The sequence below is a fragment of the Mesorhizobium sp. WSM3224 genome (genome assembly GCF_000427725.1).
GTDB lineage: Bacteria > Pseudomonadota > Alphaproteobacteria > Rhizobiales > Rhizobiaceae > Mesorhizobium.
In genome coordinates, this window is record NZ_ATYO01000027.1 from 1 (window position 1) to 90,175 (window position 90,175).

The window sequence follows — 90,175 nt, forward strand, 5'->3', positions numbered from 1 at the left end:
ACCAATCCCGAGAAGCTCGCAAGCCTCATCGTCATCGTGATGCTCGCCATCACATGGGCCTACCGATGCGCCACCCAGACCATGGGCATGAAGGCCATACCCCGCAAAAGCCACGGCCGCCGCGAAAAATCCTGGTTCCGCATCGGTCTCGACGCACTCAGAGACTGGATCGTCAACTGCCCCAAAGCAGCCGCCCACGCGTGGCTCGAAAAACCACCCCGAAGATCGATGATAAGCTCAAAAAACGCCTGAGTCGTGTACCGTGGAATCCGTTTCGACGCGACGCGCTTTAAACGGCCACGCTGACGGCACCGTCTGCGGCGACTGTTACGGCGGTTCCACGGTAGGTATCGAACTGGCCGCGCTCGAGCCGCACCGCGATCGGCGTTTCCCAGCCCATTTCCCGGGCGACGATCAGCCCGAGCAGCAGGATGGCGTCCGGCTCGTGCAGCACCAGCGCCGCCGGCGCCCGTCCGTTGTGGACGAGCTCCATCAGCACCGCCGAAGCGGATGACGAGCCGATCGTGCCCGGCAGGAACAGCACCCGGCCGGCAATGACCTCGCCATGCTGCGGGTGGCGGACGTCGGCGATGCGTCCGGTCTTGGGATCGACGCCGCCCCAGAAGCTGATCGGCGCCGTCAGCACCAGCGCTTCGCCTTCGCCTGCCTTGCCCGGCACCAGGATCTCTGGCGGAGTGCTCATGCGGCGATATCCGTGAAGACCGGCTTGCCGAGGACCGCGCTTTCGACGCAGTCGGCGAGCGACGCGTAGAGCACCGCATAGCCGGTATTGCCCGGCGCGTAATGCGCGAACTTGCCGGAATTGGTCATCAGCACGCCGTTGCTGAGCTCCGGCATGATCGGCGTCACCACCACGCAGGTATCGGCGACGATGACGACACCGCTGGCTTCGAGCCGCTTTCGCCGGCCGTCCTGCTCCAGCAAGGCAAGCGCGTGGCGGCCGGTGCAGGCGTATACCGGTACCGTGAGCCGCCGACCGGCGATCAGCCGCTCCAGGCTGTCGAACTCGGCGTGCGACAAATGCGGGCTGCCAATCGCCACCGCATCGATGGCTTTGCCCGCGGCGGTGGTCGACAGGCCGGCGCGCGCCTTCGCGACCATCTGGGGCGTCACGCGGATCACCGCCTCCGGTTCCGGTCCGGCCAGGATGGTTTCGACGTCGGGAGCCTCGGGCGTCACGCCGGCGATGTGGAACAGGCCGACCGCGCCGGACGACGCAGCCGCCGCGCCGAAGGCCTTCAGCGCGTCCTCGCCCGGATGATTGGCCACACCGGTGACGACACCGACCGCGTCACCCACCTCGCGGCCATAGAGGCTGCCAAGAACAGGCCAGGCGATCTCCGAGGCAAGGAAAGATGGCGACAGGCCCGAGACATCGAAAATGAGCCGCGCCCGGCGATTATCGGGCCGGTGCAGACCGTAATCCGGCGAGCGGCCGGTGATGGCGCAGGCAATGTCCAGAAAATCGCCGTAGCGATTGGTGCGCGCGCCCAGCACCGAATTGCAGAAGACGACCGCGTTGGACTCGCCCCAGGCCACGTCGCTGCCAGGCGCGGGCCTGTGTCCGGCCTGATAGGGTGCGCAGGTCCAGCTCTGCTCGCAGCCGAGCTTGCGATAGGCCTCCATCATCCGCCGCGCCATGCCGCGTTGCGGCTCTTCCAGGCGAATGCGCGAGCATCCCATCAGGTCGAGCGCTCCGACATTGAGCGTCGAGCGCACCGCGACCTTTGCGCCGCCTTCGACCAGCCTCTCGGCAAACAACGTGCCGGAATCGCCATGGTAAAGCGCCCCGTCGATATGAGTGGACGCGATCGGGATGAGCCGCGGCGCGCCGAGCAGGCGGGCGCTTTCGGCGACGATGCGCATCGCCATGCCCGCGCCATCCTGGCCGGCGGCGATCGCCTGTTCTTCCGGGCTGAGTGCGAGGCTCAAGACAGCACCTTGCGCATGGTGATGGAGGTTGGTCTGTCATAGCCCTGATGCGCCGTGCGCCCGGTCTCGCGAAAGCCGAGCCGGGCGAAGGCTGCATGGTTTGCGGCCAGTTCGATACGGGTCTGAAGCTCGATCGCATCCTTGCCGCGTTCACGGGCAAGACCCTCGACCGCCCGCATCAGCCGGGTTCCGATGCCTTGGCCCTGGAGCCGTGGCTCGACCGCGAGCTTGCCGACATAGAAATCCCGCGTCCGTTCCAGCGCGAAGACGCAACCGACGATGCGGCCGTTCTCGACGGCCAGAAATACGGTCTCCCGCTTTGCCTTCTCGCCAAGGCTGCCGGCTGTCAGAAGATGCGCCGATGACGGCGGGTCGATGATGCCGTCCATATAGGCGAAGGCGCGCCGGATCAGCGCGAGCAAGTCGTCCCATCGGTCGAAATCCGCGGGAAGGCCGACTATGGAGATGCCGACGGTCTGGTCCATGCGCTCAGACGGCCTTGTAGCGGATGGTGTCGAAGCGGGCCGTGAGCCCGTCATAGAGCAGCAGCCGCCCGATCAGCGGCTCGCCTATGCCGGTGATCAGCTTGATCGCTTCCATCGCTTCCAGCGTGCCGATGACGCCCGTCAGCGCGCCGACGATGCCGGCAACGGCGCAGGACGGCACCAGCCCTTCGGGCGGCGCTTCCGGGAACAGATCGCGATAGCTCGGATTGCGCTTGCCGTCGGCGCCGGTCTCGAACGGCTTCAGCACCGTCACCGAGCCGTCGAAGCGCCCGACGGCGGCTGTGACGAGGGGTTTCCTTTCACCGGCGCAGGCATCGGCGACAGCGTAGCGCGTCTCGAAATTGTCGGAGCCGTCGACAACGATGTCGTAGCGGGCGACGAGGGCAGGGGCGTTCTGCGCCGTCAGCCTCAGGCGGTGCGATTCCACCGTGACATTGGGGTTGATGCGCATGATCGCTTCCCGTGCGCTGTCGGTCTTGGCCATGCCGATCGTGTCGCCGCCATGGATCACCTGCCGCTGCAGGTTGGACAACGAGACCGTGTCGTCGTCGACGATGCCGAGCGTTCCGACGCCGGCGGCGGCCAGATATTCGAGCACCGGTGCGCCGAGCCCGCCGGCGCCGATCACCAGCACCCGCGCCCGTTTCAGCTTCTGCTGGCCCGGCCCGCCTATCTCGGGCAGCACGATGTGGCGGGCGTAGCGTTCGAGCTCTTCGTCGGTCAGGGCAGCACTGGTCATGGCCGGACCATATCGCGGGCAGAAAACCTTGTCATGTACGGGCAAAGCGAAGCTTTGTCCCGCCGGGCAAGCACGGGCAAGGCGAAGCCTTGTCCCGCCGGGCAAGCACGGGCAAGGCGAAGCCTTGTCCCGCAGGATGAGCGCTGACATCAGCCGGTCGCGCCGACGCTGCCGTGATCGACCGTCAGGAACTGCGCGCGGCCCTCAAGGCTCGAAAACAAGGCGGCATCCGTGCCTGTCATGAAGGTCTGGCAATTCAGCTCCTCGAGTATGGAGAACAATGCCGCGCGCCGGCCTGCATCGAGATGCGCGGCGATCTCGTCCAGCAGGAGGATTGGCGTCAGGCCCGACATCTCGCCGGTCAGCCTGGCATGCGACAGCACGATGCCGACCAGCAGTGCCTTCTGCTCGCCGGTCGAGCAAAGCTCGGCCGACATCGACTTCGGCCGATGCCGCACCACGAGATCGGAACGATGCGGACCGTCCAGCGTGCGGCCGGCGGCGCGGTCGCGCTCGCGGCCATTGGCAAGTGCTGCGCGGTACCGCTCCTCGACGTCGACCGCGGGTGCGCTGCCCAGAGCGCTCTCCAGGTCGCCGGCAAGGCTGATATCGGCCTGCGGAAACGGCCCGCTGCCCGGCAGCCTGTCGATCATGGCGGCAAGCAGCCGCACCAACTCGACCCGCGCCGCGGCGATCGCCACGCCGGTCTCGGCCATCTGCGTCTCGATCGCGTCGAACCAGGCGCCGTTGCGCGAGCCTTCGGTAAGCAAACGGTTACGGCCGCGCATGGCTTTCTCGTAGTCGAGAGCGCGCTGGCCGTGACCGGGGTCGATCGCCAGGACCAGCCGGTCGAGGAAGCGGCGGCGGTCCATCGCCGGCCCGGGAAACAGCCCGTCCATCGCCGGCGTCAGCCAGATGACCCGCAGCCATTCCAGCATGTCTGCGGCCGATCGGGCAGGCGCAGCGTTGATCCGCACGCGTCTGCCGCCTTCTCCAGCGGCGTCTCCGCCGGAAATGCCGGTGCCGATCTCGACTTGGCCTTCGGGTCCCTCGATGCGCGCGTGCAACGCAAAGCCGCCGTCGCCACGTTCGCGCGCCACATCCGTATAGGGCGCGCGGCGCAGCCCACGCCCCGGCGTCAGGAACGAGATTGCTTCCAGGAGATTGGTCTTGCCGGCGCCATTGTCGCCCGACAACACCACCGCACCGGGCGCAAGCTCAAGCGACAGCGCCGCATAATTGCGGAAATTCGTAAGGGTTAGCTTACTTATATAACTTTGCTGCCGAAGCTGTTTCGCGTCCGCGATCACGGTTGCACATCAGGTCCGCTAGAGCAATTCCAGGAAAAGTGCACGGCGGTTTTCCGTCCGGAATTGCGACAGGCAAAAGCGCAATTCCAAGAAAAGTGTGGCACTGTTTTCCGTCCGGAATTGCGACAGGCAAAAGCGCAATTCCAGGAAAAGTGTGGCACGGTTTTCCGTCCGGAATCGCGTCGACAAAAAAGGCCTAAACTCGCATCGGCATCAGCACGTAGAGCGCTGTTTCGTCGGCCATGTCGTGGATCAGCGTCGGCGAACCGGCGTCGGCCAGCATGAATTTGGCTTCCGTACCCGTGAGCTGGGCCGCGACGTCGAGCAGGTATTTGGCGTTGAAGCCGATCTCGATCGGGTCCGACGAATAGTCAGCCGCCAGTTCCTCGGTGGCGCTGCCCGAATCCGGGTTGTTGACTGCGAGCGTGACCTGGCCGTCATTGATCGAAAGCTTCACGGCCCGGCCGCGTTCGGAGGAAATGGTCGAAACCCGGTCGACGGCCGCGGCAAAGCTCTGGCGGTCGATGATCAGCTGCTTGTCGTTGCCGGTCGGAATGACGCGCTGGTAGTCGGGGAAGGTGCCGTCGATCAGCTTCGAGGTCAAAACGACGCTGCCGATGGTGAAGCGGATCTTGGTGTCCGACAATTCCGTGGTCACCGCGACGTCGGGATCGTCGACCAGCTTCTGCAGCTCGCTCACCGTCTTGCGCGGAATGATGATGCCCGGCATGCCTTCCGAACCGGCCGGCGCGTCGATCTCGGCGCGCGCCAGGCGGTGTCCGTCGGTCGCCACCGAGCGCAGCTTCAACTTGCCGCCCACCTCATGCGTGTGCAGGAAGATGCCGTTGAGATAATAGCGGGTCTCTTCGGTGGAGATGGCGAATTGGGTCTTGTCGATCAGTCCCTTGAGCGCCGCCGATTCCAGACGGAAGATATGCGAGAACGAGCCGGCCGAAAGCTCCGGGAAGTCGGATTGCGGCAGGCACTGCAGGCGGAAGCTCGAGCGCCCGGAGGTGACGGTCATCGCGTTGCCGTCTTCGTCCGTCTTCAGCATCACCTCGGCGCCGTCGGAAAGCTTGCGCACGATATCGTAGAGCAGATGCGCCGGTACCGTCGTGGCGCCGCCGCGTTCGACCTTGGCGGGCGTCGCCTCCGTTACTTCGAGGTCGAGGTCGGTCGCCTTCATCTCGAGGCTGGCGCCCTCGGCGCTGAGCAGCACGTTGGACAGGATCGGTATGGTGTTGCGCCGCTCGACCACGCGGTGGACGTGGTTGAGGGACTTCAAGAGGTTTGACCGTTCCAGGATAACACGCATGACGAAAACAGGCTCGCTTCAATGAATGAACGGGTCACCGGCAGGCGGCATCCCGGGAAAGCCCTGAAAGGCTTTCAGAATCTGTGTAAGCTGACAGTAAAAAGCCTGCGAACGCAAGCCCGCGGCACCGGTTCCGGCCGGTTGCGCGGGCTTTCTGGGGATAAAGCCGGCGAAGCGCGTCGTGCAATGCATGTCGCCCAAAAGTGCGCAGCGGTTTTGGGAAAAACGACATGCACGAAACAGAAGCACGTCGCCCAAAAGTGCGCAGCGGTTTTGGGAAAAACGACATGCATGAAACAGAAGCGTGTCGCCCAAAAGTGCGCAACGGTTTTGGGAAAACGACATGCATGAAAACAAGTACTTAAAGCGCGTCGCCAATCCGTTTCGACGCGACGCGCTTTACGATTTTTGAGCTGCCTCAGGCCTGGTCGTTGATCAGCCTTCTGAGCAGTTCGAGCTCCTGCGCCAGCGTGTTGTCGGCGCCTGAAAGGTCTTCGATCTTGCGCACGGCATGGAGCACGGTCGTGTGGTCGCGGCCGCCGAAACGCCGCCCGATCTCCGGCAGTGAGCGCGGCGTCATCACCTTCGACAGATACATCGCGACCTGCCGCGGCTTGACGATGGTGCGCGTGCGCCGGTTGGACAGGAGCTCCGTCTTCGACACGTTGTAGTGGCGCGCCACGATGCGCTGGATGTCCTCGATGCGCACCCGCTTCGGCTCGCCCGAGCGGTAGATGTGGCCGAGGATCTCGTCGATGCGGTCGATCGTGATCTGCGGCTCGAAGGACTGGCGGAACAGAAGCTGGTTGAAGGCGCCTTCAAGCTCGCGCCCGCTGCCGGTAACCGTGCGCGCGACATGGTCCAGAATTTCGTCCGAGATATCGAGCGAGGTGTCGTCGGTCTTGGCGGTGGCGCGCCGCAGCTTCAGCATGCCGAGCCGCATGGTGAAATCCGGCGCCGACATTTCGAGCGCCACGCCGCCATTGAGGCGCGAACGCACGCGCGGCTCCAGCGATTCCAGTTCCGACGGCGGCCGGTCGGCCGCGACCACCACCTGCTTGGCGCTGTCGAGCAGCATGTTGATCAGGTGGCAGAACTCGTGCTGGATCGATTTGCCCTGCAGGAACTGCATATCGTCGATGATCAGGAGATCGATGTCGCGCAGCTGCTCCTTCAGCGTCAGCGCGTTGTTGTCGCGGATCGCGGTGGCGAAGCGCCACATGAAATACTCCGCCGTCAGATAGACGACGCGCGACTTCGGATTGTGCCGCAGCGATTCCGCGGCGATCGCCTGCAGGAGGTGCGTCTTGCCGAGCCCGACGGTGGCATGCAGGAAAAGCGGATTGAAGCGCACCGCGCTCGACTGCGATTCCGCCACCGCCTTGGCTGCGGCGAAGGCCACCCTGTTCGACGGTCCCTCGATGAAGGAGGTGAACGTGTAGCGTGGGTCAAGCGGCGAGCCCAACACATTGTGGCGGAACTCCGTTTCCACGGACGCGCCCTGGCGGGGCGCCGGCGCTCGTTGTTCCACCCGTCCGGCGCCCGCAGTGCCGTTGGCGAGCGCGGTATGCGTCTGCTTGGTCATCTTGCGCGCTGGCGCGATTTCCGGCTCGACATGGTTGCGCCCCTGGCGCGTCGCGGTGCGCACGACGATCTCGATCTTGAGGATGTTGGGGTCCTCATGCCGCCACAGCTCGGCGATAAGCTCGAGGTAATGGCCGTTGATCCATGACCGCAGGAAGGCCGTGGGCACGGAGATGCGGACAATGCCGCGGGAGGCCTCTGCGACCTTCATGCGACCGAACCAGCTCGAATAGACCTCGACTCCGAGACGCGCCTTCAGCTGGGTCTTGACCCGCTCGAATTTCTGTTCCGCGTCGTTGGATGCCGCCACGTGCTCCCCCCCGACAAAAGTTGCTGGAAACGGGAGCTCGCCCGCTATCTCCCTCTCGATGCCGCTTTGCATGATCATGGTCCCTTGTCTTTCTCGTACCCTTTTCCCGCCGGGGATGCGCCTCCTGCATCCTTGGTCCAGCGACCCTCATTTCGCTGCGCCGCCACTGCCGCCGCCGGCAATGATCGTCGCAACTCGCGCAAGGGACAGGCTGCCGGCTCCGCACGCCGGCCTCCGACAACGACAAGGCAATACATCACCCTCCGGCGAAAACGCCGGCGAGACATCGACCGCCATGTACAATTACGCCAGTCCCCTACCCGCACCGAAGAGGCAAAACCAAGCCGCACGCGGAATTGCTCCACGTCATGAATTCTGCCATTTTGTGCTGGCCAATTCAGGCTGGGTCAGGGGCAAAAGCCCGTCCCTTCGATGGATGGACATTACCGAAATCGTTGTGGATAGGGCAAGGCCACATCTAACGGTTTTTTAACGAATCTGGTTACCGGACGGAGCTTGAAATCCGGTGCCGCGGCGGCACGTTTTGACAAAGCCATTGTGATTCAAACCCTTTTCCGGCGAATATGAAAAAGGCCGCCCGAAACGAAATATTCTGAAATAATTCTCTTGACAGCGACTTCTCCCCCGCCGCTCGACCGTGAGTTGAACAAGCTGTGGATGACCCGCTGTAAGTCACTGAAAAAGCAACAGATTCTTTGACAGGCGAAATTTGGCAGCCTGCCACGGAGCAGTCGCGTCACTATCAGCGGCACTGTATATGCCGGCAAAGCATTCACGCCATTGCAAGTCCATTCCGGCGGCCATTCGCGGGTGATTTTTTTAAGTACTTGCCGGCAAACGAAAAAACCCGGCCTGTTCGGCCGGGTTCAACGTCGATGGGTCGAGGATTAAATCGGTCAGGCCGACAGCGTCTTGACCCGCTGGGCCAGCCGCGAAACCTTGCGGGAAGCCGTGTTCTTGTGGACGACGCCCTTGGTGGCGGCGCGCATCAATTCCGGCTCCGCCACTTTGAAGGCTTCCACCGCCGCGGCCTTGTCGCCGGCGGCCAGCGCCTCTTCGACCTGGCGCACATAGGTGCGGACACGCGAGCGGCGGTTCTTGTTGACCGCAGCGCGGCGGGCGATCTTGCGCGTTGCCTTTTTGGCCGAAGACGTATTGGCCATGATGCCTCTCTTCTGATCTGGTGGGCGCCAGCGGGGTGCCGCAGGGCGCAAAAAACAAACGGGCAGCCATAGGGCCGCCTCGGTTGGTGCGGCTTATAGTTCAGCTTTTCCGGCGCGTCAACGCCACTTTGCGGTCTTTTTGGAGAAGCTCCAATGCATGTCGCCCAAAAGTGCGCAGCGGTTTTGGGACAACGACATGCATAAAGAAAAAAGCTGAAGTGCGTTGCTGGTATCCACGTCCGCGCGACGCACTTCAGCGATTGCTGAAATTGGGCTTCCGTTTCTCGACGAAGGCGGTCATGCCTTCTTTCTGGTCGTCGAGGGCAAACAGCGAATGGAACAGGCGGCGCTCGAAGCGAAGCCCCTCTGTCAGAGTCGTCTCGTAGGCGCGGTTGACGGCCTCCTTGGTCATCATCACCGACGGCAGTGAGAACTCGGCGATCTTCGCCGCCGCCTTCAGCGTTTCCTCGAGCAACTCGGCCACCGGGACCACCCGTGATACCAGTCCGCAGCGCTCGGCCTCGGCCGCATCCATCATGCGTCCGGTCAGGCACATGTCCATCGCCTTCGACTTGCCGACGAAGCGGGTCAGCCGCTGCGATCCGCCCATGCCCGGCATGACGCCGAGCGTGATTTCGGGCTGGCCGAACTTGGCGTTGTCGCCGGCGATGATGAAGTCACACATCATGGCCAGCTCGCAGCCGCCGCCGAGCGCGTAGCCCGCGACCGCCGCGATGATGGGCTTGCGTGTGCGCGTGAATTCCTCCCAGCCGACGAAGAAGTCCTGCGTGTAGGCGTCGGCAAAGGACAACGCCTGCATTTCCTTGATGTCGGCGCCGGCGGCAAACGCCTTTTCCGAGCCGGTAAGCACCATCGCGCCGATCCCGGCATCGGCGTTGAACGCGCTCGCCGCCGCCACGACCTCCGCAAGGACTTGCGAATTCAGCGCATTGAGCGCCTTGGGCCGGTTCAGCGTGATCAGCCCGACCTTGCCACGCGTCTCGACGAGAATGGTTTCATAAGCCATGGTTTCGCTTCCTTCCGCGGCAGTGGGATGATCGGTAGCTGTTCCTAGCTTACCGCTGACAGGTCCGGCAATAGAAGGTCGAGCGGCCGCTTTGCACGATGCGCTCGATGTGGCCGCGGCAGCCAGGCTTCGGGCATGGCTCCCCTTCGCGATCGTAGACCGCGAAGGAATGCTGGAAGTAGCCAAGCGATCCATCGGCCTGGACATAGTCGCGAAGCGAGGAGCCTCCGGCAGCGATGGCATCGGCGATGACCGAGCGGATCGCCTCGGCAAGGCGCCCACTTTGCTCTTTCGCCTTCTTGGCCGGCCCGGCGATGGAGCCGGCTTCGCGCAGCGGCGAGAGGCCGGCGCGCCACAAGGCCTCCGCCACATATATATTGCCAAGCCCGGCGATCAGCCGCTGATCGAGCAGCGCCGCCTTGAGCGGCGATCTGCGGCCATCGAGCAGCGACGCGAGCAGCGCCCCGTCGAGCGCGTTGCCGGTCGGTTCCACGCCCAGTCCGGCCAGCATCGGATGCGTGTCCGGCGCGCCTTCGGCAAACAGCATGAAGCCGAAGCGGCGCGGGTCGTTGAAGATGATGCGCGAGCGCTCGTCCTTCGGCGAGGCAACGTCGAACACGACATGGTCGTGCGCGGCGCTTTTCGAGCGCTCGTGATGGAAGGTGCCGGGGATGTCGTTGCTTCCGGCGGCTTCGACCCGGAACGATCCCGACATGCCGAGATGGCAGATCAGCACGGGACCGTTTTCGATATGCATCGTCAGATATTTGGCGCGCCGGCCAAGCGCCGTCACGGTCTTGCCGGCAAGCCGCTCCGAAAAGCGTTCGGGAAAAGGAAAGCGAAGGTCGGGCCTGCGCGCCTCGACCTTGACGAGCCGCGCCCCTTCCAGCACCGGCTGCAGTCCGCGCCGGACGGTCTCGACTTCAGGCAGTTCAGGCATGGCCGCCTATCGTTGCGAGGAATGATGTTCCGTGGCGGCCGGCGGCCAGGCCAAGGTGTTCCGCTACGGTTTCGCCGATATCGGCGAAGGTCGGCCTGAGCCCGATGTCGCCGCCCTTCAGCCCCGGCCCGATGCCGATCACCGGAACGCGCTCGCGCGTATGGTCGGTGCCGCGCCACGTCGGGTCGTTGCCGTGGTCGGCGGTCAGGATGAGAAGGTCGCCAGGCCTTATGCGCGACAACGCCTCGGGCAGCCGGCGGTCGAAGGCTTCAAGCGCGGCCGCATAGCCGGCGACGTCGCGCCGGTGACCGAAGTCGGTGTCGAAATCGACGAAATTGGCAAAGACCAGATCGCCTTCGCCGGCGTCGTCCATGGCGCCGAGCGCCTTGTCGAACATCGCCATGTTGCCGCCGGCCTTGCGCACCTCGAAGATGCCGCGATGGGCGAAGATGTCGCCGATCTTGCCGACGGCGACGACCTTGCTGCCGCGGCCGGCAAGCCGGTCGAGCAGGGTCTCCTCCGGCGGCGGCACCGCATAGTCGCGGCGGTTGTGGGTGCGCTGGAACGTGGCGGGTGTCTCGCCCACGAAAGGTCGCGCGATCACCCGTCCGATCTTCAAGGGGTCGACCAGCCGGCGCACCGTCAGGCAGAGCGCATAAAGCCTTTCGAGGCCGAAATGCGTCTCATGCGCGGCGATCTGCAGCACGGAATCGACCGATGTGTAGCAGATCGGCTTGGCCGTACGGATATGCTCTTCGCCGAGCCGCTCGATGATCTCGGTTCCGGACGCATGGCAGTTGCCGAGGATTCCCGGCAGCTTGCCTTCGCGGATGATCGCTTCGGTCAGCTCGGCCGGGAAGGCCGGCACGGTGTCGGGAAAATAACCCCAGTCGAAGCGCACGGGCAGGCCGGCGATCTCCCAATGGCCCGACGGCGTGTCCTTGCCGCTCGACACTTCCTGGGCTGCGCCATGGAAGGCTGAGGCAATCAGCGGCGCGTCGATGCCAGGTCTCAGCCCCGTCGAGGTTTGCGCCGCCCGGCCAAGCCCGAGCGACATCATGTTGGGCACGGCGAGTTGCCCTTTACGCAGACCTTCCCGGTCGGCGCGGCCTTCGGCGCAGGCTTTGAGGATATGTCCGAACGTGTCGGCGCCGGCATCGCCATAGCGTCCTGCGTCGGCCGCGCCGCCGATGCCGAAAGAATCGAGAACGAACAGGAAAGCGCGCGCCATGGGTATCATTGTTGTCAGCCCTGGCTGCCAGACATAAGGTTCCCCGGCAGCGTTGGCAAATCGGAAACCAAACCGCAACGGCTTCGCGCCATAGTTGCGGCAAGGCGCGGATCCGGCGGGAGCAAAGCAAGTATGGCGAGGCGCGGCAAAACCGCGGCATGGCGGGCCGTGAAGGTGTGCACGGCCGCTCTCGCGGCGTTCGGCGCCGCCTCATGGCCGGCACGCGCCGACTGGCGTGACGACATCGGCACGTTCCGCATCGGCGTCGTTGCCGAGCCGGGCGGCGGCAACACCGTCCCGGGGCTCGCTCGCCTGACGGAGGCCTATGCCAATGCGCTCGGCATGAAGGTCGAGTTCGTGGTTGCGCGCGACTACGCAGCGCTGATCGAAGCGCAGGCGAGCGGACGTGTGCAATACGCGGTCTACTCCGCCCTCGCTTATGCCACGGCTTCGGAGCGCTGCGGCTGTGTCGAACCGCTCGTGGCGCCGGTCGATGCCGACGGCGCCGTCGGCATCCGCTCGATCCTGGTGACACGCGACGGCAAGCTTCCGGATATTGCTTCCTTGGCTTCGCATCGGATCGCGATAGCGCCGGCCGGAAATGTCGGCGGCGCGCTGCTGCCGCTGGCGGCTCTTTCCGCCGAAGGCGTCAAGATCGCGCAGGATGCGCCCTTCCTGGCGCGCGCAGCTTCGGCCACCGCGGCCGAGACGATGCTGAGCGGCGGTGAGGCGGACGGCCTGTTCGGCTGGGAGCCGGCCGATGCAGATGGCCAGTCCGCCCATTTCGACGGCACGGTCGCGCGGCTGGAGGCTGCAGGCATCCCCGGAGCATCGCTTCGGGTGTTATGGACCTCGGGCCTGTTGCGCTACGGCCCGCACGCAGTCCGCAGCGATCTCGATCCGGAGGCAAAGCGACGGCTGACGGTTTTCCTGACCAATCTCAAGTCCCAGACGCCTGATGTATACGATCTGCTGGAAGCGACCCATTCCGGGGGTTTTGCGCCGGCCGCGCAGAACGACTACGCGATGGCTCTGGCGATCGTGCGGCGGGAAACGGCCGGAAAAGAATAGCCTGTCAGCAATCCTTGCAAAGGATCGTCGCAATCCGGCGCGGGCGCAGGTAATAGGTCTCGCTCATGTTTATGTGGCTGAAGGTCGACAGCAATCCGGCCGATTTCTGCTGCGCGTTCCCGTCCCAAGCGATGACCGGTGTATAGCCGAGGTCGCTTTCCACCCGGATCAGGAAGGTGTTGCGGATTCTCAGGGTCGCCGGGACGGTCGTGGTGTCTCCGGACTTGGCATCGACGCTATAGGACTTGCCCACGAGCTTGCGCGACCACAGCACCTTCACTGTCGGCGCGGCTTCATCCGACATCTGTATGCCTGTGATGATGATCGTCGGTAACGAACGGTTGTAGGGCAGAAGCGTTGTACTGCCGATCTTCATCATCGCATCGAGGTCGGCCTTCGCCACCTGCTGCTGCTGTGTGACGAGATCCGCCACCATGCTGCCGATGCGGCTGACTTTCTTGCTGGTCTCGATGGCCTGCGAGGCCTCCATCGTGATGAAATACATGATCAGCAGCACCGGCACGATGAACGCGAACTCGATCGCCGCGACCCCGCTGCGATCGCGGCCAAACCGCCTCGCTCGCGCCACCATGGCCGAAATTCCCCAATGTGCCCCCGCACGGTACATCCTATCCTCCAAGTCGCCGCAGTCTCAGCGTCCAGCAGCGTCAGTTGTCGTCGAATGGTTCGTTCTGCCAGGTCACGGACGCGAAATGCAGCGTGGTGCCATCAGTGAAATTCTGCATCTTGGCCAGGAGATCCGTCATCACCGGCCATTTGTAGAACACCCGCAGCATGTTGATCGATTCGGCCAGCCCGGGCGAAATTGTGGGGGTCTCGTCGCCTCCGTCTTGCGTCAGCACGATGTGGTCGCCGTCTATTCTGAAGCCTGCGGCGGCGGCGTCCGCGAAGCTCGAATATTCGCGCAGATCGACCAGCAGTCCAGGACAGTTCTTGGCCACCATGATCTCCAGCCTGCTGCAGATCAGCTGCTTGACGGAGGCCTCGGTGACGTTCGTCTTCTGCAACTGTCCGGTTCGCAACTGGCGGGCGACATCGTCGGTGACGTTGGCCATCACCTCCTGGCCGGCGAACGAGATGCAGCTCTCAAGGATAGCGAAGACGAGAAGCGCGAACGGGATGGCCAGCATCGCAAATTCCATCGCCGTGCTGCCGCGTCTGTCGCTGAAGAAGCCGGGGCGGGATTTGGCGCGCGCCTTGCTGTCCATGCCATCGCCGGATGTGGCGTCCTTGCTCATTTTGTGTTCCTGCCGATCCCCATAGCGGTACCGACGGCAGGGTTAGCGAAAACCCGTTGAAGTCCGGTTTGGATGATCGTTAAATTCGGCGGGCGAGCCTTAAGCTGTCTTTAACGGCTGCAGGACCGCCCTCGTTGGGGCTCAGTGCGCGGCGCTCATTTCGGATTCGGAAGTCTTCTCGGCCTCGGTCTTGAACGCACTCTCGCAATAGGGCGTGCAGGACATGGTCTGAATGTCGGAGCGCCTGTAGATGCGTACCGAGGAGGCGGCCTGTCGCACGACGGTCACCTGTTCATCGATGATCGGGCTGCCGTCCGTGTCGAGCACGACCAGATTGGTGACACCAAAACCTTTGCCGGTGAGAACGATGGTCGAGGCGTCCTGCACGGAGGCGTCGGCGATCGCCGGATTGCCGATGACGACCGTGTCGGCCGCGCGTGACAATTTGACGATCTTCGCCTGGTTCATGGTTACTTCTATCCCCGCGCCGGCGCTGGCCGGCATGACCAAGGCAGTTGCCAGCAGCGCGGCGACTGGAAACAGCGATCTGGACAAGGTCATTGAAGCGCTCCCGGCGGGCAGATTCTTCAACGGAACATGAACGAGATTGGTGAACCAACGGTTAAACCGAGCCTGCCACGATGGATGATCGGCTTGCGCATGCCTCAGGCATCAATGGTACCCGCTGTTTTAGCAATATTGCACGAGCCGCCGGTTTCCGCTGTTTTCGTGGCGTACCATGTTGGCTGGCAGTGTTTAGGCCACGGTTAACCACGCAACGCGTTCGCCGCCGGAAAGGAATCGGTAAGGCTGTTTATTAAGCCGATTGAAAGGGCTTCTCCCTAGATTTGCAGCATCCGATCAACCGAAAGAGAAGTTGACGGAAGTGCTGTAACACGTGGAGTAGGAGCTCTCGAATGTCTAACCTCATTGCACGCTTCGTGAAGGACGAATCCGGCGCGACCGCCATCGAATACGGTCTGATCGCCGCTCTCATCGCGCTCGCCATCATGATCGGCGCTGGCGCGCTCGGCACCTCGCTGAACGCCAAGTTCCAGAACATTGCCGACACGCTTAACGGCGCCGGCAACTAAAAGCAGGCCAGCCGGGCGATTGATAAGGTCGCGCGTTCGATTGTTAAGGGCCGCCTTGGCGGCCCTTAACTTATTCAGCCAGACGATTTGAGTGGCCGGTCTCATCAATCGTTAATTTGCCGAGCCTAGCCTGGCAGTCGATTCCCCGCGGGTCCACATCCATGCTTGAAGCCGTGATCTTCGTCGTCTTTCCTTTCTGCATGCTGTTTGCTGCGATCTCGGACACGTTGTCGATGACGATCGCCAACCGCGTTCCCGTGCTGCTGGTGGCGACCTTCGCGCTTGTGGCGCCGCTCACCGGTATGGACTGGGCGACCTATGGCTGGCACTTCGCTGCCGGCGCCCTCGTGCTTGCGGTGACGTTCGGTCTCTTTGCACTCGGCGGCATGGGCGGCGGCGACGCCAAGCTTCTTGCCGCGACGGCTCTGTGGATGGGCCTCAACATCAACCTGATCGGCTATCTGCTGACGTCGGCTTTCATCGGCGGCTTGCTGACCATCGCAATCCTGGCTTACCGGAAATCGCCGCTGGCCATGTATACCGGCCACAGCCGATTTCTTCGCTATTTCGCCGACGAGAGCGTGGGCATCCCATACGCTGTCGCGCTTGGCGCGGGAGGGCTGATCACTTTCCCGGATTCGCCGCTGATGGTCTGGGCGCTGGGAAGGCTTGCGACTTGATGGATGTCGCCCAGAAGTGTGCAGCGGTTCTGGGACAACGACATGCATAAAAAAAACACTTAAAAGCGTGTCGCCTGAATCCGCTTCAGCGCGACGCGCTTTAGTCAGGCGGCACCGATGTCGACGATAAAAGGCGGCCTGGCCGCCTTTTTGTTAACGGCGGGGCCGTTCCATCCAATTTGAGTAAACCTTAAATTAATCACGATCGTAAGCATTACATTAACCTTGTTTTGACGATTGGAGCTGCAAAGTCCGGCCTGGCGAGGTGGTTTGCCATGAGGCGAAGGGTTTCGGACGAATGCCAGCATCCCGATTGATTATTCTGGGCGTGGCTGCGGTCGCGGCGGGTGGCGCGGGCTATGTCGCGAAGAACATGGTCGCGCCGGCGCCTCAGGTCATTGTCAATGCGCCAAAGCAGCCGGCGATCGCATTGCAGGATGTGCTGGTGCTTTCCGGCGACGTGCCGATGGGCAGCCAGCTGGCCAACAACATCAGTTGGGAACAATGGCCGGCCGACGGCGTCAATGCCAATTTCATCACGCGCGCCGCTGAACCTGACGCAGTCGAAAAGCTCAAGGGCTCGGTAGCACGCGTCGGTATGTATACCGGCGAGCCGCTGCGGCGCTCCAAGCTTGTCGGCGAGGGGCAGAGCTTCATGTCGTCGATCCTGCCTTCCGGGATGCGCGCTGTCGCCACCGCGATATCGGCCGATACGTCCGCCGGCGGCTTCATCCTGCCCAACGACTTCGTCGACGTCATCATGACCCGCCGCGCCGACACCGGCAACGGCGGCAGCGGCTTCAACACCGAGACGATCCTCAAGAACATCCGCGTCCTGGCCATCGACCAGACCATCCAGGAAGACGAGGAAGGCAAGAAGACCAGGGTCGGCCAGACCGCAACGCTGGAGCTGACGCCGCAGCAGGCCGAGATCATCACCGTGGCGCAGCAGATGGCGGATCGCCTGACGCTGGCGTTGCGTCCGATCACCGACATCCATGAAAAGGTTTCGGACGAAGCCGACTATCTGGTCACCGGCAATGGCCGACGCGGAACGGTGCGTCTGATCAAGTCGGGCGAGGTTTCCGAGGTGGGAGCAAGGAAATGAGGCTAAACGGTAAACTGCTGCCCTTCCTGGCGACTGCTGCGGTCGGCCTGTTCCTGCTCGGCACCAACGCGTTGGGCTTGGCCGAAGCCAGGGCCGCGAGCGCCGGCGTATCGGCTTCCGTCGCCACGCAGCGCGTCAAGCTCGGCCTTAACAAATCCGTGGTCATCGACCTGCCGAGCGACGCCTATGATATCCTTGTCGCCAATCCGGCGGTTGCCGATGCCGTGACCCGCACCGCGCGGCGCATCTACCTGTTCGGCAAGACGGTCGGCGAAACCAACATCTTCGTCTTCGGCCCCAATGGCGAGCAGATCGTCAGCCTGGATCTGGCCGTCGAGCGCGACGTCGCCGGGCTGGAGGACTATCTGAAGCGTTTCATCCCGTCTTCGCAGATCAAGGTCGAGCTTCTCAACGACAACGTCGTCCTGACGGGCATGGTCGACACGCCTCTCGATTCCAAGCGCGCCGTCGACCTGGCAACCATCTTCGTGTCCGGCGGCGAAGCGACGACGGGTCAATATTCGCAGACCGCCGCCGGCGGTTCGGTCAATGGCGGCGTCGACATCAACAATCCCGACCAGGAGCGCCGGACCTCCAAGATCGTCAACCTTCTGCAGATCATCGGCGACGACCAGGTGACGCTCAAGGTGACCGTCGCCGAAGTCAGCCGCTCGGTGATGAAGCAGCTCGGCGTCAACATGCTCGCCAGCGGCGTCAGCAACGGTATTTCCTGGAGCGCACTCAGCGACCCTTACACGGGTCTTGGCAAACCGCTGTCGAACGCGGGCCTCGCTACCAGTTCGTCAGGGTTGCAGTCCTACATCAACGCGATGGAGCAGTCGGGGGTCATGAAGACCTTGGCCGAGCCGACTTTGACCGCCGTGTCCGGGGAAAAGGCGACCTTCAAAGTCGGCGGCGAATACAATATTGTGACTGGTGTTTCCGCCAACGTGTCCACCGACAATCAGACCGGTCTGAAGACCTATTCGATCAACAAGATCGAGTACGGCATCGGCCTGGAATTCCAGCCGGTGGTTCTGTCGCCGGGTCGCATAAGCCTGAAAGTCAGAACCTCGGTTTCCGAACCGACAACCGAAGGATCCGCGTCGGCATCCACGGACAATAGGAGTATCGGCATGAACGCTTTGTCGCTTCGCAAGCGCCTGGCGGATACGACGGTGGAACTGCCATCCGGTGGTTCGATGATGATCGCAGGCCTCGTGCGCGACGATGTCAGGCAGGCTGTCACTGGATTACCCGGCCTGACTAAGATCCCCGTGCTCGGCACGCTGTTCCGCAGCCGCGATTTCGTCCGCAACGAAAGCGAGCTCGTCATCATCATCACGCCCTATCTGTCACGGCCCGTGGCGCGCAACGACCTGGCCAAGCCGGACGACAACTTCAATCCTGCGAGCGACGGCGCCGGCATGTTCCTCGGTAAGGTCAATCGCGTCTACGGCACCATGCAGACCGACAAGCCGGCCGGCCGTTACCACGGCGTCGTCGGCTTCATCTACAAATGAGTGGGAATGCGGATATGTCCAAGTCAGCATCGAAGGTCATGACGGTCCGGGCAGCATCCGGTATCGCAAGGCTCAGTCGGCAGGTGGTCCCGACACTGGCGGTCGCCCTTGCGGCGTCGCTCGCCGGATGCGCCAATCGCGACAGCATCACGGTAGGATCGGTCCCGGATGACTACCGCACGACCCATCCGATCGTTATCGCCGAAAAGAACCAGAAGATGGATCTGCCGGTCGGCGCCGGCGATCGCGGTATGACAGGTGCCCAGCGCGATACGCTGCTCGGCTTTCTCGACGGCTACGACAAAAGCGCCGCGCCGACGCTGACCATCGCCATGCCGGCCGGGTCGGCCAACGAGGCTGCCGCCCGATCGGCCGGCCGCGATTTCGCCAGGCTCGCCATGGCGGCCGGCGTCAAGCGCAACCGGATCGTCTTGACGTCCTATCAGTCGGCTGTGCCGGAAGCGTCCGCCCCGGTGCGCGTCGCCTTCGTCGCGGTGCGGGCCCAGACCGACAAATGCGGGCGTTGGCCCGACGACCTGACGGAGACGTCGGAGAACAAGCACTATGCCGACTTCGGCTGCTCCTATCAGAACAACCTCGCGGCCCAGGTGGCCAATCCCAACGATCTGATCGGGCCGCGCAAGCAGTCCGACATCGACGCCGAAAACCGTGGCGCGGTGATCGACACCTACCGGGCAAGAGGCATCTCGGAAGAGTTCCTCGGCAACTCGGAAGTCACTTACTAAGCCGCGCCGGACGACGAAGAGAGCAGTCACGGAAAGAGCATGACGATGAGCAATCTTGCCTACGACACGCCCGCGGAAACCGGCGACCTTTCGCAGCAGGACATTGCCGCCATGCAGGCGCTGCGTCCGGTGCCGCGCATTTCGATCCAGGCCTTCTGCGAGACCGAAGGCGTCGCCAACCCCGTCGAGCGCGCCGGCGAGGATCGCCGGATGGCCAAGGCCCATCTCAAGGTCCATATGGGCGGCGTGCCGACCGCGATCGAGTTCTACCAGTCCGCGCCGACACCGAACCTGATCCTGCTGGAATCGCGCAGCGAACCGAAGCAGCTGCTCGAACAACTCGCCCAGCTCTCGGAATATTGCGATCCGTCCTCCAAGGTCGTCGTCATCGGCCACTACAACGATGTCGGGCTCTACCGCGAGCTGATCCGGTCGGGCATTTCCGAATATGTCATCGCGCCGGTCTCGATGACCGACATCGTCAGCGTCGTCTCGTCGATCTTCGTCGATCCGGAATCGGAGCCGATCGGCCGCTCGATCGCCTTCATCGGCGCCAAGGGCGGCGTCGGCTCCTCGACCATCGCTCACAATGTCGCCTGGGCAATGTCGTCATTGTTCAAATCCGAAGTCGTCATCGCCGATCTCGATCTCGCCTTCGGCACCGCCAACATCAATTTCGACCAGGACCCGGCGCAAGGCATCGCCGAGGCGGTGTTTTCGCCCGAACGGGTCGACGAGGTTTATCTCGACCGCCTGCTCGCGCAATGCGCCGAACATCTGTCGCTGCTCGCGGCTCCATCCACGCTGGAGCGCGTCTATGATTTCGACGCCGAGGCCTTCTCGCAGATCATCGAGACGGCGCAGCGCAGCGCGCCCCTCTTGGTTCTCGATATGCCTCACGTCTGGACCGGGTGGACGAAGAGCACGCTGATCAAGGCCGACGAGATCGTCATCACGGCCACGCCCGAGCTCGCAAATCTTCGCAACACCAAGAACATGGTGGACATGCTGAAACGGCTGCGTCCAAACGATCCGCCGCCGAAGCTGATCATCAACCAGGCCGGTGTGCCGAAAAGGCCGGAGATCGCGGCTTCCGATTTCGCCGAGCCGCTCGGCATCACGCCGATGGCGGTGATCAACTTCGAACCGTTGTTGTTCGGCAATGCCGCCAACAACGGCCGCATGCTCTCCGAGATGGACGCCAAGAGCCCCATCGTCACCACCATCAACGAGATAGCGCATGTGCTGACCGGACGCAGCGAAATCAAGGCAAGGAAGAAGGCGGGCCTGGGCTCGATCCTCGGCAAGCTCTCGCGCAACAAGAAGTGACGCTGGTTAAGCGGCATCGGGTAGTCGATCATGTTTGGTAAAAGAGGCAAAGACGACGGCAACCGGGCAACGCCCGAATTCCGTCCGCCGGCATCCGCTCCCGCCGCTCCCGGTTCGACGGGGACGATGACGGCCGAGCGGCCGGCCACGCCGGCCTCCAGCGCGCCAGTCGCGCCGCCGGCCCGTCGCCCAGTCGAGCCGCCGCCGATGGCGCCGGAGCCGCCAAGAAAGGTCCAGCGCGAGCGCAGCGAGGCCTACTACGACACCAAGAGCCAGGTTTTTTCCGCGCTCATCGATACGATCGACCTGTCGCAGCTCGCCAAGCTCGATCCCGAGAGCGCGCGCGAGGAAATCCGCGACATCGTCAACGACATCATCGCGATCAAGAACTTCGCCATGTCGATCTCCGAGCAGGAAGAGCTGCTCGAAGACATCTGCAACGACGTTCTGGGCTATGGACCGCTAGAGCCGTTGCTTGCCCGCGACGACATAGCCGACATCATGGTCAATGGCTCCAAGAACGTCTACATCGAAGTCAACGGCAAGGTCGAGCAGACCGGCGTCCGCTTCCGCGACAACCAGCAACTGCTCAACATCTGCCAGCGCATCGTCAGCCAGGTTGGCCGCCGCGTCGATGAATCGAGCCCGATCTGCGACGCGCGCCTTCCCGACGGCTCGCGCGTCAACGTCATCGCCCCGCCGCTCTCGATCGACGGCGCCGCGCTCACCATCCGCAAATTCAAGAAGGATAAGCTGACGCTGGACCAATTGGTCAAGTTCGGCGCCATCTCGCCGCAAGGCGCGGAGGTCCTCAAGATTATAGGGCGTGTCCGCTGCAACATCGTCATCTCGGGCGGTACCGGCTCCGGCAAGACGACGCTGCTCAACTGTCTGACCAACTATATCGACCGCGAGGAGCGCGTCATCACCTGCGAGGATTCGGCGGAACTGCAGCTGCAGCAGCCGCATGTGGTCCGTCTCGAAACCCGGCCGCCCAATCTCGAGGGCGAGGGCGAGGTGACAATGCGCGATCTGGTCAAGAACTGCCTGCGCATGCGGCCGGAGCGGATCATCGTCGGCGAGGTGCGCGGACCGGAAGTGTTCGACCTGCTGCAGGCGATGAACACCGGTCACGACGGCTCGATGGGAACGATCCACTCGAACAGCCCGCGCGAATGCCTCAACCGTATGGAATCGATGATCGCCATGGGCGGCTATTCACTGCCGCAGCGCACGGTGCGCGAGATCATCGTCGGCTCGGTGGACGTGATCATCCAGGCGGCCCGCCTGCGCGACGGCTCGCGTCGTATCACCCACATCACCGAGGTGGTCGGCATGGAAGGCGACGTCGTCATCACCCAGGATCTTGTGCTCTACAACATCAAGGGCGAAGACGCCGGCGGACGGCTGGTCGGCGAGCATGTCTCGACCGGCATCGGCCGCCCGCATTTCTGGGACCGCGCCCGTTATTATGGCGAGGAGCAGCGCCTCGCCAACGCGCTTGAGGCGATGGAGAAACGCGCTGACTGATGCATTTGGAGGTCTGAAGCAATTCCAGGAAAAGTGTGAAGCGGTCGGGTTCGGCGACTTCGCCGTAACTTTCCGTCCGGAATTGCGTCAAAACAGAGAGGTAGAGCGGTTCGCCGTTTCTTTAAAGCGGCCAACCGCCCTGGGGATTCCGGTCGATGTTCGGAATTGACACCACCGTACTAGCGTTCGTCGTGCTCGCCGGCTTCAGCGCCGGCGCGGTGGCCTATGCGTTCCTGTTCTCGCGCATCGACAACGAGAAGCAGAGCGGCAAGCGGCTCCAGACCATCAAGACGGCCGAAACCGACCGGTCCGTGGTGGCGGCCACGCGTGACCGCGCCGCGGAAGCGGTCAAGCGGCGCAAAAGCCTCCAGGATTCGCTCAAGCAGCTCGACGAGAAGCAGAAAACCAACGATCGCAACCTCAAGAAGCCACCGTTGAAGGTCCAGATCCGCCAGGCCGGCATGCAGGTTTCGATCGAGCGTTTCTACATCTACTCCGCTGTCTGTGGCATCGTGCTCACGGCCCTTCTCTTTTTCCTCCGCGCGCCTCTGTGGGCTCTGCCCGGCGCCCTGCTGGTGGGCGGCCTCGGCCTGCCGCGCTGGTTCGTTTCGTTTCGCCGCACACGTCGCGTCAAAGCCTTCCTGGAAGAGTTTCCGAACGCGCTCGACATCATCGTGCGCGCGGTCAAGTCCGGCCTGCCGCTCAACGACGCGATCCGCCTGATCGCCAACGAATCGCCCGAACCGGTCCGTTCAGAGTTCCGCCGCATCGTCGATTCCCAGCAGGTGGGCATGTCGGTTCCCGACGCCGCCCTGCGCATGTCCGAGACCATGCCGTGCAGCGAGGCCGGCTTCTTCGGCATCGTCATCCAGATCCAGTCGCAGGCAGGCGGCAACCTGTCCGAGGCGCTGGGCAACCTTTCGCGCGTCCTGCGCGACCGCAAGAAGATGAAGGCCAAGGTCCAGGCGCTGTCGATGGAAGCCAAGGCATCCGCCGTCATCATCGGCGCCTTGCCTTTCGTCGTCGCCTTCCTCGTCTATCTGTCGAGCCCGAACTACATCATGCCGCTGTTCACTACCAATGTCGGCAACCTGATCCTCGGCTGCGCGGGTGTGTGGATGTCGATCGGCATCCTGGTGATGCGCAAGATGATGAATTTCGAAGTATAGAGGCGCGGATCCAGTGACAGAGCAGGTCGTCAAAACACTCACTGACCCTTCTTTCCTGATCGCGATGCTGGTCGGCATTGCCGTGTTTGCGACCGTCTTCACGCTCATGCCGGCGTTCGGCGGCACGTCGCTCAAGTCGCGCATGAAGAGCGTGGCGCTCGAACGCGACAAATTGCGCGCCGAGCAGCGTGCGCGGCTGGCCAACGAGGCCGACCGCCGTCGCAAGGGCCTGCGCGAGGAACAGTCCATCGGCATGCGCAACATCGTCGATCGCCTCAATCTCAGGCGTGCGCTTGTCGATGAAAGCACGATCCAGAAACTCAAGGTCGCGGGTTTCCGCGGCCAGAACCCGATGACGCGTTTCCTCTTCTTCCGCCTTGTCCTGCCATTCGTCGGTTTTGCGTTGGCGGCCATCTATCTGTTCGTGCTCGGCGGCCTGCCGCAGCAACCGGCTTTCATCAAGCTGTTCGTCTGTGTCGTTGTCGCCTATGGCGGCTTCTACGCGCCGATCCTCTACGTCAACAACCGCGCGGCCAAGCGCAAGCAGTCGATTCAGCTGGCGTGGCCGGACGCGCTCGATCTGATGCTGATCTGCGTCGAATCCGGCATGTCGGTGGAGGCGGCCTTGCGCAGGGTTGCCGACGAAATCGGCTCGCAGTCGGTGCCGCTTGCCGAAGAATTCGTGCTCACCAATGCCGAGCTGTCCTATCTGCAGGATCGCAAGGTCGCCTATGAGAACCTGGCAAGCCGCACCGGCCTGGAATCGGTGAAGTCGGTGTCACAGGCCCTGGTCCAGGCCGAACGCTACGGCACGCCGGTGGCGCACGCGCTGCGCGTGCTCGCCTCGGAAAGCCGCGACATGCGCATGAATGCGGCCGAGAAGAAGGCCGCGGCGCTGCCGCCGAAGCTCACCGTGCCGATGATCCTGTTCTTCCTGCCGGTGCTGTTTGCCATCATCCTGGGCCCGGCCGGCATCCAGGTCAGCCAGCGCGGCATCTTCGGCGACCAGCACAGCTCCTCGAGCCAGTAGGCGAGCCCGTTCGCATCAATCAAAAGCCGCGCGTGGTCCGCGCGGCTTTTTGATTGATGCAGTGGTCGGCGCCTGGCAGCGCCACCCGTCGGTCAGTTCGTGGCGACTTTCGCCTTGTTCTTGTCCTGATCCTTCAGCTGGCTCCAGGCGTTCTGCTGGGCAAGCATCTGGCGTAGATAGGCGACGTTGGCCTGTGCCTGCTCGGCCGAAAGCTCCTGCGAGGCGATCTTCTCAGCCTCGTCGAAGCGGCCCTGCAGGCCCACTACAAGCGCGAGGTTCTGCCGCACGCGGCTGTCGGCGCCGGGCTGTTGCGCGGCTGAGCGCATATAGGTCTCGGCCGTGCGCAGGTCGCCTTCGAGCACATAGGACATGCCGAGATTGGACAGCACCGAAGGCTCGTTAGGCTTGAGTTCCAGCGCCTTCCTGTAGTTCTGCCTAGCTTCGTCTTTCTGCCCCATCTGGTCGAGAATGGCGGCTTCCGCCGACACCAGCTTCCAGTCCGGATATTCGGGCGTCTGCGCGCGGCGCACGGCGTCGAGCGCGGGTTCGAACTGGCCGTTGGCGGCGAGCGCCTTGCCATAGGCGGCAAGTACCTCACGATCCTTGGGGTAGGCGATCGCCAGCTTGCGCATCACGGCCAGCGATTGGTCGGCATCGCCATCCATCTGCAGGGCCGCCGCGAAATTTATCGCTATGCGCTTGTCGCTCGGATTGCGGGCGTAGGATTCACCGAGCCTGGATGTGGCGGCGTGCAATTCGCTGGTCGACATCGTTTCCAGCGGCCTGCTGTTGGAACGCGATATGGAGCCGGTGGTCAATTGGCTGGTGCTACCGCAACCGGCCACGCTGGCTGCCAGTGCCGCCATGAAGGCCGTGCTGATCAGACGCTTGGCTGTAAGGTTCAACGCTTTGATCGGCATCGGCGCCCGGTCTCCATTCCTGTGCGGCCATTGGCTGGCCGTCTTCCCTCCCGCAGAAATATTCTGTTAACCCTAACGGACCGTTAAGAAGCCGACTCGTCGTGTTCGGCCGGAGATCATCGCATGCCTGTCGAACTCGTCGAACAAAAGCCGGAAGCCGCCTTGCCTGTCTATCTGGTAGGCAAGGACACCCTTGAAGCCGCGGCGCTGCCGCCGCCCGCCATCGCCTGGGCAAGGGCCAACGCTTTTTCCGGCGAGGCGGGGCGCACGCTGGTCCTGCCGGGCGAGGGCGGTGGCCTTTCCGGCGCATTGTTCGGTACCGGCGACGGCGAAAGCACACTTGCCCTCGGCGCGCTTGCAAGGGCGCTGCCGGAAGGCGACTGGCATTTTGCTTCCGACTTGCGGCAGCCCGATCTGGCTGCGCTTGCGCTGGTCCTCGGCGGCTATGTCTTCACCCGCTATGGCAAGAAGCCTGGCAAGGCATTGCGTTTTGCGCTTCCGGAAGGCGCAGACGGCGCGCATGTCAGCCGCATCGCCGACAGCGTGTTCCTGACCCGTGACCTCGTCAACACGCCGACCAGCGACCTTGGCCCGGTCGAGCTGGAGGAAGCTGCCCGGAAACTGGCCGCCGCCCATGGCGGCGATATCTCCGTGATCCATGGCGACGATCTTTTGGCGCGGAATTTCCCAATGATCCACGCCGTCGGCCGCGCCTCCACCGGTGCGCCGCGGCTGATCGACATGACCTGGGGAGCGAGCGAAGCGCCGAAGGTGACGCTGGTCGGCAAGGGCGTCTGCTTCGACACCGGCGGCCTCGACATCAAGCCGTCATCGGGCATGCTTTTGATGAAGAAGGACATGGGCGGCGCGGCCAATGTGCTGGGCCTCGCTGCCATGATCATGGCGGCGAAACTGAATGTCCGGTTGCGCGTGCTGATCCCCGCGGTCGAGAATTCGATCGCCGGCAATGCCTTCCGGCCCGGCGACGTGCTGCGCAGCCGCAAGGGCATCACTGTCGAGATCGGCAACACGGATGCCGAGGGGCGGCTGGTCCTGGCCGATGCGCTGGCGCTAGCCGATGAAGAGCAGCCCGCTTTGCTGATCGACATGGCGACCCTGACCGGCGCTGCTCGCGTTGCGCTGGGGCCTGATCTGCCGCCTTTCTACACCGACGACGAGACGCTTGCCGCCGATCTGGCCGCCGCATCTGTTGCGGTCGAGGATCCGCTGTGGCGCATGCCGCTGTGGCGTCCCTACGATGCGAAGCTCTCTTCGAAGATTGCCGACATCAACAACGTCACCGCCGACGGTTTTGCCGGATCGATTACCGCAGCACTTTTCCTCAAGCGCTTCGTCGAGAAGACGCCCAGATGGGCGCATTTCGACATCTTCGCCTGGAACCCGGCCGATCGCCCCTACGGCCTGACCGGCGGCGAGGCGCAAGGCATTCGCGCGCTGGAGCGGATAATTGCTGAGCGATTTGCCTGAGATCAGGAGAGCAGGTCGGCGGAAAAGCCGTCACTGAAACGGAACCGAAACAATTTGCCGGCATGCTTGGCCGATGTCGATCTCGATGCGTCCGAGTCAGGCCTTGCGACTATGGCAGCAGGTGATGCTGGCTCAGGTGCGCGACGGCGCGCCCGATCTCACCATGCGCCAGACGACGATCCTGTTCACCATCTATCTCGATCCGCCGCCGCATACGGTGCGCGGGCTGGCCGCCAAGCTAAACGTCACCAAGCCGGTGATCACCCGCGCCCTCGATACGATGGGCGCGCTGAAGCTGGTCTCGCGCCATCGCGACGAGCTCGACAAGCGCAACGTGCTGATCCGGCGCACGGTGGAAGGCGCGCTCTTTGTCGAGCGCTTCGGCGATGGTATCGTCGCCAGGGCGCATGACCTGCCCATCTGACCTCATCGCCACCTTCGTTGCTGCCATCTGACCTTCGTTGCTGAATGACTGGATTATCGATTTGACCGCCAGGGATGCCCGCCTTCATGCCTTCCGCTCCGACCTTGCCGATGCAAGGCTGAAAGGCGAGGTCGCCGCCGACCGCTTCGTCACCGGCCGTCCGGCGCGGATCATGGCGTCGGTCGCCGACCTGCGCAAGGCGCCGCGCCCCGATGCGGGCGTGAACACGCAGGCGCTGTTTGGCGACGACGTGCTCGTCTTCGAGGATGCCGAAGGCTGGGCCTGGGTGCAGGCGGAGCGCGACGGCTATGTCGGCTACGTGGCCGACAATCTCCTTGGTCGGCGCGAACATGCGCCCACGCACATCGTTTGCGTGCCGCGCACCTTCCTCTACCCGGGACCGGATCTGCGCTTTCCGATAGGTGGGCAGCTGTCGATGGGCTCGACCGTCGCGGTGATCGGCTCGGCTGACACGCGCGGCACGCACTATGCGTTGCTGCCCTCCGGCGAGGCGATCATCGCCGGCCATTTGCGGCCGATCGGCGAACTGGCCGAGGATTACGCCACCGTCGCGGAGAGCTTCCTGGGTACACCGTATCTCTGGGGCGGTGTCTCCGGCTTCGGCATCGACTGCTCCGGCCTCGTGCAATTGTCGATGCGCATGACCGACAGGCAAGTGCTGCGCGACTCCGACATGCAGGCGGCATCGATCGGCACGCCAATCGAGCCGGGTCCCGATTATTCCGGCCTTCGGCGCGGCGACCTCGTCTTCTGGAAAGGCCACGTCGCGATCATGACCGACGCCCGCGACATGATCCACGCCAATGGCCACACCATGCTGGTGTCGCGCGAGGGGCTGAAAGAGGCGGTCGAGCGCATCGGCTATCTCTATGGCGGCCCGACGGGGTTCAGGAGGCCATGATGATCTTTCCTTCTCACCGTTTCACGGGGAGAAGGTGCCCGAAGGGCGGATGAGGGGCAGCGCGACCCTGCGGTAGTTTGCGCCGATAGCCGACCTAATGAATAGCTGGCGCTGTCCCTCACCTGCCTGCCGGCATCCTCTCCCCGTATAGTGACGGGGAGAGGGGCGCTCTCTTCGATCCCCTTTTGTTCCGATTTTTCTTGGCGATTGTTCGCCGTCGCGCTACCTCTTGCGTGTGACCGAGCAGCCGCGCCTTGCCGAACAGAATGCCGCCGTCCTGTTGCCTGAGCCGTTCGTCAAGTGGTTCGGCGAAAAGGGCTGGTCGCCGCGCGTCCATCAACTCGAGCTGCTGGCGAAGGCTCAACGTGGGCAATCGGTGCTGCTGATCGCGCCGACCGGCGCCGGCAAGACGCTGGCCGGCTTCCTGCCGTCGCTGACCGAACTCGCCAACCGGCCGCGCCGCAAGCCCGGCCAGGCCCATCGCGGCATCCACACGCTCTACATCTCGCCGCTCAAGGCATTGGCCGTCGACATCGAGCGCAATCTCGGCAAGCCGGTCGAGGAGATCGGACTGCCCGTCACCATCGAGACGCGCACTGGCGACACGCCGTCGCACAAGCGCCAGCGGCAGAAATTGGTGCCGCCCGACGTCCTGCTCACCACGCCCGAGCAGCTTGCGCTGCTGATCGCCGGCAACGACGCGAAGCGCTTCTTCGAGGACCTGCGCTACGTCGTTCTCGACGAGCTGCATTCGCTCGTCACTTCGAAGCGTGGACACTTGCTGGCGCTCGGCCTGGCGCGATTGCGTTCCTTTGTCCCCGGGTTGCAGACCATAGGCCTGTCGGCAACCGTGGCCGAGCCAGACGAATTACGGCGCTGGCTGGTCGCGCAAAATCCACCCGGCGAGATGGCCGGGCTGATCACGGTCGCCGGCGGCGCCAAGCCCGATATCTCGATCCTCGACTCGCGTGAGCGCGTGCCGTGGTCGGGACATTCGGCCCGCTACGCCATTCCCGAAATCTACGAGGCGATCAAAGAGCACCGCACGACGCTTCTCTTCGTCAACACCCGCAGCCAGGCCGAGCTTTTGTTCCAGGAGCTTTGGCGGGCGAACGAAGACTCCCTTCCCATAGCACTCCACCATGGCTCGCTCGACGTCGGCCAGCGCCGCCGCGTCGAGAAGGCGATGGCCGACAACGCGCTGCGCGCCATCGTCGCCACCTCGACGCTCGATCTCGGCATCGACTGGGGCGATGTCGATCTGGTGGTGCATGTCGGCGCGCCGAAGGGTGCCAGCCGCCTGGCGCAGCGCATCGGCCGCGCCAACCACCGCATGGACGAGCCGTCGAAGGCGATCCTGATCCCGGCCAACCGCTTCGAAGTGCTGGAATGCCGCGCCGCGCTCGACGCCAACTATCTCGGCGCGCAGGACACGCCGCCTTTGATCAAGGGCGCGCTCGACGTGCTGTCGCAGCACGTGCTGGGCGTCGCCTGCGGCGGACCGTTCGATGCCGATCGCCTGTTCGAGGAAGTGCGCAGTGCTGCCCCTTATGCGGCGCTGGAGCGCGAGACCTTCGATCGCGTCATCGATTTCGTCGCCACCGGCGGCTACGCGCTGAAGAACTACGAGCGCTATGCTCGCATCCGCCGCAACACGGACGGGCTCTGGCGCGTCTCGCACCCCAGGGTCGCTCAGCAATACCGGCTGAATGTCGGCACCATCGTCGAAATGCCGGAACTCAATATCCGCTATGTCCGGCAGGGCCGTGGCATGGCCGGCCGAGGCGGGCCGGTGCTCGGCAAGATCGAGGAGTATTTCGCCGAGACGCTGCGTCCGGGCGACAATTTCCTGTTCGCCGGCAAGGTGCTGCGCTTCGAAGGTATCCGCGAGAACGAGTGCGTCGTCTCCAACGGCGCCGGCGCCAACATCATCGTGCCGTCCTATGCCGGCGGCAAATTCCCGCTATCGACCTATCTCGCCGAACAGGTGCGCGGCATGCTGGCCGACAGCGACCGCTGGAAGCTCTTGCCCGAACAGGTGGCCGACTGGCTTCGGATCCAGCAAGAAAAGTCGGTGCTGCCGAAGCGCGGCGACCTTCTGGTCGAGACCTTTCCGCGCGGCAACCGCCATTACATGGTCGCCTATCCCTTCGAAGGACGGCTGGCGCACCAGACGCTGGGCATGCTTTTGACTCGCCGGCTGGAGCGCGCGCATGCGAGGCCGCTCGGCTTCGTCGCCACAGATTACTCGCTGGCGGTGTGGGCGCTGGACGATATGGCGACGCTTTTCAAGGCCAAGAAGCCGTCTCTTGGTCAGCTCTTCGATGAAGATATGCTGGGCGACGATCTCGAGGCCTGGTTGAACGACAGCTGGATGCTGAAGCGCACTTTCCGCACCTGCGCCGTCATCGCCGGGCTGATCGAGAAGCGCTTTCCTGGGCAGGAAAAGAGCGGCCGCCAGGTGACGGTCTCGGCGGACCTGATCTACGACGTGCTGCGCAGCCATGAACCGGACCATATCCTGCTGCAGGCAACGCGCACCGACGCCTCGGCCGGATTGCTCGATGTCAGCAGACTTGGCGAGATGCTCTCGCGTGTGCGCGGTCGAATCGTGCATAAGCATCTCGACCAGATCTCGCCGCTGGCGGTGCCGGTGATGCTGGAGATCGGCAAGGAATCGGTCAATGGCGGCGCCAACGACACGCTGTTGATGGAAGCCGCCGACCTGGTCGAGGAAGCCATGGGCGGCCGGGCATGACGAGTTGAGAGAGGTCAGGAGGGGATGAATTTTTCGCTGTCGCGCGCAACGCTGATCGCCGAGGCCGATCTTGTCGGCATCGCCGGCGAGCGCGCGGTCTGCGACCGGCGCGGCGTTCTCTATTTCCCCGATCTGCGGCTGCTCTGCGTCTCCGATCTGCATCTCGAAAAGGGCTCGTCCTTCGCCAGGCGCGGCGCGCTGATCCCGCCCTATGACACCGGCGCAACCTTACTTCAGCTTCAGGCGGTGATCGCCGACTATCAGCCGCGGATCGTCGTCAGCCTCGGCGATTCCTTTCATGACGGCGGCGGTGCCGAGCGCATGCATCTGAGCTTCAGGGAGCGGCTGGAGGCGATGATGGCCGGCCGAGACTGGTTCTGGGTCGCCGGCAACCATGACCCGGAAGCGCCCGCCGACCTGCCGGGCGAGACGGTGCGGGAACTCGCCATCGGCGCGCTGGCCTTCCGGCACGAGCCGTCGAAGACGCGGGTCGAGGGCGAGATATCGGGCCATCTCCACCCCTGCGCGCGCATCGTCCAGCGCGGCCGCTCGGTCAGGCGGCGATGCTTCGCCGGCGATGGCGGCCGCATGATAATGCCGGCCTTCGGCGCCTATACCGGCTCGCTTAACGTGCTCGACCGCGCCTATGCCGGCCTGTTCCGCCTGGAAACGCTCGTAGCCTATATGCTCGGCGCCGAGCGGATCTTCGCCATTTCAGGGTCGATGCTGCGGCCCGGCTGAGACGCTACTCCAGTCCATAGTAGAGCCTGATCGTATGCTTCGCCTCGGCGAAGAACAGCCAGCGCTCCACCAGCATGCCGGCAAGCTGCGCGATGGCTGCAAGCACGGATGCGATTGCGCCGAGCGGCGATGGCAGGACGAACACGGTGGCCAGCAGGACAGCGGGTGCTGCGAATGCCAGCGCCTGTGTGATCTGCCTAAGCTTGGCACTGTGCTTGCGCGCGATGCGGAATCCCATTTCCTTGAGCAGGTAATTTTCTTCCGTGTGCGGCCATTCGATCGAGCGCACGGTGCCGCCGACGAGACCTGTCGCCGTGTTGGCGGTGGTCGGGATTTCCAGCCGGTCATTGTAGCGCCAGGTCGCAAGCTTCCAGCCCCACCCGGCGAGCGTGGCGAGCAGGGCCCAGGTCAGCATCGCAGTCGAACCCAGCTTGAACTCCTGAAGCACAGCGTTGCCAAGAACGCTTCCCGTCATCGCTGAAAAGATAAGATAAGCCGGCAAAGTGTAGCGGCTGTGCCATTGCGCGATCGGCTTCAGCGATGCGTAGATCATGCCGGTCGTGCAGATTGTCACGACCGCGCCTGCCGCCGTCAGCAGGCCGGCAACCGCGACCCAACCGCCGCTGCGGCCGAGAAACACCCAGCCGATGCTGAACAGCCCGGCGGGAATGAAGGTCGCGACCGAGGCCACGCCTTCGCGCGACAGCCAGGAGCTGCGCCATTGCGAGAAGGCGCGCCAGGCGCGCTCGGGGCGGCCGAGATGACCGGTGGACGAAAGCAGGCCGGCGACGATTAGGCCGAGAGCAAGCGCCATGCCGACGAGACCAAGCCAGAAATCGGCCGGGATCACACCAAACCCGCCAAGCAGGCCGAGTAGCGCCAAAAGACCGTAGCCGGCCCCGGTGGCGGTGGTGAAGAAGACGACGGAGAAAGCTGGATGCATGATCGGCTAGTTCGAAAGCATGCGGTCGATCCAGCCGAGGAAACCGCCCTCGGCCCGGATCGGCTCCAGCGCCGGCGCGTCCACCTTCGCCGCGCGATTGCTGTGGGCACGCGGCGGCAAATATCTGTTGGTCGGCTTGTAGCCGAGCTCCGGCATCAGGGCGACGCCGCCACGTTCCTCGACAAGCTGCGAGATCGCCGAAGCTGGATCGCCGAGATCACCGAAATGCCGGGCGCTTGTCGGGCAGGCGGCGACGCAGGCCGGCACGCGATCTTCCTCGGCCAGATTGTCGTTGTAGATGCGGTCGATGCAGAGCGTGCATTTCTTCATCACGCCGACATCCGTATCGAACTCCCGCGCGCCATAGGGGCAGGCCCAGCTGCACAGCTTGCAGCCGATGCACTTGTCCTCGTCGACCAGCACGATGCCGTCCGAGGCGCGCTTGTAGGAGGCGCCGGTCGGGCAGACGGTGACGCAGGCAGGCTGCTCGCAATGCAGGCACGAGCGCGGGAAGTTCACCGTGCGGCCGCCGAGTTCCGTCGTGTGCTCGTAAGCGTGCACGCGGTTGAACCAGACGCCATCGACATGCCCGCCATAGGGGTCGATGTCGGTCAACGGCGCCATATGGCCGCCGGTGTTCCATTCCTTGCAGGCTGTAACGCAGGCCTGGCAGCCGACGCAGGTGTCGAGGTCGATGACGAGGCCGAGTTTCTTATCAGTCCGGGCGGGAAGGCAGGTCATTCGGCGGCTTCCCTCTTCATGCGGAACGCGGCGCCGAAGCTGAGCTTGTCGGGCGCGGCCTCGACATTTGGCGGCTGTTGGAAACGTTCGAATTGCGGCTCGGTGAAGCCGGCTTCCTCGGCCGCGCATTTGACGATCCGCGCGCGCACGTCGAACCATGCCGCCTGTCCGGTCACGGGATCGGAATTCGAATAGCGCTTGCCGTTGGCGTCCGCCGCTGTCTGGTCGCCGATGATGTGGTTCAGCAGGAAGCCGCGATTGCTCTCCGCCGCATCATCCTTCAGCCCCCAGCTGCCCCGCCGCTTGCCGATCGCATTCCAGGTCCAGACCGTGTCGGGGTTCACCCCGTCGATCAGCTTGATCTGGCCCTTGACCCGGCCGTTGATGCTTTCGATCCACACCCAATCGTCGTCGGCAAGGGCAAGCTTGGCTGCGGTCTGGTGGTGCACGAACAGCCGGTTCTGGCTGGTGATCTGCCTCAGCCACGCATTCTGCGAGCCCCAGGAATGATACATATGCATCGGCCGCTGCGTCAGCGCATGCAGCGGGTATTTGTCGAGGTCGACGGTGTCATCCTCGAAGGGCGCATACCAGAAGGGCAGCGGGTCCATATAGGCCTCGATGCGGCTGCGCTCGGCATCGGGCGGCTGGACATCTCCATGGCCCCGCGCGGCAAGCCTGAACCGCTGCATCGGCTCCGAGTAGAGTTGGAAAACGATGGGCTCCGCCTTGGGGATGAAGCCCATCTCGACGGCGAAGTCGAGATAGGCGCGGTTGCCCATCTTGTAATAGCGCTGGTCGTCGGAAAAATCGTGGTGCCAGAAGCCGCCATTGTCGATGTAGCGCTGCAACTGGTCCGGATTGACCTCGCCCCTGCCGATCGAGCCCCCGCCCTTGCCGCGCCAGCCGGCAAGTGGGCCGATGCCGGGCATGCGCTCGTGATTGACGATGTAATCGGCATAGTCGCGATATTTCGGCGAGCCATCCTTCTCGACGAAGCCGGGCAATCCGAGCCGCGCGCCGAGCTCGATCAGCACCGACTGGAAGGGCCGCACATCGCGGTCCGGCTGCACCACGGGATGGCGAATGGCGTCGCCCGGCCCGTCCGCATGGCTGATCGGCCGGTCGAGCAGACTGATGCAGTCATGCCGCTCGAGATAGGTGGTGTCGGGCAGCACCAGATCGGCGAAAGCCACCGTCTCGGAATAATAGGCGTCGGAATAGATGATGAAGGGGATCTTGTAGGCACCCGCCTCATCCTTGTCGGTCAGCATGGCCATCGTCTCGACGGTATTCATCGAAGAGTTCCATGCCATGTTCGACATGTACATCATCAGCGTGTCGATCGGATAAGGATCGCCGGCCCAGGCGTTGCGGATGACGCTGTGCATCAGCCCGTGCGCGGCGAGGGGCGCTTCCCAGGAATAGGCCTTGTCGATGCGCGTGGGCCGGCCGGCCTCGTCGACGAGAAGATCATCCGGGCCGCAGACGAAGCCGAGCGGCATGCCGTCCAGCGGCGTCATCGGGCGGACATCCTTGCCGGCGGGCTTCGGTCCAGGCGGCGCCGATCGCGGGTAGGGCGGCTTGAAACGGAAACCGCCGGGCACATCGACGGTACCGAGCAGCACTTGCAACAGGTGGATGGCACGGCAGGTGTGAAAGCCGTTGGAATGGGCGGAGATGCCGCGCATGGCATGCATCGAGACAGGCCGGCCCTTGATCGTCTCGTGCCGCCGGCCTGCCCAGTCGGTCCAGGCGACCGGCAGTTCGACCGTCTGCTCGAAGGCGACATGCGCCAGTTCCGCCGCGATGCGCCGGATCGTTCCGGCGTCGACGCCACAGCGCTCCGCCACGGCATCCGGCGAATAGGTCTCGCCGAGATAGCGCTCGGCGATGATCTGGAAGACAGGCACGCAGCGCTGTCCGCCGACGTCATAGCTGCCGGTCAGCGCCGGCTTTGCTTCGGGGTCGGCCGCGCTGACCGGCCGTTTCGCCACCCTGTCCCAGGCAAGCGGATTGCCATCGGCGTCGCGAACGAACAGCCCGTCATCGGCGGTCCCAGGCTCCTGCACGACCAGCACCGGCGCGTTGGTGTAGCGCAGCAGATAGTCGAGATCGACGCGGCCGGCCTTCAGCAATTCATGGACGAGCGCCAGCACGAACAGTCCGTCCGTGCCCGGCCTGATGCCGATCCAGTCGTCGGCGATCGCATTGTAGCCCGTGCGGCAGGGATTGATCGAAACCACCTTGGCGCCGCGCGCCTTCAGCTTGCCGAGACCGATCTTGATCGGGTTGGAATCATGGTCCTCGGCGACGCCGAACAGCATGAAGTACTTCGTGTTGTCCCAGTCGGGCTCGCCGAACTCCCAAAACGAGCCGCCGATCGTGTAGAGCCCGCCCGCCGCCATGTTGACCGAGCAGAAGCCGCCATGGGCAGCGAAGTTCGGCGTGCCGAACTGGCCTGCCCACCAGCCGGTCAGCGATTGCGACTGGTCGCGTCCGGTGAAGAAGGCGAGTTTCCTCGGGTCGGCGCTGCGGATCGCAGAAAGCCGATCGGTGGCGATGGTCAGCGCCTCGTCCCACTCGATCTCGCGGAACTCGCCCGCGCCGCGCGGTCCCGTCCTCAGCAGCGGTTTCTTGAGCCGCGCCGGGCTGTAATGCTGCATGATGCCGGCGCTGCCCTTGCCGCAGATCACGCCGCGGTTCACCGGATGGTCCTTGTTGCCGTCGATGTAGCGGACCTTGCCGTCCTTGATATGGACGTCGATGCCGCAGCGGCAGGCGCACATATAGCAGGTGGTCTTGGCGATGCGGTCGGAGACCGATGGCGAGGTCTCGACGCCGTCGCCTTCATTCGGTGCGTGTGTGTCGGCCAGCGGCCGCTGCGAAGGTGCGCAATTGGCGGCGCGCGGCGCAGTTTTGCTCATGATCCGCGAACGCTCTTGCCGCTCGCCATCCTGGCCTTCGTCTTAGGTCCCGGGCCGCGCATATAGTGGAGCTCGGGATGGTAGCGCTCGCCGGCGAGCTGCCGCTTCAGCCGGCGGCTCCAATGCGCAAAAAGGGATTTGAAGCGCCCCACCATTTCCAACTCTTGGCGTATCGCGGCCAATTTTTTCCAACTTCAGGCAAAAACTTAGAACAAAGCAATTGATCCGTCTAACAAGCGGCTCTTGTAATTCCGATCGATTTTGCTTCTTAGTTGGTGCATGACCCTCGATCAGTTGCGCATATTCGTCGCCGTCGCCGAGCACGGCCACATGACCAAGGCCGCCGAGCGGCTCGGCATCTCGCAGTCGGCGGCCTCCGCCGCCATCCGCGCGCTCGAAAGCCAGCACGGCGTGCGCCTGTTCAACCGGGTCGGCCGCAACATCGAATTGGCCCAGACCGGCCATCGCTTCCTGCCGGAGGCGAAGGCGGTTCTGGATCGTGCCGCGGCGGCGCGCGGCGTGCTGGAGGATGTCTCGCAGACCGTCGCCGGCAGCCTTTCGATCGCGGCCAGCCAGACGATCGCCAGCTACTGGCTGCCGCGTCGCCTGGCGTCCTTCCATGAAGCCTATCCTGCCGTGAAGCTGAGCGTGACGATCGGCAACACGCGGCAGGTCGAGACCAATGTGCTGGACGGCCGCGCCGATTTCGGCCTGGTCGAGGGCCGCACCGAGTCCGACATCCTGCGCCGCGCCACGGTCGACGAGGACCGGCCGATGCTGGTGGTGGCGCGCTCGCATCCCGAGATTCCGATGACACGCGCGGGCAACCTCGACATCAGGGCATTGCGCTGGATCATCAGGGAAGGCGGCTCGGGCACGCGCGAGATGCTGGAGGATTTCGCGCACAGCCAGGGGGTTCCGCCGACGGAGCTGCAGATTTTCCTCGTCCTGCCCAGCAACGAGGCCGTGCGTCAGGCGGTCGAAGCCGGCGCGGGAGCCACGATCATCTCGGAACTCGTGGTCGCGCGCTCCCTGGCGGAGGGCAGCCTCAGGGCCGTGCCGGTCGAATTGCCGAAGCGCGACTTCGCCATGATCACGCACCGCGATCGCCAGGCGAGCCTCGCCCAGATGGCGCTGAAGGCGCATCTCACGGGAAAGGCGGAAGCGACGGCAAGCGCGGAATAATCACGCGTATTTGCGCTGCGCGTCGAGCGCCAGGCCGAGGCCGACCGAGCCGAACATGTCGCCTTCGATGACCGAGGCCTGCGGCACCAGCGAAAGGATTTGCCGCTTCGCCAGCGGGATGGCGGTCGAACCGCCGGTGAGGAACACGGCGGTGATGGCCGAAGCGGCAACGCCGGCGTCGGCGATCGTCTGTCTGACTGTGGCGGCCACGCGTTCGATGTCGCCGCTGATCGTGTCCTCGAGGCCAGCGCGCGTGATCTCGGCCACGAAGCGCGCGCCGGGCAGCGACACCTTTACCTCTGCCGATGGCTGGTCGGTGAGCGCGATCTTGGCCCTTTCGACCAGTCCGGCCATGGCATGGCCGTAGCGATGCCCGACGACATCGATGAAGCGGTCGACAAGGTCGGCCCGCTCGGCCTCGTAGCGGATCTGTCTTAGGTCGTTCATCGCCTTTGCGGTGTAGACGAGGTTGATGCGCTGCCATGTCGCGAGATCGATGAAATAGGCCGCGGGCAGGTTGCGCTTGTGGTCCTTGGTCCGTGTCAGGTAACCGAGCTCGGGCATGACATGGGCGATGCTGAGGAGCCGGTCGAAATCGGTGCCGCCGATATGGACGCCCCGGTTGGCGAGGATGTCAGCTTTGCGGTCGGTCGAGCGGACGCGCTCCGGCGAGACCCGTACGATCGAGAAGTCGGAGGTGCCGCCGCCCATGTCGACGATCAGGGCCAGCTCCTCGCGGGCGACCTTCTGCTCGTAGTCGAGCGCCGCCGCGATCGGCTCGAACTGGAAGGCGATGTGCTTGAAGCCTTGCGCGCGGGCGGCCTTTTCCAATTCGCCTTGCGCTTTCGCATCGGCAGCCATGTCGTCGTCGACGAACTGCACGGGCCGGCCAAGCACGACGCTTTCGACCGGACCGCCTGCATCTTCCTCCAGCCGCTTCTTGAGATGATCGATGAACAGGCCGATGATGTCGATGAAGCCGATCTGGCGCGCCTTGATGCGCGTCTTCTCATTGGCAAGCGTGCTGCCGAGCACGCTCTTCAGCGAGCGCATCAGCCGGCCTTCGATGCTGTCGGTGTAGTCGCTGATCGCGCGACGGCCGAAATAGGTGTAGCCGTCCTCGAAATTGAAGAACACGGCGCTCGGCAAGGTGGGCTGTTCGCCCTCCAATGCCACCAGTCGCGCCCGGCCGTCGCGGATCACGCCCACCGTGGAATTGGACGTGCCGAAATCGATGCCGCCGAATGCCGATTGCATCGCAGCCTCCTGTCGTTGCCTTGTGGCAGGATTGCCAACGACGCCTAGAGCACGATGCCGAAAAGTGTGAAGCGGTCTTCGGACGACATCATGCTCTATCTCTTTGATTTAGAGCCGGATTCAGATTTCAGGTCGACTCGACCTGAAATCATCCGGCTCTAGCGCGCCGTCGTCCGGATGGCCGGACCGCTCTGCCGAATTGATTGTGCGTGTTTACCCTTGGGCTGGGAGGCGGCGGTTTATCGCATGATCGCCCGAAGGGAAACCCCTTCCGGGAAAATGGGCTTCCATTTTTCCCGTGGCTTCAATCCTTGCGGAAGATGAGCCGGCCCAGCCAGCCGGTCAGCATGGCGAGCGATACGGCGAACACGCCATAGAGGAAGGAATAGTCATGCGCGACGCGAAAGACCGACTGCTCGAAGCCGGACTTGCGGATTTCGAGCTGTGCCGAGCTCTCCTTGATGAACAGGCCGCTCTTGAACAGGAACGCGCGCGCCTTGTGCGTGCCGACCGGAACATTGGGCGCCAGGCGCACCGTGGCGCGAAACAGGTTCTGCGACAGGAATTGCACGCCGCCGACATTCTCGCTGTAGAGCCCCGTCGCCGCCTTGCGGTCGCGAAGCGCGGCGGTGAATTCCTCGATGGTGGCAGGGCTCTCGGTCTCGTCGGCGGGCTTCATGTAGAGGTTCTGCGCGCCAAGCGAGAGCTGCTTGTATTTGCTGGGCTCGGCGACGTCTTGCAGCGGCCTCGTCGTGGCGACGGAATAGGAGACCGGCACGTTCTCGAACGTCTCCGATTCCAGGTTGACCCATACGCCGAGCACCCGGTCCTTGCGCCGGACCACTACCGGCCGCGGTGGGCCTTCGAGCACCACGACCACGTCATAGCGCCCTTGGCGCGCGACCAGCGGATCGGGATTTTCCAGCGATCCGAAGATCGTCAGGTCGGCGCCGGAGAAACCTGCCGTGATGGAGACGGCGTCGGTCGACAGGCCGATCTGGATGCTTTCGGTGGGCGGCGTCTGCGCCGTTGCCGGAGCAAGGGCAAAGAGCATCGACAACGGGACGGCGGCTGCAAATGCTCTCAAATCCGCCATCAGTTGAGGCCCGCGGCGGACAACGAATAGAGATTGGGCGGCGTCACGAAGAGATCGACGGCAAGGCGTATGGCCACGGCCAGCACCAGCATCGCCAGCAGCGCCCGCAGCTGTTCGCCGCGCAGCCTTTGGCCGGCCTTGGCGCCATATTGCGCGCCGGCGACGCCGCCGGCCATCAACAGGAAGGCCAGGATCACGTCGACCGTCTGATTGGTCGTGGCGTGCACCAGGGTCGTGTAGGCCGAGGTGAAGATGATCTGGAACAGCGAGGTGCCGATAACGACGTTGGTCGGCACCTTAAGCAGGTAGATCAGCGCCGGCACCATGATGAAGCCGCCGCCGACGCCCATGATCGACGACAGGAAGCCGATCCCGGCGCCGAGCCCAAGCACCGGGATGACGCTGACGAACAGCTTCGAGGCGCGGAAGCGCATCTTGAACGGCAGCCGGTGGATCCAGTTGTGCTGGCCGGATTTCTTGAGCACGGGCGCCGCGCCGCTGCGGCTGGCGCGCAGCGCATTGACGCTTTCGACCAGCATCAGCCCGCCGACCGTGCCGAGCAGCACGACGTAAAGCAGCGAGATGAACAGGTCGAGCTGGCCGAGTCGGCGCAAGAGCGCAAAGACGAAGATGCCGGCCGTCGAGCCGACGATGCCGCCGGCCAGGAGCACGCCGCCCAGCTTGAAGTCGAGCGTGCCGCGCTTGAAGTGCGAGAGCGCGCCGGAGAAAGAGGAGGCGATGACCTGGTTGGCGCCGGTGGCGACGGCGATCGCCGGCGGGATGTTGTAGAAGATCAACAGCGGCGTGATCAGGAAGCCGCCGCCGACCCCGAACATGCCCGACAGGAAGCCCACCGCCGCGCCCATTGCCAGCAGCACGAAGACGTTGACGGAAATTTCCGCGATCGGGAGATAGATGCCCACCCGGCTGTCTCGATCAGTTTGCGTGTCGGCCCATTGTGCCGTCCCCGGACAGTAAAGCACCGAAAAGCCAATTTTTTCTTGCACCGGCGCGGCGGCGGGGCCGANCCCCCGCCGCCGCGCCGAAACAAAAACCATCTCAATCAGTTAACAGGCAAATATGTGGCAAGGCGTCGCGTATGCGACGCGCCTGCCGTTATTTGTGCGCCAGCAGCGCCTTGACGAGCGGCGCGTCGATCTCGCCGGTCGCCTTCATCTTGTTGTCGGTCTGGAAGGCCATGATGGCGTCCTTGGTCTTGCCGCCCATCACGCCATCGGCGCCGCCGGCATCATAGCCGTTCTTGTTGAGGATCAGCTGGATGTTTTTCACCGCCTTCTTCATGTCGATGCCGGCGGTGGTCTGTGGCGCGCTGTCCTGCCAGGACTCCGGAACGTCGGCCGAGTTGGTGGCCGCGTTGAGCGGCTTGGCCTTCCACAATTCCGTTGCGGCGCGCGCCCGCTCGAGCTGCTCGGGCCGCAGCGCATTGGCGATCTCGTCGCGCTTGGCGGCGGCGTCCTTGTCGCCGGTCTTGGCAACCAGCGCGAACCACTTGTAGGATTCCTCCAGGTTCTGCTTCATGCCGACGCCCTTGGCGGCGAGGATGCCGAGGTTGAACTGGCTGTCCTTGACGCCGAGATCCGCGGCTTCCTGGAACCAGTGCGTCGCCGATTCATTGTCGGTCACGCCGTCCGCCGCCATGGCGAACAGCACAGCCAGATTGTGCATCGCGCTGGCGTTGCCCTGTTCAGCGGCGAGCTGGTAGTAGGTCTTGGCCTTCTTGATGTCGCGCGCGACGCCGATGCCCTTTTCGTAGAAATTGCCGATGCGGTATTCGGCCGGCGCGAAGCCGAGCTCGGCCGACTGCTCATACCATTTGGCGGCTGCCTTCATGTCCTCCTTCACGCCGCGCGATTCCGCGTAGCGCGAGCCGATCTCGAATAGCGCCTTGGCGTCACCGCCGGTGGCCGCGTCGCGCAGCGCCACCGGGCCGATTTCGGAAGGAATATCGAATTTGGCCGCGGCCGTCTGGCTGCTCGCCGGCGGCACGGCGCCTGTCGTGTCGGCGGTGGTCGCTGCCGGCGCGTTGTCTGCGCTTTCAGCCGCCGGATTGGTCGTCGCCTGTTCCTTGACCATCGGCTGCGCGTCGCCATCCGCGTCCGTCGCAGTGGTGGCAGGTTCGGCTGGCGTCGCGGAAGCCATCGGCGCCGGCTCGGCAGGCGCCGCAAGCGCTACCGGCGCGGGCGACGGTTCGGCCGGCATGGCGGCGGCGTTTTCGGGACTGGAGGGGACAGAGGCGGCCGGTGCCGTGTCTTGGGCGGGCTCCGCCTGCCTGACGGGGCGGACCGGCGCGCCTTCGGCCTGTGCGGTCCCCATGTCGGTCTTCCGCGCGCCGGTCGTCGGCGCGGCGGTGGCGTTGAGCGAGGCCGCATCGACCGTCTGCGTGGAGACGATCGGAGCGGGCTGGTGGGCGGCCGTTTCGACGGGATCGGACAGGAAGGCCTTGCCCAACTGCAGGCCGGCCAGTGCCATCATGATCGCGGCCGCCGCCATCAGGATCGGCTTGCGCCGCGCCTTGAGCAGGTCGCCGATCCTCAGCGCCTTCACCGGGCCGGTCATGGTCGATTGCCGCTTCAGCGTGTCGGCTTCCGCGGCAGCCGCCTGGGCTGCGCGGCGGGCAGCCGCGATGAAGTCGGACTTCGCGGCATCGCCCTCGTTGCGCCTGACCGGCTGGCTGCCGCGCTCGTCACGCACGCGCTTCATGATGGCGTTGAGGTCCGGCGCGCCGGACCCGGGTTCCAATGGCCGGTTGGCGGCCCTGGGGTCGAGCGGCTCGTCTATGTCGACGCTCGGCACGTCGCCGACCGGCGCCGAGCCGGCAAGCGGCTGCGTGTCCGCATCCTTCTTGCCCTTGAAGGCGCGAGCCAGGCCGCTGAACATGGATTTCTTGCGGCCGGCCGTCTCGCTCTTCTCGCCAATCGCATCCGGTCCGAGCGCAGCCATGGCCGCTGCAGCCGCAGCCTCGGCGGGCGAGCGCGGCGCGTCCGGCTCGTCGCGCATGATCGCCGCGGCGCGGCCCTCAAGGCTGGCCATGTCTCCCGTGAGCGGCAGTGGCTGGTCGATGTCCATCGAAGGCGCGTCCTGCACCGCGATCTTGCCGCCGCGGCCGCCGCGCTTGCCGGCCGGTTGCGGATCGACCAGTTCGCTGACCGCTTCGCTGGTCTCGGTTGCTTCAATCGAGCCGAGCCGGTCGACGATCTTCAGCAGCGTGTCGTGGATCGCCTCGAATGTCCGAGAGTTGCGCTCGTCGGAGCGGCGGGTGAGCGCTTCGAGCGTCTTCAGGTCCTGGGCGAGGCCGGCAACGGCGGTCGCGTTGGTCTGGGCAGTGCTGGACGTCGACTCGGCGAGCGATCTGACGGCGCCCTCGGCCGCCTCTCGTGCCACGCTCAGGATGGAATCGCGCGTGCCGGCCAGCGACTTCTCGATCTCGTTGAGACGCGGGCTTATGTCCTCGAATTCCGGCAGCGGCGTGCCGGGCTTGGAGAGATGCGCCGAGAGGCCGGCGACCTGCGCCTCCAGGCTGCGGATCAGGGCCGGATCGATGCCCGCGACCTGCTGCGCCGACGATTCCAACCGGCTGGAAATATCCTCGAGCCGGCTTTCCAGCCCGCGGATCGCCATGTCGTTGGCGGGATCCGACGCGCGTGTCTCGATGCGCTTGGCAAGCGCGGTGAAGCGGGCGTCGATCGCTTCCATGATGCCGGCGCTGTCGTCCTGGCGCATGCGCTGGTCGAGCCTGTCCGCGACCTCGTCCAGCCGCCGCTCGAGGTCACGGAACAGGATATTGCCCTGTTCCATCGCATCGCCCTGGCGACGCTCGATCAGCATGGACAGCGCGTCGAAGCGCTGCTCCAGGCCCTGGAAGATATGATCGGCGTCGGGCATGGCCGGCACCCTGTCCATCTTGTCGGTGATCAAGGCGATCTGCTTGCCGAGCCGCTCCATGGCCTGCTCGGGCAGGTCGGCCCTGCCGGCCAACTGGTCTACCCGGCTGGACAAAAGGTTGAGGTGGTCGAGAACCTCCGCCCCCGGCCGCGACTGCGCGACTTCTTCGATCTGCATCGCCAGGGAAGCGATGCGCTTCTCGATCCGGCCGAAGGTCTCGGGATCGAAGGCATTGGCCTGCGCGGCCACGGTCGAGGCGACGATGGCGCGGGAAATCTCGTCCAGCCGCTCGTCTATCATGGCGAGCGTTTCGCCGCCGCGCACGGTCTGCTGGCCGGCGAAACGGTCGACCGCGCCGGCAAGCGTGCGCACCTTTTCCTCCAGCGAGCGCAGCGAAAGCGATTCCGGCAGGTTGCTGACTGCGCTGCTGATCTGTTCGAGCCGGTCGGTCAGCACCGAAAGGCTCGGGCCTTCGGCGCGCTTGCGCTGGTCAGCGTCGACGCGGTCCTCGAAGGCGCTCCAGCGGCGGTCGAAATCGTCCCAGCGCCGATCGACCTTCTGTAGGCTTTCCTCGCGCGCCAGCGTGTCCAGCGCACCCTTCACCTGCTCCAGTTCCAGCCTCAGCAGGTTGACGCTGCGGTCGTCGCTCTTCTCGGCGAGCGTCTGGATGGCGCCCGAAAGCCGCTCGAATTCGAGACCGAGCTCGGCGCTGCTCTTGTCCGGCAGGCCGTTGGCGCCACGCTGGCTGTTGGCCTGCATGGCGCGGTCGATGTCCTGGCGAAACGCTTCGAATTCGCGCTGCAGGCCGACGGTCATCTGGTGGCGCAGTTCCTCGCGCAGCCCGCGCAGCTCGACGGCGATCTTGCCGACCATCGCGACGCCGTCTTCCTGGCCGCGCACGCGATCGATGTCACGCGCGATCGCCTGATAGCTCTGGCCGAAGGCAGGTGCGGCGGGCGCTGGGTTTTGCGGAGCGCGATTTTGCGGCCGTGGACTCTGCGGCGCCGGATCTTGCGGCGGCCGGTCCAGAGGCCTTTGCGCGGAATGGGTGTCTTCGTACCAGCGCGGCTGGCCGTAGGGCTGCGTGCTTGGATAACGCGGCTCGACAGGCGGCCGCCGCAGGTCGGGACGATCGGGCATGTCGGCGCGCGTGCGGTCCAGCCGCTGCTCCAGCGTTTCGAGCGAGCGGTTCAGGTCTTCGAGCGAGGCGTGCGGCCGGCGTTGCCTGCCGGCGTTGAGTGTATCGAGATAGGACCGCTTGCTGTTCATCGATGCGCCCGTGTTCAGAATGGCCGGCCGAAGACCGGTTTCCCAGAGTCCTGCCGGGAACGAAGCGAGCCGAGCGGTTTTGCTGCGGAGGAAGACGGGCTTCCGGGTTTTCACCCACGCTTCGAAAACCGTGAAAAATTCGCTACAGGATAAACACGGGTGACCGACATGCGCACATTTCGCCCAACGTGGTAAACAAGGCGTTAACCAAGCTTAAGAAGTCGCGTATAAATCATGAGCCGCTTGCCGGGTGCGGCATAAAGGTTCGTGTTGACAACGCCCTTGCGTCACCCTGCGGCTGTCGGTATAGGATTGACGTAAACGTAAAAGGTGCGAAGCCGTGCCTCTTGCGATTGACTTGTTGCAACCACGATTGGAAGCACGCCCCCGCTTCCATTCAGGCGACGCTTGGTCCGCGACCGCGACGCCACCAGGGGAAAGCCAGTGACCATGAAACTTGTTTCGCCCGGCGAAGCCGCGGCCAATACCAATGACATTCCGGCCGAAGCCGGCGAGGAATTCGTCCGCATCGGCGAGATGGCCAAGAAATACGGCGTGACCTTGCGCACGCTGCGCTTCTATGAAGACAAGGGCCTGCTCAATCCGCATCGCGACGGCTCGACCCGTCTCTATACGCGTCGTGACAAGGCTCGGCTGAAGCTGATCCTGCTCGGCCGCAAGGTCGGGTTCTCGCTGCGCGACGTCAAGCAGATGATGGATCTCTACGATCCGACCGGCACCAACACCAAACAGTTGCGGCTGGCGCTCGACAAATCGGAGAAGCAGCTCGCCCGCCTGCAGAAGCAGCGGGCGCTGATCGATGACGCCATCAACGAGTTGAGCAACTCGATGTCTGTCGTTCGCCAGATGCTCGTCGAGCGCACCACGGCGCCGCAGGCCAGCGCCGCAGGCTAAACGCTCGCGTTCAACTGCGACCCAGAATCAAGAGCCGCGTGGCTATAGCCGCGCGGCTTTTTTGTCGCCACAATGCCGGACCGCTCACAAAATTTTCCACTGCGACGAAGTTGACGTTTACGCAAACGTCAATATTTGCTATCGGAGCATCGACATTGGCCCGGCCTCCCATCCAGGACGTGGACAGGCAACTTGCTGGCCGGCCGGGACTATAAGCGTGGAGGAAGGCATGACGATCTACAGGGCGCCGATCCAGGACACGTTGTTCGTGCTCAACGATGTGCTCGGCTATCAGCGCTATTCCAACCTTCCGGGCTTTTCGGACGCGACGCCTGACGTGCTCGAGGCGATCCTCGCGGAGGGTGCCAGGCTTGCCGAAAACGTCATGCATCCGCTGAACCGCGTCGGCGACATGGAAGGCTGCGTGCGCCATGACGACGGCTCGGTGACGACGCCCAAGGGCTTCAAGGATGCTTACGCCCAGTATCGCGAAGGCGGCTGGATGGGGCTCGCAGCACCTGCCGAGTTCGGCGGCCAGGGCCTGCCCTACGCCGTTCATACCGCCGTCTCCGAATACATGATCTCCGCCAACATGGCGCTGATGATGTATCCCGGCCTGACGCAAGGCGCGATCGCGGCCATCGTCACCCACGGCACGGACGAGCAGAAGGCCACCTGGCTGCCCAGGCTGATCGAAGGCGTCTGGACCGGCACCATGAACCTAACCGAGCCGCATTGCGGCACCGACCTCGGCCTGCTGCGCACCAAGGCCGTTCCCAACGGCGACGGCACCTACAGGATTTCCGGCCAGAAGATCTTCATCTCAGCCGGCGAGCACGACATGTCGGACAACATCGTCCATCTGGTGCTTGCCCGCGCCGAGGGCGCGCCGGAAGGCGTCAAGGGCATCTCGCTGTTCATCGTGCCGAAGTTCAAGCTCGATGCCGCGGGCAATCCCAACCAGCGCAACACGCTCTCCTGCGGCTCGATCGAGGAGAAGATGGGCATTCACGGCAATTCGACCTGCGTCATGAATTATGACGAGGCGGAGGGCGCGCTGCTTGGCGAGTTGAACGGCGGCCTGAAGGCCATGTTCACGATGATGAACGAGGCCCGCCTCGGCGTCGGCCTGCAGGGTCTTTCGGTCTCCGAGATCGCCTATCAGAATGCTGTTTCCTACGCCAAGGACCGCCTGCAGGGCCGTTCGCTGTCGGGCACCAAGGCGCCGGACAAGAAGGCGGACCCGATCATCGTCCATCCCGATATCCGCCGCTCGCTGATGACCATGAAGGCCTTCAACGAGGCCGGCCGCGCTCTGGCGCTGTGGACGGCGATCAAGTCCGATGTCGCGCATCGCTCCGGTGACGACAAGGACCGCCAGGCGGCCGACGACTACACCGGCCTGATGACGCCGGTGGTCAAAGGCGTGCTCACCGACAAGGGTTTCGATCACGCGGTGATGGCGCAGCAGCTGTTCGGCGGCCACGGCTACATCGAAGAGTATGGCATGAGCCAGTTCGTGCGCGATGCCCGCATCGCCATGATCTATGAAGGCGCCAACGGCATCCAGGCGCTCGACCTCGTGGGACGCAAGCTGGCGCAGAATGGCGGCCGCGCCGTCCAGGCCTTCTTCAAGGAGGTTGGCGAGTTCTGCGAGGAGAGCCGTGCCGACGAGAAGATGACGACCTTCACCAAGGCGCTGAAGAAGGGCCTCAACGACCTGCAGGCTGCCACCATGTGGCTGGTGCAGAACGCGGTGGCCAAGCCCGACAATGCAGGCGCGGCCTCGACCGACTATATGCATCTCTTCGGCCTTGTGGCGCTGGGCTATATGTGGGCGCAGATGGCGAAATCCGCGCAGGCAAAGCTCGCCGAAGGCGCCAATGGCACCAGCGTGTTCTACGACACCAAGCTGGTGACGGCGCGCTTCTTCATGGAGCGCATCATGCCGGAAACGGCGACGCGTCTGGCCCGCATTTCGAGTGGCGCGGACACGCTAATGGCGCTGCCGGCCGAAGCGTTCTAGGTTTGGCGGGTCGGCCCCAGGCCGGCCCCCATAATTGTCGGAACGCGGAGGAAATCGTGGCGACAAATCCAGCCGAAGTTCTTGGCCTTCCGAAGCCCGCCTGGGCGGCGGACGAGGTCGGCATGCTCTACGACATGGCGTCCCGCTTCATGGCGGAAGAGATCGCGCCGCGCTACGATGAGTTCGAGAAGAACGAGATGTTCGACCGCGAGAGCTGGCTGAAGGCCGGCGCTGCCGGCCTGCTCTGCGCTTCCATGCCGGAAAAATACGGCGGCTCCGGCGGTACCTTCGCGCATGAGAGCGCCATCATCGAGGCGATCGGCCATGTCGGCGTCGACGGCTTCGGCATCGGTCTGCACAATTCGATCGTTGCGCCCTACATCCTCCATTACGGCTCCGAGGAGCAGAAAGAGAAATGGCTGCCCAAGCTCGCGACCGGCGAGCTGATCGGCGCCATCGCGATGACCGAGCCCGGCGCCGGTTCCGACTTGCAGGGCGTCAAGACCCGCGCCGAGAAGGACGGCAACCATTACAAGATCAGCGGTTCCAAGACCTTCATCACCAATGGCCAGCTCGCCAACCTGGTCATCGTCGTCACCAAGACCGATCCGGAACAGGGCGCCAAGGGCACCTCGCTGATCGTTGTCGAGACCGACGAGGTCGAGGGTTTCGAGCGCGGCCGCAACCTCGACAAGATCGGGCTCAAGGCCAACGACACGTCCGAGCTGTTCTTCAACGACGTGCGCGTGCCGACCTCGAACCTGCTTGGCCACGAGGAGGGCAAGGGCTTCGTCCAGTTGATGCAGCAATTGCCGCAGGAGCGGCTGCAGATCGGCACCGGCGCCATCGCCATGATCGAACGGGCGCTGGCAATCACCATCGACTACGTCAAGGAACGCAAGGCCTTCGGCAAGGCGGTCATCGATTTCCAGAACACCCAGTTCAAGCTTGCCGAACTGAAGACCGAGGCCACGATCGGCCGCGTCTTCTACAATGACTGCGTCGCCCGCCATATCGATGGCGGTCTCGACCCGGTGACCGCCTCGATGGCCAAATACTGGCTCAGCGACCTGCAGGGCAAAGTCGTCGACGAATGCCTTCAATTGCATGGCGGCTATGGCTACATGAATGAATATCCGATCGCCCGCATGTACCGCGACGCCCGCGTCCAGCGCATCTACGGCGGCACCAACGAGATCATGAAATTGCTGATCGGGCGCTCTCTCTGAGCGCGACGGCCGGCAAAGCCAAGGAGCACGAAAATGACTGAGGCTTATGTCTATGACGCCGTGCGCACGCCGCGCGGCAAGGGCAAGAAGGATGGCTCGCTGCACGAGGTGCCGGCGGTGCGGTTGGCCGCAAGAACGCTCGAAGCGTTGCGCGACCGCAACGGGCTCGACACCGGCAATGTCGACGACATCATCTTCGGCTGCGTCGATCCCGTCGGCGAGGCGGGCTCCGTCATTCCGCGCGCCGCCGCCTTCGAGGCCGGCTACGCGACCTCGGCGCCGGGCATGCAGATATCGCGCTTCTGCGCCTCCGGTCTCGACGCCATCAATTTCGGCGCCGCCAAGATCGCGCAAGGGGCGGATGAGATCGTGATTGCCGGTGGCGTTGAATCCATGTCGCGCGTCGGCATGGGCATGTCAGGCGGTTCGTGGTTCATGGACCCGTCCGTCGGCCTGCCCGGCTGGTTCGTGCCGCAGGGCATCTCGGCCGACCTGATCGCCACCAAATACGGGTTCAGCCGCGACGATGTCGATGCCTATGCGGTCGAGAGTCAGAAGCGCGCCGCAAAATCCTGGGCTGACGGCCGCTTCAAGAATTCGGTGATCCCGATCAAGGACCAGAACGGCCTGACCATCCTCGATCATGACGAGCACATGCGGCCTTCGACCGATATGCAGTCGCTGGCTTCGCTCAATCCGTCCTTCGTCATGCCCGGCGAAATGGGCGGCTTCGACGCGGTCGCCGTGCAGAAGCATCCGGAAGTCGAGGAGGTCAACCACGTCCATCACGCCGGCAATTCCTCCGGCATCGTCGACGGCGCGGCCGCCGTGCTGCTCGGCTCGAAAAAGGCCGGCAAGACAATGGGTATCAAGCCGCGCGCGCGCATCCGCGCTTTCGCCAATATCGGCTCCGAGCCGGTGCTGATGCTGACCGGTCCGGTCGACGTCACCGAAAAGCTCCTGAAGCGCGCCAAGATGAAGCTGTCGGACATCGACCTGTTCGAGCTCAACGAAGCGTTTGCTTCCGTCGTGCTGCGCTACATGCAGGCCTTCGACATCCCGCACGACAAGATCAACGTCAATGGCGGGGCGATCGCCATGGGCCATCCGCTCGGCGCCACCGGCGCCATGATCCTGGGCACGGTGCTGGACGAGCTGGAGCGACGCGACCTGAACACCGCGCTGGTTACGCTCTGCATCGGCGCCGGCATGGGCACTGCCACCATCATCGAACGCGTCTGACGGGGAGAGAACGAGATGAGCTACACCAATTTTACCCTCGACGTGGACGCCGACGGCATCGCGCTGGTCACCTGGGACATGCCGGACCGCTCGATGAACGTGTTCACCGAAGAGGCGATGCGCGAGTTGAACGCCATCGTCGATCATGTGGCCGGCGATGCGGCCATCAAGGGCGCGGTCATCACCTCCGGCAAGGACAGCTTCTCCGGCGGCGCCGACATCACCATGCTGCAGAAGATGCTGGCCACCTTCGCCGCCGACAAGGAGAAGGATCTCGACAAGGCGACCAGGGCGCTGTTCGAGAATGCCGGCTATATGACCGGCCTGTTCCGCAAGATCGAGACGTGCGGCAAGCCGTTTGTGTCGGCGATCAACGGCACCTGCATGGGCGGCGCGTTCGAGATGTCGCTCGCCTGCCATGGCCGCGTCGCCGCCGATTCCGACAAGGTCAAGATGGCGCTTCCCGAGGTGAAGATCGGCATCTTCCCCGGCGCCGGCGGCACCCAGCGCGTGCCGCGGCTGACCGACCAGCAGCAGGCGCTGCAGATGCTGACCAGCGGCCAGAACCTGACGCCACAGAAGGCGAAGCAGATGGGCCTGATCCACGAGATCGCCGAGCCCTCGAAGCTCGTCGAGACCGCCAAGGCGATGATCAGGAACGGCCTGAAGCCGGTGGCGCCTTGGGACGAGAAGGGCTTCAGGCTCCCGGGCGGGCCGATCTATTCGGCGGCCGGCGCCAATCTCTGGCCGCCGGCGATCGCCATCCTGCGCCGCGAGACCTACGGCAATTATCCGGCGGCGGCCGCGATCTTGAAATGCGTCTATGAAGGCCTGCTGGTGCCTTTCGACACGGCGCTCAGGATCGAGCAGCGCTATTTCACCGAGATCATGCAGTCGAAGGAAGCGGCGGCCATGATCCGCTCGCTGTTCCTGTCGCTGCAGGAGTTGAACAAAGGCGCGCGTCGCCCGGCCGGCGTGCCGGACACCAAATTCAAGAAGATCGGCATTCTCGGCGCCGGCTTCATGGGTGCCGGCATCGCCTATGTCACGGCCAGGGCCGGCATTCCGGTGGTGCTGCTCGACCGCGATCTGCCGTCGGCCGAGAAAGGCAAGGCGCATTCCGACAGCCTGATGGCCGATCAGGTCAAGAAAGGGCGTGCCAAACCCGAGGACAAGGACAAGCTCCTGTCGCTGATCACGCCAACGGCGGACTATGCCGACCTTGCCGGCTGCGATCTCGTCGTCGAGGCTGTCTTCGAGGATTCCGGCGTCAAGAAGGAAGCCACCGAGAAGGCGGAGGCGGTGCTGAAGTCGTCGGCGATCTTCGCTTCCAACACCTCGACGATTCCCATCTCCGCACTGGCGAAGAACTCGGCGCGGCCGAAGAACTTCATCGGCATCCACTTCTTCTCGCCGGTCGACAAGATGATGCTGGTCGAGATCATCCTCGGCAAGAAGACAGGCGACAAGGCCTTGGCCGTCGCCTTCGACTTCGTGCGCGCCATCAAGAAGACGCCGATCGTCGTCAACGACACGCGCGGCTTCTATGTCAACCGTTGCGTGCTGCGCTACATGTCGGAAGCCTACAAGATGCTGATCGAGGGCGTCCCGGCGGCGATGATCGAGAATGCCGCCAAGGCCGCCGGCATGCCGGTCGGCCCACTGGCGCTGACCGACGAGACGGCCGTCGACCTTGCCCAGAAGATCATGAAGCAGACCATCAGGGATCTCGGCGAGAAGGCTGTCGACCCCAAGCAGATGGCGCTGATCAACACCATGGTCGACACGCATGGCCGCTTCGGCCGCAAGAACGGCAAGGGTTTCTACGACTATCCGGCGAAACCCGCGAAAAAGAAGCTCTGGCCGGGCCTGAAGGACCTCTATCCGCAGTTGGAGCCCGAGAAGGTCGACTATGAGGAGCTGAAGGAGCGCCTGCTGGTCACAATCGCGCTGGAGGCGGCACGGGTGATGGAAGAAGGCATCGTCACCGATCCGCGCGAAGCCGATGTCGGCTCGATCCTGGCTTTCGGCTTCGCGCCTTTCACCGGCGGCGCGCTGTCCTACATCGACGGCATCGGCGCCAAGCGCTTCGTCAAGATCGCCAAGGGGCTGCAGAAGAAGTATGGCGCCGAGTTCAAGGCGCCGAAGCTTCTGCTCGACATGGCCGAGAAGGACGAGACCTTCTACCAGCGCTTCGACCCCTACCAGAAGGGTGAGGTCAAGCAGGCGGCCTGACGAACGAACCCGGGATGTATGTCTGGGGGCGAATGGCCCGCACCATGGCCACGGCGCCCAGCCGTGGCCCTTATCGGGTGGGCGATGAAAGCCGGCTGGCCTTTCGCTGCCTGCCGATCGACATCGACTTCAACCTGCATCTGAACAACGCCCGCTACATGATGCTGGCTGATCTTGGCCGCATAGACATCTTCCTGCGCGTCGGTCTCATCGCGCTGGCGCGCACGAATGGCTGGGCGCCGATGATCGGTGGGCTGCAGGTGGCCTACGCACGCGAGATCAAGCTGTGGCGCCGCTTCGAGGTGGTCTCGTCGATCGAGACCTGGGAAGGCACGTCCGTCATCGGCAGGCACCGTTTCGTCCTAGATGGCGGCGAGACGGCGGCGCTGATCCTGACCACCGGCGGCGTCTATGACCGCGGCGGCCGCCGCTTCCTCGGCATCGACGAGGTCGTTGTGGCGCTCGGCCACGCCGCCAGTCCCCGCCCGCCGACCGAGGCCGAGCGGGCGTTCATGCTGTCGCACCGGAATTTGCGCGAGCAGGCCAAAGAGGTCTGATCGGGTCAGGCCGGCCTGCCGAGCAGAAAGTCGGTCACCTCATCCGAAAAGACCATCAGCCCGTCTTCAAAGGCGACGGCCCGCCTGCCTTGGGGATCCGGCCGCCCGGACGGCATTCCGTACGCCAAAAGCGCCTCGGCGCAACCGACCCAGTCGCCATCGCTTTCGGGCTCGTTGACGGAAGCCCAGCCGAGCGTCCCACGCACATCGCCGCCGAAGCCATGCTGCTCTTTCCAATCCGCGCCATGTTCGAGCAGGAAACGCGTGAGGTCGGCGTCGCCGCGAAAGACGGCATGGTTCAGCGCCGAGGCGTCCCAGTCGCCGCCGCGCCGGGCAACCGGCCAGCCGAGCCTGACCATCACCTTCACCGCGTCTCGGCAGCCCTGTGCGGCAAGCACGGGTAGCAGCCGCAACTGCTGATCCGACAGCGACTCCGGCAGGTGGGGCCTGCGGGCCTTGATCTTGCTGGCCGTCGCCTCGTCGCCGGCCGCGCAGGCGGCGACGAACCGCTCCTCGTCGGGCAGCGGGTCGTGGTCTCCCGGTTGCCGCAGCAGCGCAGCGACGTCCGGCAGGCCGAAGCGCAGTGCGACCCGGTAGGCGCTTAGGCCTTCAGGCGTCCGCGCCGACGCATCGGCGCCGGCCGCAAGCAGGGCTTCGATATGCGCCGGCGAGCGGCGGCGGCGGATTGCCCACAGGAGCGGCCTGCCCCAATCAGAGGTCGGCTGGCTTCCGGCCGGCTCGTTCGGATCGGCATCCGGCGCGGCGAGCAGCAGTCTCAGCGCGTCCAGGCTGTCGAGATCCAGGACACGATAAAGCGCGTTCGAACCCGTGACACGGGCCCCAGCCGCGAGCAGCAGCCGCGTGCAGGCCGGGTTCTCGAGCGAGTGATAGAGCGACTCGCCATCGTTCGGATCGGCGCCGGCGTCGAGCAACAGCTTCGTCATAACCGGATCGTGGTTCTGGCCGGCCGCGCCGTAGAGCGCCGACAGCCTGTACGAGGGTTTCTCCAGCGAGGCCGGCGGCCAGCGGCTGCCCACCGCCTGATTGGGATCGGCGCCGGCCTCGAGCAGCAATCTGGCGGCGGTGTGAAGCGCGTCGCGAAAGCGCGGCAGCCGCGCCAGGCTGGAATGGGTCACCGCCACCAGCGGCGGCAGGTCGAGTGGGCCGCCCGGGCGGTTGACCCAGCCGGCGTCCCGCTTTGTCGCCTCCCGCAGGATCGCTCCGTCGCCAACCGCGCAGGCCGCATACCAGTCGCCTCGGACTATATCGGGATGTTGTTCGATCAAGCGTGCGGCGGCAGCCGGGCTCGCCCGATCGGTGCCGCCGCTTATGTCTCCGGCATAGACGAGCCCCGCCCAGTTACGGATCGAAGCGGCGCGATCGGCGCCGTAAGCGCGCTGCGCGGCGACGAAGCTGCTCAGGTCGCGCCAGGACGGGAAGCCATATTCGCGCGCCAGGCAGGACTGGGCGTCATGCAGGCGCAGGGCGAGCGCCGCGACTGCCGCATCGTCTTTGCCGGCCGCCGAGGGCAGGCTTTCGCGAAAGCGGGTGAGCGCGTCCGGCTCGCCGCGCCGATAGGCCGCAAGCAGGTCCTTGGCCTGTTTCTTCAACAGGTCGAGATTGGGACGGTTGGGGAGTTGGTTCATGAAAACCTCCGTGCGTTGTTCGCCGAAGGTCCGCAAATCGGCTGCACAAAGGTTTGGCTGTCAGCTCATCGAAGCAAGTGGGTTCAACCCTTCCCGCGGACCCGGATGCGGCCTGCACCGCGTTTCGACCATAAATTCATTCGGTCTACCCGGTCAATTGGCCATACATGACAAGGCTCACCCGTTTGCGCGAGCGGATCACTTCTATTTTTCGGTCCATCGCTACCGGTGGACAACGCTGTGGTCGCGCGCTAGACAGGTTGAGGCATTTTTTCCTGTTTTGAAGGAGAGTGCGCGTGCTTTCACACGACCGCGTCTGGGCCGCAATCGACGCTCTCGCCGAGCGCTATTCGCTGTCGGCTTCCGGCCTTGCCCGGCGCGCGGGCCTGGATTCGACGGCGTTCAACAAGTCGAAGCGTCTGTCGTCGGACGGCCGGCCGCGCTGGCCCTCGACGGAATCGCTGGCCAAGATCATCGAGGCCACCGGCGCTTCGCTCGAGGAATTCACCGGGCTGGTCGAAGGGCGCGTCGGCGCCGCTATCGCCCGACAGCGCAGCGCCGTCCCGTTGCTTGGCTTCGCCCAGGCCGGCGCGGGGGGGTTCTTCGACGATGCCGGTTATCCGGCAGGGCAGGGCTGGGATCTGGTCGAGCTTCCGGCGCGGGCGACCGAGACGTCATACGCGCTGCAGGTGCAAGGCGATTCCATGCTGCCGCTCTACCGCAATGGCGATGTGCTGATCGTCGAACCCGGCGCGCCGACGCGCAAGGGCGACCGCGTCGTCGTAAAGACCACCGCCGGCGAGGTCATGGCGAAGGTGCTCGACCGGCAAACGGTGAAATCGATCGTGCTGGTTTCGCTCAACCCCGCTCACCCGGACCGGGACATCCCGACGCGCGATATCGAATGGGTGGCGCGCATCGTCTGGGCGAGCCAGTAGGTCCGGGCTGGTGCGGCTTCTTCAAACAGCCCTGGCGGTTCTGGCGATTCCGGTCATGGCGGCGCTCGTGATGGCCGGCGGCCGCGTGGTCAAAGGCCATGAGAACGTGATCGCCGTGGACCAGATCGATTCGGCCGCGATCGCCGATCCGGGGGCCGACACGCCGCTGGAGGAGCCGGCGACCTCGGCCATTCCCGCGCCCGCCGTTCCGCAGCCACCGAAGCCGCCTGTCCACTCGAGGGCCATCGATCCCGAAATGGTGGCGCCCCCTGCTATTACAGACAATGAGCTTGAACGGGTGGAACCGCGTGCGCCACTCGGCGATCTGGCGCTGGCCGGGCCGCCCAAGCCGCCGAAAGTGAAGATGCCGGGCGACTGGAACGGCACCAAGCTCTTCCAGCCGGTCGCCACGGCCGCCGGGCTGATCGAGGCAAAGGGCTACGCTGTCGCCGTGTCCGGGGTGGATGTCGTCAAGGCGGATGAAACCTGCGGCGACGAGGGCAAGACCTGGGCTTGCGGCGCGCGCGCCAGGACAGCCTTCCGCGCCTTCCTGCGCGGACGGGCGGTCGCCTGCAAGGTGCCGCCCGAGGGCGACCGCGACACCATTTCCGCCGAGTGCCATATCGGCAACCAGGACATCGGCCAGTGGCTTGTCGAGAACGGCTGGGCGCGCGCCGCGCAAGGCGGCCCCTATGTCGAGGCCGAGAACAAGGCCCGTACCGCAAAGAAGGGCATTTTCGGCCAGGTGCCTGACCTCGACGGCTTGCCGGCGCTGCCGGCCGCATCGCAACCGGCGCCTGTGGCGCCGGATTCGATCCTGCCGGCGGAAGGCGGCGCCGTTACGCCGCCAACTGACCAGCCAGCGCCCGCCCAATAAGCGCGCGCGTCTCGGCAATGCCGTAGAGCGCCGCAAACGAGCCGAAGCGCGGCCCGCGCTCCTGGCCGATCAGCACCTGGTAGATCATCTGGAAGAAGGCGACCGACACGCCGGGCCCGCCTTCCGGGCTCTGCTTGGAATGGTCCTGGTAGCGTTCGATGCGGCGCGCGACATTGAGCGCGGCGTTCTGGATCGCCTCGCTGTCGGCGCCTTGCGGCAGCGCGCCGAGCGCCTCGGAGAGCTTGCCTAGCGCCTCGCGTTCCACCTCGTCGGCGGCGCGGTACACCTTGGTCGGCTTCACGAAGTCGTCGAAATAGCGGATGGCGTAGCCGGTGAGACGGTCGAGCTCCGGATGCGTCTTCGGCGTCACGCCCGGCGCATGCCGCGAGATGAAGCCCCACAGCACCGCCTTGTCATGCGCGTTGGAAGCGCTGACCAGGTTGAGCAGCAGCGCGAACGGCACCGGCAGGTCGATGGCCGGTGGGTTGCCGTCATGCATGTGCCAGACCGGATTGCCGAGCCGTTCCTTCCAGTCCTGGCGCCGATAGGCAGAGAGGAAGGAATAATATTCGTCCACCGCCTTCGGGATGACGTCGAAATAGAGCTTCTTCGCCTGCCGCGGCCGCTGGTACATATAGAGGCCGAGGCTTTCCGTCGGCGCGTAGGTCAGCCATTCGTCGATGGTCAGGCCATTGCCCTTCGACTTCGAGATCTTTTGGCCTTCCTCATCGAGGAACAGTTCGTAGACGAAATGCTCCGGCGCGCGTCCGCCGAGGATGTTGCAGATGCGGTCATAGATCACGGCGTTGGTCTGATGGTCCTTGCCGAACATCTCGAAATCGACGCCGAGCGCTGCCCAGCGCATGCCGAAGTCCGGCTTCCACTGCAGTTTCACATGGCCGCCGGTCACGGGCAGCGTCGTCTCGGTGCCGTCATCGTCGAAGGTGACGGTGCCGGCCTTGGCGTCGACATGCTTCATCGGCACGTAGAGCACGCGCCCGCTCTTCGGTGAGATCGGCAGGAACGGGCTGTAGGTCGCCTGGCGCTCCGGCCCAAGCGTCGGCAGCATCACGCCCATGATCTCATCGTAACGGTCGGCGGCGCGCAACAGCACCTCGTCGAAACGGCCGGCCTTGTAGTACTCCGTCGCGCTGGCGAACTCGTAGTCGAAGCCGAACGTGTCGAGGAAGCGGCACAGCATCGCATTGTTGTGGTCGGCGAAGTTCGTATAGTCGCCGCCGAACGGATTGGGCACCGACGTTAGCGGCATATGCAGATAGGGTTCAAGCGCCGCGCGATCCGGGACGCTTTCGGGGATCTTGCGCATGCCGTCCATGTCGTCGGAGAAACACAAAAGCTTGGTCTTGACCTTGTCTCCGGTCAGCACCCGGAAGGCATGGCGCACCATGGTCGTGCGTGCCACCTCGCCGAAGGTGCCGATATGCGGCAGGCCGGACGGTCCGTAGCCGGTTTCGAACAGGACGGTCTCGGGAAAGTCTTTGCCCTTGTATCGCGCGATGATCTTCTTTGCTTCCTCGAACGGCCAGGCCTTGCTCTCGGCCGCCGCGGCAAGCATCTCGGGATTGAGATCGATGATGTTTGATCCCGTCATGTCAAAATTCCAGTCATGGCCGTCTTCGCGGCGGATATGATTTTCAACCGGTCTCTAGGCGCGCGAGACCGGAGCGTCAACGATTTGCGGTGGTTTTCCTTGCGGCGTCATAATGGTGTTCCTACGTTGGAGCGCGATTATCCTGTGCATGTCACCCCAAAAAGTGCCTCGCGGTTTTGGGGAAACGACATGCACGCTTCCAGGAGTTTTGAATGCCTTTGCTGAGCCCGCACGAAGCACTGATCCACCTGATGGTCATCACGTCGGCGTCCGATCGCGACATGACCGATGTCGAGCTGACGCGGATCGGCGACGTCGTCCGCTCCTGGCCGGTGTTCGTCGACTTCAACCAGGATAGGCTGGTTCAAGTGGCGCAGGCCTGCCAGAAGGCGCTGCATGAGAAGGACGGGCTGGAAGGCGTGCTGGCGCACGTCGCCGAAGCGCTGCCGGAGCGGCTGCGCGACACCGCTTACGCCGCTGCTTTCGAGGTCGCCGCCGTCGATCTCGAAATGCGCATGGAGGAGGTCAGGGTGCTGCAACTGATCCGGCTCAAGCTCGATCTCGACACGCTGACGGTGGCCGCTATCGCGCGCGCGGCCAAGGCGCGCCTGCGCACGCTGACCTAAAGAAGCTGACAGGCCTAAAAGAAGCTGACGGGGAAATAGCGCAGATAGAACTCGGCGAAGGTGCCTTTGATCGAGATTTCCTGCAGCGCGTAGTCGAAGGCCGCGGCAAGTGCGGTGTCGCTCTTGCGGGTGGCGATCGCCATGCCCGCGCCCAGATATTCCGGCGCCAGATACGGACCGCCGGCAAAGCGGCAGCAGCCGGCGGCATCGGAGCCGCCCAGCCAGAAGGCGAAGCGCATGCCGTCGCCGAAGGCGGCGTCGATCTTGCCGGCCTTGAGATCGGCATAAAGGCCCTCGGGCCTGTCGAAGGTCACGACCTGCACGGTGTTGAAATAGTCGCGCAGCATTTTTTCATGCGCGGAGCCGGCGACGACGCCGACCCGCTTGCTGCGCAGCTTGTCGAGGATCGGCTCTGCGAAGGCCTTCGCCTTCGGCATGATGAAGCGCGCAGGGAATTGCATATAGGAGCGCGAGAAGGCGTATTTCTCGCGGCTCTCCGGCGTCGCGGCGATGCCGGCGATAATCGCCTCGCCCTCGCCCTTCTGGAGGGCATCCTCCAACTCGTTCCACGGCAGCGCCTGCACCTGGCATTTCTCGGCGACGCCCAATTCCGCGCAGATCGCGCGCGCCAGATCGATGTGGAAACCGGACAGGCGGCCCGAGCCGTCGAGGAAGTTGAAGGGTGGAAAATCGGTGGTGGTGAGGAATCTGAGCCGCGGCAGCGCGGAGAGGTCGGGTTTCGGCAGCCGCTCCTTGGCATCCCACAGCACCGGCACCTGCGGCTCCGCTGCCTGAGTCGCGCCGGCAAAAGGCAACGCGCCGGTCAGTACGGACATCAGGGCCAGAAATATCCACCGCAACATCACGATATAGCTCCGCCCAGACAGCTTCCTTGGCTTTTCGTATGAAAACGGGGCAGGCACAACGGTTTTTGATTTCAAGCGGCCAAATTAGGCGTATGGTTTAGCGCGTTTGCATGTGACCTCGCGCGCCGGAAGAGGGGGAAGCTACCGGCTTTGCAGAGGAGATTGCGATCCGGGGGTTGATGACGAAGAGCGGTTCGGGCATCTACCGTCGGTAACGAAAAAGCAGAAGCAACATGGGGTAGATGTTGCCATGGGCCTGTTCGACAGAACTCTGGAATACATAGACCAGTTGCAGGACGCTGGCACCGCGGCAGCGGTTTGCGAGAGGCTGCTGGGCGTCACTTCGAACTTCGGGCTGACGGCCCTGATGGCGGGAACCGTGCCGCAGCCGGGCACGCCACGCGGCCGGCAGAAGCAGCACGTTCTGCTTTGCGATTGGCCCGGTGATTGGCTCGAGCGTTACGTGGCGCGCAACTATGTCGACCACGATCCGGTTGTCAGCCACATGAAGCAACTTCAGGCACCGTTCCAATGGCGGGATGCTTCCAAGAACGCCGTGATCGACAAGAGCAGCGACGAAGTCATGGGCGACGCGCGCGAGTTCAAGCTGCGCGACGGCCTGGCGTTTCCGCTGGTCACGCTCGACGGCCAGATCGTCATGGTCTCGCTGGGCGGCGAGTCCGTCGAACTGTCGGATGCCGAATTCGGAATGGTCTCGCTGGCGTCGACCTACGCGATCGGCCGCGCCATGCAGCTGCACACCAAGGCCGACAACATCATCGATCACATAGAATTGACGGCGCGTGAGCGGGAATGCCTGCGATGGGCGGCCGTCGGCAAGTCCGAATGGGAGATCTCTCAGATCCTCGGCATCTCGGAACATACTTCCGAGAAACACCTTCTTAACGCCAAGAGCAAACTCGGCGCCGCCAACAGGGTGCAGGCAGTCGCGGAGGCGATTCGGCGCGGCTATATTAGCTAGGTCGGCGTGCGGCCTAGAATTCTTTGCCCACGCGATTGCATAAAATTTTCAGAAAATCCGACGTATCTTCCTCTTAAGCCTCAAGACGGCTAATGCTTTCTTAACGCCAAAAGCAACGGGGCGTTGCCAACTGCGTACAGGTAGTCGCGGAGGCGATTATGCGCGGCTATATTAGCTCGGTCGGCCGGTGCCGACCTAGAAATTCTTGCCTACGCGATCGCGTAATGTTTTCGGGAAAGCCCGGCCGTATCTTCCTCTTAAGCCCAGGAGACGGCTAATGCTTTTTTCCCTTACCACTCAGGAATTGATGGAACGCCCCGACCTTTGGGAAGCGGTTCATCGCCTGCGTCATAAGATCTTCGTCGAGGAGATGGGATGGACCGATCTCGATCGGCCGGACCAGCTCGAGATCGACCAGTTCGACCATGACGAGGCAGAACACCACCTCGTCATCCGCAATGGCGAGCTTGCCGGCTACCAGCGCATGCTGCCGACGACACGGCCGCACCTTCTGACGGACGTGTTGTCGGATCTCTGCGAGGGGCAGTCCCCCTCGGGGCCGAATGTCTGGGAGCTGACCCGCTACGCGGTGGCGCCGGGTTTTCGCGACGGCAAGCGGGGCGTCTCGACTGTCGGCACCGAACTGATCGCTGGCTTCGTCGAATGGGGCCTGAAGCGCAACGTCAACCAGGTCATCATCGAGTTCGAGCCGATGTGGGTGTTGCGGGCGCTGCAACTGCACTTCCTGGCACAGCCGCTTGGCTACCAGCGCACCTACGGCAACCAGCAGGTCGTGGCGACGCTGCTCACCTTCACCGAGCATACGCTCGATACCGTGCGGGCCCGCCGCAACCACTTCCTGCCGGTGCTGAACCGGGGCTATCCCGGTCTGCTCGGCCTGAAGCAGGCTTCGTGATGGAGGCGGTCATGAGTTTCCATCCCGAACCTGAACTGCGCGGCCATACGCTGGTCGTCACGGTGTCCTCGCATGACGGCCGGCCGGTGCTCGACAGGCACGCCTATGCGAGCCTTGCCAGGACCTTCCACGAAGCCGCCGTCAATGACGACGTCCGCGTCGTCATGCTGCGTGGCCTCGCCGGATGTTTCTGCCTTGGTGGCGACTTCTCGGAGTTCCTCGACGCCACCAAGCACCGGGAACTGATCGCCGCCGTCACCGACATGTTCCGAATGCTGGCGACCTTCCCCAAGCCGGTGCTCGCCTGTGTCGACGGCGACGCCGTCGGCGTCGGCTGCACCATCCTGTTCCACTGCGACATGGTGATCGCTTCGAAGGGCAGCACCTTCAGGGTGCCGTTTGTCGACTTCGGCCTGGTGCCGGACGCGGCGACCAGCATCCTGGCGCCCCAGAAGCTCGGCTATGCCGGCGCCTTCCGCTTCTTCTGCCTGGGCGACACGCTCGGGGTCGAGGACGCCAGGGCACTCGGACTGGTGGGCGAAATCGTGACGGAAGGCAGCGCGGAGGAGGCTACCTTGGCGAGAGCGAAACAGCTCGCCAAGAAGCCGGTCGCCGCGCTGCTGCAGACGCGGAGCCTGCTCAAGGGCGATACGGACGTGTTATGCGACCGCATCGACCACGAGATCACCCTGTTCCAGCAGGCGCTTCAGGATGACGCCACGCTGAAGCGGCTGCAGCGGATCGCTCGCCTGGCCGCCTGACCGGCCGGCATGACAATCTCAGCGCCGCGCGGGCCGAAACGCGCGGCGCTGCAATCCGCGCTCTAGTCCTTCAGGAACTCCGGCCCTTCGCCGATGATCTTCTTGTCGGCCTTGCCGACGGCATCTAGATCGCGGCCGTCATAGGGCAGCGACAGAAGGATACGCTGGATCACCGCAAGCCGGGCGCGACGCTTGTCGTTGGCGCGCACGACGATCCAGGGCGAGAACTCCTTGTGCGTGCGCTCGATCATGTGGTCGCGTGCCTTGGTGTAGTCGTCCCATTTGCCGACGCCGGCGATATCGATCGGCGAGAACTTCCAGTTCTTCAGCGGCGACCAACGGCGGTCATGGAACCGTTCGAGCTGCGTCTCGCGGCCGATGTTCAGCCAGAATTTGAAGAAGTGAATCCCCTCGTTGCAGATCATGCGCTCGAAATGCGGCGTCTCGTCGAGGAATTTCTCGTGCTGTTCCGGCGTGCAGAAACCCATGACCGGCTCGACACCGGCGCGGTTGTACCAGGAGCGGTCGAAGGTGACGAACTCGCCCGAGGTTGGGAAATGATCTACATAGCGCTGGTAATACCACTGCCCTGTCTCGGTCGGCGTCGGCTTGGTCAGCGCCACGTTGCGCGCCGTGCGCGGGTTCATGTACTGCCGCAGCACGAAGATCGTGCCGCCCTTGCCGGCCGCGTCACGCCCCTCGAACAGCGCCATCACCCGCTTGCCGCTCGCCTGCAGCCAGGCCTGCGCCTTGACCAGTTCGATCTGCAGCCGCTCGAGCTCCTTTTCGTAGTCCTCGCTTTTCATCTTCTTGTCGTACGGATAGCCGCCGGCGGTCAGCTTGTTGTCTTCGATCCAGTCCGGAAGCACCGGATTGTCGATGTCGAACTCACGCTCCTTGCCGCCGATCCTGATCTTGATCGGTGCCGTGGCCGGCAATGCTTCAGCCGTTTCCTTGGCTTTTTTCATCCAGACGAACCTTTCCAGTTTGCGGACTCATGCTATGGAGCCTGTGCAGCGTAGCGCGCCCATCCGGGCGCAAAGACGCCGTAGCATTTTGATTTTGCGCATGAACCTTCGCGAAAATCGATCCTGATTTTCAGGGCCTCATGCGCCAGGCCAGTCCAGCCGGTCGCTGACTGGTCGACGGGATGCGGGGTAGCGCGGGCCTATGGCAGAGACGGGCGCGGGGCAAGAAAGCAAGGGGCAGGCCCTGGCGGCGCGGCTTTGGCGCAATCGCTGGCTACTTGCCGCTGGCGTTGTCGCGGTCGTTGCCGTCTATTATTTCGCCGGCGCCTCCGCCTATGTGCCGCTGCTGGCCCTGGCCGCATTGGCGATCGCGGCAATGCTGCCTGCCGATGCCGAGCGCCGGTCAGCCGATACGGCTGCCGCGATCGAGGCCAGCGGGCTGCAAAGGCTTTCCGGCGAGTATCTGGCGGCCGCTGTCGCCGATCCGCTGATCATCTTCGACCATTCCGCCACTATGGTTCACGCCAACGCCGCCGCCTTCGCCGCCTTCGGCGGGCTGGCGCCGGGCATGTCTTTGGCGTTGAAGTTCCGCGCGCCGGAAATGCAGTCGCTGCTCGACAGCATCCTGTCGGGGCGGGTCGCCGCCGATGCGGTCGACTACACCGAGAAGCTGCCGGTGGAGCGGACATACCGGGTCAGCGCGTCCACGGTCGGCCATGCCACCGGCCTCTATGTGCTGGTGTTCAAGGATCAGAGCGAGACGCGCCGCATCGATCGCATGCGGGCCGACTTCATTGCCAATGCCAGCCACGAGCTGCGTACGCCGCTCGCCTCGATCGCCGGCTTTATCGAGACGCTGCGCGGGCCGGCGCGCAATGACCCGGCGGCCCGCGACCAGTTCCTGCAGATCATGCAGAACCAGACCGGCCGCATGGCCCGCCTGATCGACGACCTGCTGTCGCTGTCGCGACTGGAGATGAAACCCTATCTGAGTCCGGGCACGGAGGTCGATCTTCGCCAGACGATCGACAGCGTCATCGATTCGCTCGGGCCGCTGGCCAGAGAGAACGGCGTCGTCATCGAACGGGAGTTCGCCAATGGGCGGCTTGTCGTTCCCGGCGACCGCGACGAACTGTTCCAGGTCTTCGAGAACCTCCTGGAGAACGCCTGCAAATACGGTCAGTCGGGCGGGCACGTCACCGTATCGATTGCCGGCGCAGAGGACGCTCAGCAGCCGGGCTTCGACGTCACGATCAGGGACTACGGCCCGGGCATCGCCGAGGAACATATCCCGCGCATCACCGAACGCTTCTACCGCGTCGACGTCGAAAACAGCCGCACCCAGAAAGGCACCGGGCTTGGCCTTTCGATCGTCAAGCATATATTGACCCGTCATAACGCAAGATTGTCGATCAAGTCGGAAGTCGGTAAGGGCGCGGCGTTCACGGTTCATTTGCCGGCTCGCTGATCGTGTACCGGTTGCCAACCGGGATTTTCTTCTTTCTGTCACGCGGTTCGCGTATCAGCGACAGATCGAGGGAACGCACCAGCCGGCACAAACCGGGAAGGCATGTCCATGCAGTCCGTCCATATCGTCAGTGCCTATGATGAAGAGCTGAAATTCCTGACGAAGCGCATCGCGGTGATGGGTGGCCATGCCGAGCGCATGGTCGAGCAGGCGGTCGCGGCCCTGGTGAACGCCGACCATGGCCTCGCCCAGAAGGTCATCCAGGACGATCTCGTCCTCGACGAGGGACAGCGCGAGATCGACGACAAGGCCATCATCATCATCGCCAGGCGCCAGCCGATGGCGACGGATCTTCGCGAGATCGTCGGCGCCATCCGCATCTCGGCCGATATCGAGCGTGTCGGCGACCTCGGCAAGAACGTCGCCAAGCGCGTGGCCTCTGTCGGCGGCCGCCAGCCGAACAGCCTTTTCCGCGGTCTGGAGGCCCTTGCCGACCTGGCGCTGACGCAGCTCAAGGAAGTGCTTGACGTCTATGCCTCGCGCTCGGTCGAGAGGATCGGCTTCGTGCGCGACCGGGACGACCAGATCGACGCCATGTACACCTCGCTGTTCCGCGAGCTTTTGACCTACATGATGGAAGATCCGCGCAACATTACGCCTTGCACGCATCTTCTGTTCTGCGCCAAGAACATCGAGCGCATCGGCGACCATGCGACCAACATCGCCGAGACTATCTACTACATCGTCACCGGCGACCAGATGCCCGCTGACCGGCCGAAGGGCGACAAGACCGACAAGGTCGTTCTCCCGGGCATCGTATCGGCTAAGTGAATTCAGGCCACTCGAACGGTTTTCTGATTTAGGCTAAGCTCTTCCAGGCACGGCGATTTGTCAGTCGCAGTCTCGGGAGGTTTGCGATGGAACAAGTTCGAAACCTGACCCCGGCCCCACAGCCAGTGTCGGGCATCATAGCGTCCAGCGTCTATTCGGGAGGCAAGCGCGTCGCCGACATCGAGGTCGAACAGGCCGGCGAATGGGCGGCAAGACCCGGCCATGTCGTCTGGATCGGCCTGCTCGAGCCCGATCGCAACCTTCTGCTCAGGGTGCAGGCGCAATTCCACCTGCATGACCTGGCGATCGAGGATGCCGAGCATCCGCATGCGCGCCCGAAGATCGAGCAATATGGCGACGCCCTGTTCATCGTCGCCCGCACTGCGCAATTGATCGACGGCCGCGTCACTTTCGGCGAAACGCATCTGTTCGTCGGCACCGGCTACATTGTCAGCGTCCGGCACGGCCCGTCGACCTCCTACGCCGCCGTGCGCCAGCATTGGGAAAGCTGCCCGCATTCGCTCGCCAAAGGCGAGGACTTTGTTCTTTACGCCATCCTCGATTTCATCGTCGACAACTACATGCCGGTGCTGGAGCAGATCGAGGACGAGGTCGAGGCGATCGAGGACAAGGTGCTTCTAAAGCCGATGACCGGTTCCGATATCGAGCGGCTTTACATGTTGCGCCGGGATCTGTTGCGGCTGCGCAATGCGGCCTTGCCGCTGGTAGAGGTCTGCCGTCGGCTGACCAGCGCCGATCTGCCGCAGATCCATGCCGCCATGCATCCGCTGTTTCGCGACGTGACCGACCACATCCGCACGGTACAGGAAAAGATCGACAGTCTACGCGAGGTTCTGGCCTTCGCTTTCGAAGCCAGCCTTCTTGTCGGGCAGAGCCAGGAAACCGCGATCTCCAAGAAGCTCGCCTCATGGGCCGCCATTCTGGCGGTGCCCACGGCCTTCGCCGGCATCTACGGCATGAACTTCTCCGACATGCCGGAACTGAAGATGGAATATGGCTATCCCGCCGTGCTGGTGGCGATCGCGCTGATCTGCACGTTCCTGTACTGGCGGTTCAAGAAGAACGGGTGGCTGTAAGAGAGTCGGTGGAAATTAGTGAGTAGTGAAACAGCGCTCTGTGCGCCCATTTTCCTACTCACTACTCACTCCTTAGCGGCTCCTGCGCCGATCCCCCGCCGGCTGGAACGCCACGCGGGAGTGGTATTTGCAGTACGGTCCCGTTTCGCCGGCGTCGTTGCCGCAGAAGTTGAAATCTTCCGACAGCGGATCGCCGTTCGGCCATTTGCATGTGCGCTCGGTCAGTTCGACGAGCTGCAGTCTGCGCGAGATCGGCACGACGACGTTCTCGACCGGGCGGATGTAGTGCCGCGCCACCGGTTCGGCGTCGAACTGTATCTGCAGCGCCGTAGCACCGACGGAGGACGTCACATGGCGAGAAGCGCTTGCGGCGCGGGATACCGATTTCTGCATCGAGGCGCCCTGCACCGTCTTTTTCTGCCGTGCCGGCGCGGCCGTCGCGCGGCCGCGGCCCGACAATTTCAGGCGATGCACCTTGCCGATGACGGCGTTGCGGCTCACTCCGCCAAGCTGCGCGGCGATCTGGCTCGCGCTCAGACCCTCCGACCACAGTTTCCTGAGAAGTTCTACCCGCTCGTCAGTCCAGTTCATGGGGCCGCGCTCCTGTGAGCCGTGCGGTAGTCAGAATCCGTTCCCGACCCGGCTCTCGCCGGGCAAACAACACCACATATACCGGGTGATCTAGGTCCGCCGCACGAAATCTAGTTATTTCTCGACTACAAATACCTTATGCGCTGACTCGGTGACAAGAGTCCCCAGGGCAACACGATTCGGTTTTTTAGGTTTTCCCCAACTTGCCGAGTCTATTCATGACCCGGCGTGGCGTCAGGGGCTTGCCACGCGCTTCTGCGTGACGTTTTCGTTGACTTCATGGCCGAAAAACATCATAAGCCGCAAAGGCCGCCGCATTGGCGGCTTTTTTGATTTCCGGTTCCGGAGACGCATATAATGAGCGGTTCGGCGCTTTACGAGACCTTTGCTCGCGCTCCCCTGGCTTTCGACCGCGGGGAGGGGACCTGGCTGGTCACCGACAAGGGCGAGCGATATCTCGACTTCGCGGGCGGCATCGCGGTGAATTCGCTGGGCCACAGCCATCCGCATCTGGTCGCGGCGCTCACCGAGCAGGCCGCCAAGCTTTGGCACGTCTCCAATCTCTATGAGATCCCTGAACAGCGCCGGCTGGGCGAGCGGCTGGCCGACGCCACCTTTGCCGACAAGGTATTCTTCACCAATTCGGGCGCCGAGGCGCTGGAATGCGCGATCAAGACGGCGCGTCGCTATCAGTTCGTCAAGGACCATCCCGAGCGCTTCCGCATCATCACATTCGAGGGCGCCTTCCACGGCCGCACGCTGGCGACGATCGCCGCCGGCGGCCAGTATAAATATCTCGAAGGCTTCGGCCCGAAGGTCGAGGGCTTCGACCAGGTGGCTTTTGACGACATCGACGCCGCCGAAAAGGCGATCACGCCGGAGACCGCGGCGATCCTGATCGAGCCGGTGCAGGGCGAGGGCGGCATACGTCCGGTGCCGACGCACTCGCTGAAGCGGCTGCGCCAGCTCTGCGACAAGCACGGCTTGCTTTTGATCTTCGACGAGGTCCAGTGCGGCATCGGCCGCACCGGCAAGCTGTTCGCGCATGAATGGACAGGCGTCACGCCCGATCTGATGGCGATCGCCAAGGGCATTGGCGGCGGCTTTCCGATGGGTGCCTGCCTTGCCACCGACGATGCGGCGACCGGCATGACGGCCGGGGTGCACGGCACCACCTTTGGCGGCAATCCGCTGGCTATGGCGGTCGGCAACGCCGTGCTCGACGTGGTGCTCGCCGACGGCTTCCTCGAGGACGTGCAGCGCAAGGCGCTCCTTTTGAAGCAGGGTCTGGCCGGGGTTGCCGACGAATTTCCCGATGTCATCGAAGGCATCAGGGGAACCGGCCTGATGCTCGGCCTGAAATGCGCCATGCCCAACACCAAGGTAAACATGGCGCTGCGCGACCAGCACCTGCTTGCCGTGCCGGCGGGCGACAACGTCATCCGTCTCCTGCCGCCGCTCACTGTCAGCGACGAGGAGATCGGCGAGGCGCTGGAGCGCATCCGCGGCGGCGCCAAGGGCCTGACCGACGCGATAGCGGCCGAAGCCGCGAAATAATTCTGGAACCCCTGCCGATGAGTGTTCGCCACTTCACCGATCTATCCGCCGTTTCCGCAGGCGACCTGCGCGTCATGCTCGACGATGCGGTGGCGCGAAAGACCAGGCTCAAGGCCGGTGAGCGTTCAAAGCCGCTCGATGGCAAGGTGCTGGCGATGATCTTCGACAAGCCGTCGACACGCACGCGCGTGTCCTTCGACGTCGGCATGCGCCAGCTCGGCGGCGAGACCATCATGCTGACTGGCACCGAGATGCAGCTCGGCCGCTCGGAAACCATCGCCGACACGGCTAAAGTGCTGTCGCGTTATGTCGACGCCATCATGATCCGCACCACATCGCATGACCGGCTGCTGGAACTCACCGAGAACGCCACCGTTCCGGTCATCAACGGGCTGACCGACGACACGCATCCCTGCCAGCTCATGGCCGACATCATGACCTTTGAGGAGCATCGCGGTCCGGTGGCGGGCAAGACCTTCGCCTGGACCGGCGATGGCAACAATGTGCTGCATTCGCTGCTGGAAGCCTCGGCGCGGTTCCGTTTCAACCTCAATGTCGCGGTGCCGGAAGGCAGCGAGCCTTTCGTGAAATATGTCGACTGGTCGAAGGCCAACGGCGGCAAGGTTCGCTTTTCCAGGTCCGCCGAAGACGCTGTCGACCAGGCCGATTGCGTCGTCACCGACAGTTGGGTCTCGATGGGCCAGGAGCACCGCGCCCGCGGCCACAACGTCTTCCTGCCCTATCAGGTCAATGCCGCGCTCATGGCCAAGGCCAAGCCCGATGCATTGTTCATGCACTGCCTGCCGGCGCATCGCGGCGAAGAAGTCACCGACGAGGTGATCGACGGGCCGCATTCGGTGGTCTTCGACGAGGCCGAAAACCGGCTGCATGCCCAGAAGGCGGTGCTGGCCTGGTGCCTGGGCGCTTGATTCGACGCGACAGGCAGGGGAAATGTCGACTTGATCCGGGGATATGTGATGCCTATTTGCGGGCCATCACGTAAATTGAACGCGCTTCGACGCATGCGGCTCATCGGGTTGCACGGTTGCGCCCCGGAGTATTGTCATGTTGGAAACCCAGACCTTGGCTGAACATAAACCCCAACTCGGCGAATTCGGCTTCGCCGGCGACGATCATGTCGTGCCTTACGAGGTCGCGCCGCTCGATGTGCGCGGCCGCACCGTGCAGCTCGGGCCGATGCTCGACGCTATCTTGAACCGCCACAATTATCCGGAGCCGGTCGCCCGCCTCCTGGCGGAAGCCTGCGTGCTCACCGTCCTGCTCGGCACCTCGCTGAAATTCGAAGGCAAGTTCATCCTGCAGACCCGCACCGACGGCCCGGTCGACATGCTGGTGGCTGATTTCACCACACCGCATGCGCTGCGCGCCTATGCGCGCTTCGATGCCGACCGGCTGCAGGCGCTGATCGCCGCCGGCGAGACTTCGCAGCAGACGCTGCTCGGCAACGGCGTGCTGGCTTTAACCATCGACCAGGGCGCGCATACGCAGCGCTATCAGGGCATCGTCCAGCTCGACGGCAACTCGCTGGAGGATGCCGCGCGCACCTATTTCCGGCAGTCGGAGCAAATCCCGACCGACATCAAGATGTCGGTCGCCAAGCTGGTCACGCCCGGCCCGGCCGGTGCCCGCGAGCAGTGGCGCGCCGGCGGCATCCTGGCGCAGTTCCTGCCGCAGGCGCCGGAGCGCATGCGCATTCCCGATATTTCAGGCGGCGACGGCGACCATCGCGAGGTGACGGAGCACCCCTCCGACAATTCCTGGCAGGAATTGCTGGCGCTGCTCGGCACGATCGAGCCGACCGAGCTGATCGACCCGACGGTCGGCGCCGAGCGGCTGCTTTACCGGCTGTTCCACGAGCACGGCGTGCGGGTTTTCCGCGGCGTGCCGGTCGCCGACCAGTGTTCCTGCTCGCGCGACAAGATCCGCGGCATCCTCGAAGGCTTTTCGGCTGAGGAGATCAAGGACTCGACCGAGGACGGCGGCATTCATGTCGCCTGTGAGTTCTGCTCGACGCAGTACGCCTTCGATCCCGCGGAATTCGCGGCGAAGTAAGGCTTCTTCTTCCTTCTCCCCGTTCACGGGGAGAAGGTGCCGAAGGGCGGATGAGGGGGCGGCGCGAACGCATGTAGAGGTTGCGCCGGCACCCCAACGCTGTCGTCTGCCTCAAGGAAAATCTCAGAAGCTTGGCGCTGCCCCTCATTGCCCTGCCTCTTTCTCCCCGTAAACGGGGAGAAAGAGGCTGTCGCCGACGTCTAATTCACGGTCCGCCTTGTCCCCGGCATGTCGAGCGAGAAGGCGGGAATGGCGATATCGAACGTCTCGCCGCGGCCGTTGCGCATCGTGTAATGGCCGACCATGATGCCCGACGGTGTCGAGAGCGGGCAACCTGAGGTGTATTGATAGCTGTCGCCGGGGTTGAGTTCCGGCTGGTCGCCGACGACGCCGGCGCCGCGCACCTCCTCGACACGGCCTCGACCGTCGGTGATATGCCAGTAGCGCGACACAAGCTGCACGAATTCGTCGGAACGGTTGTCGATCGTTATCTGATAGCCCCAGACATAGCGGTTCTCGGACGGATCGGAGCGGTCCTCCAGATAGAAGGGCCTGACCAGCACTTCGATGTTGCGCGTCACGGCGCGATACATGGACTACTCCGGTTGCCGCCGCGGGACATTCGTCACGCTCACTCTTAAAGTAGGCGAAGCGCCGGCCATCCCGCCAGCTTTAAGCGCAAGTGCCGAAAAACAATGTCATTTAAGTGACACACGACAATGTTGGTGTGCACGAACCGTGCCGGGCGACTCGGGCGCTCTGTCGACTGATGAAACGGCCGCATGCGGCCTAGAGCAATTCCAGGAAAAGTGTGAGCGGTTTTCCGGCCGGAATTGCGTGAAAACAAAGAGATAGAGCGGTTCGCCGTTTCCCTGAAACGGTGAAACGTCCTATCGGGAGTGACCAGATCTCGATGGAACTGACTATCGCAGCCGCGCTCGCCTCGTCAGCCCTTCTCCTCTCCAATCTCACCAGCATCGTGCTCGCCGCGTCGCGGCTGAAACGGCGGCGCGCAATCGCGCCGCCCGACGGCGCGCAGCCGCCGGTCTCGATCGTCGTGCCGTCGCGCGGCGTCGAGCCGTTCACGCAAGAGACCTTGCGGAGAGCCTTTTCGCTCGACTGGCCGCACTATGAGCTGATCTTCTGTGTTGCCCACGCCGAAGACCCGGTGGTCAGGCTCATCGATGCGGCGATCGCTCGCCACGCGACGGTTTCGGCGCGGCTTCTGATCGGCGAGGATCGCATCAGCGCCAACCCCAAGCTCAACAATTGCGTCAAGGGCTGGCAGGCGGCGCGGCACGATTGGGTGGTCCTCGCCGATTCCAACGTGCTGATGCCGAAAGATTACGTGCAGCATCTGATGGTGGCGTGGCGGCCCGACACCGGGCTTGTCTGCTCGACGCCGATAGGCTCGCGGCCGGACGGTTTCTCGGCCGAAGTCGAATGCGCCTTCCTCAACACCTTGCAGGCGCGCTGGCAGTATGCCGGCGAGGCGCTTGGCCTCGGCTTTGCCCAGGGCAAGAGCATGCTGTGGAACAAGCCGATGCTGGACGCCAATGGCGGCATCCACGCTTTAGCCGCCGAGATCGCCGAGGACGCGGCCGCCACCAAGCTGGTCAACGGGCTCGACCTCAAGGTCAATCTGGTCGCCTCGCCCTTCGAGCAGCCGCTCGGCCAGCGTTCGCTCGCCGAGATATGGTCGCGCCAGACGCGCTGGGCACGGCTGCGGCGGGTCACCTTCCCGTTGTTCTTCGCGCCCGAGATGCTGACGGGCGTGGCGATGCCCCTGTTGCTGGCGCTGATCGCCGCGGCAAGCGCCGGCTTCAGCCTGCCGATAACGGCGCTTTGCGTCATGGTGATCGCCTACCTGCCGGAATGCCTGCTCGCCTGGTCCAAGGGCTGGTATCTGTCGCCGCGCAGCATCACAGCGATGATCGTGCGCGACGCTTTGCTCCCCGTCATCTGGGCGCGCGCCTGGTTCGGCGGCGCCGTCGAATGGCGCGGCAATGCCATGACCATCCGCACCAAGGCGATGACCGAACTGGAAGAGGGCGCCTGAGCCGGCTCGCGCGTTCTCTTGCTCGGCTTGCCGCCCCCTATTTCGCCGCCTTCAGCGCCTGTTCGATGTCCTCCAGCAGGTCGTCGGTGTCCTCCAGCCCCACCGAAAGCCTGAGCGTGCCAGGCCCGATGCCGAGCTCGGCACGGGCCTCGTCGCTCAGGTTCTTGTGCGTCGTCGTCGCCGGATGGGTAATCAGGCTCTTGGCGTCGCCGAGATTGTTGGAGATCAGCACGATGCCGAGCGCGTTCTGCAAGGCGAAGGCCGCCTGCTTGCCGCCCTTGACGTCGAGGCAGATCAGCGTCGAGCCGCCCGACATCTGCTTCCTGACCACATCGGCCTGCGGGTGGTCGGCGCGTCCGGGATAGATGACGCGGGCGATCTCCGGCCGTTCGGCCAGGAAATCCGCGATCTTGCCGGCGCTCTCGGTCTGCTGGCGCACGCGCAGCGGCAGCGTCTCCAGGCCTTTCAGCAGCGTCCAGGCATTGAAAGGCGACAGGCTCGGGCCGGTATGGCGGAAATAGTCGTGCAGGTTCTCATCGATCCACTTCTTGTCGGACAGGACGACGCCGCCGAGGCAGCGGCCCTGGCCGTCAATATGCTTGGTCGCCGAGTAGACGACGATATGGGCGCCGAGCTGCAAGGGCTTCTGCTGCAGCGGCGTGGCAAAGACGTTGTCGACGATCAGGCGCGCGCCGATGGAGTTGGCCAAAGCGGCGACCGCGGCGATGTCGACAACTTCCAGCGTGGGGTTGGTCGGGCTTTCCAGGAAGAACAGCTTGGTGTTCGGCCTGACCGCCTTTTCCCAATTGGAAATGTCGGTGCCGTCGACCAGCGTCGCCTGAATGCCGTAGCGCGGCGCCAGCGTCTCGACCACCCAGCGGCAGGAGCCGAACAGGGCGCGCGCCGCCACGATATGGTCGCCGGCCTTGGCACTACAAAGCAGTGCCGCGGTCACCGCCGCCATTCCGGATGCAGTGGCGCGAGCATCCTCGGCGCCTTCGAGCGCGCACATGCGCTTTTCGAACATGTCGACCGTCGGGTTGGCGTAGCGCGAATAGATGAAGCCGGGCTCCTCGCCCTTGAAGCGGGCCTCGGCGGCTTGCGCCGTCTCGTAGACGTAGCCCTGGGTGAGGTACATTGCCTCGGAGGTCTCGCCGAATTGGGAACGCAGTGTTCCGCCATGCACGAGTGCCGTCTGAGGTTTCCAGTTGCGCTTCTTGGTGCTCATAGCCCTGCTTCCAGACACAAAAAAACCGGCCGCGAAAGTCGCAACCGGTCCATACGGCCTTGCGGCCCGACGGTCCTTTAGCGACTTGTTTAACGTGGCTGCAAGCCGACCGGCCAAATCACCACGGGATAACGACCCTTTAGACCCGCGCCGCGCTTGCGTCAATTGCCGGCTTCATTAAGAGGTTTGTACCAGGCAGGTTCGGCAAAAGTGTCCAGCGGTTTTGCAGCAAGAACCCGCCACAAAGAGACCGGCCTTAACGGAGCCAGCCTTTGCGGCAGACAGGCATTCTTCCGGATCAGGATATCGCGGCGCTGTTCGAGGCGAAGGCGCTGAGGTCGCCGCGCGCTCTGGATGCCGACCAGATCCAGCCGGCCAGCCTCGATCTGAGGCTCGGCGACACGGCGTTTCGCGTGCGCGCCTCCTTCCTGCCCGGACCGGATCATCTGGTCGCCGACAAGCTCGAGCGGCTGAAGCTGCACGAGATCAATCTTACCGAGAGCGCGGTGCTGGAAACGGGCTGCGTCTACATCGTGCCGCTGCTCGAAAGCCTGGCGCTGCCCTCGAACGTATCCGCCTCGGCCAATCCGAAGAGCTCGACCGGGCGCCTCGACATATTCACGCGCGTCATGACCGATCGCGGCCACGAGTTCGACAAGATCGCCGCCGGCTATCACGGACCGCTCTATCTCGAGGTCAGCCCGCGCACTTTCCCGATCGTGGTGCGCGCCGGCTCACGCCTGTCGCAGATACGTTTCCGTACGGGCAATGCGGTGCTTTCGGAAAGCGAGCTGCGTGATCTCCACCGCGCCGAGATGCTGGTCGCCACCGAGCCGCCCAACATTTCCGGCGGCGGCATCGCCTTGTCCATCGACCTCGACGGCGACAAGGACGGCCTTGTCGGCTACCGCGGCAAGCATCACACCGGCCTCGTCGACGTCGACAAGCGCGCCGCGCAGGACGTCGTCGATTTCTGGGAGCCGATCTACAAGAGCGGCGCCGGCGAACTCGTCCTCGATCCGGACGAATTCTACATACTGGTCAGCCGCGAGGCAGTGCACGTGCCGCCGCTCTACGCCGCAGAGATGACGCCGTTCGATCCGCTGGTCGGTGAGTTTCGCGTCCACTATGCCGGCTTCTTCGATCCGGGTTTCGGCCACTCCGCCGCCGGCGGCAGCGGCAGCCGCGCCGTGCTCGAAGTACGCAGCCACGAAGTGCCGTTCATCCTCGACCACGGCCAGATCGTCGGCCGCCTCGTCTACGAGCACATGCTGAAGCGCCCGCAGGCGCTTTACGGTACCGATCTCGGCTCGAACTACCAGGCGCAGGGTCTGAAGCTCTCCAAGCATTTCCGCGCCGCGCGGTGAGGTTGGAGTTGCCAAGCTCCCCTACAAGGAGGGAGATCAGCTAACCTCAGACGATGCCGCCGCCGCCTCCGGCGACCGCCGGACGCTCCGCCGCGGCCTTGGCGCGATAGCCCGCTGCCCGATAGGCGGCGACCGGATCGATGGCGCCGCCTGTCCTCAGCCGCGCCATGGCGAGGATCGGCTCGACATCGGTGCGGTAGGCCGTTTTCAGCGTCTGCGTCGCCATCAGCGCGTCGTTGGCTTCCTGGAAACCTTCCAGCGCCTTGCGGTCGACCAACAACGCCTGCGCATAGGCGCGCTGCACCTCGACCGCCGACAGCATCAGGCTCTCGATCGGATCGGTGACGTTGTGGCTCTGGTCGAGCATATGGGCGGGATTGAAGCCCTTGGCACCGGACAGCTCGGCATCGACCAGCTCGTTGAAGACGAGGAACAGCCGGTAGGGATCGATCGACCCAGCATCGAGGTCGTCGTCGCCATATTTGGAATCGTTGAAGTGGAAGCCGCCGAGCTTGCCGAACTGGATCAGCCGCGACACGATCATCTCGATGTTGACGTTGGGCGCATGGTGACCGAGGTCGACCAGACAGAAGGCCTTGTCGCCGAGTTCTTTCGCGATGATGTAGTTGGTGCCCCAGTCCTGCACGACCGTCGAATAGAAGGCCGGCTCGTACATCTTGTGCTCGGTGAACAGCCGCCAGTCGTCCGGCAGGCCGGCATAGATTTCGCGCATGGCGTCGAGATAGCGCTCGAAGGCTTTTGCGAAATTGACCTGGCCGGGGAAATTCGAGCCGTCGCCGATCCACACCGTCAGCGCCTTGGAACCGAGCGTCTTGCCGATCTCGATGCATTCGAGATTGTGCTCGACCGCCTGCCGGCGCGTGCCGGCATCGGCATGTGACAACGAGCCGAACTTGTAGGAACGTTCCTGGTCCTTGGCATCGGAGAACGTGTTGGAGTTCATGGCGTCGAAGCCGAGGCCGAAGCGCGAGGCCGCCTGCTTCAGCCGGTTCGGATCGGCTTTATCCCACGGTATGTGCAGCGAGACGGTCGGCGTCGCCTGCGTCAGCTGGCTGATGACGGCGCAATCCTCGATCTTGTCGAAGATATCGCGCGGCTCGCCGGCGCCGGGGAAGCGGGCAAAGCGCGTGCCGCCGGTGCCGACGCCCCAGGACGGGATCGCCACGCCGAATTTTTCCACTTTGCCCAGGATCGCGTCGATAGCGATGCCGCGGCGGTCGAGGCGCTCGCCAAGCGAGGCGTAGTCGCGCTCGAGGTCTGCCTTGCGCTTGGCGTTATGGCCGGCGACGACGTCGGCGGAGATGATGGTTTCGGACAAGTGCTGTTCCTCCCAAGACTACATTCGGCCGGCGCTGCCCCTCATCCGGCTGCCGGCGCCTTCTCCCCGTGAACGGGGAGAAGGAAAGCGCTCCAGTTAGCGCGTAAAACTTTGCGCGTTGCCGGCGTCGACATTGACGATGTTGCCGGTCGACTTGGCCGACATGTCGGAGGCGAAGAAGTAGATCGCTTCGGCGATGTCTTCCGGGAAGACCGAGCGCTTCAGCATCGAGCGCGAACGATAGTGCTCCTCGAGATCGTCGGTCGACATCTTGTAGGCGGCGGCGCGCTGTTCCTTCCACTCGCCGGTCCAGATCTTGGAGCCGCGCAGCACCGCGTCCGGATTGACGACATTGACCCTGATCTGCGCTTCCGCGCCCTCCAGCGCGAGGCAACGGGCAAGATGGATCTCGGCGGCCTTGGCCGTGCAGTAAGCGGACGCATTCGGCGAAGCGGCGAGCCCGTTCTTGGAGGCGACGAAGACGATGTTGCCGCCGATCTTCTGGGCGCGGAACAGCCGGAAGGCCTCGCGGGAAACCAGGAAATAGCCGGTGGACAGGATGTCCATGTTCTTGTTCCACAGCGCCAGTGTCGTCTCCTCGATCGGCGCGGAGGACGCCAGGCCGGCATTGGAGACCAGGATGTCGATGCCGCCGAATTCGACCGACGTTTCGGTGAAACCGGCAGTCACCTGGTCTTCTGACGTCACATCGATCCGCACCGGACGGACGAAGTCTTTTCCGAAGGCTTTAGATAGCTCTTCGTTGGCGGCGGCAAGCGCCGCCTCGTCGATATCGGCGAGCACCACGCAGGCGCCTTCGCGCAGCAGCCGGTCGGCGGTGGCGCGGCCGATGCCGCCGGCGCCGCCGGTGACCAGCGCGATCTGGCCGGCCAGCGCCTTCGGCTTCGGCAGGCGCTGGAGCTTGGCTTCCTCGAGCTGCCAGTATTCGATGTCGAAGGCCTCTTGCGCGGGCAGGCCGACATAGGACGAGACGGTCGAGGCGCCGCGCATGACGTTGATGGCGTTGACGTAGAATTCGCCGGAGATGCGCGCCGTCGCCTTGTCGCCGGCGAAGGTGAACATGCCGACGCCGGGCATCAGATAGACCACGGCATTGGGGTCGCGGATGGCCGGCGAGTCCGGGTGCCTGCAGCTGTCGTAGTAAGCCTGGTAGCCGACACGATAGGCGGCGATGTCATCGGCGAGCCGCGTAATGACGGCGTCGACATCCGGATTTGCCGGATCGAACTCGATGACCAGCGGCCGGATCTTGGTGCGCAGGAAATGATCCGGGCATGACGTGCCAAGCGCCGCCAGAGGCCGCAGGTCTTTCGAATTGACGAACTCCAGCACCGCCGGCTGGTCGTCGAAATGGCCGAGCTTGTGGCTCTTCTGCGAGATCAAGCCGCGGATCCTCGGCATCAGCTTCGCGGCGACGGCGCGGCGCGCCGGGGCGTCGAGCGACTTCACCACCTCGCCGCCGAAGATCGCCTTGCCTTGCGACTTGCGCTCGAACCAGTCGATCGCCTGGTTGATCACAGAGATCGTCGTCTCGTAGCACTCCTTCGGCGTGTCGCCCCAGGTGAACAAGCCATGGCTTTCCAGAACCACGCCCTTGGCCTCGGGATTATCGAGGCAGAATTTCTCCAGCCACAGGCCGAGCTCGAAGCCCGGCCGCTTCCAGGGCAGCCAGCCGATGGCATCGCCGAAGACCTCCTTGGTGATCGCCTTGGAGTCCTTCGCCGCGGCAATGGCGATGATGGCGTCGGGATGCATGTGGTCGACGCAAGCCTTCGGCACGTAGGCATGCAGCGGCGTGTCGATAGAGGCCGCTCGCGGATTGAGGTTGAAGGTGCAGTGGGGCAGATAGCCCACCATCTCGTCTTCGTGCTCGACGCCGCGATAGAGCCCCTTCAGGGCGCGCAGCTTGTCCATGTAAAGGGTAGCGAAACCGTCCAGCTTGATCGAGGCGCTGTCGCCGCCCGAGCCTTTCACCCACAGAATCTCGACGTCCTCGCCGGTCAGCGGGTCTTTCTGCCAGACCTTTGACGAGGTGTTGCCGCCGCCATAGTTGGTAACGCGCTTGTCGGAACCCAGCGTGTTCGAGCGATAGACCAGGAGCTCGGGACCGCTCATCCCTTCGGCTTTTGCGTCGTCCCACAGATTGGCGAGGCGCGAGCCGGAGCGCTTGTCGAGCATAGGTATCCTCCCTTGGAGCGCGAACGCCGCACCCCTCATTTCTCGCCGGGGAATGTCTACGCAAGCGCTCCGCTTGTCAATCAGAAACGATCAACATCGATCATATTGCACTGCACAATGAAAATATATGATCGGAAATGATTGACACTGCGCGTTTTCTAAGGCCAGATGCTCGGGCAGGGAGGAACCATGCACGAAAAAGAGCGCCACAGGATCATTCTGTCCGCCGTCCAGGAAAAGCCTGTGGTGACGGTGCAGGAGATGGTCGAGCTGACGGATTCTTCCGAAGCGACGATCCGGCGCGACATCGCGGCGCTGCATGTCCAGAAGCGCCTGCGGCGCGTGCGCGGCGGCGCCGAGGCGATCTCGCCGCCGCAGTTCATCGGCCTTGCCGGCCGGCCGTTCTCCGTCAACGAAACGCTCAACGCCGCGCAGAAGCGGGCGATCGCCCGCGAAGCGGTGAACCTGTGCACGGACGGCGAACCGATCATCATCAATGGCGGCACCACGACCTTCCAGATGGTGCATTTCCTGACCGGCCGCCGCATGCCGATCTTCACCAACTCCTTCCCGATCGCCGAGCACCTGCTCAAGCACTCGAAGAACACGGTGATGCTGTCGGGCGGCACGATCTACCGCGAGCAGAACATCATCCTGTCGCCCTTCGACAATGACGTGACGCGCAACTTCTATGCGCGGCGCATGTTCATGGGCGCGCAGGGGTTGGGGCCGCTCGGACTGATGGAGGGCGATCCGCTGCTGATCCAGGCGGAGCAGAAGCTGATCGACCAGGCCGACGAACTGGTGGTGCTGGTCGACTCCTCGAAATTCCGCATGCGTTCCAGCCTGATCCTGTGCGGGCTGTCGCGCATCGCAACCGTGATCACAGACGACGGTATCGAGGACCGCGAGGCCAAGATGCTGGAAACAGCGGGCGTAGCACTGATCGTCGCCCGCAAACAGTCAAGCGACAAGGAAGAATCTTCACTGCAGGCCTGAGGGAAAACTCGCGCCCGCAGCGGCGATGGAATGCAACGCTCAAGGGAGGATATTCGATGAGCTTTTTGAAGAAACTGCTGGTTACGGCGGCCTTTTCCGCCGCCATGTTCGTGAATGCCGCCTATGCCGAGAACGTCAAGATCGCGCTGGTCGTGAAGTCGCTCGGCAATGGCTTCTTCGACGCCGCCAACAAGGGCGCTGAGGAAGCCGCCAAGGAACTGGGCGACGTCGACGTCATCTACACCGGCCCGACCAAGGCGACCGCCGAGGCGCAGATCGAGGTGATCAACTCGCTGATCGCGCAGAAGGTCAACGCCATCGCCGTTTCGGCCAACGACGCCGACGCGCTGGTGCCGGTGCTGAAGAAGGCGATGGATCGCGGCATCACCGTCATTTCGTGGGATTCCGGCGTCGCCAAGGAAGGCCGCCAGCTCCACCTCAACCCGTCCGACACCGGCCTGATCGGCGAGACGATCATCAAGCTCGCCGCCGACTACCTGCCGGAAGGCGGCGAGGTCGCGATCCTGTCGGCCTCCTCGACCGCGACCAACCAGAACGCCTGGATCGAAGCGGCCAAGAAGGTGCTGCCGGAGAAGTTCCCGAAGATCAAGCTGGTCGCCACCGTCTATGGCGATGACGATTCGGCCAAGAGCACCGACGAAGCCAAGGGCCTGCTGAAGTCCTATCCGAACCTCAAGGCGATCATCGCGCCGACCACGGTGGGCGTCGTCGCCGCCGCGCAGGTCGTCACCGATGCGAACCTGATCGGCAAGGTCAATGTCACCGGCCTGGCGCTGCCGTCGGAGTTCAAGAAGTTCATCGACAACGGCGCCAGCCAGGCGGTCGCGTTGTGGAACCCGATCGACCTCGGCTACTCGGCGATCTACCTCGCCCATGACCTGGCGGTGAAGAAGGACGAAGCCAAGCCCGGCGCCACGCTGTCGATCGGCCGCGTCGGCAAGGTGACGCTCGACGACACCAACTCGGCTGCGATGGCTCCGCCCTTCCAGTTCGACAAGACCAACATCGAGAAGTTCTCCAAGATCTACTGATCCGGATCGACTTCAAGCCCATGCGGCGGGACAATTGTCCCGCCGCATCTTCAACCAGACTCTCTCAGGGCCTGATACGGATATGGACACGACAGCCCAGCACAAAATGGCGACGCAGCTGCCCGAGCCTTCAGGCGCGGCTCCGAGCGCCTCTCCCCGCCTGACGCTCTCAGGCATCTCCAAGAGTTTCCCGGGTGTCCGCGCCCTGCACGATGTCAGCCTGTCGCTCTATCCGGGACAGGTGACGGCGCTGATCGGTGAGAACGGCGCCGGCAAGTCGACGCTGGTCAAGATCATGACCGGCATCTACCAGCCCGATTCAGGCGAGATCGGGATCGACGGCCAGGCCACCACGCTGCCCAGCGCGCATGCCGCCTTCGGCCACGGCATCACCGCCATCCACCAGGAAACGGTGCTGTTCGACGATCTTTCGGTCGCCGAAAACATCTTCCTCGGCCATGCGCCGCGCACCCGCTTCGGCACCATCGACTGGCGTACCATGCGCAAGAATGCTCGCGAGGTGCTGGAAACGATGCGCGCCAGCCATATCGACGCCGACACGCGGCTGAAGGACCTCGGCATCGCCAACAAGCACCTCGTCGCCGTTGCCCGCGCGATGTCGATCGACGCGCGCATCGTCATCATGGACGAGCCGACCGCCGCACTCTCGATGAAGGAGATCGAGGAGCTTTTCCTCCTGATCGAATTCCTGAAGAGCGAAGGCAAGGCCGTGCTCTTCATCAGCCACAAGTTCGACGAGATCTATCGTATCGCCGACCGCTATACTGTCTTCCGCGATGGCGAGATGGTGGGCGAGGGCCTGCTCAAGGACACCGGCCAGAACGACATCGTGCGCATGATGGTCGGCCGCAATGTCGACCACATCTTCCCGCAGCGCGAGCCGAAGATCGGCGCGCCGGTGCTTTCCGTCTCCGGCCTGTCGCATCCGACCGAATTCGACGACATCGGCTTTGAACTGCGCAAGGGCGAGATCCTGGGTTTCTACGGCCTGGTCGGCGCCGGGCGCAGCGAGGTGATGCAGGCGATCGCCGGCATCACGCGCACCAGCCGAGGCGCTATTTCGCTGGACGGCCAGACGATCGCGCCGAAATCGGCCGCGGACTCCATCGAGGCCGGCATCGTCTATGTGCCGGAAGAGCGCGGCAAGCAGGGCGTGGTGATCGGCCTGCCGATCTTCCAGAACGTTTCGCTGCCGTCGCTTGCGCGCACCTCGAAATCCGGCGTGCTCAAGCTCGCGGAAGAGTTCTCGCTCGCCCGCTCCTATACCGAGCGGCTCGACCTGCGCGCCTCCTCGCTCAGCCAGGATGTCGGCACGCTTTCCGGCGGCAACCAGCAGAAGGTGGTCATCGCCAAATGGCTGGCGACGACGCCCAAGGTGATTATCCTCGACGAGCCGACCAAGGGCATCGACATCGGCTCCAAGGCGGCCGTGCACGGCTTCATGGCCGAGCTGGTAGCGCAAGGCCTGTCGGTGATCATGGTGTCGTCCGAACTGCCCGAAATCCTCGGCATGTCGGACCGGGTGGTGGTCATGCGCGAAGGCCGTATCGCGGCGATCTACGACAACAAAGACCTGAACGCCGAAACGCTGGTTCGGACGGCAGCGGGGATCGCGGCATGAAGAGCTTCCTCAAAAACCGCGAGATCTGGCTGCTCGCCGGCATCGTCGTTCTGATCGGCCTGATCTCGACGCGCTTCCCGGGCTTCGCCGATCCGGCCAACCTGCGCCAGGTGTTCAACGACACCTCGATCCTGATGATACTGGCGCTCGGTCAGATGGCGGTGATCCTGACGCGCTCGATCGATCTGTCGATGGCGTCCAACCTCTGCTTCACCGGCATGGTGGTGGCCATGCTCAACGCCGCGCATCCGGCGATCCCCATACCGGTACTGATCGTCGTCGCTCTCGCCGTCGGCCTCGCGCTCGGCGCCATCAACGGTCTACTGGTGTGGCGGCTGAACATTCCCTCGATCGTGGTGACGCTGGGCACGCTCACCATCTATCGCGGCGCCACATTCGTCATCTCCGGCGGCGCCTGGGTCAATGCCGACCAGATGAGCCCCGACTTCATCAACTTCCAGCGCGCCGCCTTCCTCGGCCTGCCGGTGCTGTCCTGGATCGCGATCGCAGTCATCGCGCTGTTCTTCCTGGTGATGACGCGCACCGCCATTGGACGCTCGATCTACGCGATCGGCGTCAATCCGACCGCCTCGATCTATGCCGGCATCGATGTCGGCCGCACCAAGTTCATCGTCTTCTGCATTTCCGGCATGATCGGCGGGCTCGCCGGCTATCTGTGGATCTCGCGCTACGTGATCGCATCGGTCGAGGTCGCCAATGGCTACGAGCTCAACATCATCGCCGCCTGCGTCATCGGCGGCATCTCGATCGCCGGCGGCATCGGCTCGGTCGGCGGCGCTGTGCTCGGTGCGCTGTTCCTCGGCATCATCTCCAACGCGCTGCCGGTCATCAACATCTCGCCCTTCTGGCAGATGGCGATCTCGGGCAGCGCCATCATCCTGGCCGTGGTGCTCAACGCGCGCGGCGAGCGCCGGCAGGGCCGCATCATCCTGAGAAAGGCGGAAGCGGTATGACCGATACTCCTGCCCCGCGCCATATCCCCGACCGGCTCGACAAGCCGCTGTCCTCGGCGATCTTCTCCTGGGAAGCGCTGCTGGTCATCATCGCGATCCTTATCTTCGCGGTGAACAGCTTCGCTTCGCCCTATTTCCTCGATCCGTGGTCGCTGTCGGACCTGACCTTCAACTTCACCGAAAAGGGCCTGATCGCGCTTGCCATGGCGTTGCTGATCATCTCCGGCGAGATCGACCTGTCGGTCGCCGCGATCGTGGCTTTAGCCTCGACGATGATGGGCATGGCTTTGCAGGCCGGCGCCGGCACGCCGGTGCTGGTCGCGATCGGCATCATCGTGGGACTCGGCTGCGGCGCTTTCAACGGGCTGCTCGTCACCCGGCTTGGCCTGCCATCCATCGTTGTCACCATCGGCACGATGAGCCTGTTTCGTGGCATCGCCTTCATCATCCTCGGCGACCAGGCCTACAAGGGCTATCCGGAGAGTTTCGCTTTCTTCGGCCAGGGTTATGTCTGGTGGGTGTTCTCGTTCGAGCTGGCGCTGTTCCTCGTCGCGGCTTTGATCTACTGGTTCATCCTGCATCGGACGAGCTTCGGCCGCCGCGTCTTCGCCATCGGCAACAATCCCGTCGCCTGCCAGTTTTCCGGCGTGCGCGTCGACCGTATCAAGTTCACATTGTTCTGCCTGACCGGGCTGATGTCGGGCATCGCCTCGGTGCTGATCACCTCGCGGCTGGGCTCGACCCGGCCGTCCATCGCCCAGGGCTACGAGCTCGAAGCCATCACCATGGTAGTGCTGGGCGGCGTCTCGATCCTCGGTGGCGCCGGCAGCATCCTTGGCGTCGTGCTCGCAGCCTTCATCATGGGACTGGTGACCTTCGGCCTCGGCCTGCTTAACGTGCCGGGCATCGTCATGTCGATCTTCATCGGCCTCTTGCTGATCATCGTGATTGCGCTGCCGATCGTCTGGCGGCGGCTGCGCGAAGGTCGCTTCGCCTGATGGAAAAATACGCCTTCAAGATGAAGCTCGATCCCGGCATGGAGGCCGAATACAAGCGCCGTCATGACGAGATCTGGCCGTCGCTGGTGGCACTTTTGAAGCAGGCGGGCGTCTCCGACTATTCGATCCATCTCGACGAGGAGACCAACATCCAGTTCGGCGTGCTGTGGCGGCTGGACGACCACGGCATGGCCGACCTGCCCAAACATCCGGTCATGCAGCGCTGGTGGGCGCATATGGCCGATGTGATGCAAACCAAGGTCGACAACGAACCGGTGGCGATGCCGCTGGAAACTATGTTCCATATGGCATGATCCGCCACGTCGCTGTTATCGACATCGGCAAGACCAACGCCAAGGTGGCGCTGGTCGACCTGGAGAGCATGCGCGAAGCGGCAGTCCGCCGCGCAGCCAACGCTGCCTCCACGGATGGTCCCTATCCGCATCACGATGTCGAACGGCTATGGGCCTTCATCCTCGAAAGCGTAGCGGCGCTTCATCGCGAGCAACGCGTCGACGCGATCTCGATCACCACCCATGGCGCCACCGCAGTGCTGGTCGCTGCCCAAGGCGAGCTAGCGCTGCCGGTGATCGACTATGAGTTTGGCGGCGTCGACGAATTGGCGCCGGACTATGACGCCGTCCGTCCCCCTTTTGCCGAGACGGGCACGCCGCGCCTGCCTGCCGGCCTCAACGTCGGCGCGCAGCTCTTCTTTCAGCAGAAGCGCTTTCCCGCCGAATTTGCCGGGGCCGCCACTATCCTGATGTATGCGCAGTACTGGGCCTTGCGATTGACGGGCGTCGCCGCCAATGAGGTGACGTCGCTCGGTTGCCACACCGATTTGTGGAACCCCTGGACGTCCGACTATTCCTCGCTGGTCGACAGGATGGACTGGCGCCGGCTGATGGCCCCGGTGCGGCCAGCGAAGGATCGGCTAGGGCCGATCCTGCCGGCGATCGTGCAACGGACGGGGCTCAACCCGCAGACACCGGTATTCTGCGGGTTGCACGATTCCAACGCCTCGCTGCTGCCGCACCTGCTGTCCGATACACCGCCCTTCTCCGTCGTATCGACCGGTACATGGGTGGTGTCGATGGCGGTTGGCGGCAAGAAGGTGCAACTCGACCCGGCGCGCGACACGCTGGTCAACGTCAATGCGCTCGGCGATCCGGTGCCCTCGGCGCGTTTCATGGGCGGGCGCGAATTCTCGCTGCTGACCGAGGGCCAGCCACAGCAATGGAGCGAAGCCGATGTTGCCGCCGTTCTGGCACGCCAGGCCTTGCTGCTGCCTTCCACCCAACAGGGATCTGGGCCATTCCCGCATCGCGGTGCACAGTGGGTCAATGCCGAGAACTTGAGCTCCGGCCAGCGTTTCGCCGCCATCTCGTTCTATCTCGCGCTGATGACCGCAACCTGCCTGGAGCTGGTCGGCGGCGACGGGCCGACGACGGTCGAGGGACCTTTCGCGCGGAATCCACTTTTCATCCGCATGCTGGTAGCGGCGACCGGACGGCCGGTCGTCGCGTCGGAGACGTCGACCGGGACCAGCATCGGCGCCGCGCTGCTGGCCTCGGATGGCGCTACGGTTACGAGCAAGGGCGAGCGAACCGAGCCTCCAGCCGATCAAAGTTGGCGCGATTACGCTGGGGCGTGGCGCGACCTGATCGGTCCGTGCGATTAAGAGTCGGCAAGGACCCAATCGATAGGGCAATCCGCCGTGGCAGCTTCAAAGCCGGAAACAAGAGCTATTGTATGTGCGCACGTCTTTCGCACTGAGCGCCCGGTAACTTTAGCCGTTCGACATTTCGACGGCGAATGGCAATTGACGTGTGGGGAATATGACCATCCCGCTGACTGTTCTGATTTCCAAGTCGTCGGCTTCGGACATCTTGCCGCCAGACAGGGCAACTTAACGCAGATTGCCGATCTTGAGCCAGGGTGGCTCGCCGAATGGGTGACTGACGAGTGGATACTGGCCCGACACGACGATTGATCAATTCCCGTAAAGCAATCCCTGCGGATCGATCTCCGGCTTGCGGCCGGCGACGATGTCGGCCAGGAATTTGCCGGAGCCGCAGGCCATGGTCCAGCCGAGGTGGCCGTGGCCGGTGTCGAGATAGAGATTGCGGTATTTCGCCTGACCGAAGACAGGCACAGAACTCGGCATCATCGGCCGCAGACCCGCCCATAGCACAGCCTTCTTCTCGTCGAAGGCGCCCGGGAAAAGGTCCTTGCCGGTCTCCAGGATGGTTCTGAAATCGCCGGGCTTGAAGCTGCGGTCGAAGCCGGTGAATTCGGCCGTCGAGGACATCCGCAGGCGATTGCCCAGCCTCGAATAGCCGATCAGCCGGTCCTCGTCGGCGCCGCCCATGGTCGGCCCTTTGCTCTCATCCTCCAAGGGAATCGTCGCAGTGTAGCCCTTCACCGGGTAGACAGGCAGGTCGATGCCGTAACGGCGTCCGAGCAGGCCGCTTTCCGGCCCCATGGAGATGACGACGGCATCACCCTTCACCGGCCCGGCCGAGGTCATGACGGCGCGCACCCGATCGCCTTCGATGTCGAGGCCCTGGATTGTCGTGCCGAACAGGAATTTCACGCCGAGCTTCTCGGCCGCATAGGCGGCGAGCTTGTCGACGAATTGCTTGGAATCGCCGGTCTGGTCGATCGGCGAATAGATGCCGCCGGCGATCTTTTCCTTCACGCCGGCCAAGCCGGGCTCCAGCTCGACCAGACGCTCGCGGCCGACGATCTCGATCGGCAGGCCATGCTCGCCGAGATAGCGGTAATTGTCGGTGCCGGTGTCGAGGCTCTTCTGCGAGCGGAAGAAGTAGAGGATGCCTTTCCGGCGCTCGTCGTAATGGATGCCGGTCGCATCCGACAACGCATTGATGCAGTCGCGCGAATAGAGCGCCAGCCTCAGCTTGACGTCGGTGTTGGCGCGAAGCCTTGCCACCGTGCACTCGCGCAGGAAACGCAGGCTCCAGGCATAAAAATAGGGATCGAGGCGCAGCCTGACCTTGATGCCGAGGTCGTGGTTCCAGAGCGCGCGTAGGAAAGTCTTCAGCGCGGCGGGCGAGGCCCAGGCAGTGGCGTCGCCCGGCGACACAAGGCCGGCATTCGACTGGCTGGTGCCGCGCGCCGCCGCCTCGTGGCGCTCGATCACCGTCACCTCGTGACCGTCTTTAGCCAGATAGTAGGCGGCCGCCGTGCCAACCGCGCCGGCGCCGAGAACCAGGACCTTCATGCCTTCCCCTCAAGGATCATGTCTGCGGCGCGCTTTGTGCACCGCTGAATGAGCCTCAATACCGCTTATGAACGCGCCGGACGAGCCCTTGGCCCAACAGCTCGCTGTGACTAGCTCCGCGCCGAGTTCTTGCCGGTCAGGATACGCTCCCAGGCCAGCGCATCGTTGACGATCTGGTCGAGATCGTCGCGCTGCGGCGTCCAGCCGAGCTCCTTGCGCGCAAGGTCGGAATTGGCGACCACGGCGGCGGCGTCGCCGGGCCGGCGGTCGCCCATGCGAACGTCGAAATCGTGACCGAAGGCGCGGCGCACACTGTCGATGACTTCGAGCACGGAATAGCCGTGGCTGTAGCCGCAATTGGCGACGAGGCTTCCGCCGCCGTCGCGCAGCCGCTGCAGCGCCAGCCGGTGCGCAGCCGCCAGATCGCTGACATGGATGTAATCGCGCATGCAGGTGCCGTCCGGCGTCGGATAATCCTTGCCGAAGACCTGCATGAACGGGCGCTTGCCGAGCGCGGTCTCGCAGGCGACCTTGATCAGATGCGTGGCGCCGGGCGTCGACTGGCCGGTGCGGCCCCTTGGATCGGCGCCGGCGACGTTGAAATAGCGCAGCGCCGTATAGCGGATGTCGTGCGCCCGCGCCGCATCGCGCAGCATCCATTCGCTCATCAGCTTGGAAAGGCCGTAGGGCGATTCCGGCGCCAGCCGCGCATCCTCGCGCACCGGCTCCAGCCCGGCGCCGCCATAGACGGCGGCAGTGGAGGAGAAGATGAAATGCGGCACGCCCTCGCGCACCGCGGTTTCGATCAGCGTGCGGGTCTTGCAGGTGTTGTTCTCGTAGTAGCCGAGCGGATCGGCGACCGATTCCGGCACGACGATCGAGCCGGCGAAGTGGATGATGGCGTCGACCTTGTTCTCGCGGATGATCCGGCCGACCAGCTCGCGGTCGGCGACATCGCCGACGACGAGCTTTGCTTCCGGGGCGACCGCCCATTCGAAGCCGGTGGAAAGCCGGTCCAGGACAACCACGCTTTCGCCGGCGTCGAGCAGCTCCCAGACCATGTGGCTGCCGATATAACCGGCACCGCCTGTCACCAAAACCGTCATCACCTACCTCGCTGATCAAGATTTATCGGAAACTGTCTCAACAGCCACCGCGCTGGAAACCCCGCCGCAAGCCCATTACCCTCCCAAATGTTAAGTCCGTAACAGTTCCTTCCGCCTGAGGCATCGTACTGAAACAAAACTGCTTCAGACAGCCGGGAATAGGCCACGATCCGGCATCGTTAGGAACAGGGCCGGGGCGTGGCATTTTGACCGGTGGGGTCCGGTGGACGCGGAATGGGGCAGTGATTATGATCCGACCCAAAAATCGGGAAGTCGACATGAACTACCAGCGGTTCTTCGAGGATGCGATCGACCAGCTCCACGCCGAGCGGCGCTACCGCGTTTTCGCCGATCTCGAGCGCATCGTGGGCAAGTTCCCGCGCGCCATCTGGCGTTGCAACGGCCGCGCCGAGGAAATCACCGTATGGTGCTCCAACGACTATCTCGGCATGGGCCAGAACGCGGACGTCATCGCCGCCTTCCAGACCGCCGCCGGCAAGATGGGTTCGGGCGCAGGCGGCACCCGCAACATTTCCGGCACGTCCAACCCNNTGGTCGAGCTGGAGCAGGAGCTCGCCGACCTGCATGAGAAGGAAGCNGCGCTGGTGTTCACCTCCGGCTTCGTCTCCAACGAGGCCTCGATCTCGACCATCGCCCGGCTTTTGCCCAACTGCCTGATCATCTCGGACGAGCTGAACCACGCCTCGATGATCGAAGGCGTGCGCCGCTCGGGCGCCGAAAAG

At 64.0% G+C, this 90,175-nt stretch carries 79 protein-coding genes, 1 pseudogene and 1 riboswitch; of the genes and pseudogenes, 46 read left to right on the top strand and 34 right to left on the bottom strand.

Annotated features, from left to right (window positions below; genetic code table 11):
- Positions 1–252: pseudogene (locus YU3_RS41370) on the top strand (hypothetical protein); the annotation flags it as partial.
- A 37-nt stretch (positions 253–289) separates the two neighbouring features.
- Here the strand turns inward: YU3_RS41370 and YU3_RS0127645 are convergent.
- From YU3_RS0127645 to YU3_RS0127695, 12 genes are all read right to left on the bottom strand, one after another.
- Positions 290–703 carry a DUF126 domain-containing protein gene (locus YU3_RS0127645; RefSeq protein ID WP_027169260.1) on the bottom strand — a complete coding sequence of 138 codons (414 nt, stop codon included), beginning with the start codon at positions 701–703 and terminating at the stop codon, positions 290–292.
- The gene (locus YU3_RS0127650; RefSeq protein ID WP_027169261.1) at positions 700–1,953 is read right to left on the bottom strand and encodes an aconitase X catalytic domain-containing protein; all 1,254 of its coding nucleotides are present in this window, start codon (positions 1,951–1,953) and stop codon (positions 700–702) included. Before YU3_RS0127650 ends, YU3_RS0127645 begins: the two co-directional genes overlap by 4 nt.
- Complete coding sequence (locus YU3_RS0127655) at positions 1,950–2,438, bottom strand: GNAT family N-acetyltransferase (RefSeq protein ID WP_027169262.1); 489 nt, start codon at positions 2,436–2,438, stop codon at positions 1,950–1,952. The genes YU3_RS0127650 and YU3_RS0127655 overlap by 4 nt, the downstream gene beginning before the upstream one ends.
- Before the next feature lie 4 nt (positions 2,439–2,442).
- Positions 2,443–3,198 (bottom strand): molybdopterin-synthase adenylyltransferase MoeB, encoded by a 756-nt coding sequence (locus YU3_RS0127660; RefSeq protein WP_027169263.1) that lies wholly within the window; start codon positions 3,196–3,198, stop codon positions 2,443–2,445.
- Between the two features lie 149 nt (positions 3,199–3,347).
- On the bottom strand, positions 3,348–4,505 hold the full coding sequence (gene recF, locus YU3_RS0127665; protein WP_027169264.1) for a DNA replication/repair protein RecF: 1,158 nt from the start codon (positions 4,503–4,505) through the stop codon (positions 3,348–3,350).
- Positions 4,506–4,704: 199 nt separating this feature from the next.
- Positions 4,705–5,823: a DNA polymerase III subunit beta gene (gene dnaN / locus YU3_RS0127670; protein WP_027169265.1), complete on the bottom strand. Its 1,119-nt coding sequence runs from the start codon at positions 5,821–5,823 to the stop codon at positions 4,705–4,707.
- An 18-nt stretch (positions 5,824–5,841) separates the two neighbouring features.
- Positions 5,842–6,201: a hypothetical protein gene (locus tag YU3_RS40840; RefSeq protein WP_198021727.1), complete on the bottom strand. Its 360-nt coding sequence runs from the start codon at positions 6,199–6,201 to the stop codon at positions 5,842–5,844.
- A 40-nt stretch (positions 6,202–6,241) separates the two neighbouring features.
- Positions 6,242–7,789 (bottom strand): chromosomal replication initiator protein DnaA, encoded by a 1,548-nt coding sequence (gene dnaA / locus YU3_RS0127675; RefSeq protein ID WP_027169266.1) that lies wholly within the window; start codon positions 7,787–7,789, stop codon positions 6,242–6,244.
- An 845-nt stretch (positions 7,790–8,634) separates the two neighbouring features.
- Positions 8,635–8,901 carry a 30S ribosomal protein S20 gene (rpsT, locus tag YU3_RS0127680; RefSeq protein ID WP_027169267.1) on the bottom strand — a complete coding sequence of 89 codons (267 nt, stop codon included), beginning with the start codon at positions 8,899–8,901 and terminating at the stop codon, positions 8,635–8,637.
- 253 nt (positions 8,902–9,154) lie between these two features.
- Positions 9,155–9,928, bottom strand: a complete 774-nt coding sequence (locus YU3_RS0127685) for an enoyl-CoA hydratase (protein WP_027169268.1) — start codon at positions 9,926–9,928, stop codon at positions 9,155–9,157.
- A 49-nt stretch (positions 9,929–9,977) separates the two neighbouring features.
- Positions 9,978–10,868 carry a bifunctional DNA-formamidopyrimidine glycosylase/DNA-(apurinic or apyrimidinic site) lyase gene (gene mutM / locus YU3_RS0127690; RefSeq protein WP_027169269.1) on the bottom strand — a complete coding sequence of 297 codons (891 nt, stop codon included), beginning with the start codon at positions 10,866–10,868 and terminating at the stop codon, positions 9,978–9,980.
- Positions 10,861–12,099 (bottom strand): phosphopentomutase, encoded by a 1,239-nt coding sequence (locus YU3_RS0127695; protein ID WP_027169270.1) that lies wholly within the window; start codon positions 12,097–12,099, stop codon positions 10,861–10,863. The genes mutM and YU3_RS0127695 overlap by 8 nt, the downstream gene beginning before the upstream one ends.
- 132 nt (positions 12,100–12,231) lie before the next feature.
- On the opposite strand from YU3_RS0127695, the gene YU3_RS0127700 reads away from it, so the two are divergent.
- On the top strand, positions 12,232–13,170 hold the full coding sequence (locus YU3_RS0127700) for a PhnD/SsuA/transferrin family substrate-binding protein (protein WP_036259716.1): 939 nt from the start codon (positions 12,232–12,234) through the stop codon (positions 13,168–13,170).
- A 4-nt stretch (positions 13,171–13,174) separates the two neighbouring features.
- On the opposite strand, the gene YU3_RS0127705 is transcribed toward YU3_RS0127700, so the two are convergent.
- From YU3_RS0127705 to YU3_RS0127715, 3 genes are all read right to left on the bottom strand, one after another.
- Positions 13,175–13,798 carry a TadE/TadG family type IV pilus assembly protein gene (locus tag YU3_RS0127705; protein WP_027169272.1) on the bottom strand — a complete coding sequence of 208 codons (624 nt, stop codon included), beginning with the start codon at positions 13,796–13,798 and terminating at the stop codon, positions 13,175–13,177.
- Positions 13,799–13,838: 40 nt separating this feature from the next.
- Positions 13,839–14,399 (bottom strand): TadE/TadG family type IV pilus assembly protein, encoded by a 561-nt coding sequence (locus YU3_RS0127710; protein WP_027169273.1) that lies wholly within the window; start codon positions 14,397–14,399, stop codon positions 13,839–13,841.
- Between the two features lie 171 nt (positions 14,400–14,570).
- Positions 14,571–14,990, bottom strand: coding sequence for a pilus assembly protein N-terminal domain-containing protein (locus YU3_RS0127715; protein WP_027169274.1), 420 nt, complete (start codon positions 14,988–14,990; stop codon positions 14,571–14,573).
- Between the two features lie 356 nt (positions 14,991–15,346).
- Between YU3_RS0127715 and YU3_RS0127720 the strand changes: the two genes are divergently transcribed.
- From YU3_RS0127720 to YU3_RS0127760, 9 genes are all read left to right on the top strand, one after another.
- Positions 15,347–15,523 carry a Flp family type IVb pilin gene (locus tag YU3_RS0127720; protein WP_027169275.1) on the top strand — a complete coding sequence of 59 codons (177 nt, stop codon included), beginning with the start codon at positions 15,347–15,349 and terminating at the stop codon, positions 15,521–15,523.
- Between the two features lie 161 nt (positions 15,524–15,684).
- Positions 15,685–16,203, top strand: coding sequence for a prepilin peptidase (locus YU3_RS0127725; RefSeq protein ID WP_027169276.1), 519 nt, complete (start codon positions 15,685–15,687; stop codon positions 16,201–16,203).
- A gap of 298 nt (positions 16,204–16,501) precedes the next feature.
- Positions 16,502–17,311: a Flp pilus assembly protein CpaB gene (cpaB, locus tag YU3_RS0127730; RefSeq protein ID WP_027169277.1), complete on the top strand. Its 810-nt coding sequence runs from the start codon at positions 16,502–16,504 to the stop codon at positions 17,309–17,311.
- Positions 17,308–18,834, top strand: a complete 1,527-nt coding sequence (locus YU3_RS0127735; protein ID WP_027169278.1) for a type II and III secretion system protein family protein — start codon at positions 17,308–17,310, stop codon at positions 18,832–18,834. Before cpaB ends, YU3_RS0127735 begins: the two co-directional genes overlap by 4 nt.
- Positions 18,835–18,848: 14 nt before the next feature.
- On the top strand, positions 18,849–19,580 hold the full coding sequence (locus YU3_RS0127740; RefSeq protein ID WP_027169279.1) for a CpaD family pilus assembly protein: 732 nt from the start codon (positions 18,849–18,851) through the stop codon (positions 19,578–19,580).
- A gap of 45 nt (positions 19,581–19,625) precedes the next feature.
- Positions 19,626–20,909: a CpaE family protein gene (locus tag YU3_RS0127745; RefSeq protein WP_027169280.1), complete on the top strand. Its 1,284-nt coding sequence runs from the start codon at positions 19,626–19,628 to the stop codon at positions 20,907–20,909.
- Positions 20,910–20,939: 30 nt separating this feature from the next.
- Positions 20,940–22,439 (top strand): CpaF family protein, encoded by a 1,500-nt coding sequence (locus YU3_RS0127750; protein WP_027169281.1) that lies wholly within the window; start codon positions 20,940–20,942, stop codon positions 22,437–22,439.
- 155 nt (positions 22,440–22,594) lie between these two features.
- The gene (locus YU3_RS0127755) at positions 22,595–23,608 is read left to right on the top strand and encodes a type II secretion system F family protein (RefSeq protein ID WP_027169282.1); all 1,014 of its coding nucleotides are present in this window, start codon (positions 22,595–22,597) and stop codon (positions 23,606–23,608) included.
- Positions 23,609–23,621: 13 nt separating this feature from the next.
- A complete protein-coding gene (locus YU3_RS0127760) occupies positions 23,622–24,638 on the top strand; it encodes a type II secretion system F family protein (RefSeq protein WP_027169283.1) in 1,017 nt (338 codons plus the stop codon).
- A 92-nt stretch (positions 24,639–24,730) separates the two neighbouring features.
- On the opposite strand, the gene YU3_RS0127765 is transcribed toward YU3_RS0127760, so the two are convergent.
- The gene (locus tag YU3_RS0127765) at positions 24,731–25,558 is read right to left on the bottom strand and encodes a tetratricopeptide repeat protein (protein WP_027169284.1); all 828 of its coding nucleotides are present in this window, start codon (positions 25,556–25,558) and stop codon (positions 24,731–24,733) included.
- Between the two features lie 123 nt (positions 25,559–25,681).
- Between YU3_RS0127765 and YU3_RS0127770 the strand changes: the two genes are divergently transcribed.
- The 5 genes from YU3_RS0127770 (at position 25,682) to pdeM (ending at position 31,891) form a co-directional block, all read left to right on the top strand.
- Positions 25,682–27,046: a leucyl aminopeptidase family protein gene (locus YU3_RS0127770; protein ID WP_027169285.1), complete on the top strand. Its 1,365-nt coding sequence runs from the start codon at positions 25,682–25,684 to the stop codon at positions 27,044–27,046.
- 73 nt (positions 27,047–27,119) lie between these two features.
- Positions 27,120–27,470, top strand: coding sequence for a MarR family winged helix-turn-helix transcriptional regulator (locus tag YU3_RS0127775; RefSeq protein WP_027169286.1), 351 nt, complete (start codon positions 27,120–27,122; stop codon positions 27,468–27,470).
- A gap of 61 nt (positions 27,471–27,531) precedes the next feature.
- A complete protein-coding gene (locus YU3_RS0127780; RefSeq protein ID WP_027169287.1) occupies positions 27,532–28,392 on the top strand; it encodes an NlpC/P60 family protein in 861 nt (286 codons plus the stop codon).
- Positions 28,393–28,627: 235 nt separating this feature from the next.
- Positions 28,628–31,150 carry a ligase-associated DNA damage response DEXH box helicase gene (locus tag YU3_RS0127785; RefSeq protein ID WP_027169288.1) on the top strand — a complete coding sequence of 841 codons (2,523 nt, stop codon included), beginning with the start codon at positions 28,628–28,630 and terminating at the stop codon, positions 31,148–31,150.
- Positions 31,151–31,174: 24 nt separating this feature from the next.
- Complete coding sequence (gene pdeM, locus YU3_RS0127790; RefSeq protein ID WP_027169289.1) at positions 31,175–31,891, top strand: ligase-associated DNA damage response endonuclease PdeM; 717 nt, start codon at positions 31,175–31,177, stop codon at positions 31,889–31,891.
- A 4-nt stretch (positions 31,892–31,895) separates the two neighbouring features.
- Here pdeM and YU3_RS0127795 read toward each other — a convergent pair whose 3' ends face one another.
- The 3 genes from YU3_RS0127795 to YU3_RS0127805 are packed head-to-tail and all read right to left on the bottom strand — an operon-like array spanning position 31,896 to position 36,502.
- Positions 31,896–32,834, bottom strand: coding sequence for a dimethyl sulfoxide reductase anchor subunit family protein (locus YU3_RS0127795; RefSeq protein WP_027169290.1), 939 nt, complete (start codon positions 32,832–32,834; stop codon positions 31,896–31,898).
- A 6-nt stretch (positions 32,835–32,840) separates the two neighbouring features.
- Positions 32,841–33,575: a 4Fe-4S dicluster domain-containing protein gene (locus tag YU3_RS0127800; protein ID WP_027169291.1), complete on the bottom strand. Its 735-nt coding sequence runs from the start codon at positions 33,573–33,575 to the stop codon at positions 32,841–32,843.
- Entirely contained in the window at positions 33,572–36,502 is a 2,931-nt protein-coding gene (locus tag YU3_RS0127805) for a molybdopterin oxidoreductase family protein (RefSeq protein ID WP_027169292.1), read from the bottom strand. The genes YU3_RS0127800 and YU3_RS0127805 overlap by 4 nt, the downstream gene beginning before the upstream one ends.
- Before the next feature lie 77 nt (positions 36,503–36,579).
- On the opposite strand from YU3_RS0127805, the gene YU3_RS40845 reads away from it, so the two are divergent.
- Both YU3_RS40845 and YU3_RS0127815 read left to right on the top strand, forming a co-directional pair.
- Positions 36,580–36,726, top strand: coding sequence for a hypothetical protein (locus YU3_RS40845; protein WP_156913617.1), 147 nt, complete (start codon positions 36,580–36,582; stop codon positions 36,724–36,726).
- 55 nt (positions 36,727–36,781) lie between these two features.
- The gene (locus YU3_RS0127815; RefSeq protein ID WP_027169293.1) at positions 36,782–37,687 is read left to right on the top strand and encodes a LysR family transcriptional regulator; all 906 of its coding nucleotides are present in this window, start codon (positions 36,782–36,784) and stop codon (positions 37,685–37,687) included.
- Here the strand turns inward: YU3_RS0127815 and YU3_RS0127820 are convergent, their stop codons facing one another.
- The 4 genes from YU3_RS0127820 to YU3_RS0127835 form a co-directional block, all read right to left on the bottom strand.
- Complete coding sequence (locus YU3_RS0127820) at positions 37,688–38,944, bottom strand: Hsp70 family protein (protein WP_027169294.1); 1,257 nt, start codon at positions 38,942–38,944, stop codon at positions 37,688–37,690.
- Between the two features lie 304 nt (positions 38,945–39,248).
- Positions 39,249–40,040, bottom strand: a complete 792-nt coding sequence (locus tag YU3_RS0127825; RefSeq protein WP_027169295.1) for a TIGR02186 family protein — start codon at positions 40,038–40,040, stop codon at positions 39,249–39,251.
- Positions 40,040–40,963 carry a sulfite exporter TauE/SafE family protein gene (locus YU3_RS0127830; protein ID WP_027169296.1) on the bottom strand — a complete coding sequence of 308 codons (924 nt, stop codon included), beginning with the start codon at positions 40,961–40,963 and terminating at the stop codon, positions 40,040–40,042. The genes YU3_RS0127825 and YU3_RS0127830 overlap by 1 nt, the downstream gene beginning before the upstream one ends.
- 193 nt (positions 40,964–41,156) lie before the next feature.
- Positions 41,157–45,212, bottom strand: a complete 4,056-nt coding sequence (locus tag YU3_RS0127835; protein WP_027169297.1) for a peptidoglycan-binding protein — start codon at positions 45,210–45,212, stop codon at positions 41,157–41,159.
- A gap of 450 nt (positions 45,213–45,662) precedes the next feature.
- On the opposite strand from YU3_RS0127835, the gene YU3_RS0127840 reads away from it, so the two are divergent.
- From YU3_RS0127840 to YU3_RS0127865, 6 genes are all read left to right on the top strand, one after another.
- A complete protein-coding gene (locus YU3_RS0127840) occupies positions 45,663–46,127 on the top strand; it encodes a MerR family DNA-binding transcriptional regulator (protein ID WP_156913618.1) in 465 nt (154 codons plus the stop codon).
- 229 nt (positions 46,128–46,356) lie between these two features.
- Entirely contained in the window at positions 46,357–48,153 is a 1,797-nt protein-coding gene (locus tag YU3_RS0127845; RefSeq protein WP_027169299.1) for an acyl-CoA dehydrogenase, read from the top strand.
- A gap of 56 nt (positions 48,154–48,209) precedes the next feature.
- Positions 48,210–49,382: an acyl-CoA dehydrogenase family protein gene (locus YU3_RS0127850; RefSeq protein WP_027169300.1), complete on the top strand. Its 1,173-nt coding sequence runs from the start codon at positions 48,210–48,212 to the stop codon at positions 49,380–49,382.
- Between the two features lie 33 nt (positions 49,383–49,415).
- Positions 49,416–50,624, top strand: coding sequence for an acetyl-CoA C-acetyltransferase (locus tag YU3_RS0127855; protein WP_027169301.1), 1,209 nt, complete (start codon positions 49,416–49,418; stop codon positions 50,622–50,624).
- 15 nt (positions 50,625–50,639) lie between these two features.
- Complete coding sequence (locus tag YU3_RS0127860; protein ID WP_027169302.1) at positions 50,640–52,859, top strand: 3-hydroxyacyl-CoA dehydrogenase NAD-binding domain-containing protein; 2,220 nt, start codon at positions 50,640–50,642, stop codon at positions 52,857–52,859.
- A gap of 14 nt (positions 52,860–52,873) precedes the next feature.
- Positions 52,874–53,416: a thioesterase family protein gene (locus YU3_RS0127865; RefSeq protein WP_027169303.1), complete on the top strand. Its 543-nt coding sequence runs from the start codon at positions 52,874–52,876 to the stop codon at positions 53,414–53,416.
- Positions 53,417–53,421: 5 nt separating this feature from the next.
- Here the strand turns inward: YU3_RS0127865 and YU3_RS0127870 are convergent, their stop codons facing one another.
- On the bottom strand, positions 53,422–55,062 hold the full coding sequence (locus tag YU3_RS0127870; RefSeq protein ID WP_027169304.1) for an ankyrin repeat domain-containing protein: 1,641 nt from the start codon (positions 55,060–55,062) through the stop codon (positions 53,422–53,424).
- A 296-nt stretch (positions 55,063–55,358) separates the two neighbouring features.
- On the opposite strand from YU3_RS0127870, the gene YU3_RS0127875 reads away from it, so the two are divergent.
- Positions 55,359–56,000, top strand: coding sequence for a helix-turn-helix transcriptional regulator (locus tag YU3_RS0127875; protein ID WP_027169305.1), 642 nt, complete (start codon positions 55,359–55,361; stop codon positions 55,998–56,000).
- A gap of 10 nt (positions 56,001–56,010) precedes the next feature.
- Positions 56,011–56,877 carry a hypothetical protein gene (locus YU3_RS0127880; protein ID WP_036259726.1) on the top strand — a complete coding sequence of 289 codons (867 nt, stop codon included), beginning with the start codon at positions 56,011–56,013 and terminating at the stop codon, positions 56,875–56,877.
- Here the strand turns inward: YU3_RS0127880 and YU3_RS0127885 are convergent.
- Positions 56,840–58,489, bottom strand: coding sequence for a lysine--tRNA ligase (locus YU3_RS0127885; RefSeq protein ID WP_027169307.1), 1,650 nt, complete (start codon positions 58,487–58,489; stop codon positions 56,840–56,842). The genes YU3_RS0127880 and YU3_RS0127885 overlap by 38 nt on opposite strands.
- A 212-nt stretch (positions 58,490–58,701) precedes the next feature.
- Between YU3_RS0127885 and YU3_RS0127890 the strand changes: the two genes are divergently transcribed.
- On the top strand, positions 58,702–59,115 hold the full coding sequence (locus YU3_RS0127890) for a tellurite resistance TerB family protein (protein ID WP_027169308.1): 414 nt from the start codon (positions 58,702–58,704) through the stop codon (positions 59,113–59,115).
- A 14-nt stretch (positions 59,116–59,129) separates the two neighbouring features.
- On the opposite strand, the gene YU3_RS0127895 is transcribed toward YU3_RS0127890, so the two are convergent.
- Complete coding sequence (locus YU3_RS0127895) at positions 59,130–59,951, bottom strand: transporter substrate-binding domain-containing protein (protein WP_051334105.1); 822 nt, start codon at positions 59,949–59,951, stop codon at positions 59,130–59,132.
- A 280-nt stretch (positions 59,952–60,231) separates the two neighbouring features.
- On the opposite strand from YU3_RS0127895, the gene YU3_RS0127900 reads away from it, so the two are divergent.
- From YU3_RS0127900 to YU3_RS0127910, 3 genes are all read left to right on the top strand, one after another.
- Complete coding sequence (locus YU3_RS0127900) at positions 60,232–60,963, top strand: LuxR family transcriptional regulator (protein WP_027169310.1); 732 nt, start codon at positions 60,232–60,234, stop codon at positions 60,961–60,963.
- 277 nt (positions 60,964–61,240) lie between these two features.
- A complete protein-coding gene (locus YU3_RS0127905; protein WP_027169311.1) occupies positions 61,241–61,879 on the top strand; it encodes an acyl-homoserine-lactone synthase in 639 nt (212 codons plus the stop codon).
- A gap of 11 nt (positions 61,880–61,890) precedes the next feature.
- On the top strand, positions 61,891–62,640 hold the full coding sequence (locus YU3_RS0127910; protein WP_156913619.1) for an enoyl-CoA hydratase-related protein: 750 nt from the start codon (positions 61,891–61,893) through the stop codon (positions 62,638–62,640).
- A 62-nt stretch (positions 62,641–62,702) separates the two neighbouring features.
- Here YU3_RS0127910 and ppk2 read toward each other — a convergent pair whose 3' ends face one another.
- A complete protein-coding gene (gene ppk2 / locus YU3_RS0127915; RefSeq protein ID WP_027169313.1) occupies positions 62,703–63,608 on the bottom strand; it encodes a polyphosphate kinase 2 in 906 nt (301 codons plus the stop codon).
- 202 nt (positions 63,609–63,810) lie between these two features.
- Here ppk2 and YU3_RS0127920 point away from each other — a divergent pair, with 202 nt between their 5' ends.
- The 3 genes from YU3_RS0127920 (at position 63,811) to YU3_RS0127930 (ending at position 67,004) form a co-directional block, all read left to right on the top strand.
- The gene (locus YU3_RS0127920) at positions 63,811–65,076 is read left to right on the top strand and encodes an ATP-binding protein (protein WP_027169314.1); all 1,266 of its coding nucleotides are present in this window, start codon (positions 63,811–63,813) and stop codon (positions 65,074–65,076) included.
- Between the two features lie 108 nt (positions 65,077–65,184).
- Positions 65,185–65,907, top strand: a complete 723-nt coding sequence (gene phoU, locus YU3_RS0127925) for a phosphate signaling complex protein PhoU (protein WP_027169315.1) — start codon at positions 65,185–65,187, stop codon at positions 65,905–65,907.
- Between the two features lie 86 nt (positions 65,908–65,993).
- On the top strand, positions 65,994–67,004 hold the full coding sequence (locus YU3_RS0127930; protein WP_027169316.1) for a magnesium and cobalt transport protein CorA: 1,011 nt from the start codon (positions 65,994–65,996) through the stop codon (positions 67,002–67,004).
- A 72-nt stretch (positions 67,005–67,076) separates the two neighbouring features.
- On the opposite strand, the gene YU3_RS0127935 is transcribed toward YU3_RS0127930, so the two are convergent.
- Positions 67,077–67,595, bottom strand: a complete 519-nt coding sequence (locus tag YU3_RS0127935; RefSeq protein WP_027169317.1) for a GcrA family cell cycle regulator — start codon at positions 67,593–67,595, stop codon at positions 67,077–67,079.
- Between the two features lie 357 nt (positions 67,596–67,952).
- On the opposite strand from YU3_RS0127935, the gene YU3_RS0127945 reads away from it, so the two are divergent.
- From YU3_RS0127945 to YU3_RS0127955, 3 genes are all read left to right on the top strand, one after another.
- Complete coding sequence (locus YU3_RS0127945) at positions 67,953–69,152, top strand: aspartate aminotransferase family protein (RefSeq protein ID WP_027169318.1); 1,200 nt, start codon at positions 67,953–67,955, stop codon at positions 69,150–69,152.
- 17 nt (positions 69,153–69,169) lie between these two features.
- On the top strand, positions 69,170–70,081 hold the full coding sequence (gene argF / locus YU3_RS0127950) for an ornithine carbamoyltransferase (RefSeq protein WP_027169319.1): 912 nt from the start codon (positions 69,170–69,172) through the stop codon (positions 70,079–70,081).
- 136 nt (positions 70,082–70,217) lie between these two features.
- Positions 70,218–71,225 carry an Hsp33 family molecular chaperone gene (locus tag YU3_RS0127955; protein ID WP_027169320.1) on the top strand — a complete coding sequence of 336 codons (1,008 nt, stop codon included), beginning with the start codon at positions 70,218–70,220 and terminating at the stop codon, positions 71,223–71,225.
- A 200-nt stretch (positions 71,226–71,425) separates the two neighbouring features.
- Here the strand turns inward: YU3_RS0127955 and apaG are convergent, their stop codons facing one another.
- Positions 71,426–71,818, bottom strand: coding sequence for a Co2+/Mg2+ efflux protein ApaG (apaG, locus tag YU3_RS0127960; protein ID WP_027169321.1), 393 nt, complete (start codon positions 71,816–71,818; stop codon positions 71,426–71,428).
- 320 nt (positions 71,819–72,138) lie between these two features.
- Between apaG and YU3_RS0127965 the strand changes: the two genes are divergently transcribed.
- On the top strand, positions 72,139–73,284 hold the full coding sequence (locus YU3_RS0127965; protein ID WP_027169322.1) for a ceramide glucosyltransferase: 1,146 nt from the start codon (positions 72,139–72,141) through the stop codon (positions 73,282–73,284).
- Between the two features lie 37 nt (positions 73,285–73,321).
- Here the strand turns inward: YU3_RS0127965 and YU3_RS0127970 are convergent, their stop codons facing one another.
- Positions 73,322–74,512 (bottom strand): O-succinylhomoserine sulfhydrylase, encoded by a 1,191-nt coding sequence (locus YU3_RS0127970; protein WP_027169323.1) that lies wholly within the window; start codon positions 74,510–74,512, stop codon positions 73,322–73,324.
- 57 nt (positions 74,513–74,569) lie between these two features.
- Positions 74,570–74,647: riboswitch (SAM riboswitch) on the bottom strand.
- A gap of 137 nt (positions 74,648–74,784) precedes the next feature.
- On the opposite strand from YU3_RS0127970, the gene YU3_RS0127975 reads away from it, so the two are divergent.
- Positions 74,785–75,879 (top strand): 2'-deoxycytidine 5'-triphosphate deaminase, encoded by a 1,095-nt coding sequence (locus YU3_RS0127975; protein WP_027169324.1) that lies wholly within the window; start codon positions 74,785–74,787, stop codon positions 75,877–75,879.
- Positions 75,880–75,925: 46 nt separating this feature from the next.
- Here the strand turns inward: YU3_RS0127975 and rhaI are convergent, their stop codons facing one another.
- Both rhaI and YU3_RS0127985 read right to left on the bottom strand, forming a co-directional pair.
- Positions 75,926–77,218: an L-rhamnose catabolism isomerase gene (gene rhaI / locus YU3_RS0127980; RefSeq protein ID WP_027169325.1), complete on the bottom strand. Its 1,293-nt coding sequence runs from the start codon at positions 77,216–77,218 to the stop codon at positions 75,926–75,928.
- Positions 77,219–77,314: 96 nt separating this feature from the next.
- On the bottom strand, positions 77,315–79,417 hold the full coding sequence (locus tag YU3_RS0127985) for a bifunctional rhamnulose-1-phosphate aldolase/short-chain dehydrogenase (protein ID WP_027169326.1): 2,103 nt from the start codon (positions 79,415–79,417) through the stop codon (positions 77,315–77,317).
- A 189-nt stretch (positions 79,418–79,606) separates the two neighbouring features.
- Here YU3_RS0127985 and YU3_RS0127990 point away from each other — a divergent pair, with 189 nt between their 5' ends.
- From YU3_RS0127990 to YU3_RS0128020, 7 genes are all read left to right on the top strand, one after another.
- Complete coding sequence (locus tag YU3_RS0127990) at positions 79,607–80,416, top strand: DeoR/GlpR family DNA-binding transcription regulator (protein WP_027169327.1); 810 nt, start codon at positions 79,607–79,609, stop codon at positions 80,414–80,416.
- A gap of 56 nt (positions 80,417–80,472) precedes the next feature.
- The gene (rhaS, locus tag YU3_RS0127995) at positions 80,473–81,468 is read left to right on the top strand and encodes a rhamnose ABC transporter substrate-binding protein (protein WP_027169328.1); all 996 of its coding nucleotides are present in this window, start codon (positions 80,473–80,475) and stop codon (positions 81,466–81,468) included.
- Between the two features lie 82 nt (positions 81,469–81,550).
- Positions 81,551–83,110 (top strand): sugar ABC transporter ATP-binding protein, encoded by a 1,560-nt coding sequence (locus tag YU3_RS0128000; protein ID WP_027169329.1) that lies wholly within the window; start codon positions 81,551–81,553, stop codon positions 83,108–83,110.
- Positions 83,107–84,084 (top strand): ABC transporter permease, encoded by a 978-nt coding sequence (locus YU3_RS0128005; RefSeq protein ID WP_027169330.1) that lies wholly within the window; start codon positions 83,107–83,109, stop codon positions 84,082–84,084. Before YU3_RS0128000 ends, YU3_RS0128005 begins: the two co-directional genes overlap by 4 nt.
- On the top strand, positions 84,081–85,082 hold the full coding sequence (locus YU3_RS0128010) for an ABC transporter permease (RefSeq protein ID WP_027169331.1): 1,002 nt from the start codon (positions 84,081–84,083) through the stop codon (positions 85,080–85,082). The genes YU3_RS0128005 and YU3_RS0128010 overlap by 4 nt, the downstream gene beginning before the upstream one ends.
- Entirely contained in the window at positions 85,082–85,396 is a 315-nt protein-coding gene (gene rhaM, locus YU3_RS0128015; RefSeq protein ID WP_036259731.1) for an L-rhamnose mutarotase, read from the top strand. The genes YU3_RS0128010 and rhaM overlap by 1 nt, the downstream gene beginning before the upstream one ends.
- Positions 85,393–86,763 carry an FGGY-family carbohydrate kinase gene (locus YU3_RS0128020; RefSeq protein ID WP_027169333.1) on the top strand — a complete coding sequence of 457 codons (1,371 nt, stop codon included), beginning with the start codon at positions 85,393–85,395 and terminating at the stop codon, positions 86,761–86,763. The genes rhaM and YU3_RS0128020 overlap by 4 nt, the downstream gene beginning before the upstream one ends.
- Positions 86,764–87,075: 312 nt before the next feature.
- Here YU3_RS0128020 and YU3_RS0128030 read toward each other — a convergent pair whose 3' ends face one another.
- On the bottom strand, positions 87,076–88,326 hold the full coding sequence (locus YU3_RS0128030) for a D-amino acid dehydrogenase (RefSeq protein WP_027169334.1): 1,251 nt from the start codon (positions 88,324–88,326) through the stop codon (positions 87,076–87,078).
- Positions 88,327–88,436: 110 nt separating this feature from the next.
- Positions 88,437–89,432, bottom strand: a complete 996-nt coding sequence (gene galE, locus YU3_RS0128035) for a UDP-glucose 4-epimerase GalE (protein ID WP_027169335.1) — start codon at positions 89,430–89,432, stop codon at positions 88,437–88,439.
- Positions 89,433–89,710: 278 nt separating this feature from the next.
- On the opposite strand from galE, the gene YU3_RS0128040 reads away from it, so the two are divergent.
- A partial coding sequence (locus YU3_RS0128040) for an aminotransferase class I/II-fold pyridoxal phosphate-dependent enzyme (protein WP_027169336.1) occupies positions 89,711–90,175 on the top strand: 465 nt, incomplete at its 3' end.

Bases quoted from the DNA above. Each gene is read 5' to 3' on its own strand.
- YU3_RS0127645 (WP_027169260.1), bottom strand. From the start codon at position 703: ATGAGCACTCCGCCAGAGATCCTGGTGCCGGGCAAGGCAGGCGAAGGC.
- YU3_RS0127655 (WP_027169262.1), bottom strand. From the start codon at position 2,438: ATGGACCAGACCGTCGGCATCTCCATAGTCGGCCTTCCCGCGGATTTC.
- YU3_RS0127660 (WP_027169263.1), bottom strand. From the start codon at position 3,198: ATGACCAGTGCTGCCCTGACCGACGAAGAGCTCGAACGCTACGCCCGC.
- dnaN (WP_027169265.1), bottom strand. From the start codon at position 5,823: ATGCGTGTTATCCTGGAACGGTCAAACCTCTTGAAGTCCCTCAACCAC.
- dnaA (WP_027169266.1), bottom strand. From the start codon at position 7,789: ATGCAAAGCGGCATCGAGAGGGAGATAGCGGGCGAGCTCCCGTTTCCA.
- rpsT (WP_027169267.1), bottom strand. From the start codon at position 8,901: ATGGCCAATACGTCTTCGGCCAAAAAGGCAACGCGCAAGATCGCCCGC.
- YU3_RS0127685 (WP_027169268.1), bottom strand. From the start codon at position 9,928: ATGGCTTATGAAACCATTCTCGTCGAGACGCGTGGCAAGGTCGGGCTG.
- mutM (WP_027169269.1), bottom strand. From the start codon at position 10,868: ATGCCTGAACTGCCTGAAGTCGAGACCGTCCGGCGCGGACTGCAGCCG.
- YU3_RS0127695 (WP_027169270.1), bottom strand. From the start codon at position 12,099: ATGGCGCGCGCTTTCCTGTTCGTTCTCGATTCTTTCGGCATCGGCGGC.
- YU3_RS0127700 (WP_036259716.1), top strand. From the start codon at position 12,232: ATGGCGAGGCGCGGCAAAACCGCGGCATGGCGGGCCGTGAAGGTGTGC.
- YU3_RS0127705 (WP_027169272.1), bottom strand. From the start codon at position 13,798: ATGTACCGTGCGGGGGCACATTGGGGAATTTCGGCCATGGTGGCGCGA.
- YU3_RS0127710 (WP_027169273.1), bottom strand. From the start codon at position 14,399: ATGGACAGCAAGGCGCGCGCCAAATCCCGCCCCGGCTTCTTCAGCGAC.
- YU3_RS0127715 (WP_027169274.1), bottom strand. From the start codon at position 14,990: ATGACCTTGTCCAGATCGCTGTTTCCAGTCGCCGCGCTGCTGGCAACT.
- YU3_RS0127720 (WP_027169275.1), top strand. From the start codon at position 15,347: ATGTCTAACCTCATTGCACGCTTCGTGAAGGACGAATCCGGCGCGACC.
- YU3_RS0127725 (WP_027169276.1), top strand. From the start codon at position 15,685: ATGCTTGAAGCCGTGATCTTCGTCGTCTTTCCTTTCTGCATGCTGTTT.
- cpaB (WP_027169277.1), top strand. From the start codon at position 16,502: ATGCCAGCATCCCGATTGATTATTCTGGGCGTGGCTGCGGTCGCGGCG.
- YU3_RS0127735 (WP_027169278.1), top strand. From the start codon at position 17,308: ATGAGGCTAAACGGTAAACTGCTGCCCTTCCTGGCGACTGCTGCGGTC.
- YU3_RS0127740 (WP_027169279.1), top strand. From the start codon at position 18,849: ATGTCCAAGTCAGCATCGAAGGTCATGACGGTCCGGGCAGCATCCGGT.
- YU3_RS0127745 (WP_027169280.1), top strand. From the start codon at position 19,626: ATGAGCAATCTTGCCTACGACACGCCCGCGGAAACCGGCGACCTTTCG.
- YU3_RS0127750 (WP_027169281.1), top strand. From the start codon at position 20,940: ATGTTTGGTAAAAGAGGCAAAGACGACGGCAACCGGGCAACGCCCGAA.
- YU3_RS0127755 (WP_027169282.1), top strand. From the start codon at position 22,595: ATGTTCGGAATTGACACCACCGTACTAGCGTTCGTCGTGCTCGCCGGC.
- YU3_RS0127765 (WP_027169284.1), bottom strand. From the start codon at position 25,558: ATGCCGATCAAAGCGTTGAACCTTACAGCCAAGCGTCTGATCAGCACG.
- YU3_RS0127770 (WP_027169285.1), top strand. From the start codon at position 25,682: ATGCCTGTCGAACTCGTCGAACAAAAGCCGGAAGCCGCCTTGCCTGTC.
- YU3_RS0127775 (WP_027169286.1), top strand. From the start codon at position 27,120: ATGTCGATCTCGATGCGTCCGAGTCAGGCCTTGCGACTATGGCAGCAG.
- pdeM (WP_027169289.1), top strand. From the start codon at position 31,175: ATGAATTTTTCGCTGTCGCGCGCAACGCTGATCGCCGAGGCCGATCTT.
- YU3_RS0127795 (WP_027169290.1), bottom strand. From the start codon at position 32,834: ATGCATCCAGCTTTCTCCGTCGTCTTCTTCACCACCGCCACCGGGGCC.
- YU3_RS0127800 (WP_027169291.1), bottom strand. From the start codon at position 33,575: ATGACCTGCCTTCCCGCCCGGACTGATAAGAAACTCGGCCTCGTCATC.
- YU3_RS0127805 (WP_027169292.1), bottom strand. From the start codon at position 36,502: ATGAGCAAAACTGCGCCGCGCGCCGCCAATTGCGCACCTTCGCAGCGG.
- YU3_RS40845 (WP_156913617.1), top strand. From the start codon at position 36,580: ATGGTAGCGCTCGCCGGCGAGCTGCCGCTTCAGCCGGCGGCTCCAATG.
- YU3_RS0127815 (WP_027169293.1), top strand. From the start codon at position 36,782: ATGACCCTCGATCAGTTGCGCATATTCGTCGCCGTCGCCGAGCACGGC.
- YU3_RS0127820 (WP_027169294.1), bottom strand. From the start codon at position 38,944: ATGCAATCGGCATTCGGCGGCATCGATTTCGGCACGTCCAATTCCACG.
- YU3_RS0127825 (WP_027169295.1), bottom strand. From the start codon at position 40,040: ATGGCGGATTTGAGAGCATTTGCAGCCGCCGTCCCGTTGTCGATGCTC.
- YU3_RS0127835 (WP_027169297.1), bottom strand. From the start codon at position 45,212: ATGAACAGCAAGCGGTCCTATCTCGATACACTCAACGCCGGCAGGCAA.
- YU3_RS0127840 (WP_156913618.1), top strand. From the start codon at position 45,663: ATGAAACTTGTTTCGCCCGGCGAAGCCGCGGCCAATACCAATGACATT.
- YU3_RS0127845 (WP_027169299.1), top strand. From the start codon at position 46,357: ATGACGATCTACAGGGCGCCGATCCAGGACACGTTGTTCGTGCTCAAC.
- YU3_RS0127855 (WP_027169301.1), top strand. From the start codon at position 49,416: ATGACTGAGGCTTATGTCTATGACGCCGTGCGCACGCCGCGCGGCAAG.
- YU3_RS0127860 (WP_027169302.1), top strand. From the start codon at position 50,640: ATGAGCTACACCAATTTTACCCTCGACGTGGACGCCGACGGCATCGCG.
- YU3_RS0127865 (WP_027169303.1), top strand. From the start codon at position 52,874: ATGTATGTCTGGGGGCGAATGGCCCGCACCATGGCCACGGCGCCCAGC.
- YU3_RS0127870 (WP_027169304.1), bottom strand. From the start codon at position 55,062: ATGAACCAACTCCCCAACCGTCCCAATCTCGACCTGTTGAAGAAACAG.
- YU3_RS0127885 (WP_027169307.1), bottom strand. From the start codon at position 58,489: ATGACGGGATCAAACATCATCGATCTCAATCCCGAGATGCTTGCCGCG.
- YU3_RS0127890 (WP_027169308.1), top strand. From the start codon at position 58,702: ATGCCTTTGCTGAGCCCGCACGAAGCACTGATCCACCTGATGGTCATC.
- YU3_RS0127895 (WP_051334105.1), bottom strand. From the start codon at position 59,951: ATGTCCGTACTGACCGGCGCGTTGCCTTTTGCCGGCGCGACTCAGGCA.
- YU3_RS0127900 (WP_027169310.1), top strand. From the start codon at position 60,232: ATGGGCCTGTTCGACAGAACTCTGGAATACATAGACCAGTTGCAGGAC.
- YU3_RS0127905 (WP_027169311.1), top strand. From the start codon at position 61,241: ATGCTTTTTTCCCTTACCACTCAGGAATTGATGGAACGCCCCGACCTT.
- YU3_RS0127910 (WP_156913619.1), top strand. From the start codon at position 61,891: ATGAGTTTCCATCCCGAACCTGAACTGCGCGGCCATACGCTGGTCGTC.
- ppk2 (WP_027169313.1), bottom strand. From the start codon at position 63,608: ATGAAAAAAGCCAAGGAAACGGCTGAAGCATTGCCGGCCACGGCACCG.
- YU3_RS0127920 (WP_027169314.1), top strand. From the start codon at position 63,811: ATGGCAGAGACGGGCGCGGGGCAAGAAAGCAAGGGGCAGGCCCTGGCG.
- phoU (WP_027169315.1), top strand. From the start codon at position 65,185: ATGCAGTCCGTCCATATCGTCAGTGCCTATGATGAAGAGCTGAAATTC.
- YU3_RS0127930 (WP_027169316.1), top strand. From the start codon at position 65,994: ATGGAACAAGTTCGAAACCTGACCCCGGCCCCACAGCCAGTGTCGGGC.
- YU3_RS0127935 (WP_027169317.1), bottom strand. From the start codon at position 67,595: ATGAACTGGACTGACGAGCGGGTAGAACTTCTCAGGAAACTGTGGTCG.
- YU3_RS0127945 (WP_027169318.1), top strand. From the start codon at position 67,953: ATGAGCGGTTCGGCGCTTTACGAGACCTTTGCTCGCGCTCCCCTGGCT.
- argF (WP_027169319.1), top strand. From the start codon at position 69,170: ATGAGTGTTCGCCACTTCACCGATCTATCCGCCGTTTCCGCAGGCGAC.
- YU3_RS0127955 (WP_027169320.1), top strand. From the start codon at position 70,218: ATGTTGGAAACCCAGACCTTGGCTGAACATAAACCCCAACTCGGCGAA.
- apaG (WP_027169321.1), bottom strand. From the start codon at position 71,818: ATGTATCGCGCCGTGACGCGCAACATCGAAGTGCTGGTCAGGCCCTTC.
- YU3_RS0127965 (WP_027169322.1), top strand. From the start codon at position 72,139: ATGGAACTGACTATCGCAGCCGCGCTCGCCTCGTCAGCCCTTCTCCTC.
- YU3_RS0127970 (WP_027169323.1), bottom strand. From the start codon at position 74,512: ATGAGCACCAAGAAGCGCAACTGGAAACCTCAGACGGCACTCGTGCAT.
- YU3_RS0127985 (WP_027169326.1), bottom strand. From the start codon at position 79,417: ATGCTCGACAAGCGCTCCGGCTCGCGCCTCGCCAATCTGTGGGACGAC.
- YU3_RS0127990 (WP_027169327.1), top strand. From the start codon at position 79,607: ATGCACGAAAAAGAGCGCCACAGGATCATTCTGTCCGCCGTCCAGGAA.
- rhaS (WP_027169328.1), top strand. From the start codon at position 80,473: ATGAGCTTTTTGAAGAAACTGCTGGTTACGGCGGCCTTTTCCGCCGCC.
- YU3_RS0128000 (WP_027169329.1), top strand. From the start codon at position 81,551: ATGGACACGACAGCCCAGCACAAAATGGCGACGCAGCTGCCCGAGCCT.
- YU3_RS0128005 (WP_027169330.1), top strand. From the start codon at position 83,107: ATGAAGAGCTTCCTCAAAAACCGCGAGATCTGGCTGCTCGCCGGCATC.
- YU3_RS0128010 (WP_027169331.1), top strand. From the start codon at position 84,081: ATGACCGATACTCCTGCCCCGCGCCATATCCCCGACCGGCTCGACAAG.
- rhaM (WP_036259731.1), top strand. From the start codon at position 85,082: ATGGAAAAATACGCCTTCAAGATGAAGCTCGATCCCGGCATGGAGGCC.
- YU3_RS0128020 (WP_027169333.1), top strand. From the start codon at position 85,393: ATGATCCGCCACGTCGCTGTTATCGACATCGGCAAGACCAACGCCAAG.
- YU3_RS0128030 (WP_027169334.1), bottom strand. From the start codon at position 88,326: ATGAAGGTCCTGGTTCTCGGCGCCGGCGCGGTTGGCACGGCGGCCGCC.
- galE (WP_027169335.1), bottom strand. From the start codon at position 89,432: ATGACGGTTTTGGTGACAGGCGGTGCCGGTTATATCGGCAGCCACATG.